Below are 113421 nucleotides of genomic sequence, written 5' to 3'. Positions count from 1 at the left end.
TCCGACTGGCCGGTGTCGCCGATCGATCCGATCCTGGGCATTCAGGCGGCAGTGCTGCGCAAACCATGGGCAGACAGCGATCCCGACCAGCGCTTCTCGCTGCATGAAGCGCTCGGCGGCTACACGGTGGAAGGCGCCTATGCCGAGTTCATGGAACATCGCAAAGGCCGCCTGAAATCAGGCTTCATGGCCGATCTCGTGGTGCTCTCTGCCGATATCGAGGCGACCGCGCCGGAAGCGCTGCATACGGTGCGGCCGGTGACGACGATCTGCGGCGGCAAGGTCACTTATCAGGCATGACGGTGGCATGGGAATTGCGTTCTGAATCGGGATTCGGATGTATGCTTGCCAAGCCACACGCCGTGTGCTGACAATCGAGTGGGAACTGGATCCGCCATGAAGAGCGGGCACAAGAAATGGGGTAATCGTGCCGGAACAGCCGGGTAGAAATGCGATTGAGGTTCGTGGCGTCCGCAAGGTATTCGGTACCGGGGAGTCGCAGGTCGCCGCTCTCGACACTGTCTCGGTGTCGATCCGCGAAAATGAGTTCTTCACGCTGCTTGGTCCGTCCGGCTGCGGAAAGACGACGCTTCTGCGGCTGATCGCCGGCTTCGACTTTCCGAGCACCGGCGAGATCCTGCTGCACGGCCAGGACATCGCACCGCTGCCGCCGTTCAAGCGGCCGGTCAACACCGTGTTCCAGAACTATGCTCTGTTCCCGCATATGACGGTGGCCGAGAACATCGGTTTCGGCCTCGAAATGCTCGGCAAGCCGAAGACCGAAGTGAAGGCGCGGGTTGCCGAGATGCTGAAGCTGGTCAAGATGGAGGCGCTCAGCAACCGCCGCACCAGCCAGATTTCCGGCGGCCAGCAACAGCGCGTGGCACTGGCGCGGGCACTGGCGCCGCAGCCGAAAGTGCTGTTGCTCGACGAGCCGCTGTCGGCGCTCGACTTCAAGCTGCGCAAGGAGATGCAGATCGAGCTGAAGCGGCTGCAGCACGAGACCGGCATCACCTTCATCTTCGTCACCCACGACCAGGAAGAAGCGCTGACCATGTCGGACCGCATCGCGGTGATGTCGTCGGGCAAGATCCTGCAGGTCGGCTCGCCCTGGGATATCTATGACAAGCCGGCGGAGCGCTTCGTCGCCGACTTCATCGGCGAAACCAATTTCCTGACCGCAGCCATCACCAGCATGGGCAACGGCAAGGCACGAGCAACGCTCAAATCCGGCGCAACGATCGACGCGACCGTGGCTGAGGGCTTCCAGCCGAAGGACAACGCCACCGTGGTGGTCAGACCGGAGCATGCCAAGCTGACCAACGGCAAGGGCGACCTGTCGGGAACGGTCGAGAACATCGTCTATTTCGGCACCGACACGCACATCCATGTTCGTCTGGACAGCAGCGAGGCCTTCACCGTGCGCCAGCAGAACACGCGCAGCGCAGGCTGCGGTTTCGAGCTGGGAGACAAAGTCGGCATTTCGATCGGCAACGACGCCGCACAAATACTGAGGGACTGATGGCGAGCGCGGAAGAAGTCGCCGAGCAAGCCGAACGGCGTGAGATACGTGGTCGCTGGCTTCTGTCGGCGCCGGCACTGATCATCATCTTGCTGGCGGCCACCGGCCCGCTGCTGATCGTGGTGATCTACTCGTTCCTGACGCCGGGGCCCTATGGCGACGTGGTGTGGAAATTCTCCACGGACGGCTGGCTGTCGGTGGTCATGCAGCGCGACATCTTCGACGACACGCTGGCCTTTGCGGACGCGCATCTGTCGATCTTCTGGCGCTCGGCCAAACTATCGTTTCTGACGACGATCTTCACGCTGCTCTTTGGCTTCCCGACCGCCTATTTCATCGCCACCCGGCCCGCGCGGCAGCGCGACATCTGGCTGTTCCTGATCACCATCCCCTTCTGGACCAATCTTTTGATCCGCACCTTCGCCATCCAGGAGGTGATCCGCAACGAGGGCATCGTCAACACGGTGCTCATCAAGCTCGGCATCATCAGCCAGCCGATCCAGATGATGTTCACCGATTTCGCGCTGATGGTCGGCATGACGTATGTCTATCTGCCGCTGATGGTGCTGCCGCTCTATGCCAGCATGGAGAAGATCGACTTCCGGCTGGTCGAGGCGGGTTACGACCTCTACGCCAACCGGTTCCAGGTGCTGAGGCGAGTCATCATTCCGTTGGTCAAGCCTGGCATCGTTGCCGGCTCGATCCTCGTCTTCATCCCGGCGCTGGGCGCCTATGTCACCCCGCGCGTGCTCGGCGGGACGAAGAATATGATGCTCGGCAATCTCATCGAACTGCAGTTCGGGCAAGGCCGTAACTGGCCGCTCGGCTCGGCGCTGTCGATCTCGCTGATGGCGATCGTGATGGTCGCGCTGCTCGTCTATGTCCGCGCCGCCGGGCGTCAGGGCGGCACGCATGGCTAGCCGCTTCGACATCCGCCGGCAGACCGGCTTCGCGACGATCGCGATGATCTGCTTTTTCGCGCTGTATCTGCCGATCATCACGCTTGTCGTCTATGCATTTAACGCCGGCAGTTCGATCGCGATCTGGGAAGGTGTGTCGCTGCGCTGGTTCTACCAGGCCTGGAACAACAACCAGGTCGTCGACGCCTCTATCCGATCGCTGCAGATCAGTTCCGTCGCGGCGGTCGTTTCGACGATCGTCGCCACCATGGCCGCGCTTGCCACGACCCGGACGAAGCCATATCCCGGCCTCGGTTTCAAATACGCCTTCATCAACCAGCCGCTGATGGTGCCGGAAATCGTCACCGCGGTGGCGCTGCTGATCTTCTTCTCGCGCATCAAGATCTGGACCGGCTATTCGGGGCTGGGCTACCTGATGGTCGCGCATACGGCCTTTTGCATTCCCTTTGCCTATCTGCCGATCCGGGCGCGGCTCGAGAACATGGATCTGACGTTGGAGATCGCTGCGGCCGACCTCTACGCGACACCCTGGAAGGCTTTTCGGCGCGTCACCTTTCCGCTGCTCTGGCCAGGCATCCTTGCCGGGCTGATGCTGGCCTTCGTCATCTCGCTGGACGACGTCGTCATCACGGAGTTCGTCAAGTCCGGCGGCCAGGACACGTTGCCGACTTACATGCTCGGCCAGTTCCGGCGCTTTATCACGCCGGAAATCAACGCGATTTCGACGGTGTTCCTGCTGATCTCGATATTGATCGTCACCGTCTTCTTTTTCATCAGCAGGAAAAAAGATCAGGAGTGACAGGAGAGAAACGATGAATTGGAAACTGACTGCCACGGCGCTCAGCGCCGCGCTGTTCGCCTCGGCGGGTCTCGCCCGCGCCGACGGCGAACTCAACATCTACAATTGGGGCAACTACACCAGCCCCGACCTCATCAAGAAATTCGAGGAAAAATACAAGGTCAAGGTGACAGTCACCGACTACGATTCCAACGACACGGCGCTCGCCAAGATCAGGCAGGGCGGCAGCGGCTTCGACATCGTGGTGCCTTCGGCGAGCTTCGTGCCGATCTGGATCCAGGAAGGTCTGCTCTTGGAGACAGAGCCCAGCAAGATGGAGAACTTCAAGAACATGGACCCGAAATGGGTCGACGTTCCCTTCGACCCAGGCCGCAAATACACCGTGCCGTGGCAGTGGGGCACGACGGGCGTGACGGTCAATACCTCGGTCTACAAGGGCGATCCCAACACTTCCGCCATCTTCATGGATCCGCCGCCGGAACTGGTCGGCAAGGTCAATGTCGTGCCCGAAATGGCCGACGTCATGCATCTTGCCATCAGATATGTCGGCGGCGAGCCCTGCACCGGCGACAAGGAAGTGCTGAAGAAGGCGCGCGATGCGCTGGTGGCGGCAAAGCCGAAATGGATCTCCATGGACTACGGCACGGTCGAGAAGTTCGCCAAGGGCGACTTCGCAGCCAGCGTCGACTGGAACGGCGCGTCCTTCCGCGCCCGCCTGCAGAACAAGGACATGGTCTATGGCTATCCGAAGGAAGGCTATCCGATCTGGATGGACAATCTCGCGGTGCTGAAGGACGCCAAGAACGTCGAAAATGCCAAGCTGTTCCAGAACTTCATCATGGAGCCCGAAAACGCGGCGCTGATCTCGTCTTTCGCGCGCTACGCCAACGGCATCAAGGGATCGGAAGCCTTCATGCCCGAGGACATGAAGACGGCGCCGGAGGTCAATATCCCCGCCGAGTTCGCCGACAAGGGTGAGTTCATGTTGAGCTGTGCGCCCGACGTGCTGGCGCTTTACACCAGGATCTGGACCGAACTGCAGAAGTGATCGCGGCACCACGGACCCGGCAGCCAAGGCTGCCGGGTCTTGCTTGAATCCATCGACGGAATGCCTTCGACAAGAATCGACGTCGGGCCGGCGCCTGGCGCGCCTGGAGTCCGCCTGCCATGTCCGATCTCGATCTTTGCTATATGCCGGCAAGCGAGGCGCTGAAGCGCTTCCGGGCAAAAAAGCTCTCACCGGTCGAGCTGATGGAAGCGGTCATCGCACGCGCCGAGGCGACGAAGGACAAGGTCAACGCCTTCACCAACACCCATTTCGACGAGGCGCTGGCGCTGGCCAGACAAGCCGAGGCGAAATACGCCAAGGGCAGGAAGACAGGCGCGCTCGAAGGCCTGCCGGTCGGCATCAAGGATGAAAGCTATATCAAGGGCAAGCCGACCACCGGCGGATCGCTGATCACCAGGGATTTCGTCGCCGACGCCAGTTCGACCATGAACGAACGCATCATCGAGGCCGGCGGCATCGTCCATGCACGCACCGCGACGCCGGAATTCTCCTGCGCGGCCTACACCTGGTCGAGGCTGTGGGGCGTCACCCGCAATCCGTGGAACACCAGGTTCACGCCCGGCGGCTCTTCGGGCGGCTCGGGCGCCTCGCTCGCCTCCGGCACATCCTCGATCGCCACCGGTTCCGATATCGGCGGTTCGATCCGCATCCCGGCATCGGCCTGCGGCGTCGTCGGCTACAAGCCGCCCTATGGCCGCAATCCGGACGACCCTCCCTTCAACCTCGACTTCTACTGCCACACCGGGCCGCTGGCACGTACGGTGGCGGACGCGATCCTGTTGCAGAACGTCATGACCGGACCCAGTCCGCTGGACATAGTTTCGCTCCGGCCGAAGCTGACGCTGCCGACCAGATTCAAGCCGATCAAGGGCTGGAAGATCGGCTATTCGATGGATCTCGGCGGCTTCGAGGTCGATCCGGAAGTGGTCAAGAACACGAAGAAAGCACTTGATGTGTTTCGTTCATTGGGCGCCGAGGTCGAGGAAGTCGATCTCGGCTGGGGACCGGAGGTCCTGGAGGCCGGGCTCGCTTATCTCAATCATTTGTTCGGTGCGTTCCTGTCGAAACTGCTGCCCGACCATGCCGACGAGATGACGACCTACGCCCGCAAATTCGCCGAGGAGGGAGCGGGTTCCAAGGCGACCGATTTCGTCGGCAGCCTGGAAGTGGCCGGACGCATGTACATGACGCTTGGGCCGCTGCTCGAGAAATACAATGTGCTGATCTGCCCGACCACGGCGTTGCCGTCGGTGCCGGCCGACCATGACCAGTCGAAGGACGAGGTCAGGATCAACGGCAAGATTGTCGATCCCTCGCTGGGCTGGGTGATGACGACGCCGTTCAACACGATGAGCCGCTGTCCGGTGCTGTCGGTTCCATCCGGCCGTGCGAAAAACGGTGTGCCGACCGGCATCCAGATCGTCGGCCGCACCTACAGCGACGAAGACGTGTTCCGCGCCGGCATGGCCTATGAAAAAGCACTCGGTGGCTGGTACGGAGACAAGGCGCGCCGGCCGAAACTATGACGGAAAGCAAAAGCCGTCGGGACACCACGGGACGACACTTCCCGGAGCATAAAATGACTTCCTACCGCAACAGCGAACCGGCTCCGCCAATCATGCAAGGCTCTCCGCCGCTGATGGTGCAACCGAAGCTCGATTGGGACAGGGGACCCTGGAACCGATGGGCGTTCCAGCACATCCGCGAATTTCTGCCGACCATCGAAGTCTGGCGCGGCAATGGCCATCGCCGCCGGTTCGAGCGCGCCGAGGTCGATCTCGATGCGCTGCCGGTGAGCAACAGCATGGGCCAGCCGACGACGCTGGCCGGGCTGCTCGACGAAACCTATACGGACGGATTGCTCGTGCTCAAGGACGGCAAGATCGCCGTCGAGCGCTATTTCAACGGCATGACCGACCGCACGCTGCATTTGTCGCAGTCGATGGCGAAATCCGTCACCGCTTCAGTGTTTGGCATACTGGTCAGGCGCGGCCTGATCGATCCGACGCTGCCGGTGACGACCTATCTGCCGGAGCTCGAGGCCACCGGCTGGGCGGGCGCCAGCGTGCAGCACGTGCTGGACATGACGACGGGCGTGCGTTTTTCCGAGGAATACACCGACCCTTATTCGGACATCGGCCAGGTCGATGTCGCCTCAGGCTGGAAACCGGTGCCGCCGGGCAGCGATCCGGCCTTCGAGTGGCCGTCGCATATGTTCGAGCTGATCGTGGGCCTCAAGGAGACAAGCCGGCCGCATGGTGCCGCGTTCGAATACCGCTCGATCGAGACCGACGTGCTCGCCTTCATCATGGAGCGGGTCACCGGCAAGCGGCTGGCGCAACTGGTTTCGGAAGAACTCTGGCAAAAGCTCGGAGCCGATGAAAGCGCCTGCTTCACCGTCGACGGCGCCGGCTATGCGCTCGCCGATGGCGGCTTCAACGCCACGTTGCGCGACTATGGCCGTTTCGGCCAGCTGATCCTCGACAATGGCGGCGGCGTGGTGCCGGCCGACTGGATCGAAGCAACGCGCAACGGCAGGCATGGACCGGATTTCAATCCCAGCCTGCCGGAGGGCAGCTACCGCAACCAGTTCTGGATCGAGGATCCGCGTTCACGCGCGCTGATGTGCCGGGGCGTGTTCGGGCAGCTGATCCATATCGACTGGGACACGGGAATGGTCGTGGTGAAGCTTTCGAGCTACCCGGATTTCACCAATATCGCCTATTCGATGGCGACGATGAAAGCCGTGCACGCCATCGCCGCCGCGCTAGCCTAAATTCCAAAAAGTTCGGAAGGAGACGCCATGACCGGCAAGACCGTGTTCGAGACCAGATACGGCTTTGCCCGCAACCAGGTGCTGCTCGGCAACTGGCGCGAAAGCCCGTTCAGCCGGTGGTCGTTCCAGAACGTCGGCGAGCTGGTACCGAGCGCACGCGTCGCCGCAGCGCCAGCCAGCGGTGAGGCGCTGGCGCGGGCTCTTGACGGGCTGCTCGGCGAGAGAGTCACTCTGGCGGGCGGCCCGGAGACCGTTGCGGCCTTTCTCACACGATCCGATACCGACGGGCTGACGATCATGAAGGCCGGCAAGCTCGTCGGCGACTGGCTCGCACCGCATATGGATTTCGGCGCACGCCACATCATCTTCTCGATCAGCAAGTCGCTGACCGCCATTCTTGCCGGCATATTGGAAGGCGAGGGGATTTTCGATCCGCAGGCTCCGGTGACCCGCTATCTGCCGGAAGCCGCCGGCTCGGCCTATGGCGATGCCAGCGTGCGGCATGTGCTCGACATGACCGTCAGCCTCGACTTCGAAGAAGCCTATCTCGACCCCGAAAGCGCCTTCGCGCGCTATCGTCGCGCGACGCTGTGGAATCCGGGTGGCGGCAGCGAAAGCCTGTCCGGCTTCCTCCTGACGCTGCAGCGCTTGGCCGAACCGCATGGCCGGACGTTCTGCTACCGCTCGCCCAATTCCGACCTGCTCGGCATCCTGCTCGAACGCGCGTCCGGACAGCGCTTTGCCGAGCTGATGCGCGAGAAATTGTGGCTGCCGCTCGGCGCTGCCGGCGAGGCATCCGTGACCGTCGACATGGCAGGCACGGCGCGCACGGCCGGCGGCATTTCGGTGACGCCGCGCGATCTGGCGCGTGTCGGCGAGATGATGCGGCAGGGCGGCATGGCCAACGGCCGCCGTATCGTGCCGGAAGCCTGGGCGCGCGACACGACCGGCACGGGCGGAGACACCGAGGCCTGGCAGCGCGGCACGATGGCGTTCCTCTTTCCGCAAGGCCGCTATCGCAACAAATGGTATCAGACGGGGGCCGAAAGCGGCGCCTTTTGTGGCATCGGCATCCACGGCCAGTGGCTCTATGTCAATCCGAAGGCGGAGGTCGTCATCGCGAAGATGTCGTCGCAGCCGGAGCCAGTCGATGAGCCCCTCGATGTCGATATGGTCGCTTTCTTCGAGGCGCTGAGCCGGATGGTCTGAGCCGACCCGGAGCCGCAGTGCCGCAGCTTTCCTGTGGACCTGTCAGGATGATCGAAAACGCCGCGGTTGGCGGGGCGACGCTCTGCGCCTATGGTCGCCGCTCTTTTCGACAGGACAGCAGGAACGACATGGCATCCGACATCAAGCGCATCGCAGCAATCATAGCAGCCGAGATCACTGCCCGGCCCGAACAGGCCGTTGCGGCGATCGGGCTGCTGGATGAAGGCGCGACGGTGCCGTTCGTTGCGCGCTACCGCAAGGAGGTCACCGGCGGTCTCGACGACACGCAGCTGCGCCTGCTTGCCGAGCGGCTCGCCTATCTGCGCGAGCTCGACGCGCGCCGCGACACCATCCTTGGTTCGATCCGCGAGCAGGGCAAGCTGACCGAAGAGCTTGAGACCAAGATCGCCGAGGCTGCCACGAAGGCGGAACTCGAAGACATCTATCTCCCCTATAAACCCAAGCGGCGGACCAAGGCCGAGATCGCGCGCGAGCGCGGGCTGGGACCGCTGGCGGAGGCCATCCTTGCCGACCGGGCGGCGGTGCCCGGTGAACTGGCGCTGGCCTATGTCGGCGAAGAGGTTGCCGACGCCAAGGCGGCGCTGGAAGGCGCGCGCGACATCCTGTCCGAACAGTTCGCCGAGAATGCCGACCTGGTCGGCAAGCTGCGGACCTACATGAAGGAACGCGCCTACATGCGGTCACGCGTTGTCGACGGCAAGCAGGAGGCCGGCGCGAAATTCTCCGACTATTTCGACCATGTCGAGCGCTGGGCCAATGTGCCGAGCCATCGCGCCCTGGCGATGCTGCGCGGCCGCAACGAGGAGGTGCTGTCGCTCGACATCGAAGTCGATGCCGACGATGCCTCGCCGGTGAAGCCGGTCGAACGGATGATCGCCGACGCCTACGCCATCGGCCACCAGTTGCCGGGCGACCGCTGGCTGATGGAGGTGGCGGGCTGGACCTGGCGCATCAAGCTGTCGCTGCATCTGACGCTCGATTTGATGCGGGATCTGCGCGAGCGGGCCGAGGAAGAAGCGATCCACGTCTTCGCCCGCAATCTGAAGGATTTGCTGCTCGCAGCACCCGCCGGCTCGCGCGCCACGATGGGTCTCGACCCAGGCATCCGCACCGGCGTCAAGGTGGCGGTGGTGGACGGCACCGGCAAGCTGGTGGCGACGACGACGGTCTATCCGTTCCCGCCCAGGAACGATGTGCGCGGCACGCAAGCCGAACTGGCGAAGCTCATCCGCCTGCACAAGGTCGAGCTGATTTCCATCGGCAACGGCACCGGCAGCCGCGAGACGGAAAGGCTGGTGGCCGACATGCTGTCCGACATGCCTGCCGAGTCCGGGCTGAAGCCGCTCAAGGTTATCGTCAGCGAGGCGGGCGCCTCGGTCTATTCCGCCTCGGCAACGGCGGCGGCCGAATTTCCCGGCCTCGACGTGTCGCTGCGTGGCGCGGTGTCGATCGCGCGGCGGCTGCAGGATCCGCTCGCCGAACTGGTCAAGATCGAGCCGAAGTCCATCGGCGTCGGCCAGTACCAGCACGACGTCGACCAGTACCGGCTCGGCCGCTCGCTGGAAGCGGTGGTCGAGGACGCGGTCAATGCCGTCGGCGTCGACCTCAACACGGCATCGGCGCCGCTGCTGGCACGGGTGTCAGGTCTCGGCGCATCGTTGGCCGAGGCTGTTGTCGCGCATCGCGACGCGACCGGCCCCTTCGCCAGCCGCCGCGATCTGTTAAAGGTGGCGCGGCTCGGACCCCGCGCGTTCGAGCAATGCGCCGGCTTCCTGCGCATTGCCAACGGCACCGAACCGCTCGATGCCTCGGCTGTGCATCCGGAAGCCTATGGCGTGGCGAAGAAGATCGTCGCCGCCTGCGGGCGCGACGTCCGCTCGCTGATGGGCGACAGTGCCGCGCTCAAGGCGCTCGATCCGCGTCTCTTTGTCGACGAGCGGTTCGGCCTGCCGACGGTGCGCGACATCCTGGCGGAGCTGGAAAAGCCCGGCCGCGATCCGCGTCCCGGCTTCAAGACGGCGACCTTCGCCGACGGCGTCGACGACATCAAGGATTTGAAGCCTGGGATGCTCTTGGAAGGCACCGTCACCAATGTCGCGGCGTTCGGCGCCTTCGTCGATATCGGCGTGCACCAGGATGGGCTGGTGCATGTCTCGCAACTCGCCGACCGCTTCGTCAAGGACGCGCATGAAGTGGTGAAAGCCGGCGACGTGGTTAAGGTGCGCGTCGTCGACATCGACATCAAACGCAAGCGCGTCGGCCTGTCGATGCGCAAGGATGGTGACGGCGGTGCTTTGAAGCCGCGCGACAATGGCGGCAGACCGGTGCCGCGCGCGCCGGCGCCGCAGCGCCAGTCGGAAAGGCCGGCGCAACAGGGCGCGTTCGGCGCCGCGTTGGCGGAGGCCTTGAAGCGCAAGTAGCTGGACGGCGTCGTGACGCGACGTGGTATTGATCCTTGCAATCGGTAGTAAGGTTGCCTACCGTATGTACGTAAGGAGACCGCGCGGTATGGCGAATGTCGAGAAAGTGAGTGTTGCCCTCACCCCTGAAATGGCAACGATGATGCGCGAGGTCGTCGCGGCGGGCGAATACGCCTCGGCGAGTGAAGTGATGCGTGAGGCGTTGCGCGACTGGAAGGTTCGCCGGACGCAGCGTGATCAGGCTATCAACGAGTTGGGCCGTCTTTGGGACGAAGGCATGGCAAGTGGCAACGCGGTCGATGGCAACCAAGCGTTCGCCCGGATCAAAAGCAAGCTCGATGCGAGAATCGCCGAACGCAAGTCGTGATGACGCTGCGCTTACGACCGGAAGCTGAGGCGGATATCGAGGCCATTGCGCTCTACATCGCCGAGGACAGCCCGTCAGCAGCACTACGTTGGTACGGCGAAATGTACACCCATTGCCAGCGCATCGCCGACATGCCGGGAATGGGTGTTGCGCGGCCGGAAGTGCGAGCGGACTTGCGCACGTTCCCTGTAGGAAATTACCTCATCCTCTATCGCCAGATCGAGGACGGCGCGGAGATTGTGCGCGTCGTTCGTGGCGCGCGGAAGTGGCAAGAATTGCTGTAGCGGTTTGCACGGAGGCGGGTCGATTTCTTAGTCGCCAATCTCTTCGATATCTTGCGCGGCGGCTGGCGCAAATGGCAAATTTGTTCTTGCTTTGTGCCGGCAGTTATGCTAGAAATTTTGGCATGGTGCCGATTGGCGCCAGCGACCCGCCCCCGAGGCGGGTTTTGTGTTTGGACCCTTAGTCGCTTGCCTCGGGTCCGATGCTCTGAAGCGGAAACACCTTTTAAACGCGACCGAGCAGCCAGTCGCGAAACGAGGCGACGGGCGGATGGCCGCGCTTGTCGTGCGGCACGACAAGGTAATAGGCGCTGCGGCTTTGCATCGGCCGGCCCGGCGCCGGCACGAGCTGGCCGCGCTGCAATTCGCCGGATATGAGGACCTGCGGCAGCAGCGCCACGCCGAGCCCGGCCATGCAGGCCTGGGCGGCGGTGCCGAATTGCTCAAACTGCATGCCCGGCCCGGTCGGCGCGCTCAAACCCTGATGCTCGAACCACTCGGTCCATGCGCCGGGCCGCGTCGCCATATGCAGCAGCGGCAGGCGACCGATATCGGCAGGCGTGGCAATGGCGCGGCCGGCCAGAAATTCGGGCGAGACGACAGGCGCCACCTCTTCGCGGACCAGCAGCGTCGAGTCGGCGTCCGGCCAGTCGGGCAAGCCAAAATGGATGGCGGCGTCGAGCCTTTCGCGAGCGAAGTCGAAGCGGCCGATGCGGGTGACGAAATTGATGGTGATGTCCGGGTTGTTTTCGACGAAATCGGGGATCATCGGCATCAGCCAGCGCGTGCCGAAGGTCGGCAGAATGGCGAGGTTCAAGATGCCACTATGCCGATTGCTCATCAATCCAAGAGCTGCGTCGCGCAATTGACCCAGCGCGGCGCGCACCGCTTCGGCATAGATCTCTCCTGCCGACGACAGCCTGACATTGCGGCTGTCGCGATCGAACAGCCGGCGGCCGAACTGGTCCTCCAAATGCCTTATCTGGCGGCTGACGGCGCCCTGGGTCAGATCGAGTTCCTGCGCGGCGGCGGTGAAACTGCCCAGCCGGGCCACCGCCTCGAAGGCGGCAAGGGCGCTGATACCAGGCAAAAGGCGGCGCTGAACGTTCATGATCCATTACTAACGATCATTGATCGGTGAAGCAATTTCGTTTGATTTTTTCGAGCTGGAAGCCGATAAGCCCCGGCATCCGAGATTTTTTGTTTTGTGCATGTCGTTATCCCAAAACCGCTGAACACTTTTGGGCGACATGCATAGATTCTGGAGACCGAGGCCATGGCCGCCGACAAGAACGCATTCGTCTGGGAAGATCCCTTCCTGATCGAGGACCAGCTTTCGGAAGACGAGCGGATGGTGCGCGATGGCGCGGCGGCATTCGCCGCCGACAAGCTCGCTCCCAGGATCGAGGAAGCCTATCTCGAGGAAAAGACGGATGCCGGGATCTTTCGCGAGATGGGCGAGGCCGGGCTGCTCGGCATAACCATTCCGGAAGAATATGGTGGGCTCGGCGCCAACTACGTCACCTACGGGCTGGTGGCGCGGGAGGTCGAGCGCATCGACTCGGGCTATCGCTCGATGATGAGCGTGCAGTCGTCGCTGGTGATGTATCCGATCCATGCCTATGGCTCGGAGGCGCAGCGCAAGAAATACCTGCCGAAGCTCGCCAGCGGCGAGTGGATCGGCTGCTTCGGCCTGACCGAGCCGGATGCCGGTTCAGACCCGGGCGGCATGAAGACGCGAGCCGAGAAGACGGCAAACGGCTACAAGGTCTCCGGCTCAAAAATGTGGATATCCAACGCACCGATCGCCGACGTCTTCGTCGTCTGGGCGAAATCGGCGGCGCATGACAACCAGATTCGCGGCTTCGTGCTGGAAAAGGGCATGAAGGGGCTGTCGGCGCCGAAGATCGGCGGCAAGCTGTCGCTGCGCGCGTCGATCACCGGCGAGGTGGTGATGGAGGGCGTCGAGGTCGGCGAAGACGCGCTGCTGCCCAACGTCTCCGGCTTGAAAGGTCCGTTCGGCTGCCTCAACCGGGCGCGCTACGGCATCTCCTGGGGCGCGATGGGCGCGGCGGAAGATTGCTGGCACCGGGCGCGCCAATATGGCCTCGACCGCAAGCAGTTCGGCAAGCCGCTGGCCGGCACGCAGCTTTTCCAGAAGAAGCTCGCCGACATGCAGACCGAGATCGCGCTCGGCCTGCAGGGCAGCCTGCGCGTCGGGCGGCTGATGGACGAAGGCAAGATGGCGCCGGAGATGATCTCGATCGTCAAGCGCAACAATTGCGGCAAGGCGCTCGACATTGCCCGGCAGGCCCGCGACATGCATGGCGGCAACGGCATCCAGATCGGCTATCACGTCATGCGCCACGCGCAGAACCTTGAAACCGTCAACACCTATGAAGGCACGCACGACGTGCATGCGCTGATCCTTGGGCGGGCGCAGACCGGGTTGCAGGCGTTCTTTTAGTAGTTGGCCAAGCCCTCCGCTTCGTCATCCTCGGGCGGAGCGAACGCGAAGCGGAGCGCAGACCCGAGGATCCATGCCGTGACGTCGAGGCGCCGCATCGGCGCAGAACCTGCAGTGCGGAAGTCAGGCAGAAGGGATCGCAACCTTTGCGCCGCTGCGTTCTTCGGCCGAACTCACGGCATGGCAACTGTGTTCATGCGAATGCGGTTTTATCGCGGATGATGGCGTTGAGGACGACCAGGAGCTTCCTTGCGACGGCGATGATGGCCAGTTTCTTGGAGCCTGAGCGGGCTGCAAGGTCGGTGTAGAAAGCTCTGAAGCGGTCACAGGCTCGGATGGCGCTCAGCGCCGCCATATAGAGAGCCCGACGCACACGCGATCGACCGCCCTGGATCTGGCTCCTGCGTTGGAGCTTACCGCTCTTATTATCGAACGGGGCAAGGCCGGCGAGTGCCGCGATCGACTTAGGCGAGCGCTGGCCGAGCTCTGGCAGGTGCGCTAGGAGCGAGAGCGCGCTGATCTTGGAGACACCGGGCACGGAGATCATCAGCGTATAATCGCGGGCGGTGTCCTCGGATTGACGAATGACTTTGGCGATCCGGCTCTCGAGCGCTTTGATGCGTGTGTCGAAGCCGGCAATCATGTCTTCCAGCTCGGCAACGACAGTCTCCTCGAAGGCCTCACCGAGGAGCTTCTTCAGCCTTGCCCGCATATCGACCAGTTGGTCACGGTGACGGGCAAGCGATTGAAGTCGCTCGTTTTCTTCGCACGGCCCCGGCTCGGGTGCAGGCTGATAGCGGCGGCCATAGCCGCTCAGCATCCTGGCATCGAGACGATCCGTCTTGGCTCGCCGTCTCGTCGACTTGGCATAGGGGTGAGTGTGCGCCGGGTTGTGCCGGGAGAATGGAACGCCTGCCTTGGCCAGCGCGTGGCGCAGCAGCCGGTCATGGACGCCTGTCGCCTCCATGACGATGAAGTCTCGACTGGGGTCGAGGCCCGCCACATAGGCAGCGATCGCATCGGCCTGGTTGGCGATGCGCTGATATCGGTTGCTTGTCTCATCAAAAAAATCGAGCCACTGCTTGGAGATGTCGCAGCCGACATAGTTCTGCACTATCATGTCCATGCCTCTTCCTGTGGTGCGGGGTCTGCTTGGAACAGCCCCGTGCAACTGTTCAGGTTGATGGTTCACCGGTGGGAAGGGACCGGGCCATGCCACGGCCTGTCCGAAAGGACGACCAGGATCCACTCGGCCTCCTTCCCACTTCAAACCATACACCTGAACCAACACACAGGATCCTGGGGTCTGCGCCGCGTCGCTGCGCTTCTTGCTCCGCCCCAGGATGACGAAGACGCGAGGGTCTTCGCCAAGCGCAGACGCTCGCTGGAAGCCGGCAGTGATCAATCATGCCAGGCAGCGTTCAATAGCCGCGTAAATTAGGTGCACCGCAACATCTCTGCTTGGAGAATGGCCAGCATTTGTGTCAGGGTTCGGCGAATTCGTTTGAAACGCCGACTTACGGGGCACCATGGCAATTCTGGCAGCCGTCTACCACCTGACCCATTACAAATATGACCGGCCGGTCGTGCTCGGCCCTCAGGTCATCAGGCTGCAGCCGGCGCCGCATTCCCGAACCAAGGTGCTCAGCCATTCGCTGAAGGTCGAGCCGGCGAACCACTTCGTCAATCTGCAGCAGGACCCCTATGGCAATTTCCTCGCCCGCTTCGTCTTTCCTGAGCCGGTGAGCGAACTGAAGATCGAGGTCGACCTCGTCGCCGACATGACGGTCTACAATCCGTTTGACTTCTTCGTCGAGCCGTCGGCCGAGACGTTTCCGTTCGAATACCCGGAAGAGATCAGCGACGATCTTGCCATCTACCGGACGCCGGAGCCGGCCGGGCCGCTGCTGTCGGCGTTCCTGAAAACCATCGGCCGCAGTCCGACCAACACCGTCAATTTCCTCGTCGATCTCAATGCGCGGCTGCAACGCGAGATCGCCTATATCGTGCGCATGGAAACCGGCGTCTTTTCGCCGGAGGAAACGCTGGCCGCCAAGAAAGGTTCGTGCCGCGATACGAGCTGGCTGTTGGTGCAGATCCTGAGGAATCTCGGCATTGCCGCGCGTTTCGTCTCCGGCTACCTGATCCAGTTGAAACCTGACCTCGTCGCGCTCGACGGGCCGCCCGGCACGGCGATCGACTTCACAGATCTGCATGCCTGGTGCGAAGTCTATCTGCCGGGGGCCGGCTGGATCGGCTTCGACCCGACCTCCGGCCTGCTCACCGGCGAAAGCCATGTACCGCTGGCGGCAACGCCGCATTTCCGCAACGCCGCGCCCATTTCCGGCATGGCGAGCTTCGCCAATGTCGAGTTCGGCTTTGACATGCGGGTCGACCGCATCGCCGAGCACCCGCGCATCACCAAGCCGTTCTCGGATGAAAGCTGGCAGGCGCTTGATGGGTTGGGCAATCAGGTCGATGCCGCGCTCGAGGCCGGGGACGTGCGGCTGACCATGGGTGGCGAACCGACCTTCGTGTCGATCGACGATTTCGAGGCGGAGGAGTGGAACACCGCCGCCGTCGGCCCGACCAAACGCGAAAAGGCCGATGCTTTGATCCGCCGGCTGCGTGAGCGTTTCGCGCCCGGCGGCTTCCTGCATTACGGGCAGGGCAAGTGGTATCCAGGCGAGAGCCTGCCGCGCTGGACCTTCTCGCTCTACTGGCGCACCGACGGCGAGCCGGTGTGGAGCGACCCGTCGCTGATCGCACGGGAAAACAGCGAAGCAGATATCGGGCCGAAGCAGGCTGAAAGCCTGTTGACGACGATTGCCGATGAACTCGGCATCGACAAGGCCATGGTCAGCGAAGCCTATGAGGACCCGGCCGAGTGGCTGCTCAAGGAAGGCAAGCTGCCGGACAATGTCGATCCGTCCAATTCGAAGCTCGAGGACCCCGAGGAGCGCAGCCGCATGGCGCGGGTGTTCGAACGCGGCCTGACCAAGCCGTCTGGCTATGTCCTGCCTGTGCAGCGCTGGAACAGTCAGGCGTCGGGTCCGCGCTGGCGTTCGGAGAAGTGGAAGACGCGGCGCGGCAAGCTGTTCCTGGTGCCGGGCGATTCACCGGTCGGCTACCGCCTGCCGCTTGGCACGCTTCCCTATGTGCCGCCGGCGCAATTCCCCTACATCGTGCCGGTCGATCCTTCCCTGCCGCGCGGGCCATTGCCGGCGCGCGAGGCCATTGTGCCCGAGGCCGCTCCCTTGCCTGTGGCCGCTCCTTTGCCCGAGGCCAGTCCGGCCGAATTGGAAGGCGCCGACGAAATGGTGCGCCGCCAGCAGGCGGTGTCCTTCACCGCCGCGACCGGCCAGCAGGACCGGGTCGAGCAGGAGATCACCGAGATCGGCGGCGCGGTGCGCACGGCGCTGTCGGTCGAGCCGCGCGACGGACGGCTTTGCGTGTTCATGCCGCCGGTCGAGGCGCTGGAAGATTATCTCGAACTGGTCGCGGCGGCCGAGAACGCGGCAAAGGCCATCGGCCTGCCAGTGCATATCGAGGGTTATGGCCCGCCGCACGATCCGCGCCTCAACGTCATCCGTGTGGCTCCGGATCCCGGTGTCATCGAGGTGAACATCCATCCGGCCGCGAACTGGCAGGACTGCGTGGCGACGACCATGGCGATCTACGAGGAGGCGCGGCAGACGCGGCTTGGCGCCGACAAGTTCATGATCGACGGCCGCCATACCGGCACCGGCGGCGGCAACCATGTCGTCGTCGGCGGCGCGACACCCAATGACAGCCCGTTCCTGCGCCGCCCCGACCTCTTGAAGAGCCTGGTGCTGCAATGGCAGCGGCACCCGTCTTTGTCCTACCTGTTCTCAGGCCTGTTCATCGGTCCGACCAGCCAGGCGCCGCGCTTCGACGAGGCGCGCCACGATTCGCTCTACGAGCTCGAGATCGCGATGGCGCAGGTGCCGCACCCGGACAAGGACAATGCGCCATTGCCGTGGCTGGTCGACCGGCTGTTCCGCAACCTGTTGACCGATGTTACCGGCAACACGCATCGCTCGGAAATCTGCATCGACAAGCTGTTTTCGCCGGACGGCCCGACCGGCCGGCTGGGGCTGGTCGAGTTCCGCGGCTTTGAGATGCCGCCCAATGCGCGCATGAGCCTGGCGCAGCAATTGCTGGTGCGTGCCATCATCGCCCGCGCCTGGAAAAACCCGCTCGATGGCCGCTTCGTGCGCTGGGGCACGTCATTGCATGACCGTTTCATGCTGCCGCACCATGTCTGGGCTGACTTTCTCGACGTGCTCGATGATCTCAAGCTGAACGGCTTCGAGTTTCGCCCCGAATGGTTCGACGCGCAGCTCGAATTCCGCTTCCCGTTCTGCGGCGAGGTTAGCCAAGCCGGCATCAAGCTGGAGCTGCGGCAAGCGCTGGAGCCGTGGCATGTCATGGGCGAGCAGGGCGCGATCGGCGGCACCGTGCGCTTCGTCGATTCCTCGGTCGAGCGGCTGCAGGTGAAGACCGAAGGGCTCAACCCGGAGCGTCACGCCGTCGTCTGTAACGGCCGCATCGTGCCGATGAAGGTGACCGACGTCAGAGAAATCGCGGTGGCCGGCGTCCGCTTCAAGGCCTGGCAGCCGGCATCGGGCCTGCATCCGGCGCTGCCGGTCAACACGCCGCTGGTCTTCGACATCTACGACCGCTGGTCGGGCCGGGCGGTCGGCGGCTGCGTCTATCATGTGGCGCATCCCGGCGGGCGCAGCTACGACACCTTCCCGGTCAACGGCAACGAAGCGGAGGCGCGACGCCTCGCCCGCTTCGAGCCGCGCGGCCATACGCCGTCCGGTTACGTGCTGCGCGACGAAGAAGCTTCTGAGGATTTTCCGATGACCCTTGACCTGCGGCGGCCCGCAAGACTCTGATCAGCCATGGCAAAGGGGAATCACGAGAAAATCCACGGCAGGCCGCATAACCTGCTGGAGCATTACCAGCCGATCGACGGCGTCGTCGACGAGATGGTCGATGCATCGGGCAATCCCCGCCCGGTCTGGAAGGACTTCATCGAGGCACTGGAAGAGCTGGGGCCAGAAAAGCTCGCCCAACGCTTCGCCCGCGCCGACCAGTATCTGCGCGACGCCGGTGTTTACTACCGCGTCTACGACAAGGCCGGCGCCAATGAGCGCGAATGGCCGCTGGCGCATGTTCCCTTGCTGATCGAGGAGCAGGAATGGGCTGACATCAGCGCCGGCCTCGTCCAGCGGGCCGAGCTGTTCGAGGAAACGATCGCCGATATCTACGGGCCGAACCGTCTGGTCGAGAAAGGCATCCTGCCGGCGGGACTGATCGCGGCCAGCCCGGAATATTTGCGGCCCGTCGTCGGTATCAGGCCGGCCAGCGGCCATTTCCTGCATTTCTGCGCCTTCGAGCTCGGCCGTGGACCGGATGGCCGCTGGTGGGTTCTGGGCGACCGCACGCAGGCGCCGTCGGGTGCCGGCTTCGCGCTGGAAAACCGCGTCGCCACCACGCGTGCGCTGTCCGACATCTATGGCGAGATGCATGTGCACCGCCTTGCCGGCTTCTTCCGTCGCTTTCGCGACGCGCTGAACGGCATGGCCAAGGTATCAGGCGGCCGGGTTGCCATCCTGACGCCGGGGCCGCTCAACGAAACCTACTACGAACATGCCTATATCGCCCGCTATCTCGGCATCATGCTGCTCGAAGGCGAGGATCTGACCGTCTCCGGCGGCCGGCTCATGGTACGCACCGTTTCAGGGCTGATGCCGGTCAGCGTGCTGTGGCGACGGCTCGACGCCGCCTTCGCCGATCCGCTCGAGTTGCGGCCGGATTCGCAGATCGGCACGCCAGGGCTGGTCGAGGCGGTCCGCCGGGGAGCCGTTTCGGCCGTCAACGCGCTCGGTTCCGGCCTGATGGAAACGCGGGCGCTGTTCGCCTTCCTGCCGAAGATTTCGCGCGAATTGCGCAATGAGGAACTTCTCTTGCCGAGCGTCGCGACATGGTGGTGCGGGCGGGAGACGGAGCGCGCGCATGTGCTCGCCAATCTCGACCGCATGGTGATCGGTCCGGCGCTGTCGACGCGGCTTGCCTTCGAGGATGACGATTGCACCAGGCTGGGCTCGGCGCTGGTTGCCGGGGAGCGGGCCGAACTGATAGCCCGGATCGAACGGGACGGCGGCGACTTCGTCGGACAGGAAGCGGTGACGCTTTCGACCACGCCGGTCTATGTCGGCGGCTGGCTGGAGCCGCGGCCGGCAAGCCTGCGCGTCTATCTGGCGCGAACGCCGGAAGGCTGGACGGTGATGCCAGGCGGTTTTGCCCGTGTCGGCTTCTCGCTCGACCCGACCGCCATCGCCATGCAGCGTGGCGGCCAGGCGGCGGATGTGTGGGTGGTCAGCGACAGACCGGTGGAGCGCGAGACGCTGCTGCCGCAGGAGCATGACAGCTTCACCCGCACCTTGCCGGGCAGCCTGCCCAGCCGCGCGGCGGAAAACCTGACATGGCTCGGCCGCTATATCGAGCGATCGGAAGACACGGTGCGCATCCTGCGCGCCTATCACGTGCGGCTGGCCGAGGCGTCCGATCCGGACATGCCGCTGCTTGCCGATATCAGAGACCATCTCGAACCGTTCGGCATCGACGTCACGACGGCGATCCCGCCGGGGCTGATCGGCACGCTGGACAGCGCCGTCTACAGCGCTGGGCAGATCCGCGACCGTTTCTCGCCCGATGGCTGGCTGGCGCTGAAGGATCTGTCGAAGACCATCCATCAATTCGCGACAACGGTGGCGCCGGGCGATGACGCGACGCGGGCGATGACGGTCATCCTGCGCAAGCTCGCCGGGTTTTCCGGCCTGCTGCATGAGAATATGTACCGCTTCACCGGCTGGCGCTTCCTGGAGATCGGCCGGCGCCTGGAACGCGGCATCCAGATAGCTCGCACGCTCGCCCGGCTGACCAGGGCTGCGGCGCCGGACGGCGCGCTCGACATGATGCTGGAGATCGGCGACAGCGTCATGACCCATCGGCGGCAGTACCCGGTGCAGGCCGGCCGGCGCACGGTGATCGACCTCCTGGTGCTCGATCCGCTCAACCCGCGCTCCATCCTGTTCCAGCTCGAGCGGCTGAAGGCCGAAATCGCACTGTTGCCTTCCGTCGGCGGCGAGGGGCATATGTCGCCGGCAGCGAAGGAGATACTGCAGCTCAACACGGCGATTGCCATCATGGAGCCCTCGGACATGACGGCGAAGGCCCTGGACGATCTCGCCGACGAGATCGGCGGCCTCTACAACAGCCTCGCCAAAGCCTATTTCGGGTAAGGGCGGGTTCGGATAAAGGCGGGCATGCTCTACGACATCAGGCTCAATCTGCGTTACGATTATGATGCTGCCGCCGGCGGCGGCCGTCATCAGGTGCACGTATTGCCGCCGACGATATCAGGCGTGCAGCGCGTGATCGCCGCTTCGCTGTCCTTCGCGCCGGCACCGAGCGAACGCTCGGACTTTTCCGATTTCTTTGGCAACAGCGTCACGTCGATCGCCTTTCGCGACGTTCACGATGCACTCGACATCAGGATGAGCGCGCGCGTTGCGGTCTCGCGGCCGGAACCCGGGCTCGACGTGTCGCCCGACATTCGCCAGCTGCGCGAGGAACTCGACGCGGTGCGGTCGCTGTCGCCTGATACACCGCATCACTTCCTGGCAGCCAGCGACCATGCAGGCGTCGACGCGGCGATCACGGATTACGCGCGGGGCAGTGTCGGCAGTTCCGTCGCCGGCATCGCCATGGACCTGTGCGACCGCATTCATCGCGATTTCACCTATGACGGCAAGGCGACCACCGTCCGGACCCGAGCCAGCGACGCTTTCAGGCTGAAACGAGGTGTCTGCCAGGATTTTTCACACATCATGATCGCCGGCCTGCGCGGCCTGGGTATCCCCGCCGGCTATGTCAGCGGGTTCCTGCGCACCATTCCGCCGCGCGGAAAACCGCGACTGGAAGGGGCCGACGCCATGCATGCCTGGGTGAAGGTGTGGTGCGGGCGCGACACCGGATGGCAGGAATTCGATCCGACCAACGGCATGCGGGCAAGCAACGACCACATCACCGTCGGCCACGGCCGCGACTATTCGGATGTAGCGCCGATCGTCGGCGTCCTGAAGACGACCGGAGGGCAGGTCGGCGAGCAAGCGGTCGACGTCATTCCGGTCGTGCTCGAAAAGGCATGACGGCAAGCAAGGCCGCAATCGTATGCGCCGAACATCGACGGAAGACCGGTTCCCAAACGCGCATGCGGCAAACCTGACATCTTTGTGTAGCCATGGCGGAACCAGCGGCCGATCCGTCGCTTATCTACGGGAAAATTCCGTGGAGAGGATATGCTGGACAAATCCGGGTCGTCGACTGGCCGATTGGCTGCCAGGAAGGTTGCACCAAAGAACGGGGTGTCGAAAAATGGGTCGCAAGCCTCTGCCGATCGCGCCTCGCTTTCCTACATCACCGACGCCGAGCCCGGTATCCGCCGGTTCAGGGCTGGCAGGGGATTTTCATACAAAGGGCCTGACGGGCAGGGCGTCGACGAGGTCTCGATGTCCCGCATCAAGGCGCTCGCAATTCCACCGGCGTGGACGGACGTGTGGATCTCGCCGGATGCCGACGGTCATATCCAGGCGACGGGCCGGGATCAGCGCGGGCGCAAGCAGTATCGCTACCATGCGCTGTGGGCGGAGGAGCGCGACGGCGTCAAATATTCGAGCCTCGTCGCCTTTGCGGAAAGCCTGCCTGAACTGCGACGCCAGATCGATGCCGATCTGCGCCGTCGCGGCCTGCCGCTGGAACGGGTTGTCGCCGCTGTGGTCTGGCTGCTCGACAACACGATGATCCGCGTTGGCAATGCCGCCTACGCTCGTGACAACAACAGCTTTGGACTGACCACGCTGCGCGACCGCCATGTCGACATCAATGGCTCGAGCCTGCGTTTCGCCTTTAAAGGCAAGTCCGGCAAGGAATGGAAACTGAAGCTCGTCGATCGCCGGATCGCCAGGATCGTGCGCGGGGCGCAGGATCTGCCGGGCCAGAAGCTGTTCCAGTATCTCGACGAGGACGGAAGCAGGCGACCGATCCGCTCCGACGACGTCAACCGCTACATCAGGGAGACGGCCGGGGCCGATTTCAGCTCCAAGCATTTCCGAACCTGGGGCGGCACCATTCATGCTACGTCGCTGCTTGCGCAAACCGAACGGCCCGAAAGCCAGGCACAGCAGAGGCGGGTTATGAACGGCGTCGTCGACAAGGTGGCCGAGCGGCTGGGCAACACGCGCGCCGTCTGCCGCAAATGCTACATCCACCCGCAGGTTTTCGAAGCCTGGTCCGAAGGACGGCTGCGCCTCGAAATGGCGGATGCGAACAAGCGGAAGCGGTCGATCCCCGGCCTCGATGACGAGGAACTGCTCGTCCTGAGATGGCTGAAGGCACGGGAGGGCTGATGCCAGGTACGTGCCGTCGCCGGCTTGCATGTCCATCGCGGGGTGATTTTTTTATCGACGCACTGTCGGGATCGGTCCTAGTGTTTCGTCCTTTGACGGAGAAAAGGACATCCCATGCTCTACGCTATCCTCTGCTACGCCTCTGAAGACGTCGTCTGCTCCTGGAGCAAGGAACAGGATGACGAGGTCATGACGAAACTTCTGGGTGTGCAGGAAAAATACGCCAAAGCCGGCCGGCTTGGGCCAGTGGCGCGGCTGCTGCCGACGACCGCCGCGACAACGCTGAGGAAGGTCAAGGGCGAAGCGGTCGTCATCGACGGTCCGTTTGCCGAAACCAAGGAACAGTTCCTCGGTTTCTACACGCTCGAATGCGGCGACCTCGGCGAGGCCGTCGACTTCGCCCGCGAGCTTTCCGAGGTCAACCCGAGCGGCGGCTCCTACGAAATACGGCCGGTTTCGCTCTTCAATCCCGCTAAGGTTTCCGCATGACCGACCTTGCCTGGATCAGCTCGGCGATCAGCACCGCCCGCCCGCAGGCGATGGGCGCGTTGCTGCGCTACTTCCGCGATCTCGATGCGGCGGAGGAAGCCTTCCAGGACGCCTGCCTGAGAGCGCTGAAGAACTGGCCGGCAAACGGCCCGCCGCGCGATCCGGCAGCCTGGCTGATCTTTGTCGGCCGCAACAGCGGCATCGACGCGGTGCGCAAGCGTGCCAAGCAGGCGCCGCTGCCGGAAGAGGACCAGATCTCCGATCTGGAGGATGCCGAGACCGATATCGCCGAGCGGCTGGACGGCGCGCATTACCGCGACGACATCCTGCGGCTGCTGTTCATCTGCTGCCATCCCGACCTGCCGGCGACGCAGCAGATCGCCGTGGCGTTGCGCATCGTCTCCGGCCTGTCCGTCAAGCAGATCGCCCGCGCCTTTCTCGTCGGTGAAAGCGCCATGGAGCAGCGTATCACACGCGCCAAGGCGCGCATCGCCGATGCCGGCGTGCCGTTCGAGACGCCCGGTGCGGTCGAGCGGTCCGAACGGCTCGCCGCCGTCGCCGCCATGGTCTACCTGATCTTCAACGAAGGTTATTCGACCAACAGCGGCGAGGCGCCGGCCCGTGCGCCGCTCTGCGAAGAGGCGATCCGGCTGGCCAGGCTGCTGCTCAGGCTGTTCCAGACCGAGCCGGAGATCATGGGCCTGACGGCGCTTTTGCTTCTCCAGCATGCGCGTGCGCCGGCGCGTTTCGACGAGAACGGCGAGATCGTCCTGCTCGAAGACCAGGACCGCGGCCTGTGGAGCCGCAAGATGATCGACGAGGGGCTGGCGCTGGTCGACAAGGCGCTGCGCCACCAGAAGCCCGGTCCCTACCAGGTGCAAGCGGCGATCGCCGCCCTGCATGCGCGGGCGGAAAAGCCCGAAGACACGGACTGGACCGAGATCGACCTGCTCTACGGCCTGCTCGAGCAGATGCAGCCGTCGCCGGTGGTGACGCTCAATCGCGCCGTCGCGGTCGCCAAGGTGCGCGGGCCGGAAGCGGCACTTGCGATGATCGAGCCGCTGGAGCAGAGGCTTTCCGGCTATTTCCACTTCTTTGGCCTCAAGGGCGGACTGCTGATGCAGCTTGGTCGTGGCGAGGAGGCGCGAATCGCCTTCGACCGCGCCATCGCACTTGCCAACACGGCAGCCGAGGCCGCCCATATCCGCATGCATATCGACCGGCTGATGAAGGAAGGCGCCGCGCGGGGAACCGCGCAGACGGCGCGCTGAATCGCTCACCTCACTGGTTCAACGGTCCGACCTTGGCTTAGACCATGCCGGGGTGGCGATTTTTCCCTGAAACGAGTAATGCCACGCCATGACAGTGCCTGATGTGCCGATCGGCACAGGGACGGCATGGCACAAGACTTTGACCGACGCCATATAAGCGACGGGATCTGAAAGGGACAAAAATGACGATTGCGAAGGAAACAGCCGGGCTGCTGGCGAAACTGGGCGTCGCCGAGGGCGCGCTTTCGGGCGGCGATCTTATCGTGCGCAGCCCGGTGACTGGCGAGCAGATCGCAGCGCTGAAGACGATCTCGCCGGCCGATGCGGCCAAGACCATCGATAATGCCCATAAAGCCTTCCAGGCGTGGCGGCTGGTGCCGGGGCCGAAGCGCGGCGAACTGGTACGGCTGCTTGGCGAGGAACTGCGCGCGCACAAGGCCGAGCTTGGCCGGTTAGTGTCGATCGAAGTCGGCAAGATCCCGTCCGAAGGGCTCGGCGAAGTGCAGGAGATGATCGACATCTGCGATTTCGCCGTCGGCCTCTCTCGGCAATTATACGGCTTGACCATCGCCACCGAGCGCCCCGGCCATCGCATGATGGAAACCTGGCATCCGCTGGGTGTCGTCGGCGTCATCTCGGCCTTCAATTTCCCGGTCGCGGTGTGGTCGTGGAATGCAGCGCTTGCGCTGGTCTGCGGCGACGCGGTGGTGTGGAAGCCGTCGGAGAAGACGCCGCTGACGGCGCTCGCCTGCGAAGCAATCTTCAAGCGCGCTGCAAAGCGTTTCGGCGATGACGCGCCGCAAGGCCTGGCGCCGGTGCTGATCGGCGATCGCGCCGTCGGCGAAATCCTGGTCGATCATCCGAAGGTTCCGCTGGTCTCGGCCACCGGCTCGACCCGTATGGGCCGGGATGTCGGTCCGCGGCTGGCGAAGCGCTTTGCGCGCGCCGTGCTGGAGCTCGGCGGCAACAATGCCGGTATCGTCTGCCCGACGGCCGATCTCGACATGGCGCTGCGCGCCATCGCCTTCGGCGCCATGGGCACGGCCGGACAGCGCTGCACGACGCTGAGGCGTCTGTTCGTGCACGACAGCGTCTATGACGCTCTGCTGCCGCGCCTGAAGAAGGCCTATGAGAGTGTTTCGGTCGGCAATCCGCTGGAGACATCAGCGCTGGTCGGTCCGCTTATCGACAAGGCAGCCTTCGACAACATGCAGAAGGCTTTGAAGGAAGCCACAGCTCATGGCGGCAAGGTGACCGGTGGCGGCCGGGTCGAGAACGGCCATCCCGACGCCTATTATGTGCATCCTGCACTGGTCGAAATGCAAAGCCAAGTCTCGCCGGTGACCGAAGAGACCTTCGCGCCGATCCTCTACGTGATGAAATACTCGGATTTCGACGCCGTGCTCGACGAGCACAATGCGGTCGGCGCGGGACTGTCGTCGTCGATCTTCACCCGCGACCTGCAGGAATCCGAACGCTTTCTCGGCGTCGACGGTTCGGACTGCGGCATCGCCAATGTCAATATCGGCACGTCAGGGGCCGAGATCGGCGGTGCCTTCGGTGGCGAGAAGGAGACCGGCGGCGGCCGCGAATCCGGCTCGGACGCCTGGAAGGCCTATATGCGGCGTGCCACCAACACGGTGAACTATTCGAAGGCGCTGCCGCTGGCGCAGGGCGTCTCCTTCGACATCGACTGAGGACGCTTGGGCATCTCCAGAACCGTGGCGGCCACAACGGCCGCCACGACGAATCCAAAATCTCGTCCTGATCTCCTGTCGGGCTTGTGAGGCTACAACCGGTTACAAGATCGACAGTTGGTCCACAATCGCGTGCGATCTCGACGCTGCCGATCCTTCTTGTCGCAGCCGCAGGCCGCCACCGCTTTCGCTGCTCCTCTTGCTCACAGCGAAACCTGGAGCGTCTTCATCCAGCGCAATCCCTCGTCGGTGCCGGCGCGCGGCCTGTACTCGCAGCCGACCCAGCCGGCATAGCCGAGCCGGTCGAGCGCGGCGAATATGGCGCCATAGGCGATCTCGCCTTCGTCCGGCTCGGCGCGACTGGGAACGGCGGCGATCTGCACATGGCCGATCATCGGCAAATTACGTTCGAGGCGTGTGAGGATGTCGCCTTCGCTGACGCCGACATGGTAGACGTCGAACATGATCCGGATGTTGGGCGCGCGGACGCGTTCGATCAACGCCGCCGCCTCGGCGATCGTCGAATAGAAATATCCCGGTTTGTCGCGCTGGTTGATCGGTTCCAGAAGCAGCGTCAGATCCGGGGCGGCAGCTGCCGCGAAGGCGAGATTGCGCGCGAAGACTTCCGTGGCTTCCGGCTTGGCTTCAGGCTCGACGACACCGGCCATGACATGGACCGACGACGCGCCGCTCTGGCGCGCATAGGCCGCGGCCTGATGGAAGCTCTTGGCGAAATCCGACTGCCGGCCCGGCAGCGCGCCAAGGCCGAAATCGCCCTTGGCGGCATCGCCGACAGGCGTGTTGATGCCGAGCAATTCCACGCCGTGCTTTTCACAAGCCTGCTTCACAAGCCCGGCCGGGACGTCATAGGGCCAATGCAGTTCGACCGCTTTGAAACCCGCCGATGCGGCTGCGGCGATGCGGTCCAGCAAGGGCCGGTCGGTCCACAGAAAACCGAGGTTCGCGGAAAATCTCGGCATGGTCACTTCAGCTTGAAATGCTGGTTGAGCTCGGCGATGGCGCCGGCATCGAGATGGCGGACGCTCATGCCTCGCATGATGATGGCAAGCTTTGCCGCTTCCTCGAGTTCCTCGATGGCGAAGACTGCCGCATCGAGCGAGGCGCCGGCCACCACAGGCCCATGGTTCTGCAGGAGGACGGCGGGATGGCGCGCGGCAAGCGCGTCGATCAGCGGCTTGACCGCCTCCGAACCGGGGCGGGTGTAGGGCACCACCGGCACCTGTCCGACACGCATCACGACATAGGGGGTGATCGGCGGAATGGCGTCGGCCGGATCGACGTCTAAGAGACAGGACAGCGCGGTCGCATAGGTCGAATGAAGATGAACCACGGCGCGCGCCGCGGGCCGCTGGTCGTAAAAGCCGAAATGCAGCGGCAATTCCTTGGTCGGCGCGTCGCCCGAGACATGCTTGCCCGAGGCGTCGAGTTTCGACAGCCTGTCGGCGTCGAGGAAACCGAGGCAGGAATTGGTCGGCGTGAACAGAAACCCGTCGTCCAATCTCGCCGACATGTTGCCCGACGAGCCGGCGGTGAGGCCGCGCTCGAACAGCGATTTGCCCCATTTGACCAGATTGTCGCGGATTGCCTGTTCGCTCATAGCGTACCGATCCTTTGCACTGCTTTCTCGAAGAAATCATTCGCGCCGAAATTGCCGCTCTTCAGCGCGAGGCCAAGCGGCCCGCCGCGATCGGCCAGCAACGCCGGCACACCGGGGTCTATCTCCTCGCCAATTCGCAGGCTGCTGACGCCGAGCGCCTCGACCACGGCGCCGGATGTCTCGCCGCCGCCGACCACCACGCGGCGCACCCCGCCGTCGACGAGCCGGCGCACGAGCGTCGCGAAGAAACGCTCTATGGTCTCCGCCACCTCGGCGCGCCCGTAGCGCGCCTGGGCGCCGGAAACAGCGGTGGCGTCGGCTGTCGAATAGATGATCGGCACCTGCTTTTGCCGCCAGAACCAATCGACCGCGTGGTCGATCGTCATGGTTTTGTCCATCAGCGCGGCCGGATCGAGAGCTAAGCCGGGATGGGCGGCGAGATAGGCGGCGACCTGCGCCTGCGAAGCCTTCGAACAGGAGCCACACAGCACGACGGCTGGCCCCGCGGCGCTTGCGGCGGCGTGCGTTCTCTGGGAAAGCCGGCCGGCCTTGCGGAAATTCTCCGGCAGTCCCATCGCGATGCCGGAGCCGCCGGTTACAAGCCGGTGGCCGGCAAGCGCCTGACCGAGCAGCCGAAGATCGTCCTCCGCGACCGCATCGGCGACGACAAGCCGCCGTCCTTGTGCCTGCTGCTCGGCGAAGGCCTGCCCGATGGCCGACACACCGCCACGGACCGTATGCAGCGGCACCAACCCCACTTCGCCACGGGTCTGGAGCCGAAGCCAGCGGCGGATATCGGGGTCGGTCATCGGCGTCAGCGGATGGTTCTCCATGCCGGATTCGTTCAACAGCCGGTCGCCGACGAACAGATGGCCCATGAACAGTCGGCGTCCGGTCGCGGGAAAGGCCGGGCAGACGACCGCCACGTCCGCTCCGAGAAGGTCGAGCAGGGCTTCGACGACGGGACCGATATTGCCTTTCGGCGTGGAATCGAATGTCGAGCAGTATTTGAAGACGATCTGTTCGCAGCCTTGCGCGAGCAGCCAGCGCGCGGCCTCAAGCGACTGGCGCACCGCCTGTTCGGCGGCGATGGACCGTGTCTTCAAGGCGACAACGCCTGCCTCACAACCGGACGGCGCCGGATCGGCGCTGGTGCCGATGAATTGCGTCGTCGCCATGCCGCCCTTGGCAAGCGTATTGGCGAGATCGCTCGCACCGGTGAAATCGTCGGCGATGGCTCCCAGAAGCATGGTGGATCCCTAGCGCAAGGGTCTGCCAAGTGCAGCCAGCATTTCGGTCGCGCCGACAACGATGACGTACATGCTATGGGGAGGCGGCATCATATCACCGACAACTGGACTGTTAAGCAGTCCAGTAAAACCGTTCTCACATGGCTGTCACGCTAAAACTGAAACACGGCCCGTGACGATTGAATCCGCGCGTGGCTCTACGGAGCGGCTGATGTGGCCCACCACATGTCGTTGAAACGTCACCTGGGCTGACCCATATGTGCCTTGCGTCGGATGTTTCCTCCCATTGCGTCCGGCGCGTTCCCCTCTGGAGGTTTTGAACCTTCATGCTTGGCCGGACTTTAACAGTCCGGCCTTTTTTCTATTGGCCCTGTGTCGCTATCGAAGCTGATTCCCACCCACACGCTCCCCTCTTGCATCTGATTCAGATAGTCGGCTGAATCGACAACTTCAGCCTTATGGCGCATGGACCGGCATAACCAGCCCAATGAGCGAGAAATGTCGGGTCATTTGATTTAAATCAAATGCAGGCGGTCGCGATCATAGGATGGCTTGGGAATCAGCAGCTTATCGAAGAGGTCGCGCCGATGGCGAACATCGTCTCCAAGCTTGTCAAGGAGTGTAATTCGACGCGAAGCAAGGGCGCGGACTTCCCTACGATCTGGCAGACCATGCTAAAGGGACACGCATACGTCGCAGGCCCGCCGATGCAGGACCGAAATCAGGAAGGCCCCATCCTCAAGGTTCCCCTGATTACGGGGCGCTATCTCATATTTGATGCTTCAGGCTTTCGGCTTGACTGAATACGGACGAGATTTCCCTTCCGCATCTGTCTTGACCACGGCCAAGCGCTGTTTGCGCGGCAGACGACGCGACTCATCGAAAGAGGCATAGCTCAGCACAGCCATAAAAAATGCAAAGACGACCAAGACGGCGATAGTAACCAGCAAGCTGTCCGTTGGCACGTTTGTTCTCCCTTCAAAGACTGATCGAGGAGACTGCGCGAAAGGCGGAAAGGCTTTGATCTGGATCAATCGAAAACAACGATCGAGTGGCTGGTAGATGCCTGGCGACCAGATTTGGCGATTGCGGATTCCTACTCAGGGAACGGATGTCGCCGGAACGCCGGGCCGAAACGCCGGTTCAGCGAAAGCATGGCGTGCTGCTTCTTTCGCAGAACTGGTCGATTTGAGCCACGTCAAAGCTTGGCGGCCGGTATGCATCAATTATACCCTCGGCGTCGCCCCACCCAGCCGGTGTCTGGCGATGTCGTTTCAACGAGGGGTATCGACCCGTGAAATTGCAGGCATTTCTCCCTCTTACCACCTATCCAGACAGCAACTCGGATGCGATCGCATCCAATGCGACGGCGATTGCAGCATATCTGGACGCCGAACTTCATGCCGAAGTTATCAACGCCCATATTCCGGACGTTTCGAACGTCATGTCGCGGCTGCTGCTCAAATTGCCGGAACTCATTCGTGAAGCCGAAGCGGCGGGTCGCCAGCGCGGCGAGCACCTGCTCGAGAGGATTCGTGAGGAAGCCACAAGGAAATCGGTGAGCCTGACGACCGGCGTGTCGTCGGCCGCGCTGGCGCTGATTGGCGAAGCCGCGGCAATCGAGGCACGTTATTTCGATATCTCGCTGCTCGGATGGGAGGCCGACAATCCGACGTCGCGGGCCACTGCGGAAGCCGTCATGTTCGGAGCCGGCCGGCCGGCCATCCTGCTGCCGGAGACCCCGGCCTTCGAGCCGATCGACCATGTTGCGATCGCCTGGGATGGGAGCCGGGTCGCAGCGCGCGCCGTCGCGGACGCCAAGCCATTCCTCGAACGAGCATCCAAGATCACCGTGCTCACCATCGTCGGTGAGAAGCCCATCATGGAAGGCAATGGCGCCGAGCGCCTGGCAGCGGGGCTTGGGAAGAGTGGGCTGACCGCGGAAGCCGCCTCTATCGACGCTGACGAGCGCCCGGTTGGGATCGGCCTGCAGTCGCATGCCATCGAGCGGGGAGCCAATTTGTTGGTGATGGGCGGTTACGGCCACTCTGTCGTTCGCGATTTCGTGCTGGGCGGGGCAACCGAGGATGTGCTCGATGAGCTTAGGTTGCCGGTGTTGTTCTCACACTGAACCGCGTGTCCCGATATGGAAATTGCCGGCGAACCCGTTGACGTGCTTGCGCGTCCGGGCCGACAGCGCCTTCACCCTAAGGGCACGGCAACGGTAGCTGCCCTTTTTTAAGGGAACCGATTAGGCTTGCCTGGCTTGTGGAACGACGACAGATGCCTGACCTGAAACAGATGCCCGACCTGAAACAACTGAGATTTCTTGGCGTCCTGGCGGCGACAGCGCTCGGTCTGTATGTCTGCTATCTGCTGGCGCTGCCGTTTCTACCGGCTTTGACCTGGGCCCTCGTGCTGGCAATCATCCTTTATCCGGCTCATCGGCGGCTCGAGGGAAGGCTCGGAAATCGAAATCTGGCAGCCCTGATATCGGTTGGCGTCGCGGCGATCGCCGTCGGCCTGCCGCTGGTATTCGTTGCACAGCAGCTCGTTCGCGAAGCGGTAAACGGAGCCACCTATCTGGAGGGAGTCATCCGGGGTTGGGACGCGGATGGCTTCATGTCGAACTATCCCACACTTTCGGCCGTTGCCCTGTGGATCGAGGACCAACTCGATCCGGCGGGCTCGGTCGCCGCACTCGTACAATGGCTGACGGGACAAAGCACGTCGCTGTTGCGCGTCTCGATCAATCAGGCCGTGATGTTCGTGCTGACATTCTACCTGCTGTTCTATTTCCTGCGGGACCGCGAAGCCGCCTTGCAGGGGATCGAGGGTCTCTCGCCCCTGCGTGCTCCGGAGACGGCATACATCCTGTCCCGCTTTGCGGAGACGGTGCATGCGATCCTGATGGGTACCGTGTTCGTTGCCGCTGTGCAGGGAGCGCTGGGCGGCCTGATGTTCTGGTGGCTCGGCCTGCCCACTCCGGTCTTCTGGGGCCTGGTGATGGGACTTCTGGCCATCGTGCCAGTGCTCGGCGCCTTCGTGATCTGGGTGCCGGCAGCGATCTACCTCGCGTTGGAAGGAGCGTGGGCGAGCGCGGCGATACTGACGGTCTGGGGCGGCGTCGTTGTCGCCGGCATCGACAATCTGCTCTATCCGATGCTTGTCGGGAGCCGGCTGCGGCTCCACACGTTGGTGGCCTTCATCGGCGCGGTCGGTGGCATCGTCCTCTTTGGAGCATCAGGGCTCGTCCTCGGCCCTGCGGTGATCGCGGTCACCATCAGCCTCATCGATATCCTCAAGAACCGATTGAACGATCAACCCGAGGCGGCGCGTTCGCCTGTTTGGCGCGCAACCTAGATCATCGGCGCGAGAATGCGATTGGCGCGGTGCCTGTGAAACGGAAATGTCCTCGGGAGCCTCAGAACGCTTTGAAGGTCAGCGTCGTCAGCGAGCGGACGATGCCCGGCACATTGGCAACATTCTCGTTGATGAATTTGCCGATATCGACGTCATCTTCGATATAGACCTTCATCAGCAGGTCATAATCGCCGCTGGTCGAATAGAGTTCGGACGCAACCTCACGCTCGAACAACTCGTCGGCAACTTCGTAGGTCTTGCCAGGCGAACATTGAAGCTGCACGAAAACCGGTCTCATCGTATTCCTCGCATTGCAGTCCGGCCCTTCGGGCCGCTGCCTCAGCAAATCCCCGGCCAGAGTCAGGCGTCGCCTTCAGCCTGTCAACAAAGTTCTCGTCAGGGCGTGGTCAGGATCGGCAAGCCCGTCGATGACGTTGAAATGGTGCCGGTCTGGCTCCTCGATAGCTGACGTCCATGCACAGAGGCCGGTCCAGATGTTGGCGAGCAGGGCGTTCTGCCGGATGAACTCGGCGCGCTCGCCCGCGCCGACCCAGCAGGCCAATCGCGCTCCCGCCATGGGCTCGAGCAGGGCAGGGCTTTCCGCCATTGCTTCTTCCCGGTCGATCTTGAGATCGGCATTGGCAGCGATGTTCATCAGCGGCCGCAGATCGTGGAGCCCGGAAATCGACACCGTGGATACAATCCGCCGCTGCACGTCCCGCGAAATCGGCGCGGACGTCGTAATCATCCGCGAGGCGAGATGCCCGCCCGCGGAATGACCGGCGAGGCGGATCGGCCCTCCTATCATTCTCGCGGTAGCCTCGATCGCCGCCGCGACTTCCGTCACTATGCCGGAGATGCGGATATCGGGACAGAGCGTGTAGGAGGGCATCGCGACCGCATGGCCGCGTGCGAGGCTGCCTTGCGCCAGATGCGACCAGAGGCTTTTGTCGAAACGTACCCAATAGCCGCCATGAACGAACACGACGAGCCCTTTCGGCTCGCCTTCGGGCAAGAACAGATCGAAGCGGTTGCGCGGCCGGTCGCCATAGGAAAGATCGAGCTTCATCCTTCCCGTGGCTGAGAGCTTGTCGCGAAATGCCTTGGCCTGCTCCACCCACAGGCCGGGCCAGCGGTCGCCGCCCGGGATGTTGGGACCGTTCGCATAGGCGTCGTCCCAGTCTTCAACGCGACGGTAGATCATTACCCTCTCCCGCTCGATACAGGCTTCAATTGCCCGGCTGTGCCAATCTGTCCAGATGCAGCGAATATTTCAACCATGAAAGTTCATGCTTGAATAAATCCGGTTCGATGTCATCCTGCCGTCGAAACGCGCTGTCTGGACCAGGGGATTCCGGTATTGTGCGGGTTACGAGAGACGCTGCGATGGCAGGCTTTACGCCACCGACCGGGCGCAGGCGGTGTCGACAGAGGGCGTAGCTCATAGGGGCGGCGGCATGCGCAAGGGGGCGCGTCGTCGAGGGCCTCTATCGCGATCCGCGTACTGCGCATTTACGAGGGCGCGTTGGACGTCCAGAAGGCGATCGCGCGCCAGACGATGGGAGCATGAAGAACATGGATTGTCGCTTGTCGATTCAGCACCCTCACATCAGGATGGTTTGCGCAATCGTGGGAGTGGCGGCATGAAACTCGGACCAACCGCCCATACCGACACCTTCTGCCGTGACCACCTGCCGCCGCAGGACGAGTGGCCGGACCTGCCACAGGACGGCTTCGACTATCCCGACCAGCTGAATTGCGCGGTCGAGCTGACCGACCGCATGGTGGAGAGGGGCTTCGGCGACCACACCGCGCTGATCGGCAATGGCCGCCGACGCACCTACAAGGAACTGACGGACTGGACCAACCGGCTTGCCCGCACGCTGGTCGAGAACTACGGCGTCAAGCCCGGCAATCGCATCCTGATCCGCTCGCCCAACAACCCGGCGATGGTCGCATGCTGGCTGGCCGCAACCAAGGCTGGCGCGGTGGTGGTCAACACCATGCCGATGCTGCGCGCCGGTGAGTTGGCAAAGATCGTCGACAAGGCGAAGATCACGCTTGCACTTTGCGACACGCGCATCAAGGACGAGATCGTCGCCTGCGCAAAGGATAGCCGCTTCCTGAAGCAGGTGGTCGGCTTCGACGGCACCGCCAACCATGACGCCGAACTCGACCGCGTTGCGCTCGACAAGCAGGTCAGGTTCGAGGCGGTGAAGACCGGCCGGGACGATGTTGCGCTGCTTGGCTTCACCTCGGGCACCACCGGCGTTCCCAAGGCAACGATGCATTTCCATCGCGACATCCTGATCATCGCCGACGGCTATGCGAAGGAAATTCTGGGCGTGACGCCGGACGACGTCTTCGTCGGCTCGCCGCCGCTCGCCTTCACTTTCGGGCTCGGTGGGCTCGCGGTCTTTCCGCTGCGCTTCGGCGCCGCAGCGACGCTTCTGGAAAACGCGACGCCACCCAACATGGTCGAGATCATCGAGACGTATCACGCGACGATCTCGTTCACCGCACCGAGCGCCTATCGCGCCATGATGAAGGCAATGGACGAGGGCGCCAATCTCTCTTCGCTGCGCATCGCCGTCTCTGCCGGCGAGACCTTGCCCGCGCCTGTCTACGACGAGTGGACGCATAAGACCGGCAAGCCGATCCTCGACGGTATCGGCGCCACCGAAATGCTGCACATCTTCATCACCAATCGGCTCGACGATCGCATGCCGGGCGTGACTGGAAGGCCGGTAACCGGTTACGAGGCGAAGATCGTCGACGACCAGATGAACGAGATGCCGCGCGGTACGATCGGCAAGCTCGCCGTGCGCGGTCCGACAGGTTGCCGCTACCTCTCCGACGAGCGCCAGCGGGAATATGTCCGAAACGGCTGGAACCTGACCGGCGACGCCTTCATCCAGGACGAGGACGGACGCTTCCGCTTCGCCGCCCGCGCTGACGACATGATCCTGTCTTCCGGCTACAATATCGCCGGTCCGGAGGTGGAAGCCGCGCTGCTGGCTCACGAGCTTGTGCTCGAATGCGCCGTCATCGGCGCGGCGGACGAGGAGCGCGGCCAGATCGTCGAAGCGCATGTCGTGCTCGTCGAAGGCGCTTCGGCAGACAGAGAGACGGCACGGCTCCTGCAGGAGCACGTCAAGGCGGTCATCGCGCCGTACAAATATCCGCGCTCGGTCAAGTTCGTCGCCACACTGCCGAAAACGCAGACGGGAAAGATCCAGCGCTTTCGCCTGCGCGACGAGCAAGGCTGATGGCAAGAACAGCGCAGGACAACGGCATCGATCACATGATCGCCGTCGAACGGATCACAGCGAGGATGGAGTTCTGAACCATCGGCCGCGCTGCGGTTCAACAACAAAATATTTCGTCCGGGCTGGCAAAGCCACGGGGATTCTTTCATCGTGAGGACCCCAGAGGGTCCAGACAACGATACAGATAACAACGGGAGTAACACTATGAAGAACCTGATTGCAGCAAGCCTCGTGGCGCTTTTAATGGGCGTATCCGGTCTCGCTTCGGCCGAGCCGATCAAGGTCGGCATGATCACGACGCTTTCGGGCGGCGGCGCGGGCCTTGGCATTGATGTGCGCGACGGCTTCATGCTGGCGCTCAAAAAGGCCGGCAACAGCGAGATCGAGGTCGTGATCGAGGATGACGGCCAGAAGCCGGAACTCGCGGTGCAGATCGCCGACAAGATGATCCAGTCCGACCAGGTCGACATCCTGACCGGGATCATCTGGTCGAATCTAGCCATGGCCGTTGTTCCGAGCGCGGTTGCGCAGGGCAAGTTCTACCTGTCGCCGAATGCCGGACCCTCGGCGCTGGCCGGCGCGCAGTGCCACGAGAATTACTTCAACGTCGCCTGGCAGAACGACAATCTGCACGAGGCCATGGGCCAGTACGCCAACCAGGATTACAAGAAAACTTTCATCATGGCGCCGAACTATCCCGCCGGGACGGACGCCCTGACCGGCTTCAAGCGCTTCTACAAGGGCGAGCTTGCCGGCGAAATCTACACCCAGGTCGGCCAGACGGACTATGCCGCCGAAATCGCGCAGATCCGCGCCTCCGGCGCCGACTCCGTGTTCTTCTTCCTGCCAGGCGGCATGGGCATCGCCTTCATGAAGCAGTATGCCCAGTCCGACGTCGGCATCCCGATCATGGGTCCCGGCTTCTCGCTCAGCCAGGACATACTCGCCGCGGTTGGTGACGCCGCCCTGGGCGTCAAAAACTCCTCGCAGTGGAGCAAGGACATCGACAATGAGGCCAACAAGACCTTCGTCGCGGCCTTTCAGGCCGAATATGGGCGTCTGCCCTCGCTCTATGCCAGCCAGGGCTACGACACGGCGAACCTGATCCTCTCGGCCGCGGCCAAGGCGAGCGTCAAGGACGCCGACGCCTTCCGCGCCGCGCTGAAGGAAGCCGATTTCGAATCCGTGCGCGGGGACTTCGAGTTCGGCAACAACAACCATCCGATCCAGACCATCTATGTGCGCGAGGTGATCAAGGAGAACGGCGGCCTCACCAACAAAATTATCGGCACCGCCTTCGAGAAGCACCAGGACGCCTACGCGGCCGACTGCGCGATGAAATGATCATGCCTTCTCTCCGCTTGTGGGGAGATGGTACCGGCAGGGGATGATGAGCCGTATCTCCTGCCGGCTTCCCTGTGGCCTCCACCCCTCTCCCGCTGCTGCACGGCAGCGATCTGGTGTGCCTCCTGCAATTTGACCAGAAGAGCCTGACTGACCTTGCAAACCGCTCTTTTCATCGAACAGGTGCTCAACGGGCTGCAGCTCGGCGTGATGCTGTTCCTCATGGCCGCCGGCCTGACGCTCATCTTCGGCGTCATGGGGCTGATCAACCTTACCCATGGATCGCTCTACATGGTCGGCGCCTTCGCGTGCGCCACGGTCGCGGCGGCCACCGGCTCGTTCTGGCTCGGGCTCGCCGCCAGCCTCGCGGCGGCAGCTGCCGCCGGCGCGATCATCGAGATCCTTGTCATTCGCCGTCTCTACGAGCGCGACCATCTCGACCAGGTGTTGGCGACCTTCGCATTGATCCTGATCTTTTCCGAAGGCACGCGCTGGCTGTTCGGTTCTTTTCCGCTCTACCTCGACATTCCGCCACTGCTTCGGGGGACCGTGCCAATCCCCGGCGGCTCGCGGTATCAGCTCTACCGCCTCGCGATCATCGGCGTCGGCGTCGCGGTGGCGGTTGGGCTTTTCCTGCTGATCTCCAAGACGCGGCTCGGCATGCGAATCCGCGCCGGCGAATCTGATCGCGAAATGATCGGCGCGCTCGGCGTCGACATCCGCACGCTCTATACCGTCGTCTTTGCGCTCGGAGCAGGGCTGGCCGGGCTCGCCGGCGCGCTGGTCGGCGCGCTGCAATCGGTGCAGGTCGGCATGGGCGAGCCGGTGCTCATCCTTGCCTTCGTCGTCATAGTGATCGGCGGCATCGGTTCGATCAAGGGCGCGCTCGTGGGCGCACTCGTCGTCGGCCTCGTCGACACGATGGGGCGCTTCCTGCTGCCACAACTCTTCGGCCTCCTCATGAACCCGTCGCAGGCCGGCCTCGTCGGCGGCGCGTTGGCCTCGATGCTGATCTACATCGTTATGGCGGCCATCCTCGCGGTGCGGCCACAGGGCCTGTTCGCGGCGAGGGGATGAACCGATGACGATCTCCCGCGAAACCGCGATCAACGTCACGCTGGCCCTGATCCTGCTGGCGATGCCCTTTTTGGCGCTCCAGCTCGGCAAGCCTTTCTATGTAACGCTGGCCACCCGCATGGCGATCCTGGGTCTCGCCGCGGTTGGGCTCAACCTGGCGCTTGGCCTGGGCGGGCTGGTCTCGTTCGGCCATGCCGCCTTCTTCGGCGCCGGCGGCTACGCGGCAGGCATTCTCGCCAGCCACGCCTTTGCCGGCCAGCCACTCAATCTTGGCCTGTTCACCCTGCCGGGCACCAACCAGATGCTGGTGGTCTGGTCGGTGGCGGTTCTCGCGGGCGGGCTGCTGGCGGCCGCCATCGGCGTGATCAGCCTGCGCACCTCCGGCGTCTACTTCATCATGATCACGCTGGCCTTCGCACAGATGACCTACTATTTCGCGATCTCCTGGCCCGCCTATGGCGGCGAGGATGGATTGTCGATCACGATCCGCAACGTGGCACCGGGCATAAACACGCTCATACCGATCAACTATTTCCTCGTCTGCTACGCTTTGCTTCTGACGGCGCTCCTGATCTTCGCGCTGATCAGGGGGTCGCGCTTCGGCGCCGCGCTCCAGGCATCCCGTCAGAACGAACTGCGCGTTGCGTCGATCGGCATCGCGCCGTTTCGGATAAGGCTCGTCGCCTTCATCATCTCCGGCATGATCACAGCGCTCTCCGGTGCGCTTTATGCCGACCTCAATCGCTTCGTGAGCCCGTCGATGCTGTCCTGGCACATGTCGGGCGAACTCATCATCATCGTCGTTCTCGGGGGCGTCGGCCGGCTGTGGGGACCGGTGGCGGGCGCGATGCTGTTCGTGGTGTTCGAATTCGTCCTCGGCGGGCTGACCGAACGCTGGCAGTTCTTCCTCGGCCTCGCTCTCCTGGCTGTCGTGCTGTTCGCCCGTGGCGGACTCATCGGGTTTCTCGCGGGGAGAATGCGTCATGGCTGATGCCGTCCTTGCTGTCCGCAACCTTTGCAAGAGCTTCGGCGCGTTGAAGGCCACCGAGAATGTAAGCCTCGACCTGAAGCCGGGCGAGATCCATGCATTGATCGGCCCGAACGGGGCGGGCAAGTCGACCCTTATCCATCAGATCGCAGGCACGCTGGCGCCCGACAGCGGCGATATCGACTTTCTCGGCCGGCCGGTCGGCCATCTCGGCGTTGTCGAACGCGCCCGGATGGGATTAGGACGATCCTTCCAGGTCTCGTCGCTGGCGCCGGAATTCTCCGCTCTGCGCAACGTCATGCTCGCCGTGCAGTCGCGACAGGGCTCGTCCTTCCGTTTCTTCCGGCCGGTGATGGGCGATGCGTCGCTCATCGAGCCCGCAATGGCGTCGCTCGAGCGGGTTGGGCTGGCGACGCGCGCACGCGTCCCGGCCGCCGAGCTTTCGCACGGCGAGCGGCGCCAGCTCGAGATCGCCATCGCGCTGGCGCTCGGCTCGCAAGCCTTCCTGCTCGATGAGCCGATGGCGGGCATGGGGCCGGAAGGCTCGCGTTCGCTGACGGGCTTCCTCGACAGGCTGCGCGAGGAAGCGCCGATCCTCCTGGTCGAGCACGACATGTATGCGGTCTTCGCGCTTGCCGACCGGGTCTCCGTTCTCGTCTACGGGCGCATCATCGCTTCCGGCACGGTCGACCAGGTCCGTATCGATCCGGAAGTGCGGCGCGCCTATCTGGGAGATCCGGCATGAGCCTCCTCGAAATCGCCGGACTGGAAACCTTCTACGGTGCTAGCCAGGCTCTATTCGGCGTCGAGCTCGACGTCGCCGAAGGCGAGGTCGTGGCGCTGATGGGCCGCAACGGCATGGGCAAGACGACCACGATCCGTTCCATCCTGGCGCTCAATCCGGCTCGATCCGGAACAATCCATTTCGCCGGAAGCGAAATCCAGGTGATGCGTCCGCACCGCATTGCGCGGCTCGGCATCGGGCTGGTGCCGGAGGGGCGGCGCTGCTTTCAAAACCTCACCGTTGCGGAAAATCTCTCCGCGGCCGCGCGCCCCGGCCGCTGGTCGCTTGCGGAGATCAACGGACTGTTTCCGCGGCTCGCCGAACGGCGTGACCAGATGGCACGGACGCTTTCCGGCGGTGAACAGCAGATGCTGGCGATCGGCCGCGCACTGATGACCAATCCGCGCCTGCTTATCCTCGATGAGGCGACCGAAGGATTGGCGCCGGTGATCCGTCACGACATCTGGACGGTCATCCGTATGCTCAAGGCGGAAGGGCAATCGATCCTGATCGTCGACAAGACGCTTGCCGAATTGCTGCCATCCGCCGACCGCTGTTTCGTGCTCGAAAAGGGAACGACGGTTTGGACCGGCCGTCCCGTCGATCTCACGCCTGAACTGCAGGATCGTTATCTCGGCGTCTGATTGCGCACGGATGCGCCGCCGCCACGGGACGACTCTCATGGTGGCATCGAACAAGAAATTGCGTCGTGTATGTCACACTGGCAGACCCTGCCTCGTCATGATGTCGGAACCAACATAAGGAGACGAACCATGACTGCCAAACTTGATCTCTTCGCTGCCGCCCCTTCACTCATGAAGAGCTGGGCCGGCACATCGATGGCCATCGCTTCCAGCCTCGAGCCCAGCCTTATCGAACTCGTGAAGATCCGTGCCTCCCAGATCAATGGCTGCGCCAACTGCATCAATATGCATACGGCGGAAGCGCGCGCCAAGGGAGAGACCGAACAGCGCATCTATCTGCTGTCGGCTTGGCGCGAGGCCCCTTGCTACACGGACCGCGAACGCGCCGCGCTCGGCTGGACCGAGGCTCTGACGCGTCTTTCCGAAGGACATAGGCAGGAAAGTGCCTATGAAGCCGTGAAGGCTCAGTTCACCGACGAGGAACAAGTCAAACTCACATTGATGATCAATGTCATCAATGGGTGGAACCGCCTTGCGGTCGGCTTCGGCTTGTGGGTCGATCCCGCGGCCGCAAAGTCCGCTGTCAAGGCGGCCGCCTGATGGCTGGCGTCAGAGACGAGGATGCAGCGGCGAGTTTCGCCCCGCTGCGCCCAAAGCTCATGCGTGTCGCCTACCGCATGCTGGGCTCCGTGGCTGACGCCGAGGACGCTGTACAGGAGGCCTTCATCCGCTGGATGAGGGCCGACCGCAGCGAGGTGCGCGAGCCCGAGGCATTCCTGCGCCGTACTGTCACGCGGCTCTGCCTCGATCAGCTCAAATCAGCGCGACGCCAGCGTGAGACTTATGTTGGCCCCTGGCTCCCCGATCCTGTCTTGGAAGAGGAGGAAGAGGAAGACGTGACCTTGCCGTTGATGCTTGCATTGGAGCGCCTTTCTCCGCTCGAGCGGGCGGCCTTCCTGCTGCACGATGTGTTCGGGTTGGGATTCGAGGAAGTCGCAGCAACCATCCAGCGTGATCCGGCAGCCTGCCGCCAGCTTGCCGCGCGTGCACGCACCCACGTCCGCGAGGCGAGGCCTCGCTTCCAGGTGGAAAAACAACGTAGCCTCGAGCTTGCCGAGGCCTTCTTCAACGCCTCTCGCAGCGGTGACATGAGGGCGCTTGGTGCGCTGTTGGCGGCCGATGTTAGCGTCCATGCCGACGGCGGCGGCAAGCGTTCCGCAGCCATGCAGCCGATCTTCGGCTTTGATGCCGTCATGAAGTTGCACGAAAATCTGGCGGCTCAGTTCCAGAACTATGGCTCGAAACTCGTTCGTGCCGGATTCGTCAACGGATTGCCCGGTTTCATCACGCTGGAGGCTGATGGGGAACTCCAGACAACCGCGCTCGAAATCGAGGACGGAAAGGTTGCAGCGATCTATGTCGTTCGGAACCCTGACAAGCTGAGGCATCTGCATTAAAGCGCGTTTGAACGGATGCGACGCGCTTTAAGATATTGCTTTTAAGGAGGCAACGGCTTGGCGGTGAAGACGATCACGAGGACGGTCTTAGGAGGGCTCCTTACCCGTCCATTGTGACGATTAAGATAAGGCAGATGGTCCGTCGTCGCCTGGAGCGATGCGCACCGTTACGGCGTTCCGCGACGTTTTCGGGTTCGGTGGCGTCGCGGTCGATATCGGGACGCCTACCCGCGCTTTTTGCCCGCCAAGGCATGCTATCATTTTGGCCTTAGCTGACTCGATACTAAGCAAACCGGACGCGGGGATGAACGATCACCAGGAGGCAAGGAAGTCCTATGGTTCCGATCGTGCGCAGCTTGTTTATGGGCTGAGGCCGGACGGCACCTTGGCGCATATTAGCGAGGTTCAGCGCGGCATTGCTTGCGGCTGCAATTGCCCTGCCTGTGGCGGTCGGTTGGTGGCTCGAAAGGGTGATGAAAACGTGCCGCACTTCGGGCACGGCGATGGCGAAGCGTGCGGCAGCGGTCCTGAAACCGTTCTGCATCTTCTTGCCAAGGAGGTGTTCCGAACCAATCCGCCGCTACTTCTGCCGAAACGTCTTGGGCTTGATAAGGGCAACGTCGTGATGAAGCCGGGTCAGCAGGTCACGACCCAATTCCTTCGAACCGAGTTCACCGACCCGAAGAAGATCATCCCAGACCTCTATGTTCAGGCGCTAGATTATGACCTCTTTGTTGAAGTCGCGGTCACCCATGCGAGCGACGAAACCAAGATTCAACGCCTTCGGGAACACGGCATTATGGCCGTCGAAATCGACCTGTCAAAGTTGCCCCGAGACTCGACACGCGAGCAGATCGCGGATGCGGTGCTTCAATCTGCGCTACGGTGTTGGCTCTATCATCCCGATATCGATAGAGCGCTGGCGAAGAGCCGCGCTGACGAAGAGAAATGGCAGGCTGCACAGGCAAAGCGGTTCGCCGACTATCAGGCAAGGCATGAGAAGCGGGTTAACGAAACGACACGCGCCTATGTCGACGGGCTGAAACAACTGGCCGGAAAGAAGATTGTCGTCCCGCGTGATGCCGAACTTCAAGCGATCGGACTCGCCGAACAGGTTGGTATCGAGGTTGCCGGCTATGCATGTTTCACCGTCCCGCCTGCGGTATGGCAGGCCACAATCTTGGGGGAGGTCTTTCACGACAAGTGCCTTGGTAGCGGAGTTGCCAAGGCGGTGCCGATTGCCAAGCATTTGGAAAAGAGCGGGCTGATACGACCGCAATTTCAACGTGTCACTACCGAAGTCGCGAATAGCGCCGCTGTCGCCGAACCTCGCTTCGCGCCGGCCTGGAAGGCGATCGACAACTATTTGCAACACCTGCTCGGAAAGGGTGTTCTGGTTCAGCAAGGTTACGGCGTGACGCTGGAAAGGGCTCTTGCGGACAAGTGGACCGCGCGCACGCTGGCAAAGAATCGAAGAACCGCTGTGATGCATGCAGCGGTGCAGGCAGTTGATTGGATATTGGCAGAGCTTCCCGACGAAGAGCGAGGGGACATGACCTGCGAGTCGTGGCTGGATTCCATCCACGCGGAATCGGGCATGACATATCGGGCCGCGATTGAGTCTGATACCGAAGCCCCGAAGATCGCTGCCGACATAGACGCCGTTGTCGCCATGTTCGGAAAGAGCGGCGCGATTCCATATGCGACCTTGGGTTTACCTATTCGAGGCGCAATCGAGCGCTGTAAGACTCAGCGAGCAAAGCAAGCCGAATTGCTACGGCAGAAGCAGGTTCAGAAAGCCAACCGACTTCGGCAGTCACGCCGGGACCGGCTCTGCGTTGACGCTGAAACGGAACTGACTGGCCCTGATCTTGGCGCGTTCCTGAACACGAAACGCGACGATCTAAACGGCATGACGCCGTTGGAGGCGGCGGAGGATAGTGAGTCCGGGCTGACCAAGGCCCGCGATCAACTTTCCGCGTTGGTCAGGCAGCGCCGGGAGCAGGTGGAGGCCGATGCCGAGCGCAAGCTATATCAGGAGAAAATCATTGCTGACGCCAAGCAATCTTTGTCAGCGAAGGATGTCGAAACTTTCCTGAACGGCCGGGATGACGACTTAGGCCGGACAACGCCACTCTTGTACGTCCGGGATGACGCCACCTATCGGAAGGCACAAGGCAAGCTTGCTGAATGGCAGAGGGGGTTCGGCGGGCCGTTTTGACCATACGCAAAATCATGGTCGGCAGCAGTCCCGGACTTTTTTCTGCGCCTGTGGTCATTGACCGGCGCTAGGATTGAGCCGTCTTTCCGTGCTCACTTTTGTGCTCACTTAATCGTCGTAAACTGCCGTAAAACGGCGTAAATCAGCGTCAGCGGCGTGACCAATCTAACGCAGCTTTTCAGGACATAACGCACTGATTTCATTGTAGTGACCGACCCGAGACATAGGTGACGTTTTGTACCGGACACATGGGTAACACTTTTGGCTTTTGGCCGGAGGTGTTGATGCCGTGGAGAGAGTGTTCGGTGATGGAGGAACGTCTTCGTTTCGTGGCTCGCCTTCTCGATGGGGAAGGCATGAGCGATGTGTGCCGGGAGTTCGGGATTTCGCGTAAGACCGGCTACAAGATCTTCAACCGCTACAGGCGAGAAGGGGTAGAGGCGCTGTGCGATCGTTCGCGCCGGCCTGTGCGCTACGCCAACCAGCTGCCCGAGCCGATCGAGCGTCTGATCGTCGATTGCAAGCGCGACAAGCCGCACTGGGGCGCGCGCAAGATCAGGGAACTGCTGGTCAGGCGGCTGGCCGGCGACGTGCGTATTCCAGCCAAAAGCACCGTCCATGCGGTGCTCGACCGCCACGGCCTTGTGAGCCAGGCCCACAAGAGGAACCGGGCGAACAAGGCCATGGGCACGACGCTCTCGCAGGCGGTGCGGCCCAACGATCTGTGGTGCGCCGACTTCAAGGGCGAGTTCAGACTCGGCAACCGCCAATACTGTTACCCGCTGACGGTCACCGACCAGGCCTCGCGCTACCTGCTTGCCTGCGAAGCTCTTGAATCAACGAAGGAAGCCCCGGTCATCGAGGCTTTCGTCCGGCTCTTCAAGGAACGCGGCCTGCCCGTCGCCATCAGAAGCGACAATGGCGTGCCCTTCGCCAGTCCCAACGGCCTCTACAACCTGTCCAGGCTCTCCGTCTGGTGGCTCAGGCTGGGAATCGCCATCGAGCGCATCAAGCCCGGCCGCCCGCAACAGAACGGCCGCCACGAGCGCATGCACCTGACGCTGAAGAAGGAGGCCACACGCCCGCCGGGCATGAACGCCCTGCAGCAGCAGGCCGCCTTCGATGACTTCATGAGCGAATTCAATGCCGAAAGGCCGCACGAGGCGCTCGCCATGAAGACCCCGGCCGAACTCTATACGCCGTCCTCAAGACCCTACGGCGGGCTGCCGGACCTGACCTACCCCTTCCATGACAAGGACATCATCGTCACCACATGCGGACGTATCTGCATGATGAGGAAGAAGATCAACATCTCCCATGTGCTCGCCGGCAAGAGGCTCGGCATCAAGGAAGTCGACGACGGCATTTGGCTCGTCTCCTTCATGCACTATGATTTGGGATATATCGACTTGGAACAGAGGACCTTGCAAACAATCGACAACCCGTTCGGCACGAGGTTGTCACCCATGTCTTAGGTACAAGCTGTTACCTATGTCTCCGGGCCGGACATAGAATTTAGTGGTAGCGGGAGAGCGCTACCGCCTTTCCCCCCACTCAGAGACCATGCGATATTTTCTCCAGTGTCGAGCATGACGGGCCTATCTCGGTGTCGCAAAGACCCGTGGGTAACGTGAGAGCCTGACCCGAAGGCTATCCATAATGCAAACGGCGGCTTTGCGCCCAATGTCGGCCGTAGGGAATGCATTTGCCACTACACAAAAGCGGACGTCGCCGATGGCGACGCTGTAGGCGATCTAGCGGACGAAGCGGCCATTTGATCGTCCCGGTCAGAGTTCGACGGCGGTCGCAGCTTGGTCCGGACCGGGTGGACAACCTGTTGAAACCTCCAAGCTAGCCAAGCGGAAACACGCGAGCTCGCCTACGAAGTCTGCCCAAATCACCGCAGACACTTGGTGATGGCTATGAGATGGTCAATGACCACACGAATGCGGGCGGAACGGCCGATGTCGGGATGATAGATGAGCCACATTTCGCGCGTGGCTTCCTCGCTCTCGGCCACACAACGCAGATCTTTTGCCTCCTCAACCAGCACATGGGGCAGCGCCGCCAACCCCATCCCCGCCCGGGTGGCCGAAATCAACGACACCAGATCGTTGGCAAGCATTGCAATCGGGCGCCCTCGCGTGATCTGGCGCAGCCAGCGCTGCTGCGGCGAGGCTTCAAGCGCTTCATCATAGGCGAGGAAGACCCGATCCTCCTCAACGACCTCGTCCAGATAGGTGCACGAACCATAGAGTCCATAACGCAGACGCCCCAATTTTCGTGTCTTTAGGCCTCCGCCCGTTGGCCGTGAGAGCCGCAACGCGATGTCGGCCTCACGCCGCACTAGGCTTGCGGCGGCGGTGGCACCGATCACGTCGAGTACAAGACCTGGATAATCCCTTCCCAAGGCGGCAAGCCGCGGGACCAGCCAAAGGCTGGCGAAGGCAGGCGGTGCACTGATCCTCACCCGACCTTCGATCGTTGCCTCGCCACCATTTAGGCGCTGAATTGAGAAAACCGCCTCTTCGAGCACGCCCACGCGCTCGGCAATACGCTCGCCTTCCACGGTGAGCACATAACCGCGTGGCAGGCGATCGAACAGCTTCATGTTGAGCGCCCGCTCAAGGTTGTCGATCCGCCTTGCAACCGTCGAGTGGTCGATGCGAAGCCGGCGGGCGGTCGCCGAAAGATTGCCCTGGCGCACCAACTCGGCAAAGACGCGAAGGTCATCCCAATCCATGTGCGAATTTTTGCACAGAACCTGCGCGCGGATAAGGAATTTTCGCGGTTAGAGACTGCGCGCCTAATTGGTCACCTTACCCAGGAGATCAATCATGACCCTCAAGATTGCCATGACTGCCGTCGGCGGCGTCGAGGTTCTCAAGCCGGTTCGCGCGGATCTTCCGCCACCGTCTGCGGACGAGGTTCGGCTGCACCACACCGCGATCGGCGTAAACTTCGTCGACATCTACCAACGCATGGGCCTCTACCCAGTGCCTGCCATGCCCGCCGTTCTCGGTGTGGAAGGCGCCGGCGTCGTGGAAGCAGTCGGGGCCAATGTGAAAATGCTTCGCCCCGGCGACCGTGTCGCTTATGCAGGTTTGCCGCTGGGTAGCTATGCGGAGGCCCGCAACCTGCCAGCGAACAGGCTTGTGCGCATTCCCGATGGCGTCGACGACCATATCGCGGCGGCCGCCATGTTGCGCGGCGTGACCGCACACATGTTGCTCTATCGCGTTTACCCGGTGCGGCCGGGTATGGTGGTGCTGGTGCACGCCGCCGCTGGTGGATTGGGATTGATTCTAACCCAATGGGCAAAGCGTCTCGGCGCAACAGTGATCGGCACGGTCGGCTCGCACGAAAAGGCCGACCTCGCGATGAGCCATGGTCTCGATCACGCGCTCCTTTATCGCGAAACCGATTTCGTCGCCCAGGTGCGGCGTCTGACCGACGGCGGCGGCGTCGATGTGGCTTACGATGGCGTGGGCGGCGAAACGCTGACACGCACGCTCGATGCCGTGAAACCTTTCGGAATGATCGCGAGCGTCGGCCAGGCTAGCGGAACGCTGCCCGCGATCGCACTTGGCGAGTTGGGACCCCGACGGTCATTGTCGATTGCACGGCCCAGTTCTTTTGCCTATGCCAACGACACTGTATCCTACGCTCTCGCGACAGCCAGCTTGTTCGAGGAGCTTGGGCGAGGCCTGAAGATCAACGTCGGCCTCGAGCTTCCGCTCGTCGACGCGGCCCAGGCCCAAGCGCAGCTCGAGATAGGCGCGACCGTCGGCTCGATCCTGCTGAGACCGTGAACGGGTGATGGCTCGGTACTTACTCGAGGGCGCAGTGTTGGGTTACCGTGCCCGATCCGGTCATTTCGGGGGGAACTATCGAGCGCTTGCAACGGGTCACCTCACGACGAAAATCGTACCGACCTGAAGGTCCGCTAATTGAAGATCTGAGGTCTGAAGCTGCTAGTCAGCTAACGGTGCCAAGACGACATGGCGGCTTGCGCTGACGCAAGCCGCGGAGTTTGCCGTTCCTGCTGCCCAATAGAAGAAATCGCCGACATCGACGTTGTCGGTCGCGCACACATGAGTCCATATTTACTACCGCGTTCCCAAACGGTCGTTCGCACCAGTACATTGCTTGCGACCGATCAGCATTTGTCAGCCGACCGGCGTCGGGATGCGGGCGACAACCTTGATCTCGAAATCAAAGCCGGCAAGCCAGTTGACGCCAACTGCCGTCCAGTTCGGATAGGGAGGTTGGCCAATCTCTTCGGCCCGGACGGCCAGCACCGTTTCGATCTGTTCGTCCGGTTTGGTGTGAAAGGTGGTGACGTCGACGACGTCATCGAAGCTACATCCGGCGGCGGCCAAGACCTCGCGCAGATTGGCAAAGGCTTGCCTGACTTGTTCCTCGAACAATGGCTCGGGCGAGCCGTCGTTGCGGCTCCCGACCTGACCGGATACAAAGAGAAGGTCGCCCGAGCGGATGGCGGCGGAATATCTATGAATATCGTATAACGCGTGGCGTTTGGCCGGATAAATGGCGTTACGTGCAGGCATTTCGGTTTCCTTTCAGTCTGGTGCGGTGCGACAGCGGGTCGTCTGAGCCACGTCGGTTTTGATACGAGTGAGAGATAAGGCAATCGGATTGCGTGCGTTAGCCGTTGAAATCGACATGGGATGATGCAGAATCCCCATCAATGGCTCGCCCTTCGCTCAATGACCTTACCGCCTTCGTGGCCGTTGCCACGCACCGCAACTTCCGACGCGCAGCTGACGAGATCGGCACGGCGCCTTCGACGTTGAGCCATGCGATGCGAGCGCTCGAGGAGCGTATGGGCGTGCGCCTGCTGAATCGCACCACACGCAGTGTTTCGCCGACAGAAGCCGGTTTCCAGTTGCTCGGCCGCCTTCAGCCGGCGCTCGCCTCACTGGACGAGGCGCTCGACAGCGTTGCGGGGTTCCGGGGCAATGTTGCGGGAACGGTCCGCATCAACGCACCGCGACTTGTGGCTGGCCTTCTCGTTCGCGGCGTTCTTCCACGGATAGCGGAGCTCCATCCTGAAGTGACTGTGGATATTGTCGTCGATGGGCGACTCATAGACATCGTGTCCAGCGGCTTCGATGCCGGCGTGCGCCCCCTTGGATCAGTCCCCAAGGACATGATCACCGTGTTGCTTGCGCGCCCGCTGACGTTCATCTGTGTCGCCTCGCCCGCCTATCTCGATCGCTTCGGCGAGCCGGGAACCCCCGAGGAATTGCGGCGCCACCATTGCATCGGTCACCGCATGCCCAGCGGCAAGCTCTATCGATGGGAGTTCGAGCGCGCGGGTCAGGAACTCGCACTCGAGGCAAACGGCAGCATCGTACTCGACGACGAAGAGCTGATGGTCGAAGCTGCAATAGAGGGTCTAGGTGTCGCCTACGTGGCTGATTGGGCCGTCGAGGCGGCCTTGTCCGAGGGCAGTTTGCGCAAAATTCTGACCGCGTGGGTGCCGGCTCCAGAAGAAGTTGCGGTCTACTACCCTGGACATCGAGCCGTACCGCCCGCATTGCGGGCCTTTCTCGATGTTGTCAAAGAACTGCGGAAGAAAGCACCTTGACGAAGCGACGAGCGGCCGCACCGTGACTGGTCGTTGAGCTAGCGGTTTCACCTCCTACACCAGCCGACATGTGGTCTGCCTCTAATCGTTATGCGAACGGGTCTCTGTATTTATGATGACCGGTTTGGGGCGGTATTGCGCGGGTCCGGCGCTTCGAGAGCCCCCGGCCCGCGCTAACTGGTCCTCATCGCTCCGGAACGTAGGTCAGCAGGACGGAGCCGTTGCCGAACACCTTCTGCGCCTCGAGCCTGAGCTTGAGGCTTGCAGGGTCGATTGCGTCGTAGAGGCGCTGCCCCTTCCCGACGATGACCGGGATGATCCAGACCTCGATCTCTTCGCTCCCGTGGAGCGTTTTGAAAGGAAGCGGCGAAGCCGTTCTTTTTCTGTCGGTCAAGCAGTGAATCGGCGCCGATCGGCAAGGCCGAAAGGCCGTTTAGGGGCCTTACTCCTTCGCCTGCGATGAGGCTGTGGCGGCGTCAGCCGCCTTCTGCTGTGCGACCATGCGCTTAACCAGGGCGAGGAGATCGCGCGTGGTGTCGTGGGGCAAGTCCACCATAAGTTTTGCCAGTTCAAGACGATCCTCGGCTTCCTCCGGCGTCCGGCCCCAAAGATGAGGAGCAGCCTCAAAAAGCAATTCGATCGGCATGAAGCCGAGGATTTCACAGAGATGGATCATACGAGTGACATGCATTTTGGAGAAAGCACGTTCGTATCGCCCGTAGACAGGCATTGATAGGCCAAGCAAAGGCGCGAGGGCGGCGAGACGGATGTGTGCGTGTTAGCCACGGTGCTGAGCGCTATCGATCACGGCTATCGCGTCGTTCTTGTCACCGATGCATTGTGCAGTTCTTCGGACACAACCCACGACGCCCTGCTAACGGTTTATCATCAACGATTCGCCCAACAGGTCGAAACCGTCGAAATGGAGTCGATCCTTTCATGTTGGACGTAGGAATGGTCGTCGGCTGGCAATTGAAAGCTGAGTTCGAGTGCCGGTATGGTCGAGAACGAACCTCGGTTAGGTCGGTGACGATTCTCTCTGTCGTTCGACGTCTTGAGGCTGCAGTTGCGAGTGAAGGCGGTAAACGGCATCGGAAACTCCTGCATGGTTCGTGCAGGCCAATGCATCCAACCAGGTTGGTTGCCTTCACGGTCGGTTGAAAAGTCGTGCTGTAGGGATTTTCATTCGCCGGACATTGCCTCTCGCTTTATCGCGACAGGGACGCCCTTTTTGGCAATGGGAACTAGCGGAAAAGATGAAAAATCATAACCGCCGCTGCAAGCGCCATGATGCATGTCGCCGCCCAGCCCACCCAACGCATACCCACAGGTATAACGGCACGGCCCATCACATCGCGTCGCGCCGTCATCAGCATCATCACGGTCATCACTGGCACCGCGACCACGCCATTCATCACAGCGCTCCAGTAAAGGGCTCTTATCGGATTGATTGGCGTGAAGTTGAGACACCCACCAATGAGGGTTGCCAGAGCAATCGTCGCATAGAAGGCTTTTGCTTCGAGCGGCTTGCGCGCCAGTCCGATCGGCCATTTGCGCGCTTCGCCGAGAGCATAGCCAGCAGAGCCGGCGAGAACGGGGATCGCTAAGAGCCCTGTTCCAATGACGCCGAGGGCAAAAATCGCAAAGGCGAACTGGCCGGCAGTACACGACGCAAGCCCCTGAAAAAGGCCCCACAGCAGTCCCCTCGCGCCATAAAGCGCATTCGTCTAGATACTTATCTCGGGATGGCGTTCTCAAATCTGGTCCAGGCCAGACCGTAGCCGGCCTGCGCGCCTGCCTGCGAATAGGTCGCGATACCGCTAGGGTCATCATCGGAAGCCCCGGTTATCAGGCCCGGCCCAAGCACGCTCAGCAGCCGCGATTTCGGTGGATCCCGCATCTGACCGGAAACGTCTGCGTTCAAGGCTTTCCTCCCCGCGGACTCAAAAGGCGCGCCTGAGACACGCCATCTGGTTCTCGATCCCCGGTCGACTGCCCAGTTCGAACATTCAGCGAAACCGAATGTTCCAACCGGCAGGCAAAAATCCGCAGCGCCTTTCCCAGCTCAACTGTTGCCAGGCGGCGCTGGCCGGACGGCAGCCGACGAAAAACAGCTCAACGCTTGAATGCAAACAGCCTGGCATCAGTATCGTCGCGGCCAGCAATCGAGGCAGAGACAATCTCCGACGCGATCTGCGAGAATGTTATGCCATTACCGCCATAGCCCATCACGGCATGAATGCGCGGATGCCGGGGTAGCGCTCCTATATAGGGCAGACCGGTGGTCGTAGTGCCGAAGGAGCCGGCCCAAGCAAATTCGGGCAGGGTATTGAGTTTGGGGAACAAGCGGCCCAGTTTTTCGGAAATCCGCGCCGACTTGTCAGCAGTCAGCGCATCGCGACGTATCTCGTCGGTAAAATCCTCATCCTCGCCGCCGCAGATGACGCGGCCGTCCACTGTTGTCCGTATGTAGAGATAGGGCTCCGATGCTTCCCAGATGAGAGCGGCGCCCGGCCAGAGTTTGTGCGGCTGCCGGCTTGTGGCGATCGCCCAAGTCGAGGCGATCCGGTGGGCCGCTGCCGGCACGATGTCGGCCAGCTCGTATCCAGTTGCCAGCACCAGATGCCTTGCCGCGATGGTCGGTCCGCGACTCGTACTGGCAACGATCGCTTCGTTGTTGTCCTCGATCGCCGTTGCCTCGACTGGCGCGTAACAGCGCGCCTTACGCGCCAACGCCTTCAGCAGCAGTCCGGCGGTGAGCCTGCGCGGGTCGAGCGCGATGTTGTCGTGGCTTAGGATTGCAGCGGCACGCTCGATGCTGAACTTTTCAATCAGCTGCCGCCGTGACAGGTACGTTGCACTGATGCCGGCCCGCCTGCGAGCTTCGACCTCATCGTGCAGTTCCGAAGGCCCGAGCGCGTTGCCGGCCAGATAGAGCGACTGAGCGCTGGCTTGGTTACAGTGGATATCCAGTTCGGCAATCCGTCCGCAAAGGTTGAGGACGGCGAGGCGCGCGCGCCGCCAAGCCTGCTCGGCCGCAGCCCGTCCGATCATGGCCGAAAGTAATGTCAACGGCTGATCGATCTCGAACAGGACCAACGCGGTAGTCGCCGCGGTCGAGCCCCTCAGGGGACCTCGTCGGTCGATGCAGATCACCGAATGGCCATTACGCGTCAGAGCCTCGGCTACCATAGCGCCGCTGATGCCCATGCCGACGATCAGCACGTCCGTCTTTACATCGCGCGTCAGCTTTCCGACCGGCACAGAAGGCGAAGGATAGGAAAACCACACAGGCCGTCCGTAGCGAAGGTCGAGTTTGCGAGGCATTGAAAACTCCGAAAACCGCCATCGGTGCGGTTTCTCACCCCGACGAATAAGCCCGCCGCTCAGAGAGAGGCGGGCCGCTTATTCGTGCGGGAGGCGCTAGAGTCGCCCGAGAAGGACAAGAATAATAACGATGACCAGCACAAGGCCGAGGCCGCCGCCGCCATAATAGCCGGTGCCATAGAACGGCCCACCACCTAGGCCGCTGAAACCGCCAAGCAAGGCAAGGATGAGAATGATGATGAGAATGGTTCCAAGGCCCATGGTCTCCGCTCTCCGTGTTTGCACCGCCGCGATAGTTGCAATAGCGCGTCGATGCGCGTGTCGATGGATATGAACTCGCAAAAGGCTTTCCTGTTCCGCCAAGGCGCGTGCCGTACAGATTCATCTTGCGAAAAAGCCGGCTTGCTCAGGAAAAAAAGCCCCGCCGGCCAGGAGCCAGCGGACGAAGGGCGTCTTCACCTCTTGTCCAACCGGAGGGAGTCAGTGGACTTGGCAGGAATGCTTGACACAACCCGAAGCTGCGAGGGGTGGTCAAAAGTACTCGAAGAGGAAGATCTAGCGGGCCGCCCGCCGGCAAGCCGCCCCGCGGTGGCAGTGGCGTGTGCCTGACCGTGCCTGTCGACAAATCCGGGCTCTGGCTCCTGCTTCACAAAGGCGATTAAGTGCTTCAAACGCTTCAAAATACCCGCGTTTGCGGACGGAAGCCAGACTAGCGGTCCTGGTGATCGCCAATCACCGATGCGTTCGAGGACCCGGTACTTCGCGCGCTGGGCCTTAAAGACGATACTTATGGGGAGGCAAAGCGCTTCTTTGAACTGACTGACTGGCAATTGCAAACATCGTCTGCAGTTGCCATGTAGGTGCTATGGGCCGCCGCCAGAGTCCGTCGGACAATTGGCGGAATAGACTTCTTACTTGGCTGAGAGAGAAAATAGTGCATTGAGGTCGCAGACCAGTGACAACAACTCTGTTAGTCGATTGACCACTATAGAATAGAGCTTGTGACGGGAGGCCGGGAGAGCAAAATTTCCGGGTGGTTGCCCCGGGGTCCTAGATGCAGTTCTCCCGCTTTGCCGCGATCATGGAGGATCATCCACGAGTGAGCGGAAACTCAAGGCAGGGGCGTGCACTTGCCCCTAGGTTCCCGGATAGTCACCCCAACAGATTGCCCCGATGATGGCCCAGAACGATCATGTCGAAATTACACCTGGCTGGCATGCATCGTCGATCGACAAGTCTACGGAACAGAACTCCCCCAACGACATTATTAGATCGTCGTTGATAACGCACGGGAGGTTTCCATGGGTCGCGGTATCTTGCTCTGGCTGCTCGGTGTTCCCATTCCGATAATCATTCTCATCATGCTTTTCGCGCGGTAGGAGGCTATGATGCAGTCAACCCTCTTGGCCGCCGATGTTTCCGCGTCGACGGAACCCTCGGCCCCTGCTGTGAGTTGGGGTCCGATAATCGCCGGCGCCTTCGCCGCGTCGACCCTCACTTTCATCCTGATGCTGCTCGGCTCGGGACTCGGCCTCACGATGGTATCGCCATGGTCAGGCGCGGGTGTCTCGGTCACCACGTTCGCGGCGTCCACTGCCGTGTGGCTGGTGGTCGTGCAGTGGCTGTCGTCGGGGGTTGGCGGCTATCTTGCCGGCCGGCTTCGCACCAAATGGGTGGGTATCCACACAGATGAAGTTTTTTTCCGCGACACCGCCCACGGCTTCCTGGCTTGGGCGCTGGCCACGCTGCTTGTCGCCGGTGTGTTGGGCTCGGTACTTTCTGCGGTATTGGGCTCAGGCGTTCAAGCCGCTTCGACCGTCGCCTCGGGTGCCGCGATGGGTGCTTCGGCCGGCGCCTCCGCCAATGCCAGCGGAGCGGTCGACAACACGACATCCTACTTCGTGGATTTGCTTTTTCGGCCGGCCGACCCCAGCAAGCTTGCGGCTGCCAATCCGCAAAACGACGTCGCAGTGGCCGCGCAGGCCTCGCGCATCCTGGTCGCCAGTGCGGCTGCAAGCGAGGTCTCGGCAGACGATAATGCCTATTTGACGAAACTTGTGGCCGCGCGGACCGGGCTCTCGGAAGCTGATGCGAAGGCGCGTGTCGATGGGATGATCGCCAAGGTAAAGGACGAAAAGGTCAAGGCCCAGCAGGCCGCCGACACAGCTAGGAAAGCCAGCGCGACGTTCGCACTTCTTGGCGCACTGTCGCTGATCGTCGGTGCCTTCATCGCAAGCACCGCAGCAGCGCTTGGCGGCCGACAGCGCGACGATGAAGAAGCACTCTATCTTTCGAACCGATAACTAGCCCGGCCTGATCGGCCCGCGTCTCCGAGAGGCACGGGCCTTTTGCCGATGGGCGCGAACCAAAGGCATCTACCCCCTTGCGCTGATCGTCATCTATTTTTGCCGTGGGTCATGCAAGCCGATGCCGATCTGCCGGTAGCGGCCAGCACGACGTTCCAAGACGGCTTCGGCGAGCGAACGGGCAACGTTGCGAGCCTCCTCCTGAATTGCTTCGTTGGCGTCGAGTTCCTCATGACTCGTGGCATACGGCTTCCAGTAACCGATATAGCGGTCGAGTTCCGCATTAGGCCCTGCCGGCGACAACTTCATAAAGCGTAGCCAGTCAGCAATGGACCGCCGCACATTCTCTGCACCGTCTACATCACCGTGCACAATCACAGAAAACAGCCGGCCGGCCAAATGGCGCGGATAGTCCCACCCGGCTAGCTCCACCTCTTTTGCCTTTGTCGCGTCCTTGCCTCGTGTCAGTGAGGGGTCGGGGTTTCCTCCATCGGCGCAGACAAGCCTGTCCATCATGAGTTTGACGTGGGAGGAAACCTGATACCAATTCACCGGCGTGATTATCATTATCCCATCGGCGGCAACCCACATTGGGTAGATTTCGCTCATCCAATCCTGAACCTGGCCGAGCGAATGGTTAGGATAGCAAGAACAAGGCCAGTGGCAGAGTGCGGCGGCCGTCGAAAAGCACGCGTTGCAGGGATGAATGTTCCTCCCGTATTCGCGATAGATCAAGGATTTCGACGGCAAGCTTCGCTTCGGTTTCGATGGTTTCACGAGCGATTTCGGCGAGACGGAAGCTCTTCGACATTTCGCCGGGACAAGTATGCTCGCTGCGCGATGAGCCATTGATGATCAACAGACGTGGCGGGACCGTCAGACTCGTATCGCCGCTGGGCCTGTAGCACCGCTTCGTGCGCCGCAATCCAATCGACGGAGAGATCGTAGTCGGGGTCGGTGAACGCAGAGCCGGCTTTTCTAGTGATCGGGCTCTTGCGGGATTCCGCATAGGCCTCCCAAGCGATTGATGCGATGCGCTCGATTGAAGCGGTTAGTGGTTGGAATGCCGGGTCGACGAATTGCTGTTTGTACCGCGCCTTGAACTCCTCCTCACTCAATTTGGCACTAGGCATGCCTTTGCGAGGCGTCGGGGTCCTCCCGACGAACTTATCGACGAGACGAGGCATTTGCGTATTCCTTCGACAATTTCGTCCAGGAACGCGCGCAACGTCCTAACCGTTGCAACGTTATGACCCTATGCAGTCATTCCTCGCTAGGTTTCCGCTGACACATAGTACCTGTTGAGGAGGAACTGAGCATGTCATCCGGCTGGCCAGTTGGTTCGCGTTCTCACTGGATTTATTCCGCGTTCGGCCGGTCTGTACCTATACTTTCCGAAGCATGCCCAAAGACAGCCGAAATTGCGCGCATTCATAGATATCTCAAAGCGCGTGCTGCCTCCTGCCCGATAGCATGCCGGACCCTGGGAATGATCGTCATCGATTGATCAATGACTGCGGAACCGGGAAGGAAGAACAACACGACCCAGGGCAGGTTCGGGAGCAGCGAAGATCGGCAGTGACAAAAAATGGAGGCTCGACATCCGCCTCCCGGGCCCGAAAACCCATGGTCCTGTATATGTCCTCAGCAATGGCCTATCTCCACGCCATGGATATGAAGCTGGCTGGTCGGGCCAACAAAGACAAAAGTATCCAGTTTGCCATGGCAATAGATCCTGCGCCGGTGGACGTGTTTCAGCCCAGCACATTTTCGGAGATTTCTATTCCTGTCGAGATCGTGAACCTTGGACGGCCAGGACAGATTCCCCGGACAGCGCTCGCTTCCGAGACAGCAACGGCTATTCCGGAGGGTAGGTATTCCACCATTGAGGATGCAAGCCATTACAGCATGTTTGGCGAATGCAAACCCGGCGCGACCGAGATCACCGATTCCGAACAGATTGGCGATCCCATCTGCTCCGACGGAGGCGGACAGTTCCGCCTCGAGATCCATAAACGGCTAATCGCCATGGCCACTGAAGCATTCAGTCGAGCATTGAAACCCGCGCATTGATGGCCGGCAAAGCTTCGGCTGCTATCGCTTAGCGTAGGATTCCGCCCCCTCCCGCAAACGACCCCATTATGCCCAGACGGGTGAGCCAGGCACCAAATCTCGCAAAATAGGTCAGCAACGCTGTCTCAAAGGTACGATAGTGACCAAAAAGGCAAGATAGCGTGGCAATCGATATCTGTATGTCGATTGCCACGCTATTTTGCCTTTTGCGGCAAGCTAAGTATTTGAAATTAAAGAGGGTGAGAATTTCTTGCTGTCAGCGACCTTGCCCTTTTTGTCAACGTAAATTGCCTCCGCCGAAAAACGCTCAAATCGTCGACATCCCCTCTACTTCAAGAAGATCATCATGCACGGTCTCTGCCCTTCCATCACCCGTCGGGGATGCCGAGCGCGAGCAGGTCGCGTCGAAGATTGTCAAGGATTTTCGGATTGCGATAGGGGTCAATCAAAATCGCGCTGACAGTCGCGTCGGGTCTGGCCGCCATGCACTGCCTCACGGCCGCGGTGGCGAGCGCTCGATCCCCTTGCCGCCAATGGCAGACGGCGAGAAATGCATGTGCCCAAAACGAGTAGGAATTGAGATTGCGGTAGGACTCTATCGCCTCGGAATATCGCTCAAGGGCGAGCAAGATTTGCCCTCGGACATCCCAGAACCAGTCGTGGCTGAGCGGATCGTGGGCAATACAGATGTCGAGGTCGGCCAATCCTTCTTCATGCCGTCCCAGATAGCTGCGGCACATTCCGCGAAACGCTCTCGCCCGGCCTTCATTCGGATTGATGCCCATTGCTTGGTCGAGATGGCTTAACGCTTCCTCGGGTTGTCCAAGAAAGATCAGCGGATGCGACACCGCCATGTGGCTCCACACGTCCCGCGGCCCCAGCTTGATGGCGCGGCGGCCATGCACGAGAGCGGTCTCCAGTAACTCCCTATGGTCCGCTGTGCCCTCAAGCAGCCATTTGGCCGTAAGCGTAATCGCCATCATCGCATGGACCGACGCGACGTTCGGATCGAGTTCGATCGCCCGGACCAGATAGGGCTCCGCATCTCGGGTCGTGTCATAGCGTATGGCGAGAGCACGCGCCCGCAGGTAAAGCTGATCGGCATCGAGCTGGGCAATCGGAACGCGGCGTATCTTCTCCACATCCGATGTCCGGACAGCGCCGGCTACAATGGTCGCTACAGCCCTTGCGATCTCGTCCTGAAGCTCGAAAATGTCAGTAAGGTCCCGATCGAACCGGTCGGCCCAGATCAGGTTGCCCGACCTGGCGTCGATGAGTTGCGACGAGATGCGAACCCGGTTGCCCGCCCGGCGGATGCTGCCCTCCAACAGGTAGTCGGCCGACAACTGCTTGGCGATGGTCTGTGTGTCGAAGACCCTTCCCTTGAAGGCGAAGGACGAATTGCGGGCGATGAGGTGAAGTTCGCCGAAACGGCCGAGTTCGGTGATGATGTCCTCGGTTATGCCGTCGCTGAAATACTCCTGGCCGGGATCGTCGCCCATGTTCTCGAAGGGCAGGACCGCGATCACCGGCCTGCGGCTCGGCGCGCCGCCGGATGACGGCTTGGCTTGCGGCTCGTTAACGGCGCAGCGCAAGCGCCGAAGCTCATCGCCCGGCTCGACCTTCAATTCGCGCTTCAGCAGCAGTGCGCAGGTCTCATACTGCCTGATGGCAAGAGCGGTCTGGCCCATGGTCATATGCGCCTGCATCAAGGCGATGTGCGAGGCCTCCCGCAGCGGATCGAGCGCCACCAGCCGTTCCGCGACCGCGATGCGCTCGGCTCCGCTCACCGCCGCCGCCAACGCCTCGAAAACGCGGATCGGCCGCGTCGTGAAATCGTCGCGCGCCTCGCGCAACCAGTCCTCGAAAGCATTGTCGCTCGTCCCCAGACCCTCGAGGAACGGCCCGGCATAGAGGGCGGCCGCTTGGCGGAGGTCGGCCACGTCATGGCTCGACGAGGCCGCGATAAATTCGGCAACATCGATGGTGACATGCTTTGGATTGAGCCCGACACGGTCGCCGACCAGCATCAGCGCATCAGCATCCAGATCGGCAAAATCCTTGCGGATCGCGGCCAGCGCCTGCCGCAGGCTGTTTTTGGCCTGCTCCTCGCCATGACCGCCCCACAGAAGTGCCGCCAGCCGGTTGCGCGTCGCCTCCTGCTTCGGCGCCATCGCCAGGACGGCGAGCAGCGCCCGGTTCTTCCTCGCCAGCACGTCCAGCGCTCGCCCGTCCCCGGCCGTCAGGCGAAACCCGCCCAGGAGATCGAGACGCGCCGGGTTCATCGCGATTTGCTCTGAATTCCGGCATTTTTCGCGGTTTTCACGGCGCTTTTCACGGCCGCCTCACGCCCTCAATTGGAAGTTACCTGTCGCGACTAAACACCATCCGAGGAGAAACTCCAATGTCCGTGGTGTCAGAGGTTCTGGGAAAGACTGGCCGGGCACTCGCAGCCGGGCTGCCGAAATGGCCGCAGATCCGGCTTGGCCGGTTCTTGTGTCGCCTGTCGGCGGCCTATGCCTCGGCGACGTCGATGGCCTACAGGGCGGCAACCGGGTTCGGCCCGCAGGTTCGGAACCGCCATCCCAGTGATGACCCCGGCAGATACTGACGGATGCTGGGCCGGGGGGCCATGATGACCCAAGAGAGCCTGATTACGGATCAACTCGTCGACCTGACAATAAAGCTTAACGCACAGCCGATCCATTTCGATGCCCAGACGCGGTTCGAAGCCATCCAGGCACCGGATGACAGTTGGTTGATCTTCGAAATCAAGGACCCGCGCACATGAATGACTGCGTGCTTTGGGGGCTGAAACGCGAGCCTGCTATTGCACTGGCGTACCTGTTAAATAACGAAGGAAAATGTGCGTCGTGAAGCGATGATCGCACTGAGATGAGGATGCCGCCCGGCTCGGCGTTGGTTTCCAGGCGCGAAGCGATGTTGACTCCATCGCCATAAAGATCGCTGCCCTCGACCATCACATCACCTAAATTGACGCCGATGCGCAGCACGATATGAAGCTTTTCAGGCAGCGCGGCATTGGCGGCAGCCATCGCATGCTGCACGTCTATCGCGCATTGCAAAGCGTTGACGGCGCTAGTGAACTCCACCATCACGCCATCGCCAGTCACCTTAAAAATCCGGCCATCGTGCCTGGCGACCAACGGCTGCAGCACTTGCTTGCGTCGGGACTTGAGTGCGGCCAGCGTCCCGGCCTCATCCGTTTCCATGAGGCGGCTGTAGCCAACCACATCTGCCGCGATTACGGCGGCGAGTCGACGCTGGATACGTTCCTCGGTCATATGCGCGATTGCTCTCGTCTGAAAGCAGTTCGGCAGTGTACCGACGCTTCGTGAACGAGTCTATCAGGCCGGCCTCCTCCTACCTCGGGGAAAGTCAGGAAGGGTGATGAGCACTGCTCGCGGCTAATATCCGGTTTCTGGCAAGCGTCCCCGGCTCACGGGTCAGCAAGGGGTCAACTGGCGACCTCGGTCCCACCGACTTGAATGTCTGGTATCGCTTTTCGATCACCTAAAGCTGCCTGTCCGCCACCGGCCCCGCTCAAGACGTTCGACGCGTCGTCACCAAGCGTCTCCAATTGGCGCTTCCTGCTCCTTCCCGGCAGCCGCTCAAACGGCAAAACCTCCACCCCTCCACGACCTCCGACTGTGGCCTCCTTGATAGGCAAAAAGCCCGCGCTTATGCAGTGGAGGCTATAAGTTCGGTCGCGGTCTGCACGACATTGTCTGCAAATCGACCGTTATCCTGACACGAAATTGTGTTCGGAAACTATGTTCGGTTTGTTGTCACGAGCGGTCGTTAAAAGCGATCAAGGCCGAGCGGCCGGTGTCGACCCCTTTGTGGAAATTTGTTTGGGCCTAGTCGAATTCGCGCCCATGACCCGAATGAGGCGTTCCTGCAAAATAACAAATGTCCGCGTCAAACATTGTGGGCACTCATGGCGCCGCGGTCGTTCCGCAAATGGGAAGGCCGAGGCGTCACGTGCTGATCGAGAGCGACGACGTTAGGAACGGAGGGAGCAGCGGCTAAGATAACGACGTCAGGCGGTTCTGCCCAAAGACGCTTCCGTCGCAACCGCTACCTGCTGCTGACCTGACAGGTCCAGCGCTTGCCGAACCATTCCACTTTCGATGGCCTGGGCGAGGAACCGGTCAAGCGCGGGTATCGAGTCTTCATCGGACTTCGGTACCGCGATGCACTGTTCGATCAGCGCGAAACGGTCTTCAAGGACTTTTAGTTCGGGATGCGACTGGGCGTAATTCTCCAGCGGCTGGCGAATGCCCGCCGCGGCGTTATGGCCCCCTTGGAGAAACAGGGCGAGCGTGTCCGTCGGCGTCGCCGCCCTGACGATCTCCGCGTGTTCTAGCTGCCGGGAGAGAATATGGTCGTAGGCAGCATTGTGGGTCACGCAGACGCGCTGCCCTGGACGGTCGATATCGGCGGCCCCGCGGAAACCGGAATCCTTGCGGACGATGTAAGTCCCCTCGATGGCGACATAGGGTATCGAGAATGCAAGCCTGTCCGCACGGCCCGGATCCCTGGCCAGAAACGCGATCTCCCATTCGCCGCGCTCGGCGGCTTCCGAGACTTTCCCTGCCGACGGATAGATGACCAGGTCGAGTTCGCAGCCGATGCGGCGGGAAAGCTCCCTGGCGATCGCGGGGCTTACCCCGGTGAGGGCGCCGGATCGTTCGTCCCGCTGCGCGAGCGCCGCGTTGCCGATGTTGATGGCCGCACGCAGCCGACGTGACTTCGCAAGGGCGGCGAGCCCATTCCTGTCATCTGCCTCGCTCGTTACGGGTGCCTCCACGCGGTTCATCGGAACCTCGTCGCGAGGGCTTCGGAGCCGCGCGCCAACAATCCGGCGTCGATGCCGACCGCCGTGAACATCGTACCAAGTTCGATGCACCGACGGGCGAAACTCTCGTTCGGCGTCAGGATTCCGGAGGGCTTTCCGATCGCCCGCAACCTAGCGATCGCATCCTCGACCGCCGCGGTCACTTGCGGGTGGTCTGGTTGGCCGACCAAGCCCAGGCTCGCGGCGAGATCGGCCGGGCCAATGAAGACACCATCCACCCCTTCGACCGAGGCAATGTCTTCCAGGCGGTCGAGCGCGACCCTGGTTTCAATCTGCACCAGGAGGCAAAGCTGCGCGTGGGCGGTGCGGCCGTAGTCGGGGACGCGGCCAAATCGCGTGGCCCGTGTGAGGCCGGAGACTCCACGAATCCCTTCCGGCGGATATCGCATCGCCGCTACGGCGGCCTTAGCTTCCTCGCGCGACTGCACATAGGGGATCAGAAGCGTCTGCGCACCGAAGTCGAGGAAGCGCTTGATGAGCACCGCGTCGTTGCTAGCCGGACGGACGACCGCCGAGACATCGTAGGGGGCGACGGCTTGGAGCTGCGGCAGAACCGTCAGCGGATCGCCCGGAGAATGCTCGGTGTCGAACAGCAGCCAGTCGTAGCCAGACCCCGCGACTGCTTCCGCCACATAGCTTCCCGGCAGGCTGCACCACAGGCCGATCTGCTGCCGACCCTCCAGGATGGCGCTCTTGAAGCGGTTTTGCGGAAGGCTCATTGGAACGACACGCCGATCGCGCCGAGTGGGCCGTAATCCGCATGGATCACATCGCCAGCCGCGATGTCGACAGGGCGGGTGAAGGAACCTGCCAAAACGATCTGTCCCTTCGACAGCTTGCCGCCGACAGCATGCAGTTTGTTGACCAGCCAGGCGACCCCAGCAGCCGGATGTCCCATGATAGCTGCGGAGACACCCGATTCTTCGATGATGCCGTTCTTGGAAAGCGTCGCGCCGACCCAGCGAATGTCGACGTCCATGGGCCGGATGGTGCGCCCCCCGATAACGATTGCGCCAAAGGCGGCGTTGTCGGCGATCGTGTCAGTGATGGCGCGCGGCACTTCCGTGCGGTAGTCGATGATCTCCAGCGCAGGCACGACGAATTCTGTCGCCCGCATGACGTCATGGATGCGCGTGCCAGGACCTTCGAGATCCTCGCCCATGACGAAGGCGAGTTCGACTTCCAGCCGCGGCTTGATGAACCTGGCAGCATCGATCCGCGCTCCATCATTGTAGAGGGCGTCATCGAGGATGCGGCCATAGTCCGGCTCAGTCATCTTGGACGCCATTTGCATTGCGCGCGATGTCAGCCCGATCTTGTGACCGGCGACGCGCGCGCCCTTGGCGATGCGTCCCTCCGCCCAGAGATCCTGGATGCGATAGGCATCCTTGATCTCGATATGCGGATAGGTGCGGCTGAGCTGCGGGATCGGTTTGCGGACCTGTTCTGCGTTGAGGAGTGCTTCGGCGGCGCGGCGGTGTTCTTCGTCGGTGAGCATTTCTTTGTACTTTCGGCAGTATTGGAAGGCAGAGGAAGCCGGACGGCCCGGCTTGAATTATTTGATCGGCGGCTTCGGCAGCACAGCTTCGCCAGGCTCCATCACATAGGTGTAATCGAGCGAATACCACGGTGCGTCGATGGCCGGTTCGCTGGGATGCGGTTCGTCATGCCGAATGAAATCTCCCGTCAGTGCACGGGTGACGCCGAACTGGACGTCGTCGCCGATATGCGGATCACGCGGGTCGAAGACCTGTGAAATCAGGACCTTGTAGCCTGTCTTGAATATCAGTGCATGGAGATGCGCGGGGCGGTAAGGGTGCCGGTTCTGGGCACGCAAAAGCCGCCCTACCACTCCATCGGTCGGAATGGGATAACCGACCATCTTGACGGTCCTGAACCAAAAGCGGCCCTCGGCGTCCGTCGTGAATTTGCCGCGCAAATTCATGTCGGCCTGCTCTGGATCCTGGTTCTCGTAAAGGCCGACCGGAGAGGCGTGCCAGACATCGACGTCTGCGCCGACGATGGGCTGGCGGTTCCTGTCCTGCACGCGAGCGGTCACGAACAGCGGTACGCCCGGCGTGTCGGAGCGGACAATGGTTCCGCCATTTTCCACGCGCGGCGAGTTCAGTCGCCAGAAGGGGCCAAGCAGGGATTGGGACGTCTCCGTCTGGCCTTGGTCGCCGTTGTTGAGGAGGCAAACCAGGGTGGAGACGCCGAGCGATCCAGCCATGAGAATCATCTCGTTGTGGTGGTCGGTTTGCAGCTTGCCGATCTCGTTGAGAATGCCGGCTGCTTCCCGGAACTCGGCTTCGGTCAACCGCGCTTCGCGAACGAAGGCATGAAGGTGGGTGATGAGAGAAGTCATGATTTCGCGCAGACGCCGATCACCTGTCTGCTGCATGACCCTGAGTGCGGCTTCGGTCACGTCCTGCTGGTTCTCGATGACCATGGGGCCTCCTAGTCACCCTTTCTGTGCAAAATCATCGATTATTTGTCAAGAGCTATTTACCTCTCACCTCCTCAAAGCTGGGAGAAACTGGCAGCAGATTACGAATATCATATTGAAAATAATGAGTTTTGTGACCTATCATGGATGCAGTGCCGAGCACTCGGTCATTCTAAGCACTTGTGATTGACACAGATAATCGTTTATCTTAGGGACAATCCACCGAGTGTTCGGTTGTCGATGGCGGGAGGTAATGGTGAAGGACGTCGCGGTACCGAAGCTAGGAGAAGAGGCTGAGATGGCCGCTGGTTCGGTTGGGCGTTCTTCCGAGTTGTTCGTAGACGACGGCAAGAACACCATTGCCAGCCAACTCGCTTCGCGACTTCGCGAGGCCGTTGTCTCTGGGCAACTCGAAGCCGGCAGCAAGATCAATCTCGATCGAGCGAGGCAACAGTTTCATGTCAGCCTCAGCCCGTTGCGTGAGGCGCTGGCAAGGCTGATTTCGGACGGTCTTGTCGAATTCGAGGACAATCGCGGCTACCGCGTCGCGTCGGTGTCGCTCTCCAATCTCGAAGAGATCACCAGCTTGCGAGAAGAGCTTGAAACATACGCGCTCCGCGAAGCGATGAGGGTCGGCGACTTCAATTGGGAAGGTGATGTCATGCGTGCTCTGCACCGACTTAACCGTACCGAGCGCGATGCGTCGCGGCCTGAGACGCTTGAGAAATGGGAGGCTTTGCACCGCGAATTCCATTTGACGCTGATTGCGGGTTGCAACAAGCCGCTGCTGCTGAGCTTTTGCAAAGTCCTTCTGAACCTCAATGACCGCTACCGCCGAACTTTTCTGCGCGCGACCTCGGGCGACCGCAACGTCAGCGTCGAGCACAGTGAAATCGCCCAGGGCACCGTTGCGCGCGACGTGGATTACGCCTGCGCCAAGTTGCGCGATCACATCCACCGCACGGGAACAAATCTGCGCAAGCATCTCGCCGACAACGGGATCAGGTGAATGCTGGCGCTCAGGAAAGCATTTCGATGAGTTCCGCTTTTGCGATGCCGCATCTCGGCCTGGCTCATTTCTCGGCGATCGGCGTGCCGCCAGTTGAGCTGGTCGGATTGGCGGCCGGCGCCGGCTTCTCGGCGGTTGGTCTGCGGCTCTATCCGGCGTTTCCCGGCGCACCTTTCTACGAATTGCCCGCTGGAAGCGCCGCATCTCGCGACCTGCGCAACCAGCTCGATGACACCGGGATTTCTGTCTACGACATTGAGTTCGTGACGATATCGCCGGAGTTCACTTCGTCCGCAATTGCCCCGATTCTCGAAGCCGCCAGAGTGCTCGGCGCGCAAAGGGTCAGTGTCTGCGGAGACGATCCGCAACGGTCACGGCTCGTCTCGAACTTCGCCGCCTTATGTGATCTGGCGTCGGAATTTGAGATGAGCGTCGATCTCGAGAACATGGGCTGGCGTTCCATCGCCACCTTTTCGGACAGCATTTCCGTCGTCGAGGAAGCCGGCAAGGCAAACGGCGGCGTCCTGGTCGACGCACTGCATTTCTCGCGAAATGGCGGGGCACCCGGCGATCTGCGAGCCGTGCCGACCGCGCTGATTAGAAGCGTCCAGTTGTGCGATGCGGCCGCGCGGCCGCCCCGGTCCCATGAGGAGATGACCCGCGAAGCGCGTACGGGACGGCTTGCTCCGGGTTTTGGAAGTCTTCCGCTGGTCGAACTTCTTCGGGAGTTGCCTGCAGGCGCAGCGCTGTCGGTCGAGGTGCCGATCGGCGCGTCCGACAGCCCGCCTGACCATATCCGGCGGCTGTTCAATGCGACGCGGGAAATTCTGAAGGTTGCAGCGCGAACCAGACGGGAAGGCTGAACGGCAAGCGGAATATCCACTGGCCGAAGGCGACTTCGAGCCTGTGGTACGGGAGGAGGAAATAAGTGGGCTATGCGTTGGACTTCGGCGTCGTGTTCGACAAGATGCCTGAGCTGCTGCTCGGCGCCTTGGCTACGATGGGTCTGGCGCTTGCCGGGATGGCGCTGGCGATCGTGATCGGCGTTCTTGGCGTCGTGGCCCGCAAGTCTCAGTTCAAACCACTTCGCACCCTCGTCATCGCCTTCGTCGAGGTGGTTCGCAACACACCGTTTCTGGTGCAGATCTTCTTCATATTCTTCGCCCTGCCACTCCTCGGGCTGCGCCTGAACCCGACCGTGACGGCAATCATCGCCCTCGGAATCAATGGTGGCGCCTATGCCATCGAGATCATTCGCGGAGGCGTAGAGAGTATTCACAAAGGCCAGATCGAGGCTGGGTTGGCGCTTGGGTTGCACCGCGCTCAGGTGTTCCGGCTGATCGTCCTCAAGCCGGCGCTGCGCGCAATTTATCCATCACTTACAAGCCAGTTCATCATGTTGACCCTGACGACGTCAGTCTGCACGTCAATTGCTGCTTATGAATTGACTTCGGTGGCGCAGATCATCGAGTCAGATACTTTCAAGAGTTTTGAAGTATATTTCACAATTACACTAATGTATCTCGTGATTTCGTGGATTATGATGGGAATATTCGGATTCATCTCGCGCTATTACTTCAGCTATCCAGTGCGTTGAGGAGGTAACGATGGGACCCTTGGGCCTGAACGAACTGCTCTTCCTTCTTCAGGGGCTTAAATGGACGCTGCTCTTGTCGGCGATCGGCTTTATCGGCGGCGGCGTCTTCGGCCTTCTGATCGCGCTGGCGCGGACCGCGGAGATCAAGGTTCTGCGGCAAGCGGCCGGGGGATATATCTCGGTCTTTCAGGGCACGCCGCTTCTGATGCAGTTGTTCGTCGTCTATTACGGCATCGCGCTGTTCGGCTTCAATGTCGAGGCGTGGGTGGCGGTCGCCATTGCGTTCACATTGCATGCGAGCGCCTTTCTCGGCGAGGTTTGGCGCGGCGCGATCCAGGCAATCCCGAAGGGCCAAAGCGAAGCCGCGAATGCACTTGGACTGCATTACGCGTCGCGCATGAAGGACATCGTTCTTCCGCAGGCGCTTCGGATCTCTCTGCCGGCGACCGTCGGCTTTCTCGTTCAGCTCATCAAGGGCACGTCGCTTGCGGCCATTGTCGGCTTCATAGAACTCGCCCGCGCGGGTCAGATCATATCGAACCAGACGTACCGGCCGCTGATCGTCTTCGGAATCGTCGGCGCAATCTACTTTGTCATTTGTTGGCCGCTGTCTCTTTACGGCACCCGACTCGAAAATCGGCTTGCGATGGCAGCTCGATAAGCGGGCTTCGAAAGCCGGTGAATACCGGAAATGCAACCCAGGGAGTGACTAGTATGTTTGACACATTCGTACTGCGCGTGAAGCGGCGCAGCATTCTTGCCGGAGCAATCGCGCTCCTCTCAGTGCCCATCGTCGGCGCCTCAATGGCACAGGCTGCGTCGGTTGAGGAAATCAAGGCCAAAGGCAAAATCATCGTCGGTATCCAGGGCGACAATGCGCCATGGGGGTTCGTCAATTCCAGTGGCATGCAGGACGGCTATGACGCCGACATCGCCAAGCTGTTCGCCAAGGAATTGGGAGTCGAGGTTGAGTTTGCCCCCTTGGCAGTCGCGAACCGTATCCCGGCGCTGGTGACCGGCAAGGTCGACATCCTGTTCGCGACGATGGCGATGACCGAGGAGCGCGCAAAATCGATTCAATACAGCAAGCCCTATGCCGGCAACATCGTCGGAGTGGTCGCGGAGAAGACGGTTGCCATAAAGGGGCCGGAAGACTTGGCTGGGAAGGAAGTCGGCGTGCCGCGTTCCAGCACGATGGACAAAGCCATAACCGAGAAGGCCCCGCCGACTGCGACGATCCGTCGGTTCGACGACGACGCGGCGACGATTCAGGCTCTACTGTCGGGTCAGGTCCAGGCCGTCGGCGGAAACCAATTCTATCCGCAACGCCTCAACGATGCCAAGCCGGATACTTTTGAAATGAAGTTTCCTCTGCTGACCTCCTACAACGGCGTTGGCACGCGACTGGGTGAACGCGACTGGAATGAAGCCGTCAATGCCTTCCTCGACAAGATCAAGGCGAGTGGCGAACACGCGGACGTGTACAAGAAGTGGATGGCGCTTCCGCTTCCCGAATTTCCCGAGTCGATGCCGAACATCCCCTACACGGTCAACTGACGGGCAACCAGAGGGATCCCTGCCGTGCCAAACACCTCAAACTCCGAAACACCCCTCATCGTCATGGAGGGCGTCGGGAAGTGGTACGGCAGGTTCCATGCCTTGAAATCCATCGATCTCACGGTTCGCAGAGGCGAGAAAATCGTGCTCTGCGGACCGTCGGGGTCGGGCAAGTCGACGCTGATCCGGTGCATCAACCATCTCGAAGCCTTCGAGATGGGGCGGATTGAGGTCGATGGGACAGCTCTTGACGGCACGGCCAAGACGATCGACGCGGTGCGCCGCGAAGTCGGCATGGTGTTCCAGAGCTTTAACCTCTTTCCTCACATGACCGTGCTGCAGAACTGCACGCTTGCGCCGATGCGGGTGCGCGGCACCGCGAAGGCCGAGGCCGAAGCGATTGCGAGAAAGTATCTCGACCGCGTCCGCATTCTCGATCAGGCGGACAAATACCCTTCTCAACTAAGCGGCGGACAGCAACAGCGCGTGGCCATAGCGCGCGCGCTCTGCATGGAACCGAAGGCGATGCTCTTCGACGAGCCGACCAGCGCGCTTGATCCCGAAATGGTGAAGGAGGTGCTGGACACCATGATCGGCCTGGCAAGGGAGGGAATGACCATGGTCTGCGTCACGCACGAAATGGGCTTTGCCCGCCAGGTCGCCGACCGTGTCATCTTCATGGCATCCGGCGAAATCATCGAGGAAGACAAGCCGGAAGACTTCTTCCGAAATCCGACGCATCCGCGCACGCGCGCATTTCTCGGAGAGATACTCGCTCATCAATAAAGCAAAGGGTCCCGCGCTTCCTTCATGTCATTTGGGAACATCATGCCATCAGAATCCAACAAGTTCGCCCTCCGACACAAAGTCCGCGTCGGGCTGATTGGGGCCGACATCCAGATGTCGAAGTCGCCGGCACTCCATATGCGGGAGGCCTCCCTGCACGGGCTCGACTATTCCTACGAGTTGATTGACCTGACCCTGCGGGGCGTGGCGGTGGATCACCTGCCGGACCTCCTGTCGGAAGTTGAGGATCGCGGCTTTGCGGGCGTGAACATCACCCACCCCTGCAAGCAGATCGTGCTTCCCCTCCTTACGCGTCTGGCGGACGACGCACGCTCGCTCGGCGCGGTGAACACCGTGGTATTCCACGACGGGGAGCGCGTCGGACACAACACGGACTGCTCGGGATTCTATGAGAATTTCCGGCAGGGTCTTCCAGACGTGACGAGAGATCGCGCTCTGCTTCTGGGAGCAGGAGGCGCCGGCGCGGCGGTCGCCCATGCGGCGCTGTCCCTTGGAATGGGTCATCTGCTCATTTCGGATCAGGACGCCAGTCGGGCTGAAAGCCTTGCGCGATCGTTGAACGAACAGTTCGCCCCCGGCCGGGCATCGGCAACGGGAGACATCGAAGCCGCGATGCAGGCGGCGGACGGGCTTATTCATGCGACGCCTACCGGGATGCGAAATCATCCTGGGCTTCCGCTCGACGGTGCGCTGATCGAAAGCCGCCACTGGGTGGCCGACATCGTCTACATGCCCCTCGTGACGCCGTTGCTGGCCCTTGCGCGCGACCGCGGCTGCCGGACGCTCGATGGTGGCGGAATGGTCGTCTACCAGGCGGCGGGAGCGCTCCGATTGTTCGCCGGCATCGAACCAGATGCGGCACGGATGCGGCGGCATTTCAGCGAACTGGTCGGCGCCGACGCCGCGCCCGCCTGAGCTCCGCCCATGCCGCACATCACGATCGAATACAGTGCAGGATCATCGCGACGCATCGATATCGACGCGCTTGCAAGGGCCGTCCACAGCGCGGCGCAGAGCAGCGGCCATTTCGCTCCGAACGTCGTGCGCACCTTCGCGCAGGAAGCGAATTTTTCCTGCGTCGCCGACGAAGCCGACGACAACTGCTTCGTGCAGATCATCATGCGGATGGCGCCCGGTCGAACCCGCGAAGTACGCAAGGAGATCTCCCAACTTGTCTTCGCTGCTGCTGCGTACGCAGTGGCCAAGGAACTCGAAAGGGGACGCCTCGGCCTTCGCATCGATATCACCGAATCCGATCCAGAACTCTCGGTAAGCCGTAACACTCTGCCCCTCTGAATACGGGGCTGGGCGGAATCCGCCTGTCAAGAATTTGTGGGAGCGAGAATGAATGGCACCTGAAATCTACATCATCAACGGGCCGAACCTGAACCTGCTCGGCAAGCGTCAGCCGCACATCTACGGGCATGAAACCTTGGCGGACGTGGAGGTCGAGTGTGTTCGGGTGGCGGGAGAGCACGGACTTCGTGTCCGCTTTCTTCAGAGCAACGCCGAGTTCGAGATCATCAACTGGATCCACGAGGCGCGAGAAGCGGCTGCCGGGATTGTGATCAATCCCGCCGCTTTCACCCACACGTCCGTCGCCATTCTAGATGCGCTCAACACCTTCGACCACCCGATCATCGAGGTGCACATCTCCAACGTGCACAAGCGCGAGGCTTTCCGCCATCACTCCTATGTCTCTGCGATCGCTTCCGGTGTCATCGCGGGTTTCGGCACGCAAGGTTACGTTTTTGCCGTGCAGCGACTGGCCTTCTTGATCAAAGCCCAACAAGCATAGGAACGATCACGCGAGTGAACACGCGCGACAAGAACTTTACGCCCGGCGCAATCCGCCGTCGGGTGGAGCAGATCGAGGCAAGCATCGAGCGCTACTTGTCGATGCTCGACACGGCCGATCGTCAGGAGGACGAGGTGGCGGAGATGCGCAAGGATCGCCTGACGGAGCGCCTCGAACGCCTGCGCCAGCAGATGCGCGATCTGAAAGCGATGGAGAGAGCCGTCGAGGCAGCCCCGACGGCCAGGTCTCGCTGACCGATCCGGATGCCCGCGCCATGGCCACCAACGGCAAGGGCACGGGACTTGTCGGCTACAACGTTCAGGCGGCGGTGGACACGAAGCATCACCTGTCGTGGCCCACGAGGTCACCAATGTCGGTCACGATCGCACCCAGCTCACCAACATGGGCCAGCAAGCGAGGGAGGCCACCGGCGCGGATGAACTGATCGTGCTAGCCGATCGCGGCTACTTCTCGGGGAGGAAGTGCTGGCCTGCGACGATGCGGGCATCAAAGCCATCGTGCCGAAGTCGCTCACCTCAAGCGGCCTGAAACGCGGCTTCTTCGGCAAGCAGGACTTCGTCTTTGATGCCGGCCGGGATCTGTATGCCTGTCCAGCCGGACAGGAACTGACCAGATACCGATCGGACCGCGAAGGCGACGTCATCTTCTATCGTCATCTGACCGCCTGCTCGACCTGCGAACTCAAGCCTCGCTGTACGCCCGAGAAGCTTCGGCGCATCCGGCGCTGGGAGCATGAGCAGGTGATCGACGCCATGCAGGCCAGGCTCGACCGCATGCCCGATGCCATGCGGATTCGGCGGCAAACCGTCGAGCATGTCTTCGGGACCATCAAGGAGCTGGACAAGGCGCCGCTAGCTGGAGTGGGGGGAATGGTGGTAGCGGGAGAGGGATACCGCCAATACAGTGCTGTGACCGAGTTCGTTTGCTGACGGGGCTTCTTAATCAGCGCAAATAAGTCCGACTCCGACCTCCGCAACCAGTTCCAGCATAAATCACTAATAGTCGCGATCTGATCAAAGCCCCGCCGGAAATAACGGCAAGGCCCTTTCCACGGCACGTTGGCGAAGCGCGGAAGGGCACTCTGCCGCCCAGAGTACCGGCCTGCACGGTGAAGACGAGAAGGACGCTCTTCCAAGCGCGGAGTCGAATCCTCCCTCTCCGCCATAAGGCATTGTTTAAATTGATAAAAATACAAGAATAGGTTGCGCGCCCGCCATAAAGCCCGCCTACCGAAAACGGCGTATTCGCGGCACGTCAGCTTACGACACAAATATGCGGGGTTGATGCTTCGACCTGATAGATGGCAGAGATCAACTTCGGCCTCGCTAAGCGAAGTCGTGGGGTTCATGCGACAGCGGAATCAGGATATGCGACTAGCACCTCGTGCCGGGTCAACCTCGCCGTCGGAAAGTACCGATCGGTGCGGAACCAAACGGATTCACGCTTGTCGGCAGCGGACGCCGGCGGTGGCGGTCAGCACCCGAGCAGGCTCCCAATTATCGAGACAAACGTCCAGAGCGGAGCCAATCTTGGCACGCGACTTCGCCAGCCTGAGCGACTGCTCTCCTCGGCTTAGTCAAAGCATTCCTACGGAATGTTGCGCCTGGCCGGTGACAAATGAATCTCTGCTGGACCGCCGATGATATGGGGAGGCGCTCGCAAATCGCGCCCTACGCGCGGGTTGATCGGTTGATCAACATCAAAGCTTGAATATGAGAAATGCGCCAACTGTGACGGCGGTGGTCACCGTGGCTCGAGTGTCAGCTGATATGGTAAGGTTGAGTGTCGGCGAGTAGCAGAGGTCCAGCAACAATGACTTTGAGGCGAACCAGAGCTTACGGCGCATCCGGCTTGGTTCTAGCGGTTTGCACTGTGTTTGCTTGGCAGAACGCCACTGCTGCTCACAATTGCCACGCAGCCGCGACGCCTGGCGTCAATTGGCACGAGTGTGACAAGAAGCTTCTCATCCTAGAAGGACAGGACCTGAGTGGGGCGAACCTGTTCGGTGTTGATTTCACTTCGACCGACCTCAGGAACAGCAATCTCCTTGCGGCAAATCTTGAGAAGGCAACGCTTGTGCGTGCTTCCCTGGCCGACTCGACCGCCAGAGGCGCCCGGTTCGACAGAATCGAGGCCTACAGGACCGACTTCAGCCGAATGGACGCGCAGGGCGCTGTGTTTGCGAGCGCGGAAATGCAGCGCTCGAATTTCCAGGACGCCAATCTGACCAATGTTGATTTCACAAAGGCAGAATTGGGGCGTGCGCAGTTCCATGACGCCGATATCAGCGGCAGCCGCTTCTCGTTTGCCAATCTCGCGCGGGCGGACTTCCGACGAGCGACGTTCACCGCGCCGATAGACTTTGACCGCGCCTTTTTCTTTCTGACCCGTATCGAGGGCGTCGATCTTTCCAATTCGGCGGGTCTGTCCCAGTGGCAGCTCAACATGGCTTGCGGAGACGCCCGGACCGAGTTGCCTTCTGGCTTGACGAGGCCTGAAGATTGGCCCTGTCAATTCCAGCAGGAATAGTTGTCGGCAAGCGAACCTGCGGCAATGCTGCACCCGACGGGATTCGAACCTGTAACTTCTGCCTTCGGAGGGCGCAGATCCTCCGCCAAAGTGGCACGTTTCTGCGGTATTGCTATTGGCGAAATCGCGGCCGAAGGGTGTTTGTGCCCCTTCCGTTCACCGCTACCGGTTCAATCGAACCGGTAGCTCCTGTCCGAATAAGTGGCAGCGACTCTTGTATCGTCGAGAATGACTACCATTGTCGTGATTGTCAATTCAGAAGCCTGGCACCAACGCGTCGATCATACTCGCCTCGCAGCACTTGAAATAGGCCGCGGCATCTTGGGGGGCTTAAGCTTTCGTCGGTCAAACGCCTGTCGAATGCATCTAGCTGTGGAGCCTCAACAGGTTGTCCTCGGACAATCCGAGGCGACTGATGGGTGTTTTGGATTTTAGGCTGCCATGCGGGCGGTGCCAATTGTATCGGTGCAGCCAGACGGGCAGCTCGGCAGCACGGCGATCTGAGGTCGTGTAGGCTCTTGCGTAGGCCCATTCTCTGAGCGCGGTCTGGATGAAGCGTTCGGCCTTGCCGTTGGTCTTGGGCGTGTAGGGCTTGGTTCGGATGTGTTTGAGGCCGAGGGCTTTGCAGGCGGCGCGGAAGGCGCGGCTTTTATAGCAGCCGCCGTTGTCGGTCATGACCCGTGAGGTGGTGACGCCAAGGCTGGCATAGTAGGCGATGGCGGCGTTGAGGAAGGCGACGGCGCTTTCCTTTTTCTCGTCGGGCAGGATCTGGCTAAAGGCGATGCGGGAGGCATCGTCAATGCAGACGTGGACGAACTCCCAGCCCGCGCCGCCTTTACGGGAAGTCCGGCCATTGCTTTGGCCGGTGCGATCGCCGGTGATGCGATGGCCGATGCGGTCGAAACGGCCGAGCTTCTTGATATCGATGTGGATCATGTCGCCCGGCTCGTCACGCTCATATCGACGCACCGGCTCTGCTGGCTCAAGGTCCTTCAGCCGCGACAGCCCGGCCCGCGCCAGCACCCTGCTCACCGTCGCCGGCGAGACGGCGACCACACTTGCAATGTGCTTGCCCGTGAGGCGCTGGCGCCGCAGCGCAACGATCCGATCGGCCACAGCCCGTTCGGTCGCATTCGGACTGCGCCTGGGTCGCGACGAGCGGTCGACCATGCCGGCACGGCCTTCGGCCTTGTAACGCTCGACCCATCGCTTCACGACCTTCGCCGTCACCGCGAATTTCAACGCTGCTTGGGCTTGGGAAAGGTCGCCTTCCATGACCGCAAGCGCCATCTCCTCTCGACGAAGCGGCGTGAGACGGGCATTCTTATGAATGTTCATTCGGGTCCTCCGACGAATCTGAAGTGTGGTAACTCCAGTCTCCTCGGTCGGGCCCGAATGGACAACCTTCTGGAAACTCACAGCTAGAGCGGTTCATTCAGCAGCTTGGTGAGTCCCTTCGACCGGCGTGTACTTGTTTGTCGAAGGTTCAGGAATACAGTCGCAACGGGCTCACTATGTGATCTGGAAGGTCAACTGCTGATCCTCCCGCTCAACTCCTAATGAACCAGCGGATGCCGGGCGAATGGCGCTCCAGGCCGCTACTTGGGCTACGAATGGGGGCATTGACTCACGACCGCTGCGGGTTCTTCGACGACCCGCTGTCGTATGACTCACCTTGCGTAGACACAGCTTGTGAAAACGCGCGATAAGGTCGGCCTGCGCTAGATTCAAAGATGGCCGGGGCACCAGAAGATGGCACACCGAATGTGCAACGCAATGCTTGGCTTCGCGGCACTTGCCCTAGCCGCGTGCCAATCGGCTCCTGAAACGTCGCAACCGGCCACTCTCGAACCCGCGTTAGAACCTGGTGCCATTCCTCCCCAACCTGCCTTGGTTCCTTCCGGCTCAGCAATCATGCATCAATCCGTGGCGGTCACTCCCCCTGGCAAGGCCGTTCCAACAAAGTACGCTGCTTTTTCGGGTCTATGGGCCGGGCGACTGGATGGGATGTATGACGCCAAACTTGCTGTTCAGACGATTTCTTCTGATGGGAAGGTGACGGTCACCTATGCGTGGGGAAATCTGGGCGACAACTATCCGGGAGAGGCCGCCGGCGCTGGAAGACTTGTGGGGGCTACGTTGAAGCTTGAGCGCCTACCGAATGGCGCGGACGTCAGTTTTGTTATGCTGTCTGACGGAGCCCTCGCCGGAACCGTTAGGCTTGTTGGCCAGACCTACACGGGCGCGTTCCTCAGGCAATGATCAAAGACGCATCTGAAGGGCTGTGGAGAGGGCCAAACGACTGTTCCAATTTTGCAGCCTGTTGTTACCGGAGTGCGGGCCGTGCAGGTCGTGATCCCCAGATGTGAGCCACAACGCGATGCAAATGATCGTCGAACTTCTTGCCCGCCGCCTTGACGACGCTGCATGGGCTGAAGGAGGAACTGGCGGCGCGCGGGGTTAAGGTATCGCACAACGCGGTATGGCTGTTCCTGCGGCGCGAAGGGCTGCGGTTCAAAAAAAACGCTGTTCGCCCTTGAACAGGCCCGCGCCGACATCGCGCGGCGACGACAGCGCTGGCGCTCCTGGCAGGCCGGCCTGGATCCACGCCGGCTGGTCTTCATCGACGAGACCTGGATCAAGACCAACATGACCCCGTTGCGCGGCTGGGGACTGAGGGGCAAGCCTCTGCGCGGCTTCGCCCCGCACGGTCACTGGCGCACGCTGACCTTCCTCGGCGCACTGCGCTGCGACCGGCTCACCGCACCTTGCGTCTTCGACGGGCCGATCAACGGCGAGTGCTTCCGCGCCTATGTCGAACAGCAGCTCGTGCCGGTCCTGGAGCCGGGCGACATAGTCATCATGGACAATCTCGGCTCCCACAAGTCGACGGCTGTCCGGCAGATGATCCAGGCAGCCGGCGCCAGGCTCTGGTACCTGCCGCCCTACTCGCCCGACCTCAACCCGATCGAGCAAGCCTTCGCCAAGATCAAGCACTGGATGCGGAAGGCCCAGAAACGATCGATCGAGGAAACCTGGCGGCATATCGGCCACCTCGTCACCACCATCGAGCCGAACGAATGCAGCAACTACTTCGCAAACGCAGGCTACGCTTCCGTCAAATCGTGAAAGACTCTAGGTTGCCGGTTTGCCGGAAGGAATAATTACTTGCGGCCGAGGAGTATGAAACGTGCGGTGCCCCCGCCGCAGCGACAGCCTTCGCTATTCCTTCTTGTCGACCAGCGCCCGTAGTGCCGAGACGTCATGCAGCAATAACCTGCTGCCGCGCTTTTCGATCAGGCCTCTCTTGGCGAGATCGCTCATTTCGCGCGAGACCGCTTCCCTGTGCGTGCTCATCGTTGCCGCCAGCTCGGAATGCGTCGGTGCCGGGCTTATGGACACCTCGCCGTCCACGAGTGCGGCTTTCTCCGCCCGATGCAGGAGCTCGACGATCAGCCGTTTTCGCACGACCAGAGTGCTGTATTCGAATACCCGCTCGGTCATGCGCCGGAGCTGGGCAGACAGATGCTCAAGCAGCATCCAGGCAAAAGTCGGGTGGGTCATCACGATATCCCGGAATGCTGTGCCGGACAGCCGTGCAGCGCGGGTTGCCTCCAGCGCGACTACGCTGGCAGAGCGTGCAATCCCGTCAATGCCTCCGAGCTCCCCGAAAATGTCACCCGGTTCGACATCGCGATACGCTATCTCCCTGCCGTCCGCTGAAACCAGTGTCACGCGAGCCCGTCCTTCCAGCAGGAAGAAGACATCGCGACCAGTGTCGCCGTGGGAAATGATTAGCTCGTTGTGTCGATAGCTGCGCTCGTGCCACCGTTTGGTCAGCGCGGCGAGGTCGGCATCGCAAAGTCTTGAGATGAAGGCCAGAGAGCCTGTCACAACGGTCTCTTGTTCAATCAAGTGTACTTCACCTTACTCCCTATCCAAGGAAATTTGATGGCCGCAGACCCCGCTTTCCGGGATGCAAACTGGGAGCGGATTTCGCCAATGTTTTCCCCGGTGTGGGAATTCCCACAGCCGAGCCTGGTTCGACTGTCATATCCTTGTTGCACGTCAGGCCCGCCGGCTCGTGTGCAAGCCGGGGAAGGGAAAGGGAACAGTCATGAAATTCTTGGCTCCCGTCACAAAACTTGCTGCGGGGTTTCGCAAATTCGTCGCGCCGCGCTACCGCCCGGAGCTTTATTACATGCGTGGCCCGGGGCCAGCCACCGCCCGCCGTATGGGCACGCCGCGGCAAAACCAATCCATCGACCACTACGCCTAACTTGCCTCGCGGACGGCTGACGCTCTCGCCCGGAGTGCCGTTCGCGCCGTTCCGTGCCGGTCAATTCAGATCAATGAAGGGATGATCTGATCATGGTTATAATTCATGCTGCCGCCATTGGTCCATTTCGCAGGTGGTTACGCCTCCGCGCCGAGCGAAAAGCTCTCTTGTCGGCAACGGACCAGTTGAGCCGTTTACCCGATGACGTTCTTGGCGACGTCGGCATCTCACGTGACGAAATCATGTGCGCTTTGCGAAGCCGCGCCATCCGTCATGCGGAGGCAGGCGCGGCCGGCACGACGATCGAGCGCACCAGGATCGCTTCGGCCTCGATCCCGAAACGGTTGGCCGCCGGCAGTGGCTACGGCTCGGCCGAGATCCCCTTTGGCTGGTCCACGAGCGCGCGATCGAGCCTTACATCGCGGCTTCGACAAGCAGCGGCGCGGACGGGACCTTCGAACGGCACTACACCTGCGACCCCAAGGACTGAATGTTGACCTACGGGAGCTGAGGAGGATCTCAAAATGATCATGTCAGTTGTTAAGTCCCTCGCGCCTGTGACGCTCGGCACCGTGCCGATCGCAATCAGTCCGGCTTCATTGTCGGCTTCTGACGCTCAGGACCTCGCGTTCGCAAGTGCGCCGCACCGAGTGAGATATGTACGCCAAGATAAGTATTAGGATGCGAAGGTAACGACAACCCGGCTTCGTTCGTGGATGTTCGGGATGGCTTAGCGGGGGGCTCGGCACAGGCGGCAGGCGTTCCAGTTGGGAGGATGTCCGGCTGCCTGTGCCGATCATCTGCCGCTGCGCGGTCAAAGGTGGCGTCATTGAGTAGGCGTGCCATGGTGAACGGCGGCTGCCCGTGCCACCTGGCTTTCTTCCGCCAGACCGAGAAAGACAAGGCGTTCTGCCAGTGCTTGGATAGTGGGGAGGCGTGCAAAAGGATAGGTACGACCTAGGAAACGGCCAGGGTTCGTGTCAGTAGAGGGATACCGCCAATACAGTGCGGCCACTGAATTCGTTTGCTAACTCGACTCCTTTGCAAGTTATAGGGCAGTTTGCAGCCTTAAATCGTGTCCGTGATTTGAACCTGCGGTTTTTTCCCGACAAGGCTGAACGAGTGCAACCGGTCAAGCTCGCGGATTTCCGAATAGCACGCCTTGCTATCCCTCTCTGCGAACGATCGATTTGATGGCTTCTCTCGTCTCCCGCATGAGCACATCTTGCGAGACATGGACCAAGATCATGATCTCGGCAAGCTTGAAGCAGGCCACGCGTCCTGCGGACTGCTATTTTCCGCGGCAGCATTGCCGACGCTATTCTTGACCCGTAGCGAGCGCCACCCGCAAATGGTGGTGAAATCCCTCAAACGGGTCTTGCGCCAGGTGCCTGACAGAGCGATTCTACGCCTTGCAAGGATCGTGTCCGGCGGCGAGGTGTAGCTGGCGGCAGTGGTCGCCGTGCTCTCCGGCATGGGCCGGGCTGATCAGCGCGCCACGGCTGGCAAGCTGATCAGGGGATCATCGCTCATCTGGCTGATGGTTTCCAGCGCCATATATCTGGCCCGCTGCACTGCCATTCATCGTTCTGTTCGAGCAGGATTGCGCCGACGAGGCGCACGATGGCATCGTCGTTCGGGAAGTCCGGTCAGCTCGATGCCGGGCCTTGACTGGCTGAATTAAAGCACGCCGCAAGCGGGCTCATAGGTCGGAGCAAGAGCTGTCCGTGCGCATTGCTGACGGCTCGGGTCAAGGCCAGCCAAATTTGTCCGCCGCCTGTCGCACCACACGATCCGCAATCGGGATCGACGACGTTACGGCGGGCGAGGGGGCGTTGCAGACAGAACCGTTCTGCGCGTCGCGCGGATGATGAAGTCGTGTTCGATGGTGCCGTCGGCCATGTACCGGCGGAAATGTCGACTTGCTCCACGGATTTCCCTATCCGGGAGGTTAATAATCGACGACTTATTTTCATTTTACATTACCATTTCTGCATGAGAGACCAAAGCCAACGCGGCTGAAAACCTTGCTGGAGGCTGGGTAGCCGCTAAGGGAGGAAAGCCATGAAACGCATGCTTTTGGCCGCGGTGGCGGCAATAGCGCTTAGCGGAACCGCCAGTGCAGAAACCATCAAGGTCGGCGTGATCGGGCCGTTCTCCGGTCCCTTCGCCATCCAGGGCAAGAATTTCAAGGCCGGCATCGACGCCTGGATGGCATTGAACGGAGCCAAGGTCGGTGACGGCGACGTTGAGGTCGTCTATCGGGACCTTCCGGCCGCGAATCCCGCGCAGGCCAAGGCGCTCGCCCAGGATCTGGTCGTTAAGGAAAGCGTTCAGTATCTCGCCGGGTTCTATTTTACGCCCGATGCCATGGCCGTCACGCCGCTTCTCGAGCAGGCGAATGTGCCGATGGTGATCATGAACGCAGCCACGTCGGCGATCGTGACCAAGAGCCCGCTCGTCGTGCGCACCTCCTTCACGCTCTGGCAGACTTCGGTGCCGATGGCAAAGGTGGCGGCCGCGCGTGGCATCAAGAAGGTCATCACCGTCGTCAGCGACTACGGACCGGGCGTCGATGCCGAGACGGCGTTCGCGACGACCTTCAAGGCGGATGGCGGCGAGATCGTCGAATCGGTCCGCATGCCGCTTTCGACCACCGACTTCAGCCCGATCATGCAGCGGGTAAAGGACTCCGGCGCCGAGGCGGTCTTTGCCTTCCTGCCGTCCGGTCCGACCACGCTGGGCTTTCTGAAGTCCTACAACGAAAACGGCCTCAAGGGAGCCGGCATCCAGTTCCTGGCGCCTGGAGACCTAACGCAGGAATCCGATCTGCCGGCGCTCGGCGATACCGCTTTCGGGGTGACGACCACATTCCACTATTCCGTCGCGCATGACTCTGCCGAAAACAAGAAGTTTGTCGAGGCGACGCGTGCCGCGATCGGCAATCCGGTCGAGCTGTCCTTCCCATCGGTCGGCGCCTATGACGGCATGCGGGTAATCTATAAGATGATCGAAGCGACCGGGGGCAAGCAGGATGCCGCCAAGGCCGTCGACGCCGTCAAGGGAATGGCCTGGGAGTCCCCGCGCGGACCTGTCTCGATCGACGCCGGAAGCCGCCACATCACGCAGAACATCTATCTGCGGGAGGTCGCTAAAGCCGCGGACGGCACCTATTACAACAAGGAGATCCAGACGTTCGCGAACATGACCGATCCCGGTCTCGCCGCCGCCAAATAACCTTGCTGGGGCAAGCCCTCAGTCATCGGATACATGTCCGCAGGCGGCGGCCCGTCGGCGAGCGCTCGGAGTGAGAAATGCAGAGCGTGCTCAGCATCGCGGTCGACGCCCTTGCCTATGGCATGGTGCTGTTCGTCATCTCGATCGGCCTGTCGATGACGATGGGGCTGATGCGAGTGGTGAATCTCGCGCACGGGGCCTTTGCGATGGTGGGCGGCTATCTTGCCTCCTATGCCGTGCGTGATCTTGGTCTGGGCTATGTCGCCGGTGTCGTGCTTGCGGTGGCCGGCACCGTCGTGATTGCGGTACCGATCGAGCGACTGCTCTACCGCCGCATCTATAACAAGCCGGAACTTATCCAGGTGCTCATGACGATCGGCATCACCTTCTGCGTCATCGGCATCGCGAATTATGTGTTCGGGCCGACACTCAAGACCATCCCGCTGCCCGAGGTGCTGAGTGGACCGGTCGATCTCGGCTTTCGTTCGATTGCCGCGCACAAGCTGTTTGCCATCGTGTGCGGCCTCTCCGTCGCCGTGGCGCTCTGGTATCTCGTCGAGCGGACACCTTTCGGGGTGAAGCTGCGCGCCTCGGTGGACAACGCGCCGATGGCTGCCGCGCTCGGCGTAAGGACGAAATCCGTCTATGCGGCGAGCTTCGCGATTGCGGTCGGCCTTGCCGCGTTCGGCGGTATCGTTGGCGCCGAACTGCTGCCGATCGAACCCTATTATGCGCTGCGCTACATGGTGACCTTCCTCGTCGTCGTCTCGGTCGGCGGAGCCGGCTCGATCGGTGGCGCCTTGCTTGCCTGCCTGGTGCTTGGCGCGGTCGACACGACGGGACGTTATTTGGTGCCAGAGTATGGCGAGTTCTTCTTCTACCTTGCCGTGATCGTCATCGTCTGCGTGTTTCCGCGCGGCCTTCTTGGAAGGGCCTGACGGATGAACGCCAATCATCCTGCAAGCGTTACCGGGCAAGTCGTTAAGCCGCGCTTCTCCGCTTCGGCGGATTGGATCGGCCTTGCGGTGATCCTGGCGGCCTCGGTCGTCGGCAATCTCCTGTTTCCCAACAATCTCGCGCTGCTCACGCGCGTCATCGGCATCGTCATGCTGGTGCTTTCGGTCGATCTGGTCACCGGCTTCTGCGGCGTGGCGACGCTCGGTCACGCCGCGCTGTTCGGCGCCGGGGCCTACGCCGCCGGCATTGCGGCCGCGCATTTCGGCATATCGGATCCGTTCGCCATGATCGCGGCAGGCGCCGTCGGCGGCGCGGTCGCCGGCCTCATATCCGGCCTCGTGGTCCTGCGCAGCCACGGGCTTGGGCAACTTGTGCTTTCGATCGCCATCGTCAATCTTTTTCACGAGGCGGCCAACAAGGCCACGAGCTGGACGGGCGGCAGCGATGGCCTGACGGACATCGCGCCAAGCCCGCTGTTCGGTGTGTTCGGGTTCGATCTTTGGGGACGGACCGCCTATGTGCTGGGGATAGCGCTGCTAGTGGTCGTCTTCTTCCTGCTGCAGCGCCTGTCTCGCTCGCCGTTCGGGATGCTCTGCCGCGGCATCCGGCAGGACCCGATCCGGGTCGCGGCGATGGGGGCGTCGGTCAAGAAGACGCTGCTCAAGATGTACATCATCTCAGGCGCGGTCGCCGGTGTCGGCGGTGGCCTCAACGCAATCTCCACCCAGGTGGTGGGGCTCGACAGCCTGAGCTTTACCCTTTCGGCGCAGGCGCTGGTGATGCTGGTGCTCGGTGGCACCGGATCGCTCTACGGCGCGATCATCGGCACGGTCGTTTTCATGCTGTTCGAGGATTTCGTTTCCGCCGCCAATCCATTTCACTGGTTGACAATCATGGGCGCGCTGCTGGTCGCGGTCGTGCTGTTTGCGCCGCGCGGCATTTTCGGCACGAGCGCCCAGCTGTTCGATCAGTGGAGGCGGCGATGAATGCGGTGTTCGAGGTCGAGCGGCTGAACAAGACCTTCGGCGGGCTGGCAGTGACCCAGGCCGTCTCGCTGACGATGGCGCCAGGCGACCGCGTGGCGCTGATCGGGCCGAACGGCGCCGGCAAGACTACTTTCGTCAATCTCGTCACCGGCCATCTGAAACCGGATTCAGGGGTCGTTAGCCTCGCTGGCGAGCAGCTCAACGGCATGAATCCGATGCAGCGCGTGCAACGCGGCCTGGTAAGGTCCTTCCAGGTTACCCGCCTGTTTCCGGAAATGACGCCGCGGGAACATCTGGCGCTCGCCGTGCTGCAGCGCCAGGGCCGTACCGGCCGCCTGTTCGGCACGTTCTGGTCGATGCCGGAAGTCCTCGAAGAGATCGAGGCGCTGCTGCGCACGCTCGGCCTCGAGGGCGCTGCCGACCACAAGGTGGCGGAGATCGCTTACGGGCAGCAGCGGCTGCTGGAGATCGCCTTCGCGCTGGCGTTGAGACCGAAAGTCCTGTTGCTCGACGAACCCGCGGCCGGTGTTCCGCAAAGCGAAACGCCGCGCATCGAGTCCGCGCTTGCCGGGCTTCCCGCCGACCTGGCGGTGCTCATGATCGAACACGACATGGATCTCGTGTTCCGTTTCGCGCAACGGGTCATCGTCCTGGCCGCGGGCACGATCATATTCGACGGCGCGCCCGGCGAGGTGACGAAAGACACGCGCGTGCGCGAGGCCTATCTCGGGAGCTATGCCGATGACCGCAGCGCCGCTTGAGGTATCTGGGCTGACCGCCGGCTACGGCCAGACCCGCGTGCTCGAAGACCTCTCGTTCGGCGCCGCCGCGGGCGCCCGGCTGGCCGTGCTCGGACGAAACGGCGTCGGCAAGTCGACGCTGCTCGCCACGATCGCCGGCCAGACCCGGCGCCATGCCGGAGAGATCAAGCTGGGGGCGTCGATGTCGCCGGCAAGGACAGCGCCTCGCGCGCCTGGCTTGGCCTCGGCTACGTGCCGCAAGAGCGCGGCATCTTCCCGTCGCTGACCGTCGAAGAGAACCTTCTCGTCGGGCTGAAGGATCGCCAGCGATCGGCCTTGGACGAGGCCTACGCCATGTTCCCCCGGCTGAAGGAGCGCCGGCGCAATCGCGGCACCCAGCTGTCGGGCGGTGAACAGCAGATGTTGACGACGGCCCGCACCATCCTCGGCCGTCCATCCGTCCTCATGCTTGACGAGCCGCTCGAGGGACTGGCCCCGGTGATCTGCGACGAACTCATGGCGGCGCTGATGCGGCTCGCATCCGGTGGCGAAATGACCATTCTGCTCGTCGAGCAAAGGATCCGTGCCGCGCTGGACTTCGCCGATCAGGTCCTCATCCTCGAGCGCGGCCGGGTCGCCTGGACGGGGACCCCGGCGGGTCTGCGCGCCAGCCCGCAGACCGTCGAGCGACTGCTTGGCGTTGCTGCCGTGCCGCATTCGGTCGAATAGAGCAATTCCAGGCTGCTCGTGAGACGTCAGGGGTGGTGGCTGGCCGCTTCGCGAATGGTCTGCAGCAGGATGGAAAAAGCCGGCGAGGGGGCGGTGTCGGTCCGCATCGTCAGGCCGACCGGGCCCTTGGTCTCCTCGGTGTCGACGGGCAAGGCGACGAAGGCGCCGCTGGAGATCTCGTTGGCGACTACGCCGGCCGAGATGATCCACACCGCATTGCTCTGGCGCATGAAGGAACGGCCGAAGGAATCCGAGACGGTCTCGATCTCGGTCGCCGGCGCCGTCATGCCGTTGGTGATGAACAGGCGATCGACGAAGGGGCGGATGACCGATTCCCGCGTCGGCATCAGCACCGGGAATTCGTCGAGCCGGGCGAACACGTCCTGGCCTGGCTCGAGCAGCGGGTGGCCGGCGCGCACCACGAACAGCACCTGTTCGGAATAGAGATGCTCGAAGAAGAAGCCGGTCATGTTTTCCGGCGCCGCAAGCCGGCCGACGACGAGGTCGAGCGCGCCGACGCGCAATTGTTCGAGCAGCACGGCGTTCTCGCCGGTGACGATCTTGATCGCGGCTCCCGTGTTCTCGCTCAGGAACAGGCTCATGGCGAGCGGCATCACCCGCGCCGACACCGTCGGCAGCGCGCCGATGCGGATCGGGTGGCGGTTGATGGCGCCATCCTGCCTGACGGAATCGACGCCGCGCTTCAGCGCGGTGATCGCCGTGCCGGCATGGCCAAGGAAGATTTCGCCGAGCCGCGTCACCCGGATGCCGCGGCCGTCGCGTTCGACGACGGCGATGCCGAGCGCCTCTTCCAGCTCGCGCAATGTCTTGGTCACCGCTGGCGCACTGACATGCAGGAAGTCGGCGGCACGCGCCACGCTTCCTTGCCGCGCCACTTCGAGAAACGCCTGCAAATGTCGCAAGCGGATGCGGCTTTCGGCCATGGTTCGATAACCTCCAAGTTAATGAAACGCCACAAAATATCATTTTACCGAACCAAACACCTAGTGCAAGGTAGCTGTGGAGGATCGAAATCGTGCCATTCGTCAGCATCGGCGGCGTCACGCTGCATCACCGCTACAGGTCGGGGACTGGCAATGCGCGCCCGATCATATTCATGAATTCGCTGGGCACCGACTTCCGGATCTGGGACGGGGTTGTCTCGTCTCTCGGCGATGAAATGCCCACGCTCGTTTACGACAAGCGCGGTCATGGGCTCTCCGATATCGGCGGTGTCAATTCGATCTTCGACCATGTCGACGACCTTTGCGGGCTCATCGATCACTTCGATCTTGGCAGGGTCGTGTTGTGCGGCCTGTCGGTCGGCGGCCTGATCGCGCAGGGGTTTTATGCCAGGCGCCCGGAAGGCGTCGAGGCACTGATCCTGTGCGACACGGCCCACAAGATCGGCACTACGGAGAGCTGGAATACGCGCATCGCAACAGTTGAAAGCAAGGGCATCCAGGAGATCGCCGATGGGGTGCTCAAGATGTGGTTCACCCCCGCCTTCCACGCGGAGCGTTCGGCCGATCTCGACGGCTGTTGGAACATGCTGACCAGGCAAGCGCTCGCCGGCTATATCGGGACTTGCGCTGCCGTCCGCGACGCGGATTTCACCGAGGCCGTGCACCGCATCGCGGTGCCGACGCTCTGCGTCGTCGGCGACCAGGACGGCTCGACGCCGCCCGCCCTGGTGCGCTCGCTGGCTGATCTCATTCCCGGCGCGCGCTTCGAGGTGATCCGCGACGCCGGGCACATTCCCTGCGTCGAGCAGCCCGAGGCGCTGACTACTTTGATCCGCGACTTTGTCGCCTCGCTTCCCGAGGAAAGGCAAGCCCATGGATGATGTCTCCAAGAACCCAACCAGGTACCGGACCGGGCTGTCGGTGCGGCGATCCGTGCTCGGCGATCCGCATGTTGACCGCACGGAGGACGCCGCCACCGATTTCGACCGGCCGTTCCAGCATCTGATCACCGAGGCTGCCTGGGGGACGGTGTGGGCGCGTCCCGGCTGGTCGAAGCGCGAGCGCTCGATCGTGACGCTGGCACTGCTGGCGGCACTCGGCCATGATGAGGAGGTGGCCATGCATGTGCGCGCCACCGCCAATACCGGCGCCTCGCGCGAGGATATCTGCGAGGCGTTCCTGCATGTCGCGATCTATGCCGGCGTGCCGGCGGCCAATCGCGCCTTCAAGATCGCCAAGGAGGTGTTCTCGCAAATGGACGGAGGCAAGAGCGCCCATGCCTGAGCTCGGATCGAACCGGATGCCGGAGACCGGCGCCTTCTTCCAGCGCGACCGGAGATGGCATCCGCCGGCGCTGACGCCGAATTACAAGACCTCCGTGCTGCGCTCGCCGCAGAAGGCGCTGCTCGCCTTCGACAACACGGCGTCGGAACTCACCGGCCCAGTGTTCGGCCACGCCATGCTCGGCGAGCTCGACAACGATCTGATCCACAATTTTGCCAGGCCCGGCGAGAGCGCCCTCGGCGAGCGCATCATCGTCTATGGGCGGGTGCTCGACGAGCGCGGCAAGGGCGTGCCCGGCGCGCTGCTCGAATTCTGGCAGGCCAATTCAGGTGGCCGCTACCGCCACAAGAAGGATGGCTACCTGGCGCCGCTTGATCCAAATTTTGGTGGCTGCGGCCGCACCATCACCGGCGAGGATGGCGGCTATGCCTTTCGCACTGTCAAGCCCGGACCTTATCCTTGGCCGAATGGACCTAATGACTGGCGGCCTTCGCACATCCATTTCTCGATTTTTGGCCACGCCTTCGCGCAGCGGCTGATCACCCAGATGTACTTCGAGGGTGATCCGCTGATCTGGAAATGCCCTATCGTGCGCGGGATTCGCGACAAGGCGGCGATCGAGACGCTGATCGCAGCGCTCGACATGCAGGCGACGATCCCGATGGACGCGCGCGCCTACAAGTTCGACGTCGTGCTGCGTGGGCGGCGCTCCTCGCTGTTCGAAAACAGGCCGGAGAGCAATTGATGGCGCAGTCGCTCGACCGGCTGAAGGAAAGCCCCTCGCAGACCGCCGGTCCCTATGTGCATATCGGACTGACGCCCAATTTCTGCGGCATCGGCGGCGTATATCCGAGCGACCTTGGCTCGACGATGGTCAACGACCAGACTAAGGGCGAGCGCATCGATTTGCGAATCAGGGTGCTCGACGGCACAGGCACGCCGCTCAAGGACGCGCTGATCGAGATCTGGCAGGCAGATAGCAACGGGCTCTACAATTCGCCGGCCGAGCTGCGCTGCGCAGCCGATCCCAACTTCCAGGGCTGGGGCCGCCAGCCGACCGACATGGAAACCGGCGTCTGCCTGTTCCAGACGATCAAGCCCGGCCGCGTGCCGTTCCGCGATGGCCGATTGATGGCGCCGCACATCACGCTGTGGATCGTGGCGCGTGGCATCAATATCGGTCTGCACACCAGGCTCTATTTCTCCGACGAGGAGGAGGCCAACGCCGAGGATCCGATCCTTGCCCGCATCGAGCACCGCGTGCGCGTGCCCACCTTAATCGCCGAGCGCCAGGGCGACACTTACGTCTTCGATGTCCACCTTCAGGGCGAGAAGGAGACGGTCTTCTTCGACAGCTGACCGACTGCCACATGACGGTATCGCCCTTCGACCACCCGCTGCTTTCCGGCCTGCTCGGCGACGAAGAGGCGGCGAGGCATTTTTCCGTGGAAGCGGATATCGCCGCGATGCTCGGTTTCGAGCGGGCGCTGGCCGAGGCCGAAGCCGAATGCGGTGTGATCCCGCGCGAGGCCGGGGCGGCGATCGTCAAGGCGCTGGCCGCGTTCCGGCCCGACACGGCAAAGCTGCGCGCCGGCGTCGCCAAGGATGGCGTCGTGGTGCCGGAGCTGGTGCGCCAGATCAAGGCTGCCGTCGGTGGGCAGTATAGTGAATTCGTTCATCTCGGCGCCACCAGCCAGGACGTCATCGACACTGCGCTGGTGCTGCGCCTGCGCCAGGTGGTCGAGCATATCGGCCTGCTGCTCAGCGAAAACATCGTGCGGCTCACCGGCCTAGAACAAGAATTCGGAAGCAGGGCGCTGACGGCGATGACGCGCATGCAGCCGGCAATTCCTATCAAAGTAGCGGATCGGGTCGCTTCGTGGCGGGCGCCGCTCGAGCGTCATCAGCAGCGTTTGACGGAACAGTCCAGCAGGCTGCTCGTGGTGCAGTTCGGCGGCGCGGCGGGCACGCTCGAAAAGCTCGGCGACAAAGGTGCAGCGGTGCGCGCGGCGCTCGCCGCCAAACTCGGCCTTTCCGATGCGCCGCAATGGCACAGCCAGCGCGGCGCGCTCGTGGACTTCGCAGGCTGGCTGTCGCTCGCCACCGGCAACCTCGGCAAGTTCGGCCAGGATATCGCGCTGATGGCGCAGGCCGGCACGGAGATCAGGCTCTCCGGCGGCGGCGGTTCTTCGGCCATGCCGCACAAGCGGAATCCGGTGAAAGCCGAAGCGCTGGTGGCGCTCGCGCACTTCAACGCCGTCCAGCTTTCTGGCATGCACCAGGCGCTGGTGCATGAGCAGGAGCGCTCGGGCACCGCCTGGACGCTGGAATGGCTCACCCTGCCGCAGATGGTGATGGCAACCGCTGCCGCACTCAGGCTCGCCGCCGAACTTGCGGGGCAGATCGAAAGTCTCGGGCACTGATGCGCACGCAGGTCGCCATCGTCGGGTCAGGACCTTCCGGCCTGCTGCTCGGCCAGTTGCTCGCCACGATCGGCGTCGAGACGGTCATCCTCGAGCGATCGAGCCGCGAACATGTGCTTGGCCGCGTGCGCGCCGGCGTGCTCGAACAGGGCACGGTCGATCTGCTCAGCGAAGCGGGTGCGGCGACGCGGCTCAACGCCGAAGGCCTGCAGCATTCCGGCATCTCGCTCGCCTTCGACGGACGCCTGCATCGTATCGATCTCACGATGCTCACCGGCGGCAAGCATGTCACCGTCTACGGTCAAACCGAGGTGACGCATGATTTGATGGACAAGCGCGAGGCGGCCGGGCTCGCCACGGTCTATGAAGCCGCGAATGTCGCGCTGCACGATTTCGATGGCGAGACGCCTTTCGTCACCTATGACAAGGATGGAGTCAGCCACCGCATCGACTGCAACTTCATCGCCGGCTGCGACGGCTATCACGGCGTCAGTCGCAAATCAGTGCCGGAACGCTCGATAAAGACATTTGAGCGGCAGTACCCGTTCGGCTGGCTCGGCGTGCTGGCCGAAGTGCCGCCGGCTGACCATGAACTGGTCTACGCCAACCATGAGCGGGGCTTTGCCCTGTGCTCGATGCGCTCGACGCACCGCAGCCGCTACTATGTGCAATGCCCGCTGGATGACCATGTCGAGGCATGGTCGGACGATCGCTTCTGGGACGAGTTGCGTCGCCGTTTGCCGCCGCAGACGGCCGCGGCCGTAACCGTTGGGCCATCCTTCGAGAAGTCGATCGCGCCGCTGCGCTCCTTCGTCGCCGAGCCGATGCGCTTCGGCCGCCTGTTTCTGGTCGGCGACGCCGCCCATATCGTGCCGCCGACCGGGGCCAAGGGCCTCAACCTTGCTGCCAGCGACGTGCGCTACCTCTTTGCCGGGCTTCGCGAATTCTATCGCGACAAATCCCAAGTCGGGCTCGACGCCTATTCAGGCAAGGCGCTGGCGAGGGTCTGGAAAGCGGTGCGCTTCTCCTGGTGGATGACAATGATGCTGCACCGCTTTCCCGAGACGGGCGAGTTCGGTCAGCGCATCCAGGAAGCCGAGCTCGACTATCTCGTGCATTCGAAAGCTGCTTCCACAGCGCTTGCCGAAAACTATGTCGGCCTGCCCTATTGATCGGCGTGAGCCGTCAAACCCGCTCCAGCGCTATGGCGATGCCTTGGCCGACGCCGATGCACATGGTGGCGAGCGCGTAGCGACCGCCACGCTCCCTGAGTTCCAGCGCTGCGGTGCCGGTGATGCGCGCGCCTGACATGCCGAGCGGATGACCGAGCGCGATGGCGCCGCCATTTGGGTTGACGTGCTCCGCGTCCTCGGCAATGCCGAGTTGGCGCAGCACAGCGATGCCTTGGGAGGCAAAGGCTTCGTTGAGCTCGATGACATCGAAATCTGCCGGCTTCAGACCCAGCCGCGCGCACAGCTTCTGCGCGGCCGGCACCGGGCCGATGCCCATGATGCGCGGCGCCACGCCGGCGGCCGCACCGCCGAGGATGCGGGCGATCGGCGTCAGGCCATATTTCTTCACGGCGGCTTCCGAGGCGACGATCAGCGCCGCCGCACCGTCATTGACGCCCGACGCGTTGCCGGCGGTGACCGTGCCGCCTTGCCGGAACGGCGTCGGCAATTTCGCGAGCGCCTCGATCGTCGTGCCGGCGCGCGGGTGTTCATCCTTCGAGACGATAACCGGGTCACCCTTGCGCTGCGGGATCGTCACCGGGGTGATCTCCTTGGCCAGCCGGCCAATGGCCTGCGCGGCGACGGCCTTGTCCTGGCTGCGCACGGCAAATGCATCCTGGTCGGTGCGCGAGACGGAAAAATCCTAGGCGACATTCTCACCGGTCTCCGGCATGGAATCGATGCCGTACTGCTGCTTCATCAGCGGGTTGACGAAGCGCCAGCCGATGGTGGTGTCGTAGATCTCGGCATTGCGCGAAAAGGCGGTTTCAGCCTTAGGCATGACGAAGGGCGCGCGGCTCATCGATTCGACGCCGCCTGATATCATCAGCTCGGCCTCGCCGGCCCTGATGGCGCGGGCGGCGATGATGACGGCATCCATGCCGGAACCACAGAGGCGGTTGACAGTCGAGCCGGAAACTTCCCGGGGCAGGCCGGCGAGCAGCAGGGACATCCTTGCTACATTGCGGTTGTCCTCGCCGGCCTGGTTGGCGCAGCCATAGACGACGTCGTCGATCGCGGCCCAGTCGACGCCGGGACTGCGTTCGACCAGTGCCCTCAGGGGTATCGCGCCGAGGTCATCCGCGCGGATCGAGGCTAACTGCCCGCCGAAGCGTCCGATCGGCGTGCGGATGTAATCGCAGATATAGGCCTCGGCCATCTATGCAGCTTTCTCTTTGGCGGTTCCCTCATGCGCTGCTTTGGTGCGAGCCTGCAGGTCGCGCAGCGTCGTGAGTTCGAGCTCGCTTGGCGCCGGCGTCTCGTCAAGTGCCTCGGCGAACTTGACCGTCCAGCCACAGGTCGCTTGCACCTGTTCGCGCGAAACGCCGGGATGCAGCGAGACCACGGTGAATTCCTTGGTCACCGGGTCCGGCTTCCAGACTGCGAGATCGGTGATCAGCAGCGTCGGGCCTGCCGTATCGATGCCGAGACGCTTGCGGTGATCGCCGCCCTCGCCATGGCCGAAGGAGGTGAAGAAATCGATTGTCTCGACCATGCCGCGCTTCGATTGCGCCATGGTGATGTAGACCTCTCTCGACGAGGTGGCGATCTCCGGCGCGCCGCCGCCGCCGGGAAGGCGGGTCTTCGGATGCGCATAGTCGCCGATAACGGTGGTGTTGATGTTGCCGAACTTGTCGAGCTGGGCCGCACCCAGGAAGCCGATCGAGATGCGGCCGCCCTGCAGCCAGTAGCGGAACATCTCCGGCACCGCAACGGTGGTGACCGCTGTTTCGCACAATTCGCCATCGCCGATCGACAGCGGCAGTACATCAGGCGCGGTGCCGATGGTGCCGCTCTCGTAGATCAGCGTGATGTCGGGAGCATGCGTCAACCGTGCGACATTGCAGGCGGCCGACGGCGCACCGATGCCGACGAAACAGACATCGTCGTTCTTCAGCGCCCGGCTGGCGGCGATCGCCATCATCTCATTGGGAGTGAAACCCAGTTTTTGGTCCTCGCTCATGCCGCAGGCCTCAGATGGTCGACGCGAGCGGCGAAATCGCCGGCCGTGCTGTCGATGACGTTTGCCTGCATCCAGGCCTGAAAGCGCTCGCGGTCGGCGGCGATCTCGTCCCATTCGAGATAGGCGGCGTTGTCGCGGACATAATAGCCGTGCGTGTAGGACGGATGCGAACCGCCGGGCACGACTGATATGGCGGCAATCGTCCATCTCGGCAGCACGGTAAGGTTCGGGTGGAGATCGTCGAAACTGTCGACCACCTCCTCCACCGTCACCACGGCGCGCTTTGCCGCCAGCACGGCTTCCTTCTGGATGCCGATAATGCCTTCGACCAGCACATTGCCTTTGCGGTCTGCCTTCTGCGCGTGGATGAAGGAGACATCGGGACGGATGGCCGGAACGGCGGCAAGCACCTCGCCGGTGAAGGGACAAGTGACCGATCTGATGTTCGGATTGACCGAAGCGAGCCCTGCGCCGCGATAACCGCGAAAGACCGCGCAGGGCAGTCCGGCCGCGCCCGCTTCATAGGCGTTCGCCATGCAGGCATGGCTGTGTTCTTCGACCTCGATCGCCCGCGGAAAGCCGTTCTCGATGGCGTCGCGGGCACGTCTGAGCAGGCCGACACCGGGATTGCCGACATATGAGAAAATGATCTTCTTCGCCATGCCCATGCCGATCATCTGGTCATAGATCAGGTCGGGCGTCATGCGTATCAGGGTGAGGTTGCGAAAGCCCTGGCGGATGGCTTCATGCGCCGCCGCCGTCGGGATCAGATGGGTGAAGCCCTCGAAGGCGACGGTGTCGCCATCGTGCAGATTTTCCGCCACGGGTTGGTTGAGCGGCAGAAACTGGACCATCGCAGGCACTCCGACACCAAGAAGTTCGTATTGCGAACAATTGTTTTATATGAGATACTTTCTATGTCGGAATGCCGCTTGGAGTCAACCCGGCGCTGCTTGGTTTGCCAGGGGGTCACATGGATGACGAAGGCACTTTGCGTGACCATGTCGGTTCACTGGAACGTGGGCTGGTGGTCATGGAAATCCTGGCGCGGCACCCGACCGGGATGACGCTGACGGAGATGGCCGAAGAGGCGGGGCTGTCCCGCGCCGGCGCCCGCCGCTTCCTGCTGACATTGGTGAGCACTGGCTACGCGACGCAGTCCGGCCGGCTTTTTTCCCTGTCGCCCCGCTTGTTGACTGTCGCTCGGACCTGGCTCGGCAGCGACTCGTTATGGACCTTCGCGGCGCCCGTGATGCGCGAGGTCGCGGCGCAATTCGACGAAGCCTGTAACGCGGCCGTGCTGTCGGGCGAGGACGTCGTCTACGTCGCTCGCATTCCCGGTCGACGCATCCTAAGCGTGACACTCGATGTCGGCACAAGGCTGCCGGCCTACTGTACGTCGATGGGCCGCGTCCTGCTCGCCGGCTTGGCACCGGATGAGCTGGAGACCTTTCTCGGACAGGCGAAAATCGAGCGAAGGACGGCGATGACGATCACCAAGCTGGACGTGCTGACCAAGGCCATTCACAAAGCCAAGGCGGACGGTTTTGCCATCGTCGATGAAGAGCTGGAGCTCGGCCTGCGCTCGATCGCCGTGCCGATCAGCGATCGCGCCGGGCATACCGTGGCGGCAATCAATGTCTCGACCCAGTCGGCGCGTTTCTCGGTCGAGGATATGCAGCGTGAGATCCTGCCGGCACTGCTCCGGGCAAAGCAGCGCGTCGAAGAGTTTTTCTTCGTCTGACGAGCCTGCCGTTTTCACCCTTCAAATTCTGGCTGCCCGCAAAACACAGCTTTTTCGTGGCTTGCGCCGGGCCGATGCCCATGCATCCGCCTGCCCTGTTAGGGCTACCAGTCAGGCGGTAGGCAGGGGAGACCTCGATCGCTGCGATTGGCAGACGTAACATTGTGCTGCCGAAATGAATTTTAGGATCGGCCTCAGGGGGCAATTTCGGCTGGCTGAGACCACCGTCGCTGTGCGCCAGTTCTGGCTGCGGCGTGAATGCCGGGCACTTCATTCCATGCAATCATCGCATCCGAGCGAAGAGTTCGATGGTCGATTGCTGACAGGCTGTAGCGGGGAAAGTGGAACTGTTCCGGGCGGACAGACGTGATCTGGGCTAATCAGGTTTTGGGTCGCCGGACCATGCGAGAATATACGAAGGATATGGCTTGACGAACCACCCGCTACCTGGCTGTTTTTGTTGAAAAGACAACGTCCCTCCGGGCCCACCATAACGTTAAACATCAATCATTTACATCTACTTCTTTACAAGTAGATATAAGCGTCTTCGCCAACGTCATAGCATTTCAGTGAAACTGGTTGGGCCCTTTGTCCGTCAATTTCCTCCTTCTCGTCGAAAGCACTGGACGCACACCTACCTCAAGAATTCTGGCCTCGAAAGGCTATCCTGTGACACGTGCGGTGACCGGCGGCAACGACGTGCGAATAGGCGGGGTTTGATCCGATTTTGACGTCTGCCATCGTCTCCCGCAGTGGCAGAATCAAGCTGAAAGGTGCCGTTTGAGCTCGGGAATGCGGGCCGAGTGGGGATCTACGCCAAGACGCGCGACGCTGCTGTGGATCAAAGGCGCATGCGCGGGTTTCCGCTGGTTCAGGGCTTGGTGGCGCAGATCGCGTATCGATGCTGCGTGGTGCGCTCCAGAGCCTTGAGGAAGTTCATGTGACGCGCCTGCGCGCGATGAATCGCGCGGAGCCGGGTGTCGATCACAGGCACCTCGAAGCCCGCCGCCACGAGAAGCGCGCAGACCTCGTCCGCTTTGGCCCCGCACGAAAAGTGGAGACGCGCAAGGATGCTACGATGGCGTTCCGCCATCGCCTGGTCCAGTCCACCGGCCGGCTCGACTGTCTGGCCGGTGATCTTTTCAAGGGCGGTGCGGAGACGGGCCGCCCAGGTCTCGGTGACGAAATCACCGTCAACGATCAGCAACCGTCCGCCGGGCTTGAGCAGCGAGAACCATTCGGCGAACGCGGCTGGCGGATCGACCAACGTCCAGACGAGATGACGGGTGACGAGGATGTCGTAGCATTCCCTTTCTTCGTGCGTACGCTCTGCGTCGCCGAGCAGGAACCGGATGTCGCTTCCCCTTTTCGTCGCCTTCGCACGCGCCTTGGAAAGCATGGCCTCTGACCAGTCCAATCCTGTCACGGCGTAGCCCAAGTCATGCATGAGATGGGATACCACCCCAGTGCCGCAGGCGAGGTCGAGCGCGCGGTGTCCACTCCCGGTGCCCAGGTGCTTGAGGATCAGCCGGTGCTAGGCCCGGCGCTCCCGCTCGGAAGAGATCTCATGCCCGACCGAGAGGTCGAAGGTCTCCGCACGCGCAGACCAGTAGTCACGTATTTCGTCCCGCAGCGAATAATTGGCCTCGCCCGCCATTCCGAACCCTTGTCATCGCGCCAGTCTGGAATGGCTCTAAAAGATATTTCTTGAGATTTGAAGTCATCTTTTATAAGCCGCCTCTGACAATCCACCTGAGAGAGGGCGTGATGACTTTTGGAAGGATCGCAGCAGGGACGATGGCGGCCGCTATCGTTGCCCTATCGATGACGCTGGCCGCAAAGGCCGAGATGGTGAAAGTGACCGACGTCACCGGCCGCGAGGTCGAGGTGAACGTTCCGGTCGAACGGGTGATCCTGGGTGAAGGCCGGCAGGTCTATCTCGTCGCGGCGCTCGACACCGAGGACCCGTTCAAGCGCATCGTCGGCTGGCGCGAGGATTTCAGCCAGGCTGATCCCGACAACTACGCTGCCTATCTCGAGAAATTCCCGGGAATGGTGAAGATTCCCACCTTCGGCGGGTTCAAGGACGGTACCTTCGATGTCGAGCAGGCGGTCTCGCTCAAGCCCGACGTCATCCTGATGAATATCGAGTCGAAGCAGGCCACCGAGGACGCCAAGTATATCGAGAAGCTCGCCGCCGCCGGCATCCCGCTGGTCTATGTCGATTTCCGCGAGCGCCCCTTCACCAACACCGAACCCAGCATGCGCCTATTCGGCAAGCTGTTCGGCAAAGAGGAGCGCGCCGAGGAGTTCATCGCCTTTCGCGCCGCCGAGATCGCCCGCGTCACCGACGTCATCGGGAAGGCCAACCCCGCCCGGCCGAAGGTCTTCGTCGAGCGCGCCGGCGGCTATTCGGAAGACTGCTGCATGAGCTTCGGCGACGACAATTTCGGCAAGTTCGTCGAGATGGCGGGCGGCGACAACATCGCCAAGGACATCATTCCCGGCACGTTCGGCACGCTCAACCCTGAGCAGATCATCGCCTCCAATCCGGATCAGATCATCGTCACCGGCGGCTGGTGGGAAGCCTATGTGCCGGGCGGCGCCTGGGTCGGCGTCGGCCCCGGCCGCGACGAGGCCGAGGCGCTGCGCAAGCTGAAGGCGCTGACCGAGCGGCCGGCGCTGACCGGGGTAAAGGCCGTCGAGAACGGCGAGGTGCATGCCATCTGGCATCAGTTCTACAACAGCCCCTATCAGTTCGTCGCCATCCAGCAGATGGCGAAGTGGCTGTATCCGGATCTCTTCGCCGAACTCGACCCCGAAGCCACCTTCAGGGAGCTGCACGAGAAGTTCCTGCCCGTCGCCTACAGGCCCGGCCACTGGGTCTCGTTGACCGATGTCGATTGAATCGACGGCCGTCGGCACGACGCTCGATCGTGCCGACGGACGAGGGCGTTACCGCACCCTCGTCTGGCGGCGGCAGCTCATTCTCGCCGGCCTTGCCGCCACCCTGCTCTTCAGCCTTTGCGTCGATCTTGCGGTCGGTCCGGCCCGCTACGGACTCGGTGAGGTTGTGCGGGCGCTCCTTGCTCCCGAGACGGTACCGCAGCAGGTGCGCGTAGTGCTCTGGGAAATCCGCATGCCGGTGGCGCTGATGGCCATCGTCGTGGGAGCGGCGCTCGCGGTGGCCGGCGCGCAGATGCAGACCATCCTCAACAATCCGCTGGCGAGCCCCTTCACGCTGGGAATATCCGCCGCCGCGAGTTTCGGCGCAGCACTTGCCCTGGCCTTCGGGGTAAGGCTCATCCCCGCCGCCGTCGGATATGTCGTGCCCGTCAACGCCTTCGTGATGGCGATGCTAGCGGCGTTCCTCATTCACATGCTGAGCGTCAAGCGCGGCGTTAGCGTGGAAACCATCGTGCTCCTGGGCATCGCGCTGGTTTTCACCTTCAACGCGCTGCTTGCGCTCGTCCAGTTTTTCGCCTCGGCGGAAGCGCTGGCCGCGGTCGTCTTCTGGACGATGGGCAGCCTCACCAAGGCCACCTGGCCCAAGCTCGCTGTCACCACATTCATTCTCCTGGCTGTCCTGCCCATTTTCGCGCGGCGCGCCTGGGCACTGACGGCATTGAGGTTGGGCGAGGACAAGGCGGCCAGCTTCGGCGTCAAGGTCGGCCACCTGCGGCTGGAGACGCTGATCCTGGTGAGCCTTCTCGCCGCCATCCCTGTCGCCTTCGTCGGCACCATCGGCTTTATCGGCCTCGTCGGTCCGCATATCGCACGGATGGTCATCGGGGAGGACCAGCGCTTCTTCCTGCCCGCGTCGGCCCTGTCGGGCGCGCTGATCCTGTCGGCGAGCTCCGTGGTCAGCAAGTCGCTCATCCCCGGGACGGTCTTCCCGATCGGCATCGTCACCTCGCTCATCGGAATCCCGTTCTTCATCTCGCTCATCTTGTCCAGCACGAGGCGCTCATGGTGACGATCCGGCTCGAGGCGCTCGGCGCGCGCTATGGCACGAGCCTTCGGCTTCGGGATGTGACGACGCCTGCGTTCGAGGGCGGAGACATCGTGGCCGTGATCGGTCCGAACGCTGCCGGCAAGTCGACGCTGTTCAGGCGCATCGCTGGCCTTCTCCACGGACCAGGAGCCGTGCATGTCGAAGGCGCGTCCCGCGGGAAGAACGGCATCTGCTACATGCCGCAGGACACGTCCGCGAACGCGGTGCTCACGGTCTATGAGTCAGTGTTGCTCGCCCGTAAGCAGGGTATGGGCTGGTCTGTGGGGGACGATGATCTGGCTCGCATCGACGAGACCCTGGCGGCGCTCGGCATCGCCGAAATCGCGTTTCGCAACATAGGCGAGCTTTCCGGCGGCCAGCGGCAACTCGCCAGCCTGGCACAGACGCTAGTGCGTGAGCCAGAAATCCTGCTGATGGACGAACCGACATCGGCACTCGATCTGTCGCGGCAGATGGAGGTGCTGGGCCTCATGCGGGAACTTGCCCGGGTAAGAGGCATGGTCGTGCTGATCGCCCTGCACGACCTCAATCACGCCCTGCGGTTCAGCGATCAGGCAATGGTCATCGCGGACGGCCGGCTGGTTGCATGTGGGTCATCACCGAACGTCATCACGTCCGATCTGCTGAGGGACGTCTATCACGTCAACGCGCGCATCGAGCCGTGCTCGCGCGGCATCGGCCACGTCATCGTGGACGGCCCGGTGGATGAGCGTCGGTTGGTCATGAAGTCGGCAGCGTAAGTCGAATCCGGGATTCAGAGGAGATTCGAAGCGGCTCCCGTGTCGGCTGCATGACAGCAACCGCATTGCGCGGCTTGATTGACGCGCACTCCAATCGACCTGCCGTAGCGATCGCCCCTTGGGTCGGACGTGAACTTGGGGTTCAGCTCAACGCGTGGCCGGCCAATCCATAAACCCACGGTCCATTGTCTTCCCGGTTCAGAAACCGGCGGCCCTTGGACATTGTCGTCACGGTCTCGGCAATGTCGAGGCCGGTCTGCTGAAGAAACTCGGCAAACACGCCATCCCTCTCGCGGGTATCGACACGCGTGAATCGACCTGCGAGCTTCTTCAGATGGACGGCTGTGAGATGCACAGCATCATAGTCGTTTCGGGCTACAACGGGGCCAATCACGAAGCCGCGCCCGAACTCGCGGCGCATGGAATAGCCGACAACCTTGCCGCCTCGGCTCAATACGGAAATTGACGCATTCGCCGAAAGCAACGCGAGCACCCTGGACCGATCGCTCCCAAACGCACGCGCATCGAGCGCGGTGATTTCAGAGAGCCTGTCGCTGGGAAGTTCACTCAGCTCGCCGTCCAGTGGGGGCAGTGGCGGGAGTGTTTGTGGGGCCACCTCTTGGCGCATGTTGACGATCGCCTCGCTAGTGAAGCCCAGCGAAACATACAGGGGATAGGCGGCATGGGTAGCGTTCAGCGCCAGGTTGCGCGCGCCGCACTGCTCGAGAACCTGGTCCATGAGCCATCGACCGCCCCCCTGCGCCTGGGCGCGAGGCGTCGTAATCACGAGCCCGATGGTGGCGAAGTCGTCGCCCTGAGGGAACCACATCGCACTTCCGAAAACGCGGCCGATGCCGTCGACGGCAACTATGCCGCGCCCGACGCGACGCAGTAGCTCCCAATCCTTGGGGCGATGCGGCCAGCGAACGGAGATTGACAGAGCGTGCAGGAGGTCAACGTCGACATCATTGATGTCCCGCGCGACCAGTTCGAAGGATTTCAGGCGCACCGATCTCTGCATGTCAGCTCATCCGCTCTGTCACCCGCACCAGTCTCCCATCACGCTTCTGATTGCAACCGCGCAGCAGGTGTCTGTTGCCGCAGACTTGCACGGAAACGCCAGCAGATTCGATCGGCTGGAGGCCCGTTTTCGCAATCTTCGGCCAAAGTACGGAGCGATTCGGCACGGAATACTCCTGCTTGCAGTTACGCTGGTCCTATCTGCCGTGTTGCGCAAGCAGAGTGGCCGCCATGAATGTGGAAGAGATCCTCGCGAAGCTGATCGCATTTCCTACTGTCGTGGGTACGCCCAATGGCGCGATCGTCGATTGGATCAGCGACTTCTGTCGGTCGGCTAGAGCGGAGGTGACGGTTCTACCCGGTCCCGAAGGCGACCGCTCCAACCTTTTTGTCACAATCGGCCCGCGCGAGCGTCGGGGCCATGTCATCTCCGGACATATGGACGTCGTGCCGGCTGGCGAGCCGGAATGGAGTTCGGATCCGTTCGTCTTGCGTCGCGATGGCGACAGGCTTTACGGGCGCGGCACCACCGACATGAAGGGCTTCCTCGCATGCGCTTTGGCGGCGCTCCCGGGACTTGCGGCCATGAACCTGCGGCAGCCGGTTCATCTCGCATTCTCCTATGATGAAGAGGCGGGATGCCGCGGCGTCCCGCATCTCCTGGGTGCGCTGCCGGGCCTGTGCGAGAAGCCGCTCGGTGCGATTATCGGCGAGCCGAGCCGGATGCAGCCTGTGCTGGCGCACAAAGGGAAGATGGCCGCGCGGCTCGAGGTTATCGGAAGATCCGGCCATTCGTCGCGCCCCGATCTCGGCCTCAATGCCATCCAAGCCTTGGCCGGAGTCATCACCTACGCGGTGGGCTATGGCCAGTCTCTCACCGACGGGCCGCTCGATGGCAATTTCGAGCCCCCATACTCTTCCCTGCAGGTTGGCGTCATTGCCGGCGGCCAGTCGGTCAACATCATCCCTGACCGTTGCACGGCCGATATCGAGGCGCGTGCCGTGCCGGGCGTTTCCCCGACTTCGCTCCTCGAACCGGTGAAGGCCCGGCTTTTCGCACTGCGCGACAGTGGCTTCGAGGTGGCCTGGCACGAGTTGAGTTCCTATCCCGCCCTTGCGCCCGTGAACGGGAGCGAGCTGGCGGCCACGCTGACTCAGCTGACAGGGCGGGAGCCGCTCACGGCAGTCAGCTATGGAACTGAAGCAGGGCTTTACCAGCAGGCCGGCATCCACTCGATCATTTGCGGCCCTGGCGAGATCGGGCGGGCCCATCGCCCGAACGAATACATCGAACTCGGCGAACTCGCGGCATGCCGGAAGATGATTGAGGACCTCGGCGCACGACTTGCGGTGTGACGGAAGGGCGGTTTCGATGGCGTTTCTCTTCAATTCCGATGCGGCACGTGGTGCTGTCTTCCGCGAGGTCTTCGCGCGCGAGCTGCCGGATTTGGAGTTCTTCCATTGCAGCGAAGAGGTTGACCCCGAGAAGATCCGCTATCTCATCACCTGGACGGTGCCGGACGACATCTCACGCTACCGCAAGCTGGAAGTGCTGTTCTCCATCGGCGCGGGCGTCGATCAGTTCGACCAGAATGTGGTGCCAAACCATGTGAAACTGGTGCGCATGGTCGAGGACGGCATCGTCCGCATGATGCAGGAATATGTCGCGCTCGCCGTGCTGGCGCTGCACCGCGACTTACCGGCCTATTTCGAGCAGCAGAAGAGGTGTTTCTGGCAACCCATTGCTGCTCGGCAGGCGGCCGAACGCCGGGTCGGCTTCCTCGGCCTTGGCATGTTGGCGCAGGCGGCCATCGCGCGCCTGAAGCCGTTTCAGTTTCCCCTGGCCGGATGGAGCCGCAGCGAAAAGCAGATCGAGGGCGTCACCTGCTTTCATGGCGAGGATCAGCTTGCCGGCTTTCTGAAGCAGACGGACATTCTCGTCTGTCTGCTGCCGCTGACGGAACGAACGCGCGGCATGCTCGATGCGCAGCTCTTCGCCCTGTTGCCCGCCGGGGCGCGTCTGCTGCATGTCGGCCGCGGCCCGCAACTCGACCAGACTGCGCTGATCGAAGCGCTCGACAGCGACCGACTTGCGGCGGCGATGCTCGACGTCACCGATCCGGAGCCGCTGCCGGAAAATCATCCGCTGTGGTCACATCCCAAGGTGATGATCACCCCGCACATCGCGTCCGTGACCCAACCGCAGACAGCGGCGCGATCGGTCGTCGAAAACATCCGGCGCCATCGCGCCGGGGAAGAACTGATCGGCCTCGTCGATCGGACACTTGGCTACTAACAGGAACCCTCACATGTCACTTCTGATCACGATCGACACGAATCCTTCCTTCGCTCCCAAGGAGTCATTGCCGCTGCCGGAGCGGCTCATTTCCGGCGCTCCGTCCTTCAAGAGCTGGCCGCAGGATGCCTCGAAAGGCGAGAAGGTTCTCAGCGGCGTCTGGGAAGCGACGCCCGGCGTGACGCATTCGATCAAGGGCACCACCTACGAGTTCTGCCACATCCTTTCGGGCGTGATCGAAATCGCGGAGAAGGGCGGAGAGACCAAGACCTACCGCGCCGGCGATAGTTTCGTGATGAAGCCCGGCTTCGTCGGCGTCTGGCGCACGATCGAGACCGTGCGCAAGATCTACGTCGTCGTTAATGACTGAACCCAACGCCAGTGGTCCAACCGCGTAGAGGGCGCCGCGACTGCGGAATGATCGACTTCCAAAGGGCCGCTTGACGCAATTCGACGCCGTCAGGCGGCTCATCCTCGACGAAAAATGCGGCGCGCGGTCCCCTATTGTTCCGATGAAGCCTTCCGACCGGCGGATATAAGCATTCCGGCATCGGCAAGGCTCCCGGTGGCGAGGCCTGTCTCGCCCCCCGCAATCGAAAAGCGTGCTCTCATCGACCTCTAGGGTGCCGTCCATGAAAACCTACTCCATAGCGCTTATTCCCGGCGACGGCATCGGCAAGGAAGTGACCGAAGCGGCATGGCAGGTGCTGCTTGCAGTGGCAAAGCGGGGCGGTTTCGCCCTTGATGGCACAGGCTTCCCGTGGTCCTGCGCCCACTACCGGGAAACCGGCGCGATGATGCCGCCGGACGGCATCGAGACACTGCGGAAATTCGATGCGATCCTTCTCGGCGCCGTGGGCTGGCCCGCGGAAGTGCCCGACTCCGTATCGCTTCACGGGCTGCTGCTGCCCATCCGGAAAACCTTCACGCAGTATGCCAACATAAGGCCGCACCGGCTGTTGCCGGGCGTTCAGGGGCCGCTCCGCTCGGAGGGTTTCGACATTCTGTGCATCCGCGAGAACACGGAAGGCGAATATTCCGGGGCCGGCGGGCGCGTTCATTCCGGCACGGCCGACGAGGTCGCGATCGAGACGGCGATCTTCACGCGGACGGGCGTCGAACGGATTCTCAGGTTCGGTTTCGAACAGGCGCAGGCGCGCCGCAAGAAGCTCGCTTCGGTCACCAAATCCAATGCACAGAAACACTCCATGGTGTTCTGGGACGAGGTCACGCGCGAGGTGGCGAGGGATTATCCCGATGTGGAGGTCTCGCCTTACCACATCGACGCCATGGCCGCGCGGATGGTCCTGGCGCCGGAAAGCCTCGACGTGATCGTCGCCTCGAACCTGTTCGGCGACATCCTCACGGACATTGGAGCTGCCATCCAGGGCGGGCTGGGCTACGCCGCCTCGGCCAACATCAATCCCGATCGCAGCGCGCCTTCGATGTTCGAGCCGGTCCACGGTTCGGCGCCCGATATCGCCCATCTCGGCATCGCCAATCCGATCGCCGCGATCTGGTCGGGTGCGATGATGCTGGAGCATCTCGGCGAGGGGCCTGCGGCGTCCGAGGTGATGTCGGCGATCGAGTCCGTGACCGCGCGGGGAATAGGCACGATCGCAGGCAAGGACAAAACCGAGACAATCACGCAAGCCGTGGTTGCGGCACTGAGCTGAAAGGGCAGAGGAAACACCATGAATGCGATGACGAAGATTAGCATCCTGAAGGATGCGGACCTGTTCCGGCAGCAGGCGCTGATTGGCGGCACCTGGCGGGATGCGAAAACAAAGGCGGCCGTCGACGTTGTCGACCCCGCCAGCCTGACGGTGCTCGGGACCGTTCCGGATATGGGCGGCGGTGAGACCAGGGCTGCGATCGACGCTGCGGCCGTTGCCTTCAAGGGTTGGAAGAAGAGGACCCATGCCGAGCGCGCGGCGCTGCTGGAGCGCTGGCACGACCTGATGCTGGAGAACGAGGAAGACCTGGCGCTTCTGCTGACGTTTGAGCAGGGCAAGCCGCTGTCGGAAGCCCGCGGTGAAATCCGCTACGGCGCTTCCTTCGTCAAATGGTTCGCCGAAGAGGCGCGCCGCATCGGCGGTTCGACCATTCCGTCGCCCACGGCCGATCGCCGCATTGTCGTGCTGAAGGAAGCCGTCGGCGTGTGCGCCATCATCACCCCGTGGAATTTCCCGAACGCGATGATCACCCGCAAGGTGGCTCCGGCGCTGGCCGCCGGCTGCACCGTGGTCATCAAGCCGTCGGAATTTACGCCGTTCTCAGCGCTGGCGCTCGGCGTTCTGGCGGAGCGCGCGGGCATTCCGGCGGGCGTGATCAACATCGTCACCGGCATGCCGGCAGAGATCGGCAAGGAGCTGATGGCGAACGAAACGGTGCGCAAGATCTCCTTCACCGGTTCCACGCGCGTCGGTGCGCTGCTGATGAAGGGCGCCGCCGATAGCATCAAGCGGCTCAGCCTCGAACTCGGCGGCAACGCGCCCTTCATCGTCTTCGATGACGCGGATCTCGATCTCGCCGTCGAAGGTGCGGTAAACTCGAAGTTCCGCAATGGCGGCCAGACCTGCGTCTGCGCCAACCGCATTCTCGTGCAGGCTGGCGTCTATGAGGCGTTTGCCGCGAAGCTCGCCAGCCGGGTCGCGGACATGAAGGTCGGCCCCGGAACGGATGAAGGCGTTGCCATCGGACCGATGATCAACAGTGCAGCCATCGAGAAGATCAAGCGGCACGTCGCCGATGCCCTCGAGAAAGGCGCAAGGATCATCGCCCAGAGGGATACGGTGCCGGAAGGCAAGCAATACACTCGTCCCATTCTGCTCGGCGAGGCGACGACCGAAATGCTCCTGGCGTCGGAAGAGACGTTCGGACCGGTGGCCCCGCTCTTCCGCTTCGAAACCGAGGAGGAAGCCATCGCGATTGCCAACGGCACGCCCTTTGGCCTCGCCGCCTATTTTTACACGGAAAACCTCAAGCGGTCGTGGCGTGTCGCCGAAGCGCTGGAGTTCGGCATGATCGGACTCAACACCGGCCTGATCTCGACCGAAGTCGCGCCATTCGGCGGGGTGAAGCAGTCGGGGCTCGGACGCGAGGGTTCGCAGCTCGGTATCGAAGAGTATCTCGAGGTCAAGGCGCTTCACGTCGGCGGGCTGAACTAGCTTCGCGGGCATGCCGTGGCAGAAGATGCGGCGCGAGCTGCAATGGATAGCGAAAACGCTTGGTGCCGGGCCGGCACTCGGGAGGAACTGCCGTCTTCAACGGTTTAGCGTGGTGCCAAAAGCGATCGGATCATCTGGAGGAAGAAATGCTTGCGAATTCGCTGATCGAACTTGATCGCGCGCATCTGGTTCACCCGGTCGCGTCCTATCGCAGCCACGAGGCGACGGGGGTGCGCGTGCTGAAATCGGCCACGGGCGCGACGGTGACCGACGCTACGGGGCACACCCTGCTGGACGGATTTGCAGGACTGTGGTGCGTCAATGCAGGCTATGGGCAGGACAGCATCGTCGAAGCCGCGGTTAAGCAGCTGCGCGAGCTGCCCTACGCGACTGGCTATTTCGGGTTGGGCTCCGAGCCGGCCATTCGGCTGGCGGCGAGGCTGGCAGAACTGGCGCCCGGCGACCTGAACCACATCTATTTCACTCTCGGCGGCTCCGACGCGGTGGACAGCACGATCCGGTTCATCCGCTACTATTTCCATGCCAAGCGGACGCCGCGGAAAGACCAGTTTATCTCGGTCGAATACGGCTACCATGGATCTTCGACGGCGGGCTCCGGCCTGACCGCGCTGCCGGTCTTTCACACTGGTTTTGGCGTGCCTTACGACTGGCAGCACAAGATCCCGTCGCACTATGCCTATCGCAATCCTGTCGGTCCCGATCCGCAGGCCATCATCGACGCCTCTGCCGCCGCCCTGCGAGCCAAGATCGTGGAAATCGGCGCGGATCGCGTTGCCGCGTTCTACGTGGAGCCGATCCAGGGCTCGGGCGGCGTGCTCGTCCCCCCGGCGGGCTGGTTGCAGGCCATGCGCGCAGTTTGCGCGGAACATGATGTCCTTTTCGTTGTCGACGAGGTCATCACCGGCTTCGGCCGGACCGGTCCGCTCTTTGCGTGTGAAGAGGATGACGTCGTACCCGACCTGATGACCACGGCGAAGGGCCTGACCTCGGGCTACGTGCCGATGGGCGCCGTCTTCATGTCCGACCATGTCTACAACACGATCGCGGACGGGGCCGGTAAGGCGCACATCGGCCATGGCTACACATACTCGGCCCATCCAGTAAGCGCGGCGGTCGCGCTCGAATGCCTGCGCCTCTACGAGGAGGGTCTGCTGGACAACGGGCGAAAGGCCGGAAAGCGCCTGATGGAAGGCCTGCGCTCGCTTGCCAATCACCCGCTGGTGGGCGACGTTCGCGGTCGCGGTATGCTCGCCGCTATCGAACTGGTGACCGATAAGGAGCGCAAGACGCCCTTGCCGCCGGAAGCCGATCCTGCTCGCCGCATCTTCGACCGTGCCTGGCAGAACGGCCTCGTCATCCGCGCCTTCGCCAACGGCGTCCTAGGCTACGCCCCGCCGCTCTGCTGCACTAACGAAGAAATTGACGGGATTATCGAACGCACCCGCTTGACGCTCGACCAGACGCTTGAAGACAAGGACGTGCGGGCGGCGATGAAAGGGTGAAATGTTGCATGTGCCGCAGCGTAGGTCTTGCGGCTTCGGTGATACCTCGGCGGACGGTGCAATGCGTCAGACGCACTGCTAGACTCGGAACAGCCCACGATGGGCGTAGATTTACAGGTGACGCGAGAGTGGCCAGTTTGGAAGTGTCGAGCGCCGACGGGTATGGTCTGGCTACAGTTGCGGCTGATGGCACGGTCCTCGACACCTGGTTCCCGAGGCCCCGACTTGGCAAGCCCTCCGGTCCATCGGCGTCAGTCGTTTTGACGGCTGAACAGGCCAACGCCGCGTTCGGCGCCAGAGCGGCGGATTGCTTTCTTTCCGATCCGCGCCGTGCGGTCTCTGTGATCCCGGTTAAGACTGTCATTGAGGATTTGACTCAACCTCCACGTGATCCCCACGATGTCTATCTGCGCCTTCATCTGCTAAGTCACCGTCTGATCCGGCCCCATGGAGCCAATTTGGAGGGGATATTTGGCTTGCTGGCGAATGTCGCATGGACGTCTTTGGGACCATGCCTGCCCGAGCAAATTGAAGAATTGCGCTGGGCAACTCGCCCATCCTCCGCCACGTTGGAAGTGCGTAGTATCGACAAATTGCCACGCATGACTGACTACGTCGTGCCGGAGGCTGTCCGTATCGCTGATGCCAATCGTGTACGATTAGGGGCCTATCTGGGACGAGGAACAACGGTACTTCATGAGGGCTTCTGCAACTTCAATGCTGGAACTCTCGGCTCTTCAATGGTGGAGGGACGGATCAGTGCGGGCGTTGTAGTCGGCGATGGCACGGATATCGGCGGCGGGGCGTCGATCATGGGCACACTTTCCGGTGGCGGCAAGCAGGTCGTGTCCATCGGAGAGCGCTGCTTGCTCGGAGCCAACTCCGGCACAGGTATCGCGCTTGGTGACGACTGCGTTGTTGAGGCCGGTTGCTACGTGACGGCAGGCACTCTTGTTCGGCAAGTTTCGGGGGAAGTGGTGAAGGCGGTCGCGCTATCCGGCAAGCCAAACATTCTCTTCCGGCGCCATTCACAGACCGGCGCAGTCGAGGCGATTTCACGCAACAGGTCGTGGGGTAGTCTAAACCCCGCGCTACATGCCCGCTAGCGCGGGCGAAGCTTACCGAGTTGCCGCATCAAGAGCGATCAGCCTCTGCCTCATTGTCGAATATGGCGTCTAGCGGCAGGTGAGATTTCACGACCGGCGACTTCAGCACGACAAAGCTGAAGTACTTGTCGATGCCGATGTCCATTTCGAGCAGGCGTTCCATGATCGTCTGGTATTCGGTGATACCCGCCGTGATGAACTTCACGAGATAGTCGTAGCCCCCTGAAACGAGATGGCATTCGATGACGGAGTCGATCTTCTCGACCGTGGCGAGGAAGCGCGCGAAGTCGTTCTGGCGATGATTTCTGAGCGTGATCTCGGTGAAAACTGTCAGGGTTTGCCCAAGCTTCGAGACATCAATCTGAGCGGAGTAGCCGGTGATGAAGCCTTCGGCCTGAAGCTTCTTGACGCGCATCAGACAGGGGCTCGGTGACAGATGCACCAGGTCGGCGAGCTCCACGTTGGATATGCGACCGTTCTTCTGCAATTCCGATAGGATCTTGATGTCGATCTTGTCGAGCTTCATGAAGGGCCCCCATCAAACCATGATCTGCGGATTGCCCCGCGGACCATGACAGTCATCATTTGCGAGCGCCGGCAACAAACCCGCGTAGAGCTAGCCGGCGCTGACCGGATCGGGCTCTGAAGCTTTGCAGTCATGCGCTTATCATAGCATCGACCAATATCTTGTCCCATCTGACAAGCGGGAAGCGACACCTGCGTTTCGCGCCAAGTGCGGCCGCCCCCGCCGGCTCTGATCAGAATTCGGCGACCTTGCCCCATGCAGCGGTCTTCAGGCGCTCTGGCCGGTACGGACGCGGATCGACTAACGGTTCGCAGCCTGTGATGATGTCGGCAATCAGGTGTCCGGCTCCTGGCCCGATCCCGAAGCCGTGACCGCTGAAGCCAGCCGCCAGGATGAAGCCCGGAACGCCCTCGACCTCACCGACGACCGGGATGCCGTCGGGCGTGCTGTCGATATACCCGGCCCATGCATCGGCTATGGTGACCCGTCGGAACTCGGGGATCAGCTCGCAGGCGCGCCGATAGGTGAGGTTGATCTGACCCAGGTCCGGCCGCGGATCGAGTATCCGGTTTCGCTCCATCGGGGTCACCTCGTCAGGCGCCCATTTGGCAAGCGTTTCATGGCCCTGCCGCCAGCCCTCGAGGCCGCCCGGCGACAGGTTGCGCCAGCGGCGGGCAAACATGGGCACGAATTCTCGTGCAAACCGCAACTGCTGCGGCGTCGGGTCAACACGTGCGCGGCCGCTGATTGCCAGCGTGTAGCCACCGTTGCCTCGGCGCGTAAAAGCGATCCCGGAGGTAACGAGGGCGCCCGGCAATCCCTCCATTCCCGGCGCGACGGCCAGTATCGAAGAACGCACGGAAGCTTGCGGGAAGCGAATGCCGAGTTGGTGGCAGAAGGACGAAGCCCATGCGCCGCCGGCCATGACGACGGTCTTGGTCCGGATAGTGCCGCCTTCCGTCACCACACCGCTGACCCGGCCTGCACTAAGCTCAATGGTCCGGGCGGCGCATTGCTGGTGGACGCTGCCGCCGGCGGCCATGATTCCGCGCGCGGCGACAGGCACTGCCCGCGAGGTGTCGGCGGTTCCGTCGGTAGGCGAGAGAACGCCGCCTTTCCACCGGCGCCCGGTCGCCTTGCCCCGTTCGGTCGCTTCCTCCGCAGTCAACATCTGCGTCGTGACGCCGACCGTCTTCGCGAAGTCGCGCCACTTCGCCCAGCCGGCCAGCTCGTTCTCATCCTGCGAGAGATAAAGGAGTCCGCAACGGCGAAAACCCGTGTCCTCACCTGTCTCCTGCGCCACCTTCTCCCAGAGATCGAGGCTCTTTGTCGCCATCGGCAGTTCGCGCGCGTCGCGGTTCTGCTGGCGGCACCATCCCCAGTTGCGGCTGGACTGTTCGGCGGCCACGCGCCCCTTCTCAAGCAAGGCGACGCTTACGCCTCGTCGCGCCAGATAATATGCGGTGAACACGCCCACCACGCCGCCTCCGATGACCACGACGTCTGCCTCGCGAGGCAGGGATGGGCTGGACTCGATGTGCATGAGCGGCGCGGGCATCGACAGTACTCCAAGTAGTTTGACGCACCCTAGCCCGAGGGCCGCAGCGGAGGGCTGCGGAGTTTGTGCCTGGACGGAATATCATGCGGTTAGCAGCCGACAGGACAGCCAATTATTGCGCGAAAAGCTCACCGTTACCCCAGCCAGGTGGCGGCTGCAGGAGTACAATTCCTCTCGCTCGGTCCCAAACAAGCATAGGAACATTCGCCAATGAAATTTGCTTCCTCCTGGGACAATACGGCGGAGCCGTTAGCCGGAGCACGGACCGAGCCCGTCTTCGGCGATTGCAAGGTGGCCGTGATTGGAGCCACTTCATCGGCCTCAATGCTCGTGCAGACTCCGCCGGAACAGGTGCAGACTGAAATGCCGATCTGGCGGTTTTTTTCAGAAGTTCCTGCCGCGCAGGGGCCATTTTTCGGCGACTCTGCGGAAACAGAACAGTCAAACTGGTTGGAACAACGGAGCCACCCTTCCTGATGGCGGGCAGGCTCCAGAGGACTTCCGATAGGCAGCGATTTGTCCCTCGGCGAGTCCTCCAAGAAAAGGGAACAGTGTCCGGTCTGCGCCGGACGAAGCAAGGAGCGCCGGAATGAGCAGAACCCGTCCCTCGCCGTTCCAAGGCGCGAAGAGCCGAGATGGCGGGACGATGGCCGCTGCGGTGACGTGCCTCTGCTCAAAGGGCGATGATGCGGTCCGAAACAAGGTGGACCCACTCCGTTGAAAAGGGAGGTGATCGCGATGGTCGCAAGCATCCAGCCTGTAGCTCCCCTCGATGTGGCGCTTTCGGTGCGCGACCTCACGGTCACCTTGCCGCAAGGCATGGAGCGGACCCATGCGGTCGAGAACATCTCTTTCGATCTGAAGCGCGGCCAAATCCTGTGCATCATCGGCGAATCCGGATCGGGTAAGTCGGTCACCGCCAATGCGATCATGGGGCTTCTGCCCCGGGTGATCCGCGTCACCTCGGGCGCCATTCATCTGGATGGCGCGAACATCATCGGCATGTCGTCGGACAAGCTGCGCAGCCTGCGCGGCCGGGTGGTCTCGATGATTTTCCAGGACCCGCTTTCGGCCCTCAATCCGCTGATGACCGTGGGAGCACAGATCGACGAGGTCATGGCGGCGCATGGCGTCGGCACGCCGAAATCCCGCCGCAGCCGTGCTCTCGAGTTGCTGACCGAGGTGGGGCTGCCTGATCCGGATCTCATGTATCATCAGTATCCGTTCCGGCTTTCTGGAGGGCAGCGGCAGCGGGTGATGATCGCCATGGCGTTGGCGCTCGAGCCCACGATCCTGATCGCGGACGAACCGACGACCGCGCTCGACGTGACCACCCAGGCGCAAATCTTGGAGCTGATTCGCGATATCCAGCGCCGCAAGGGCATGAGCGTCATGTTCATTACGCACGACTTCGGGGTGGTGGCAGAGATCGCGGACAGCGTCGTGGTGATGGAGAAAGGCCACATCGTCGAGCAGGGCAGCGCCCGGCAGGTCCTGAAGTCCCCCAGCCATCCCTATACAAAACGCCTCATCGCGGCCGTCCCGCGCCTGACCGGCGAGGACCGCGTTCCTCTGGCGCCGGCTGACAATGAGCCGATCCTCAAGGTCGAGGGCCTGGTGAAGACCTACCGCAGCGGCAGCGCGCTGTTTGGTTCACAGCGCGTCGTGCCCGCCGTCAACGAGGTCTCGTTTGATCTGGCGCCAGGGCGCACGCTGGGCGTCGTGGGCGAGAGCGGTTCCGGCAAATCGTCGCTGGGCCGGCTTCTGATCAAGCTGCTGGACAGCGACGGCGGCGGGATTCTGTTCGAAGGCCGCGACATCGCCAGGCTTTCCGAAGCCGAGTTCCGCCAGCTGCGGCCGCGGATTCAGATGATCTTCCAGGACCCCTTCGCCTCGCTCAACCCGCGCGCGACTGTCGGCTACATCCTGACCGTAGGCCCGGTCGCGCACGGAACGCCCTATGCCCAGGCGCGTGAAGAGGCGAAGGCGCTGTTGGCGCATGTCGGACTCGATGCGGGCGCCTTCGGCCGATACCCGCACGAATTTTCCGGTGGGCAGCGTCAGCGCATCGGCATCGCCCGGGCACTGATGTTCAAGCCGAAGCTGCTGATCGCCGATGAGGCGGTGTCGGCGCTC

The 113421-nt window shown here is 62.2% G+C and carries 99 protein-coding genes and 14 pseudogenes (2 of these 113 cut by a window edge); 79 read left to right on the top strand and 34 right to left on the bottom strand.

The genetic code is table 11. The features are described from left to right. From EJ066_RS01995 to EJ066_RS01945, 11 genes are all read left to right on the top strand, one after another. Nucleotides 1–300 carry the 3' end of an amidohydrolase gene (locus EJ066_RS01995; RefSeq protein ID WP_126034570.1) on the top strand. Its footprint begins 1368 nt before the window's first position, so only the last 300 of its 1668 coding nucleotides appear in the window; its start codon lies off the left edge, out of view; the stop codon is at nt 298–300. 127 nt (nt 301–427) lie between these two features. Then, nucleotides 428–1522, top strand: a complete 1095-nt coding sequence (locus EJ066_RS01990; RefSeq protein WP_126034569.1) for an ABC transporter ATP-binding protein — start codon at nt 428–430, stop codon at nt 1520–1522. Further along, on the top strand, nt 1522–2442 hold the full coding sequence (locus EJ066_RS01985) for an ABC transporter permease (protein ID WP_126034568.1): 921 nt from the start codon (nt 1522–1524) through the stop codon (nt 2440–2442). The genes EJ066_RS01990 and EJ066_RS01985 overlap by 1 nt, the downstream gene beginning before the upstream one ends. Continuing rightward, nucleotides 2435–3241, top strand: a complete 807-nt coding sequence (locus EJ066_RS01980; RefSeq protein ID WP_126034567.1) for an ABC transporter permease — start codon at nt 2435–2437, stop codon at nt 3239–3241. Before EJ066_RS01985 ends, EJ066_RS01980 begins: the two co-directional genes overlap by 8 nt. A gap of 13 nt (nt 3242–3254) precedes the next feature. Then, nucleotides 3255–4289: an extracellular solute-binding protein gene (locus tag EJ066_RS01975; protein WP_126034566.1), complete on the top strand. Its 1035-nt coding sequence runs from the start codon at nt 3255–3257 to the stop codon at nt 4287–4289. A gap of 119 nt (nt 4290–4408) precedes the next feature. Then, complete coding sequence (locus EJ066_RS01970; RefSeq protein WP_126034565.1) at nt 4409–5836, top strand: amidase; 1428 nt, start codon at nt 4409–4411, stop codon at nt 5834–5836. 53 nt (nt 5837–5889) lie between these two features. Further along, nucleotides 5890–7086: a serine hydrolase gene (locus EJ066_RS01965; RefSeq protein ID WP_126034564.1), complete on the top strand. Its 1197-nt coding sequence runs from the start codon at nt 5890–5892 to the stop codon at nt 7084–7086. A gap of 27 nt (nt 7087–7113) precedes the next feature. Continuing rightward, nucleotides 7114–8295 (top strand): serine hydrolase, encoded by a 1182-nt coding sequence (locus tag EJ066_RS01960; RefSeq protein WP_126034563.1) that lies wholly within the window; start codon nt 7114–7116, stop codon nt 8293–8295. Between the two features lie 128 nt (nt 8296–8423). Continuing rightward, nucleotides 8424–10736: a Tex family protein gene (locus EJ066_RS01955; RefSeq protein ID WP_126043715.1), complete on the top strand. Its 2313-nt coding sequence runs from the start codon at nt 8424–8426 to the stop codon at nt 10734–10736. Nucleotides 10737–10824: 88 nt separating this feature from the next. Beyond that, complete coding sequence (locus EJ066_RS01950; protein ID WP_126034562.1) at nt 10825–11103, top strand: type II toxin-antitoxin system ParD family antitoxin; 279 nt, start codon at nt 10825–10827, stop codon at nt 11101–11103. After that, the gene (locus EJ066_RS01945; RefSeq protein ID WP_126043714.1) at nt 11103–11387 is read left to right on the top strand and encodes a type II toxin-antitoxin system RelE/ParE family toxin; all 285 of its coding nucleotides are present in this window, start codon (nt 11103–11105) and stop codon (nt 11385–11387) included. The genes EJ066_RS01950 and EJ066_RS01945 overlap by 1 nt, the downstream gene beginning before the upstream one ends. 223 nt (nt 11388–11610) lie before the next feature. Here the strand turns inward: EJ066_RS01945 and EJ066_RS01940 are convergent, their stop codons facing one another. Continuing rightward, nucleotides 11611–12495 (bottom strand): LysR family transcriptional regulator, encoded by an 885-nt coding sequence (locus EJ066_RS01940; RefSeq protein WP_126034561.1) that lies wholly within the window; start codon nt 12493–12495, stop codon nt 11611–11613. A 165-nt stretch (nt 12496–12660) separates the two neighbouring features. Between EJ066_RS01940 and EJ066_RS01935 the strand changes: the two genes are divergently transcribed. Next, on the top strand, nt 12661–13851 hold the full coding sequence (locus EJ066_RS01935; RefSeq protein WP_126034560.1) for an acyl-CoA dehydrogenase: 1191 nt from the start codon (nt 12661–12663) through the stop codon (nt 13849–13851). Between the two features lie 193 nt (nt 13852–14044). Here the strand turns inward: EJ066_RS01935 and EJ066_RS01930 are convergent, their stop codons facing one another. After that, nucleotides 14045–14977, bottom strand: a complete 933-nt coding sequence (locus tag EJ066_RS01930; protein ID WP_126034559.1) for an IS110 family transposase — start codon at nt 14975–14977, stop codon at nt 14045–14047. Between the two features lie 403 nt (nt 14978–15380). Between EJ066_RS01930 and EJ066_RS01925 the strand changes: the two genes are divergently transcribed. The 7 genes from EJ066_RS01925 (at nt 15381) to EJ066_RS01895 (ending at nt 26811) form a co-directional block, all read left to right on the top strand. After that, the gene (locus EJ066_RS01925) at nt 15381–18776 is read left to right on the top strand and encodes a transglutaminase family protein (protein ID WP_126034558.1); all 3396 of its coding nucleotides are present in this window, start codon (nt 15381–15383) and stop codon (nt 18774–18776) included. 6 nt (nt 18777–18782) lie between these two features. Further along, nucleotides 18783–21188 carry a circularly permuted type 2 ATP-grasp protein gene (locus EJ066_RS01920; protein ID WP_126034557.1) on the top strand — a complete coding sequence of 802 codons (2406 nt, stop codon included), beginning with the start codon at nt 18783–18785 and terminating at the stop codon, nt 21186–21188. 24 nt (nt 21189–21212) lie between these two features. Further along, complete coding sequence (locus EJ066_RS01915) at nt 21213–22097, top strand: transglutaminase family protein (protein WP_126034556.1); 885 nt, start codon at nt 21213–21215, stop codon at nt 22095–22097. A gap of 150 nt (nt 22098–22247) precedes the next feature. Continuing rightward, nucleotides 22248–23354, top strand: coding sequence for a DNA topoisomerase IB (locus EJ066_RS01910; protein WP_126034555.1), 1107 nt, complete (start codon nt 22248–22250; stop codon nt 23352–23354). Nucleotides 23355–23468: 114 nt separating this feature from the next. After that, nucleotides 23469–23843, top strand: a complete 375-nt coding sequence (locus EJ066_RS01905) for a YciI family protein (protein WP_126034554.1) — start codon at nt 23469–23471, stop codon at nt 23841–23843. After that, nucleotides 23840–25114 (top strand): RNA polymerase sigma factor, encoded by a 1275-nt coding sequence (locus tag EJ066_RS01900; RefSeq protein WP_126034553.1) that lies wholly within the window; start codon nt 23840–23842, stop codon nt 25112–25114. Before EJ066_RS01905 ends, EJ066_RS01900 begins: the two co-directional genes overlap by 4 nt. A 182-nt stretch (nt 25115–25296) precedes the next feature. Beyond that, entirely contained in the window at nt 25297–26811 is a 1515-nt protein-coding gene (locus tag EJ066_RS01895; protein WP_126034552.1) for an aldehyde dehydrogenase family protein, read from the top strand. A gap of 203 nt (nt 26812–27014) precedes the next feature. Here EJ066_RS01895 and EJ066_RS01890 read toward each other — a convergent pair whose 3' ends face one another. The 3 genes from EJ066_RS01890 to otnK are packed head-to-tail and all read right to left on the bottom strand — an operon-like array spanning nt 27015 to nt 29679. After that, nucleotides 27015–27791 (bottom strand): TIM barrel protein, encoded by a 777-nt coding sequence (locus EJ066_RS01890; RefSeq protein ID WP_126034551.1) that lies wholly within the window; start codon nt 27789–27791, stop codon nt 27015–27017. A 2-nt stretch (nt 27792–27793) separates the two neighbouring features. Next, nucleotides 27794–28429: an aldolase gene (locus EJ066_RS01885; RefSeq protein WP_126034550.1), complete on the bottom strand. Its 636-nt coding sequence runs from the start codon at nt 28427–28429 to the stop codon at nt 27794–27796. Further along, complete coding sequence (gene otnK / locus EJ066_RS01880) at nt 28426–29679, bottom strand: 3-oxo-tetronate kinase (protein WP_126034549.1); 1254 nt, start codon at nt 29677–29679, stop codon at nt 28426–28428. Before otnK ends, EJ066_RS01885 begins: the two co-directional genes overlap by 4 nt. Nucleotides 29680–30203: 524 nt before the next feature. On the opposite strand from otnK, the gene EJ066_RS01875 reads away from it, so the two are divergent. Beyond that, nucleotides 30204–30482, top strand: a complete 279-nt coding sequence (locus EJ066_RS01875) for a hypothetical protein (protein WP_126034548.1) — start codon at nt 30204–30206, stop codon at nt 30480–30482. On the opposite strand, the gene EJ066_RS01870 is transcribed toward EJ066_RS01875, so the two are convergent. Then, nucleotides 30462–30644 (bottom strand): hypothetical protein, encoded by a 183-nt coding sequence (locus tag EJ066_RS01870; RefSeq protein WP_126034547.1) that lies wholly within the window; start codon nt 30642–30644, stop codon nt 30462–30464. The genes EJ066_RS01875 and EJ066_RS01870 overlap by 21 nt on opposite strands. A gap of 329 nt (nt 30645–30973) precedes the next feature. Between EJ066_RS01870 and EJ066_RS01865 the strand changes: the two genes are divergently transcribed. Continuing rightward, entirely contained in the window at nt 30974–31810 is an 837-nt protein-coding gene (locus EJ066_RS01865) for a universal stress protein (RefSeq protein ID WP_126034546.1), read from the top strand. Nucleotides 31811–31962: 152 nt separating this feature from the next. After that, nucleotides 31963–33042: an AI-2E family transporter gene (locus EJ066_RS01860; protein ID WP_126034545.1), complete on the top strand. Its 1080-nt coding sequence runs from the start codon at nt 31963–31965 to the stop codon at nt 33040–33042. Nucleotides 33043–33103: 61 nt separating this feature from the next. On the opposite strand, the gene EJ066_RS01855 is transcribed toward EJ066_RS01860, so the two are convergent. Both EJ066_RS01855 and EJ066_RS01850 read right to left on the bottom strand, forming a co-directional pair. Continuing rightward, complete coding sequence (locus EJ066_RS01855) at nt 33104–33340, bottom strand: Lrp/AsnC ligand binding domain-containing protein (protein ID WP_126034544.1); 237 nt, start codon at nt 33338–33340, stop codon at nt 33104–33106. A gap of 75 nt (nt 33341–33415) precedes the next feature. After that, the gene (locus EJ066_RS01850) at nt 33416–34246 is read right to left on the bottom strand and encodes an alpha/beta hydrolase (RefSeq protein WP_126034543.1); all 831 of its coding nucleotides are present in this window, start codon (nt 34244–34246) and stop codon (nt 33416–33418) included. A 439-nt stretch (nt 34247–34685) separates the two neighbouring features. Here EJ066_RS01850 and EJ066_RS01845 point away from each other — a divergent pair, with 439 nt between their 5' ends. The 10 genes from EJ066_RS01845 (at nt 34686) to EJ066_RS01800 (ending at nt 46301) form a co-directional block, all read left to right on the top strand. Continuing rightward, the gene (locus EJ066_RS01845) at nt 34686–36311 is read left to right on the top strand and encodes an AMP-binding protein (RefSeq protein WP_126034542.1); all 1626 of its coding nucleotides are present in this window, start codon (nt 34686–34688) and stop codon (nt 36309–36311) included. A gap of 204 nt (nt 36312–36515) precedes the next feature. Further along, the gene (locus EJ066_RS01840) at nt 36516–37655 is read left to right on the top strand and encodes an ABC transporter substrate-binding protein (RefSeq protein ID WP_126034541.1); all 1140 of its coding nucleotides are present in this window, start codon (nt 36516–36518) and stop codon (nt 37653–37655) included. Nucleotides 37656–37811: 156 nt separating this feature from the next. Continuing rightward, nucleotides 37812–38732, top strand: a complete 921-nt coding sequence (locus EJ066_RS01835; protein WP_126034540.1) for a branched-chain amino acid ABC transporter permease — start codon at nt 37812–37814, stop codon at nt 38730–38732. Between the two features lie 10 nt (nt 38733–38742). After that, the gene (locus EJ066_RS01830) at nt 38743–39723 is read left to right on the top strand and encodes a branched-chain amino acid ABC transporter permease (protein WP_126043713.1); all 981 of its coding nucleotides are present in this window, start codon (nt 38743–38745) and stop codon (nt 39721–39723) included. Next, complete coding sequence (locus tag EJ066_RS01825; RefSeq protein WP_126034539.1) at nt 39716–40465, top strand: ABC transporter ATP-binding protein; 750 nt, start codon at nt 39716–39718, stop codon at nt 40463–40465. The genes EJ066_RS01830 and EJ066_RS01825 overlap by 8 nt, the downstream gene beginning before the upstream one ends. Beyond that, a complete protein-coding gene (locus EJ066_RS01820; protein ID WP_126034538.1) occupies nt 40462–41148 on the top strand; it encodes an ABC transporter ATP-binding protein in 687 nt (228 codons plus the stop codon). Before EJ066_RS01825 ends, EJ066_RS01820 begins: the two co-directional genes overlap by 4 nt. A 129-nt stretch (nt 41149–41277) precedes the next feature. Then, complete coding sequence (locus tag EJ066_RS01815) at nt 41278–41748, top strand: carboxymuconolactone decarboxylase family protein (protein WP_126034537.1); 471 nt, start codon at nt 41278–41280, stop codon at nt 41746–41748. Then, nucleotides 41748–42605: a sigma-70 family RNA polymerase sigma factor gene (locus EJ066_RS01810; protein ID WP_126034536.1), complete on the top strand. Its 858-nt coding sequence runs from the start codon at nt 41748–41750 to the stop codon at nt 42603–42605. Before EJ066_RS01815 ends, EJ066_RS01810 begins: the two co-directional genes overlap by 1 nt. 304 nt (nt 42606–42909) lie before the next feature. Then, nucleotides 42910–44826: a competence protein CoiA family protein gene (locus tag EJ066_RS01805; protein ID WP_189644416.1), complete on the top strand. Its 1917-nt coding sequence runs from the start codon at nt 42910–42912 to the stop codon at nt 44824–44826. Between the two features lie 284 nt (nt 44827–45110). Continuing rightward, on the top strand, nt 45111–46301 hold the full coding sequence (locus tag EJ066_RS01800; protein ID WP_126034534.1) for an IS481 family transposase: 1191 nt from the start codon (nt 45111–45113) through the stop codon (nt 46299–46301). A gap of 422 nt (nt 46302–46723) precedes the next feature. Here EJ066_RS01800 and EJ066_RS01795 read toward each other — a convergent pair whose 3' ends face one another. After that, on the bottom strand, nt 46724–47569 hold the full coding sequence (locus EJ066_RS01795) for a LysR family transcriptional regulator (RefSeq protein WP_126034533.1): 846 nt from the start codon (nt 47567–47569) through the stop codon (nt 46724–46726). 94 nt (nt 47570–47663) lie between these two features. Between EJ066_RS01795 and EJ066_RS01790 the strand changes: the two genes are divergently transcribed. After that, a complete protein-coding gene (locus EJ066_RS01790) occupies nt 47664–48638 on the top strand; it encodes a quinone oxidoreductase (protein WP_126034532.1) in 975 nt (324 codons plus the stop codon). A gap of 357 nt (nt 48639–48995) precedes the next feature. Here the strand turns inward: EJ066_RS01790 and EJ066_RS01785 are convergent, their stop codons facing one another. Beyond that, nucleotides 48996–49397 (bottom strand): RidA family protein, encoded by a 402-nt coding sequence (locus tag EJ066_RS01785; RefSeq protein WP_126034531.1) that lies wholly within the window; start codon nt 49395–49397, stop codon nt 48996–48998. A gap of 140 nt (nt 49398–49537) precedes the next feature. Between EJ066_RS01785 and EJ066_RS01780 the strand changes: the two genes are divergently transcribed. After that, nucleotides 49538–50440, top strand: coding sequence for a LysR family transcriptional regulator (locus EJ066_RS01780; RefSeq protein ID WP_126034530.1), 903 nt, complete (start codon nt 49538–49540; stop codon nt 50438–50440). 184 nt (nt 50441–50624) lie between these two features. Here EJ066_RS01780 and EJ066_RS01775 read toward each other — a convergent pair whose 3' ends face one another. Both EJ066_RS01775 and EJ066_RS01770 read right to left on the bottom strand, forming a co-directional pair. Continuing rightward, nucleotides 50625–50834: a hypothetical protein gene (locus EJ066_RS01775; RefSeq protein ID WP_126034529.1), complete on the bottom strand. Its 210-nt coding sequence runs from the start codon at nt 50832–50834 to the stop codon at nt 50625–50627. A gap of 48 nt (nt 50835–50882) precedes the next feature. After that, nucleotides 50883–51194: pseudogene (locus EJ066_RS01770) on the bottom strand (transcriptional regulator); the annotation flags it as partial. Between EJ066_RS01770 and EJ066_RS01765 the strand changes: the two are divergent. Then, nucleotides 51195–51392: pseudogene (locus EJ066_RS01765) on the top strand (cysteine hydrolase family protein); the annotation flags it as partial. It lies immediately after the preceding pseudogene. 292 nt (nt 51393–51684) lie between these two features. Here the strand turns inward: EJ066_RS01765 and EJ066_RS01760 are convergent. The 4 genes and pseudogenes from EJ066_RS01760 to EJ066_RS01745 form a co-directional block, all read right to left on the bottom strand. Then, a pseudogene (locus EJ066_RS01760) lies at nt 51685–52101 on the bottom strand (divalent metal cation transporter); the annotation flags it as partial. A 101-nt stretch (nt 52102–52202) separates the two neighbouring features. Continuing rightward, nucleotides 52203–52340: pseudogene (locus tag EJ066_RS01755) on the bottom strand (divalent metal cation transporter); the annotation flags it as partial. A gap of 215 nt (nt 52341–52555) precedes the next feature. Beyond that, the gene (locus tag EJ066_RS01750; protein ID WP_126034528.1) at nt 52556–53767 is read right to left on the bottom strand and encodes an FAD-binding oxidoreductase; all 1212 of its coding nucleotides are present in this window, start codon (nt 53765–53767) and stop codon (nt 52556–52558) included. Between the two features lie 96 nt (nt 53768–53863). Beyond that, nucleotides 53864–54028, bottom strand: a complete 165-nt coding sequence (locus EJ066_RS01745) for a DUF3309 family protein (protein WP_126034527.1) — start codon at nt 54026–54028, stop codon at nt 53864–53866. Nucleotides 54029–54492: 464 nt separating this feature from the next. Between EJ066_RS01745 and EJ066_RS31710 the strand changes: the two are divergent. Both EJ066_RS31710 and EJ066_RS01735 read left to right on the top strand, forming a co-directional pair. Then, nucleotides 54493–54710 (top strand): annotated as a pseudogene (locus EJ066_RS31710) (hypothetical protein); the annotation flags it as partial. Nucleotides 54711–55155: 445 nt separating this feature from the next. Then, nucleotides 55156–56070, top strand: coding sequence for a hypothetical protein (locus tag EJ066_RS01735; protein ID WP_126034526.1), 915 nt, complete (start codon nt 55156–55158; stop codon nt 56068–56070). A 96-nt stretch (nt 56071–56166) separates the two neighbouring features. On the opposite strand, the pseudogene EJ066_RS01730 reads toward EJ066_RS01735, so the two are convergent. After that, nucleotides 56167–57206: pseudogene (locus EJ066_RS01730) on the bottom strand (flavodoxin family protein). A gap of 493 nt (nt 57207–57699) precedes the next feature. Here EJ066_RS01730 and EJ066_RS01725 point away from each other — a divergent pair. Then, the gene (locus EJ066_RS01725) at nt 57700–58146 is read left to right on the top strand and encodes a hypothetical protein (RefSeq protein ID WP_126034525.1); all 447 of its coding nucleotides are present in this window, start codon (nt 57700–57702) and stop codon (nt 58144–58146) included. Between the two features lie 368 nt (nt 58147–58514). On the opposite strand, the gene EJ066_RS01720 is transcribed toward EJ066_RS01725, so the two are convergent. Beyond that, nucleotides 58515–60431 (bottom strand): BTAD domain-containing putative transcriptional regulator, encoded by a 1917-nt coding sequence (locus EJ066_RS01720; protein ID WP_126034524.1) that lies wholly within the window; start codon nt 60429–60431, stop codon nt 58515–58517. A 119-nt stretch (nt 60432–60550) separates the two neighbouring features. On the opposite strand from EJ066_RS01720, the gene EJ066_RS01715 reads away from it, so the two are divergent. Together EJ066_RS01715 and EJ066_RS31245 are read left to right on the top strand one after the other, a co-directional pair. Beyond that, on the top strand, nt 60551–60757 hold the full coding sequence (locus EJ066_RS01715) for a hypothetical protein (RefSeq protein WP_126034523.1): 207 nt from the start codon (nt 60551–60553) through the stop codon (nt 60755–60757). A 24-nt stretch (nt 60758–60781) separates the two neighbouring features. After that, nucleotides 60782–60937, top strand: coding sequence for a hypothetical protein (locus EJ066_RS31245; RefSeq protein WP_189644415.1), 156 nt, complete (start codon nt 60782–60784; stop codon nt 60935–60937). A gap of 100 nt (nt 60938–61037) precedes the next feature. Here the strand turns inward: EJ066_RS31245 and EJ066_RS01710 are convergent. From EJ066_RS01710 to EJ066_RS01690, 5 genes and pseudogenes are all read right to left on the bottom strand, one after another. Further along, a pseudogene (locus tag EJ066_RS01710) lies at nt 61038–61451 on the bottom strand (adenylate/guanylate cyclase domain-containing protein); the annotation flags it as partial. A gap of 758 nt (nt 61452–62209) precedes the next feature. Further along, nucleotides 62210–62989, bottom strand: a complete 780-nt coding sequence (locus EJ066_RS01705) for a transporter substrate-binding domain-containing protein (RefSeq protein WP_126034521.1) — start codon at nt 62987–62989, stop codon at nt 62210–62212. After that, nucleotides 62986–63747, bottom strand: coding sequence for a 4-hydroxy-2-oxoheptanedioate aldolase (gene hpaI, locus EJ066_RS01700; RefSeq protein WP_126034520.1), 762 nt, complete (start codon nt 63745–63747; stop codon nt 62986–62988). The genes EJ066_RS01705 and hpaI overlap by 4 nt, the downstream gene beginning before the upstream one ends. Next, on the bottom strand, nt 63744–64526 hold the full coding sequence (gene hpaH, locus EJ066_RS01695; protein WP_126034519.1) for a 2-oxo-hept-4-ene-1,7-dioate hydratase: 783 nt from the start codon (nt 64524–64526) through the stop codon (nt 63744–63746). Before hpaH ends, hpaI begins: the two co-directional genes overlap by 4 nt. Nucleotides 64527–64583: 57 nt before the next feature. Continuing rightward, entirely contained in the window at nt 64584–65477 is an 894-nt protein-coding gene (locus tag EJ066_RS01690) for a dioxygenase (RefSeq protein WP_126034518.1), read from the bottom strand. A gap of 295 nt (nt 65478–65772) precedes the next feature. Between EJ066_RS01690 and EJ066_RS01685 the strand changes: the two genes are divergently transcribed. From EJ066_RS01685 to EJ066_RS01630, 11 genes and pseudogenes are all read left to right on the top strand, one after another. After that, complete coding sequence (locus tag EJ066_RS01685; protein WP_126043712.1) at nt 65773–66483, top strand: GntR family transcriptional regulator; 711 nt, start codon at nt 65773–65775, stop codon at nt 66481–66483. Between the two features lie 26 nt (nt 66484–66509). Then, nucleotides 66510–67346 (top strand): TIM barrel protein, encoded by an 837-nt coding sequence (locus EJ066_RS01680; RefSeq protein ID WP_126034517.1) that lies wholly within the window; start codon nt 66510–66512, stop codon nt 67344–67346. 65 nt (nt 67347–67411) lie between these two features. Beyond that, the gene (locus EJ066_RS01675) at nt 67412–68080 is read left to right on the top strand and encodes an amino acid ABC transporter permease (protein ID WP_126034516.1); all 669 of its coding nucleotides are present in this window, start codon (nt 67412–67414) and stop codon (nt 68078–68080) included. A 10-nt stretch (nt 68081–68090) separates the two neighbouring features. Beyond that, on the top strand, nt 68091–68741 hold the full coding sequence (locus EJ066_RS01670) for an amino acid ABC transporter permease (RefSeq protein WP_126034515.1): 651 nt from the start codon (nt 68091–68093) through the stop codon (nt 68739–68741). A 53-nt stretch (nt 68742–68794) separates the two neighbouring features. Continuing rightward, nucleotides 68795–69637, top strand: a complete 843-nt coding sequence (locus tag EJ066_RS01665; RefSeq protein WP_126034514.1) for a transporter substrate-binding domain-containing protein — start codon at nt 68795–68797, stop codon at nt 69635–69637. A 24-nt stretch (nt 69638–69661) separates the two neighbouring features. Further along, nucleotides 69662–70423, top strand: a complete 762-nt coding sequence (locus EJ066_RS01660) for an amino acid ABC transporter ATP-binding protein (RefSeq protein WP_126034513.1) — start codon at nt 69662–69664, stop codon at nt 70421–70423. Between the two features lie 42 nt (nt 70424–70465). Beyond that, nucleotides 70466–71359 (top strand): shikimate dehydrogenase, encoded by an 894-nt coding sequence (locus EJ066_RS01655; protein ID WP_245455059.1) that lies wholly within the window; start codon nt 70466–70468, stop codon nt 71357–71359. A gap of 9 nt (nt 71360–71368) precedes the next feature. Then, the gene (locus EJ066_RS01650; protein WP_126034511.1) at nt 71369–71740 is read left to right on the top strand and encodes a 5-carboxymethyl-2-hydroxymuconate Delta-isomerase; all 372 of its coding nucleotides are present in this window, start codon (nt 71369–71371) and stop codon (nt 71738–71740) included. Nucleotides 71741–71792: 52 nt separating this feature from the next. Further along, complete coding sequence (gene aroQ, locus EJ066_RS01645; RefSeq protein ID WP_126034510.1) at nt 71793–72242, top strand: type II 3-dehydroquinate dehydratase; 450 nt, start codon at nt 71793–71795, stop codon at nt 72240–72242. Between the two features lie 14 nt (nt 72243–72256). Then, nucleotides 72257–73096 (top strand): annotated as a pseudogene (locus tag EJ066_RS31705) (transposase); the annotation flags it as partial. 979 nt (nt 73097–74075) lie between these two features. Then, complete coding sequence (locus tag EJ066_RS01630; protein WP_126034507.1) at nt 74076–74792, top strand: pentapeptide repeat-containing protein; 717 nt, start codon at nt 74076–74078, stop codon at nt 74790–74792. A gap of 366 nt (nt 74793–75158) precedes the next feature. Here EJ066_RS01630 and EJ066_RS01625 read toward each other — a convergent pair whose 3' ends face one another. Next, entirely contained in the window at nt 75159–76130 is a 972-nt protein-coding gene (locus EJ066_RS01625; RefSeq protein WP_126034506.1) for an IS481 family transposase, read from the bottom strand. Between the two features lie 669 nt (nt 76131–76799). On the opposite strand from EJ066_RS01625, the gene EJ066_RS31240 reads away from it, so the two are divergent. Beyond that, nucleotides 76800–77054 carry a hypothetical protein gene (locus EJ066_RS31240; RefSeq protein WP_189644414.1) on the top strand — a complete coding sequence of 85 codons (255 nt, stop codon included), beginning with the start codon at nt 76800–76802 and terminating at the stop codon, nt 77052–77054. A gap of 234 nt (nt 77055–77288) precedes the next feature. Then, nucleotides 77289–77921, top strand: a pseudogene (locus EJ066_RS01615) (IS630 family transposase); the annotation flags it as partial. Between the two features lie 93 nt (nt 77922–78014). Here the strand turns inward: EJ066_RS01615 and EJ066_RS01610 are convergent. Next, entirely contained in the window at nt 78015–78707 is a 693-nt protein-coding gene (locus EJ066_RS01610) for a Crp/Fnr family transcriptional regulator (protein ID WP_210334858.1), read from the bottom strand. A gap of 202 nt (nt 78708–78909) precedes the next feature. On the opposite strand from EJ066_RS01610, the gene EJ066_RS31235 reads away from it, so the two are divergent. Next, on the top strand, nt 78910–79071 hold the full coding sequence (locus EJ066_RS31235) for a hypothetical protein (RefSeq protein ID WP_167522729.1): 162 nt from the start codon (nt 78910–78912) through the stop codon (nt 79069–79071). 257 nt (nt 79072–79328) lie between these two features. After that, nucleotides 79329–79492: pseudogene (locus EJ066_RS31700) on the top strand (IS5/IS1182 family transposase); the annotation flags it as partial. 1067 nt (nt 79493–80559) lie between these two features. Here EJ066_RS31700 and EJ066_RS01600 read toward each other — a convergent pair. After that, nucleotides 80560–80714: pseudogene (locus EJ066_RS01600) on the bottom strand (IS256 family transposase); the annotation flags it as partial. 421 nt (nt 80715–81135) lie between these two features. On the opposite strand from EJ066_RS01600, the gene EJ066_RS01595 reads away from it, so the two are divergent. The 5 genes and pseudogenes from EJ066_RS01595 to EJ066_RS01575 all read left to right on the top strand — a co-directional run bounded on the left by EJ066_RS01595 (nt 81136) and on the right by EJ066_RS01575 (nt 85720). Beyond that, nucleotides 81136–82308, top strand: coding sequence for an ABC transporter substrate-binding protein (locus EJ066_RS01595; RefSeq protein ID WP_126034503.1), 1173 nt, complete (start codon nt 81136–81138; stop codon nt 82306–82308). Between the two features lie 77 nt (nt 82309–82385). Then, on the top strand, nt 82386–83246 hold the full coding sequence (locus EJ066_RS01590; RefSeq protein ID WP_126034502.1) for a branched-chain amino acid ABC transporter permease: 861 nt from the start codon (nt 82386–82388) through the stop codon (nt 83244–83246). A gap of 3 nt (nt 83247–83249) precedes the next feature. Beyond that, nucleotides 83250–84251 carry a branched-chain amino acid ABC transporter permease gene (locus tag EJ066_RS01585; RefSeq protein ID WP_126034501.1) on the top strand — a complete coding sequence of 334 codons (1002 nt, stop codon included), beginning with the start codon at nt 83250–83252 and terminating at the stop codon, nt 84249–84251. Beyond that, a complete protein-coding gene (locus EJ066_RS01580; RefSeq protein WP_126034500.1) occupies nt 84248–85012 on the top strand; it encodes an ABC transporter ATP-binding protein in 765 nt (254 codons plus the stop codon). The genes EJ066_RS01585 and EJ066_RS01580 overlap by 4 nt, the downstream gene beginning before the upstream one ends. Further along, nucleotides 84993–85720: pseudogene (locus tag EJ066_RS01575) on the top strand (ABC transporter ATP-binding protein). Before EJ066_RS01580 ends, EJ066_RS01575 begins: the two are co-directional and overlap by 20 nt. Before the next feature lie 26 nt (nt 85721–85746). Here EJ066_RS01575 and pcaQ read toward each other — a convergent pair. Further along, complete coding sequence (pcaQ, locus tag EJ066_RS01570; RefSeq protein WP_126034499.1) at nt 85747–86664, bottom strand: pca operon transcription factor PcaQ; 918 nt, start codon at nt 86662–86664, stop codon at nt 85747–85749. A gap of 92 nt (nt 86665–86756) precedes the next feature. On the opposite strand from pcaQ, the gene pcaD reads away from it, so the two are divergent. The 6 genes from pcaD to pobA are packed head-to-tail and all read left to right on the top strand — an operon-like array spanning nt 86757 to nt 91564. Further along, the gene (pcaD, locus tag EJ066_RS01565; protein WP_126034498.1) at nt 86757–87566 is read left to right on the top strand and encodes a 3-oxoadipate enol-lactonase; all 810 of its coding nucleotides are present in this window, start codon (nt 86757–86759) and stop codon (nt 87564–87566) included. After that, nucleotides 87559–87969, top strand: a complete 411-nt coding sequence (gene pcaC, locus EJ066_RS01560; protein WP_126034497.1) for a 4-carboxymuconolactone decarboxylase — start codon at nt 87559–87561, stop codon at nt 87967–87969. The genes pcaD and pcaC overlap by 8 nt, the downstream gene beginning before the upstream one ends. Continuing rightward, a complete protein-coding gene (pcaH, locus tag EJ066_RS01555) occupies nt 87962–88714 on the top strand; it encodes a protocatechuate 3,4-dioxygenase subunit beta (RefSeq protein ID WP_126034496.1) in 753 nt (250 codons plus the stop codon). Before pcaC ends, pcaH begins: the two co-directional genes overlap by 8 nt. Further along, a complete protein-coding gene (pcaG, locus tag EJ066_RS01550) occupies nt 88714–89328 on the top strand; it encodes a protocatechuate 3,4-dioxygenase subunit alpha (protein ID WP_126034495.1) in 615 nt (204 codons plus the stop codon). The genes pcaH and pcaG overlap by 1 nt, the downstream gene beginning before the upstream one ends. 11 nt (nt 89329–89339) lie before the next feature. Next, nucleotides 89340–90392 (top strand): 3-carboxy-cis,cis-muconate cycloisomerase, encoded by a 1053-nt coding sequence (locus EJ066_RS01545; RefSeq protein ID WP_126034494.1) that lies wholly within the window; start codon nt 89340–89342, stop codon nt 90390–90392. Next, nucleotides 90392–91564, top strand: coding sequence for a 4-hydroxybenzoate 3-monooxygenase (gene pobA, locus EJ066_RS01540; protein WP_126034493.1), 1173 nt, complete (start codon nt 90392–90394; stop codon nt 91562–91564). Before EJ066_RS01545 ends, pobA begins: the two co-directional genes overlap by 1 nt. A gap of 13 nt (nt 91565–91577) precedes the next feature. Here the strand turns inward: pobA and pcaF are convergent. The 3 genes and pseudogenes from pcaF to EJ066_RS01525 all read right to left on the bottom strand — a co-directional run bounded on the left by pcaF (nt 91578) and on the right by EJ066_RS01525 (nt 94441). After that, nucleotides 91578–92783 (bottom strand): annotated as a pseudogene (gene pcaF, locus EJ066_RS01535) (3-oxoadipyl-CoA thiolase). Beyond that, nucleotides 92784–93587, bottom strand: a complete 804-nt coding sequence (locus EJ066_RS01530; RefSeq protein ID WP_126034492.1) for a CoA-transferase subunit beta — start codon at nt 93585–93587, stop codon at nt 92784–92786. It abuts the pseudogene before it with no gap. Beyond that, nucleotides 93584–94441 carry a CoA transferase subunit A gene (locus tag EJ066_RS01525; protein ID WP_126034491.1) on the bottom strand — a complete coding sequence of 286 codons (858 nt, stop codon included), beginning with the start codon at nt 94439–94441 and terminating at the stop codon, nt 93584–93586. Before EJ066_RS01525 ends, EJ066_RS01530 begins: the two co-directional genes overlap by 4 nt. A gap of 119 nt (nt 94442–94560) precedes the next feature. Here EJ066_RS01525 and EJ066_RS01520 point away from each other — a divergent pair, with 119 nt between their 5' ends. Then, entirely contained in the window at nt 94561–95331 is a 771-nt protein-coding gene (locus EJ066_RS01520; RefSeq protein WP_126034490.1) for an IclR family transcriptional regulator C-terminal domain-containing protein, read from the top strand. 871 nt (nt 95332–96202) lie between these two features. Here EJ066_RS01520 and EJ066_RS01515 read toward each other — a convergent pair. After that, a pseudogene (locus tag EJ066_RS01515) lies at nt 96203–96988 on the bottom strand (class I SAM-dependent methyltransferase). Between the two features lie 140 nt (nt 96989–97128). On the opposite strand from EJ066_RS01515, the gene EJ066_RS01510 reads away from it, so the two are divergent. From EJ066_RS01510 to EJ066_RS01500, 3 genes are read left to right on the top strand one after another with little or no spacing between them, the layout of a single operon-like run. After that, nucleotides 97129–98238, top strand: a complete 1110-nt coding sequence (locus tag EJ066_RS01510; RefSeq protein ID WP_245455058.1) for an ABC transporter substrate-binding protein — start codon at nt 97129–97131, stop codon at nt 98236–98238. After that, a complete protein-coding gene (locus EJ066_RS01505) occupies nt 98228–99307 on the top strand; it encodes an iron ABC transporter permease (protein WP_126034488.1) in 1080 nt (359 codons plus the stop codon). Before EJ066_RS01510 ends, EJ066_RS01505 begins: the two co-directional genes overlap by 11 nt. Continuing rightward, nucleotides 99301–100086 (top strand): ABC transporter ATP-binding protein, encoded by a 786-nt coding sequence (locus EJ066_RS01500; protein ID WP_126034487.1) that lies wholly within the window; start codon nt 99301–99303, stop codon nt 100084–100086. Before EJ066_RS01505 ends, EJ066_RS01500 begins: the two co-directional genes overlap by 7 nt. A gap of 142 nt (nt 100087–100228) precedes the next feature. On the opposite strand, the gene EJ066_RS01495 is transcribed toward EJ066_RS01500, so the two are convergent. Further along, nucleotides 100229–101107 (bottom strand): GNAT family N-acetyltransferase, encoded by an 879-nt coding sequence (locus tag EJ066_RS01495; RefSeq protein ID WP_126034486.1) that lies wholly within the window; start codon nt 101105–101107, stop codon nt 100229–100231. Between the two features lie 230 nt (nt 101108–101337). Here EJ066_RS01495 and argE point away from each other — a divergent pair, with 230 nt between their 5' ends. The 7 genes from argE (at nt 101338) to dapD (ending at nt 109201) form a co-directional block, all read left to right on the top strand. After that, nucleotides 101338–102462, top strand: coding sequence for an acetylornithine deacetylase (argE, locus tag EJ066_RS01490; RefSeq protein WP_126034485.1), 1125 nt, complete (start codon nt 101338–101340; stop codon nt 102460–102462). 16 nt (nt 102463–102478) lie between these two features. Next, nucleotides 102479–103402, top strand: a complete 924-nt coding sequence (locus tag EJ066_RS01485; RefSeq protein ID WP_126034484.1) for a glyoxylate/hydroxypyruvate reductase A — start codon at nt 102479–102481, stop codon at nt 103400–103402. A 13-nt stretch (nt 103403–103415) separates the two neighbouring features. Beyond that, complete coding sequence (locus EJ066_RS01480; protein ID WP_126034483.1) at nt 103416–103772, top strand: cupin domain-containing protein; 357 nt, start codon at nt 103416–103418, stop codon at nt 103770–103772. 262 nt (nt 103773–104034) lie between these two features. Further along, a complete protein-coding gene (locus tag EJ066_RS01475; RefSeq protein ID WP_126034482.1) occupies nt 104035–105078 on the top strand; it encodes a tartrate dehydrogenase in 1044 nt (347 codons plus the stop codon). Between the two features lie 36 nt (nt 105079–105114). Beyond that, on the top strand, nt 105115–106572 hold the full coding sequence (locus tag EJ066_RS01470; protein WP_189644503.1) for an NAD-dependent succinate-semialdehyde dehydrogenase: 1458 nt from the start codon (nt 105115–105117) through the stop codon (nt 106570–106572). Nucleotides 106573–106718: 146 nt separating this feature from the next. Further along, on the top strand, nt 106719–108095 hold the full coding sequence (locus EJ066_RS01465; RefSeq protein ID WP_126043711.1) for an aspartate aminotransferase family protein: 1377 nt from the start codon (nt 106719–106721) through the stop codon (nt 108093–108095). A gap of 128 nt (nt 108096–108223) precedes the next feature. After that, complete coding sequence (gene dapD / locus EJ066_RS01460; RefSeq protein WP_245455057.1) at nt 108224–109201, top strand: 2,3,4,5-tetrahydropyridine-2,6-dicarboxylate N-succinyltransferase; 978 nt, start codon at nt 108224–108226, stop codon at nt 109199–109201. 28 nt (nt 109202–109229) lie between these two features. Here the strand turns inward: dapD and EJ066_RS01455 are convergent, their stop codons facing one another. Both EJ066_RS01455 and EJ066_RS01450 read right to left on the bottom strand, forming a co-directional pair. After that, nucleotides 109230–109727 (bottom strand): Lrp/AsnC family transcriptional regulator, encoded by a 498-nt coding sequence (locus tag EJ066_RS01455; protein ID WP_126034479.1) that lies wholly within the window; start codon nt 109725–109727, stop codon nt 109230–109232. A gap of 232 nt (nt 109728–109959) precedes the next feature. After that, complete coding sequence (locus tag EJ066_RS01450; protein WP_126034478.1) at nt 109960–111285, bottom strand: FAD-binding oxidoreductase; 1326 nt, start codon at nt 111283–111285, stop codon at nt 109960–109962. A gap of 210 nt (nt 111286–111495) precedes the next feature. Between EJ066_RS01450 and EJ066_RS01445 the strand changes: the two genes are divergently transcribed. After that, nucleotides 111496–111762, top strand: a complete 267-nt coding sequence (locus EJ066_RS01445; protein ID WP_126034477.1) for a hypothetical protein — start codon at nt 111496–111498, stop codon at nt 111760–111762. Nucleotides 111763–112023: 261 nt separating this feature from the next. Then, nucleotides 112024–113421: the 5' portion of an ABC transporter ATP-binding protein gene (locus EJ066_RS01440; protein ID WP_126034476.1), read on the top strand. 267 nt of this gene lie beyond the right edge of the window; only the first 1398 of its 1665 coding nucleotides appear in the window; its start codon is at nt 112024–112026; the stop codon falls past the right edge of the window.

Source organism: Mesorhizobium sp. M9A.F.Ca.ET.002.03.1.2, assembly GCF_003952365.1.
Classification (GTDB): domain Bacteria; phylum Pseudomonadota; class Alphaproteobacteria; order Rhizobiales; family Rhizobiaceae; genus Mesorhizobium.
The sequence above is the reverse complement of the archived record's forward strand: the minus strand, read 5'-3'. Positions and strand labels throughout refer to the sequence as shown.

What these genes read in the sequence shown, in the direction of transcription:
- EJ066_RS01985 (WP_126034568.1), top strand. Translation starts at nt 1,522, where the DNA reads ATGGCGAGCGCGGAAGAAGTCGCCGAGCAAGCCGAACGGCGTGAGATA.
- EJ066_RS01980 (WP_126034567.1), top strand. Translation starts at nt 2,435, where the DNA reads ATGGCTAGCCGCTTCGACATCCGCCGGCAGACCGGCTTCGCGACGATC.
- EJ066_RS01975 (WP_126034566.1), top strand. Translation starts at nt 3,255, where the DNA reads ATGAATTGGAAACTGACTGCCACGGCGCTCAGCGCCGCGCTGTTCGCC.
- EJ066_RS01970 (WP_126034565.1), top strand. Translation starts at nt 4,409, where the DNA reads ATGTCCGATCTCGATCTTTGCTATATGCCGGCAAGCGAGGCGCTGAAG.
- EJ066_RS01965 (WP_126034564.1), top strand. Translation starts at nt 5,890, where the DNA reads ATGACTTCCTACCGCAACAGCGAACCGGCTCCGCCAATCATGCAAGGC.
- EJ066_RS01960 (WP_126034563.1), top strand. Translation starts at nt 7,114, where the DNA reads ATGACCGGCAAGACCGTGTTCGAGACCAGATACGGCTTTGCCCGCAAC.
- EJ066_RS01955 (WP_126043715.1), top strand. Translation starts at nt 8,424, where the DNA reads ATGGCATCCGACATCAAGCGCATCGCAGCAATCATAGCAGCCGAGATC.
- EJ066_RS01950 (WP_126034562.1), top strand. Translation starts at nt 10,825, where the DNA reads ATGGCGAATGTCGAGAAAGTGAGTGTTGCCCTCACCCCTGAAATGGCA.
- EJ066_RS01945 (WP_126043714.1), top strand. Translation starts at nt 11,103, where the DNA reads ATGACGCTGCGCTTACGACCGGAAGCTGAGGCGGATATCGAGGCCATT.
- EJ066_RS01940 (WP_126034561.1), bottom strand. Translation starts at nt 12,495, where the DNA reads ATGAACGTTCAGCGCCGCCTTTTGCCTGGTATCAGCGCCCTTGCCGCC.
- EJ066_RS01935 (WP_126034560.1), top strand. Translation starts at nt 12,661, where the DNA reads ATGGCCGCCGACAAGAACGCATTCGTCTGGGAAGATCCCTTCCTGATC.
- EJ066_RS01930 (WP_126034559.1), bottom strand. Translation starts at nt 14,977, where the DNA reads ATGGACATGATAGTGCAGAACTATGTCGGCTGCGACATCTCCAAGCAG.
- EJ066_RS01925 (WP_126034558.1), top strand. Translation starts at nt 15,381, where the DNA reads ATGGCAATTCTGGCAGCCGTCTACCACCTGACCCATTACAAATATGAC.
- EJ066_RS01920 (WP_126034557.1), top strand. Translation starts at nt 18,783, where the DNA reads ATGGCAAAGGGGAATCACGAGAAAATCCACGGCAGGCCGCATAACCTG.
- EJ066_RS01915 (WP_126034556.1), top strand. Translation starts at nt 21,213, where the DNA reads ATGCTCTACGACATCAGGCTCAATCTGCGTTACGATTATGATGCTGCC.
- EJ066_RS01910 (WP_126034555.1), top strand. Translation starts at nt 22,248, where the DNA reads ATGCTGGACAAATCCGGGTCGTCGACTGGCCGATTGGCTGCCAGGAAG.
- EJ066_RS01905 (WP_126034554.1), top strand. Translation starts at nt 23,469, where the DNA reads ATGCTCTACGCTATCCTCTGCTACGCCTCTGAAGACGTCGTCTGCTCC.
- EJ066_RS01900 (WP_126034553.1), top strand. Translation starts at nt 23,840, where the DNA reads ATGACCGACCTTGCCTGGATCAGCTCGGCGATCAGCACCGCCCGCCCG.
- EJ066_RS01895 (WP_126034552.1), top strand. Translation starts at nt 25,297, where the DNA reads ATGACGATTGCGAAGGAAACAGCCGGGCTGCTGGCGAAACTGGGCGTC.
- EJ066_RS01890 (WP_126034551.1), bottom strand. Translation starts at nt 27,791, where the DNA reads ATGCCGAGATTTTCCGCGAACCTCGGTTTTCTGTGGACCGACCGGCCC.
- EJ066_RS01885 (WP_126034550.1), bottom strand. Translation starts at nt 28,429, where the DNA reads ATGAGCGAACAGGCAATCCGCGACAATCTGGTCAAATGGGGCAAATCG.
- otnK (WP_126034549.1), bottom strand. Translation starts at nt 29,679, where the DNA reads ATGCTTCTGGGAGCCATCGCCGACGATTTCACCGGTGCGAGCGATCTC.
- EJ066_RS01875 (WP_126034548.1), top strand. Translation starts at nt 30,204, where the DNA reads ATGCAGGCGGTCGCGATCATAGGATGGCTTGGGAATCAGCAGCTTATC.
- EJ066_RS01860 (WP_126034545.1), top strand. Translation starts at nt 31,963, where the DNA reads ATGCCTGACCTGAAACAGATGCCCGACCTGAAACAACTGAGATTTCTT.
- EJ066_RS01855 (WP_126034544.1), bottom strand. Translation starts at nt 33,340, where the DNA reads ATGAGACCGGTTTTCGTGCAGCTTCAATGTTCGCCTGGCAAGACCTAC.
- EJ066_RS01850 (WP_126034543.1), bottom strand. Translation starts at nt 34,246, where the DNA reads ATGATCTACCGTCGCGTTGAAGACTGGGACGACGCCTATGCGAACGGT.
- EJ066_RS01845 (WP_126034542.1), top strand. Translation starts at nt 34,686, where the DNA reads ATGAAACTCGGACCAACCGCCCATACCGACACCTTCTGCCGTGACCAC.
- EJ066_RS01840 (WP_126034541.1), top strand. Translation starts at nt 36,516, where the DNA reads ATGAAGAACCTGATTGCAGCAAGCCTCGTGGCGCTTTTAATGGGCGTA.
- EJ066_RS01825 (WP_126034539.1), top strand. Translation starts at nt 39,716, where the DNA reads ATGGCTGATGCCGTCCTTGCTGTCCGCAACCTTTGCAAGAGCTTCGGC.
- EJ066_RS01820 (WP_126034538.1), top strand. Translation starts at nt 40,462, where the DNA reads ATGAGCCTCCTCGAAATCGCCGGACTGGAAACCTTCTACGGTGCTAGC.
- EJ066_RS01815 (WP_126034537.1), top strand. Translation starts at nt 41,278, where the DNA reads ATGACTGCCAAACTTGATCTCTTCGCTGCCGCCCCTTCACTCATGAAG.
- EJ066_RS01810 (WP_126034536.1), top strand. Translation starts at nt 41,748, where the DNA reads ATGGCTGGCGTCAGAGACGAGGATGCAGCGGCGAGTTTCGCCCCGCTG.
- EJ066_RS01805 (WP_189644416.1), top strand. Translation starts at nt 42,910, where the DNA reads ATGAACGATCACCAGGAGGCAAGGAAGTCCTATGGTTCCGATCGTGCG.
- EJ066_RS01800 (WP_126034534.1), top strand. Translation starts at nt 45,111, where the DNA reads ATGCCGTGGAGAGAGTGTTCGGTGATGGAGGAACGTCTTCGTTTCGTG.
- EJ066_RS01795 (WP_126034533.1), bottom strand. Translation starts at nt 47,569, where the DNA reads ATGGATTGGGATGACCTTCGCGTCTTTGCCGAGTTGGTGCGCCAGGGC.
- EJ066_RS01790 (WP_126034532.1), top strand. Translation starts at nt 47,664, where the DNA reads ATGACCCTCAAGATTGCCATGACTGCCGTCGGCGGCGTCGAGGTTCTC.
- EJ066_RS01785 (WP_126034531.1), bottom strand. Translation starts at nt 49,397, where the DNA reads ATGCCTGCACGTAACGCCATTTATCCGGCCAAACGCCACGCGTTATAC.
- EJ066_RS01780 (WP_126034530.1), top strand. Translation starts at nt 49,538, where the DNA reads ATGGCTCGCCCTTCGCTCAATGACCTTACCGCCTTCGTGGCCGTTGCC.
- EJ066_RS01750 (WP_126034528.1), bottom strand. Translation starts at nt 53,767, where the DNA reads ATGCCTCGCAAACTCGACCTTCGCTACGGACGGCCTGTGTGGTTTTCC.
- EJ066_RS01745 (WP_126034527.1), bottom strand. Translation starts at nt 54,028, where the DNA reads ATGGGCCTTGGAACCATTCTCATCATCATTCTCATCCTTGCCTTGCTT.
- EJ066_RS01735 (WP_126034526.1), top strand. Translation starts at nt 55,156, where the DNA reads ATGCAGTCAACCCTCTTGGCCGCCGATGTTTCCGCGTCGACGGAACCC.
- EJ066_RS01725 (WP_126034525.1), top strand. Translation starts at nt 57,700, where the DNA reads ATGGTCCTGTATATGTCCTCAGCAATGGCCTATCTCCACGCCATGGAT.
- EJ066_RS01720 (WP_126034524.1), bottom strand. Translation starts at nt 60,431, where the DNA reads ATGAACCCGGCGCGTCTCGATCTCCTGGGCGGGTTTCGCCTGACGGCC.
- EJ066_RS01715 (WP_126034523.1), top strand. Translation starts at nt 60,551, where the DNA reads ATGTCCGTGGTGTCAGAGGTTCTGGGAAAGACTGGCCGGGCACTCGCA.
- EJ066_RS31245 (WP_189644415.1), top strand. Translation starts at nt 60,782, where the DNA reads ATGACCCAAGAGAGCCTGATTACGGATCAACTCGTCGACCTGACAATA.
- EJ066_RS01705 (WP_126034521.1), bottom strand. Translation starts at nt 62,989, where the DNA reads ATGAACCGCGTGGAGGCACCCGTAACGAGCGAGGCAGATGACAGGAAT.
- hpaI (WP_126034520.1), bottom strand. Translation starts at nt 63,747, where the DNA reads ATGAGCCTTCCGCAAAACCGCTTCAAGAGCGCCATCCTGGAGGGTCGG.
- hpaH (WP_126034519.1), bottom strand. Translation starts at nt 64,526, where the DNA reads ATGCTCACCGACGAAGAACACCGCCGCGCCGCCGAAGCACTCCTCAAC.
- EJ066_RS01690 (WP_126034518.1), bottom strand. Translation starts at nt 65,477, where the DNA reads ATGGTCATCGAGAACCAGCAGGACGTGACCGAAGCCGCACTCAGGGTC.
- EJ066_RS01685 (WP_126043712.1), top strand. Translation starts at nt 65,773, where the DNA reads ATGGCCGCTGGTTCGGTTGGGCGTTCTTCCGAGTTGTTCGTAGACGAC.
- EJ066_RS01680 (WP_126034517.1), top strand. Translation starts at nt 66,510, where the DNA reads ATGAGTTCCGCTTTTGCGATGCCGCATCTCGGCCTGGCTCATTTCTCG.
- EJ066_RS01670 (WP_126034515.1), top strand. Translation starts at nt 68,091, where the DNA reads ATGGGACCCTTGGGCCTGAACGAACTGCTCTTCCTTCTTCAGGGGCTT.
- EJ066_RS01665 (WP_126034514.1), top strand. Translation starts at nt 68,795, where the DNA reads ATGTTTGACACATTCGTACTGCGCGTGAAGCGGCGCAGCATTCTTGCC.
- EJ066_RS01655 (WP_245455059.1), top strand. Translation starts at nt 70,466, where the DNA reads ATGCCATCAGAATCCAACAAGTTCGCCCTCCGACACAAAGTCCGCGTC.
- EJ066_RS01650 (WP_126034511.1), top strand. Translation starts at nt 71,369, where the DNA reads ATGCCGCACATCACGATCGAATACAGTGCAGGATCATCGCGACGCATC.
- aroQ (WP_126034510.1), top strand. Translation starts at nt 71,793, where the DNA reads ATGGCACCTGAAATCTACATCATCAACGGGCCGAACCTGAACCTGCTC.
- EJ066_RS01630 (WP_126034507.1), top strand. Translation starts at nt 74,076, where the DNA reads ATGACTTTGAGGCGAACCAGAGCTTACGGCGCATCCGGCTTGGTTCTA.
- EJ066_RS01625 (WP_126034506.1), bottom strand. Translation starts at nt 76,130, where the DNA reads ATGAACATTCATAAGAATGCCCGTCTCACGCCGCTTCGTCGAGAGGAG.
- EJ066_RS31240 (WP_189644414.1), top strand. Translation starts at nt 76,800, where the DNA reads ATGTATGACGCCAAACTTGCTGTTCAGACGATTTCTTCTGATGGGAAG.
- EJ066_RS31235 (WP_167522729.1), top strand. Translation starts at nt 78,910, where the DNA reads ATGAAATTCTTGGCTCCCGTCACAAAACTTGCTGCGGGGTTTCGCAAA.
- EJ066_RS01595 (WP_126034503.1), top strand. Translation starts at nt 81,136, where the DNA reads ATGAAACGCATGCTTTTGGCCGCGGTGGCGGCAATAGCGCTTAGCGGA.
- EJ066_RS01590 (WP_126034502.1), top strand. Translation starts at nt 82,386, where the DNA reads ATGCAGAGCGTGCTCAGCATCGCGGTCGACGCCCTTGCCTATGGCATG.
- EJ066_RS01585 (WP_126034501.1), top strand. Translation starts at nt 83,250, where the DNA reads ATGAACGCCAATCATCCTGCAAGCGTTACCGGGCAAGTCGTTAAGCCG.
- EJ066_RS01580 (WP_126034500.1), top strand. Translation starts at nt 84,248, where the DNA reads ATGAATGCGGTGTTCGAGGTCGAGCGGCTGAACAAGACCTTCGGCGGG.
- pcaQ (WP_126034499.1), bottom strand. Translation starts at nt 86,664, where the DNA reads ATGGCCGAAAGCCGCATCCGCTTGCGACATTTGCAGGCGTTTCTCGAA.
- pcaC (WP_126034497.1), top strand. Translation starts at nt 87,559, where the DNA reads ATGGATGATGTCTCCAAGAACCCAACCAGGTACCGGACCGGGCTGTCG.
- pcaH (WP_126034496.1), top strand. Translation starts at nt 87,962, where the DNA reads ATGCCTGAGCTCGGATCGAACCGGATGCCGGAGACCGGCGCCTTCTTC.
- pcaG (WP_126034495.1), top strand. Translation starts at nt 88,714, where the DNA reads ATGGCGCAGTCGCTCGACCGGCTGAAGGAAAGCCCCTCGCAGACCGCC.
- EJ066_RS01545 (WP_126034494.1), top strand. Translation starts at nt 89,340, where the DNA reads ATGACGGTATCGCCCTTCGACCACCCGCTGCTTTCCGGCCTGCTCGGC.
- pobA (WP_126034493.1), top strand. Translation starts at nt 90,392, where the DNA reads ATGCGCACGCAGGTCGCCATCGTCGGGTCAGGACCTTCCGGCCTGCTG.
- EJ066_RS01530 (WP_126034492.1), bottom strand. Translation starts at nt 93,587, where the DNA reads ATGAGCGAGGACCAAAAACTGGGTTTCACTCCCAATGAGATGATGGCG.
- EJ066_RS01525 (WP_126034491.1), bottom strand. Translation starts at nt 94,441, where the DNA reads ATGGTCCAGTTTCTGCCGCTCAACCAACCCGTGGCGGAAAATCTGCAC.
- EJ066_RS01520 (WP_126034490.1), top strand. Translation starts at nt 94,561, where the DNA reads ATGGATGACGAAGGCACTTTGCGTGACCATGTCGGTTCACTGGAACGT.
- EJ066_RS01510 (WP_245455058.1), top strand. Translation starts at nt 97,129, where the DNA reads ATGGCGGCCGCTATCGTTGCCCTATCGATGACGCTGGCCGCAAAGGCC.
- EJ066_RS01505 (WP_126034488.1), top strand. Translation starts at nt 98,228, where the DNA reads ATGTCGATTGAATCGACGGCCGTCGGCACGACGCTCGATCGTGCCGAC.
- EJ066_RS01500 (WP_126034487.1), top strand. Translation starts at nt 99,301, where the DNA reads ATGGTGACGATCCGGCTCGAGGCGCTCGGCGCGCGCTATGGCACGAGC.
- EJ066_RS01495 (WP_126034486.1), bottom strand. Translation starts at nt 101,107, where the DNA reads ATGCAGAGATCGGTGCGCCTGAAATCCTTCGAACTGGTCGCGCGGGAC.
- argE (WP_126034485.1), top strand. Translation starts at nt 101,338, where the DNA reads ATGAATGTGGAAGAGATCCTCGCGAAGCTGATCGCATTTCCTACTGTC.
- EJ066_RS01485 (WP_126034484.1), top strand. Translation starts at nt 102,479, where the DNA reads ATGGCGTTTCTCTTCAATTCCGATGCGGCACGTGGTGCTGTCTTCCGC.
- EJ066_RS01480 (WP_126034483.1), top strand. Translation starts at nt 103,416, where the DNA reads ATGTCACTTCTGATCACGATCGACACGAATCCTTCCTTCGCTCCCAAG.
- EJ066_RS01475 (WP_126034482.1), top strand. Translation starts at nt 104,035, where the DNA reads ATGAAAACCTACTCCATAGCGCTTATTCCCGGCGACGGCATCGGCAAG.
- EJ066_RS01465 (WP_126043711.1), top strand. Translation starts at nt 106,719, where the DNA reads ATGCTTGCGAATTCGCTGATCGAACTTGATCGCGCGCATCTGGTTCAC.
- EJ066_RS01455 (WP_126034479.1), bottom strand. Translation starts at nt 109,727, where the DNA reads ATGAAGCTCGACAAGATCGACATCAAGATCCTATCGGAATTGCAGAAG.
- EJ066_RS01450 (WP_126034478.1), bottom strand. Translation starts at nt 111,285, where the DNA reads ATGCCCGCGCCGCTCATGCACATCGAGTCCAGCCCATCCCTGCCTCGC.
- EJ066_RS01445 (WP_126034477.1), top strand. Translation starts at nt 111,496, where the DNA reads ATGAAATTTGCTTCCTCCTGGGACAATACGGCGGAGCCGTTAGCCGGA.